Origin of the sequence: Bifidobacterium sp. MSTE12 (assembly GCF_000513015.1) — a bacterium.
In the GTDB taxonomy this organism is placed as follows: domain Bacteria; phylum Actinomycetota; class Actinomycetes; order Actinomycetales; family Bifidobacteriaceae; genus Bifidobacterium; species Bifidobacterium dentium.
This window is the reverse complement of sequence record NZ_AZYA01000003.1, coordinates 1-115343: the sequence shown is the minus strand read 5'-3', so window position 1 is coordinate 115343 and position 115343 is coordinate 1. Positions and strand designations below refer to the sequence as shown.

Annotated in this window: 92 protein-coding genes, 1 tRNA gene and 1 pseudogene (1 of these 94 running past the window's edge); 72 read left to right on the top strand and 22 right to left on the bottom strand. The window is 59.0% G+C overall.

Going from position 1 to position 115343, the window contains the following annotated elements; genetic code table 11:
- On the bottom strand, positions 1-1504 hold the 5' portion of the coding sequence (locus HMPREF1494_RS00590; protein ID WP_034518317.1) for a histidine kinase N-terminal 7TM domain-containing protein. It extends 254 nt beyond the left edge of the window; only the first 1504 of its 1758 coding nucleotides appear in the window; the start codon lies at positions 1502-1504; its stop codon lies off the left edge, out of view.
- Positions 1505-1711: 207 nt separating this feature from the next.
- Positions 1712-3274: a glutamine-hydrolyzing GMP synthase gene (gene guaA / locus HMPREF1494_RS00585; protein ID WP_034518314.1), complete on the bottom strand. Its 1563-nt coding sequence runs from the start codon at positions 3272-3274 to the stop codon at positions 1712-1714.
- 454 nt (positions 3275-3728) lie between these two features.
- On the opposite strand from guaA, the gene HMPREF1494_RS00580 reads away from it, so the two are divergent.
- The 4 genes from HMPREF1494_RS00580 to HMPREF1494_RS00565 all read left to right on the top strand — a co-directional run bounded on the left by HMPREF1494_RS00580 (position 3729) and on the right by HMPREF1494_RS00565 (position 11456).
- The gene (locus HMPREF1494_RS00580; protein WP_003840380.1) at positions 3729-6206 is read left to right on the top strand and encodes a phosphoketolase; all 2478 of its coding nucleotides are present in this window, start codon (positions 3729-3731) and stop codon (positions 6204-6206) included.
- A 169-nt stretch (positions 6207-6375) separates the two neighbouring features.
- Positions 6376-8076 (top strand): phosphate acetyltransferase, encoded by a 1701-nt coding sequence (gene pta / locus HMPREF1494_RS00575; RefSeq protein WP_034518310.1) that lies wholly within the window; start codon positions 6376-6378, stop codon positions 8074-8076.
- 90 nt (positions 8077-8166) lie between these two features.
- The gene (locus HMPREF1494_RS00570) at positions 8167-9396 is read left to right on the top strand and encodes an acetate/propionate family kinase (protein ID WP_003843955.1); all 1230 of its coding nucleotides are present in this window, start codon (positions 8167-8169) and stop codon (positions 9394-9396) included.
- 236 nt (positions 9397-9632) lie between these two features.
- Positions 9633-11456 (top strand): acyltransferase family protein, encoded by a 1824-nt coding sequence (locus HMPREF1494_RS00565; RefSeq protein ID WP_034518307.1) that lies wholly within the window; start codon positions 9633-9635, stop codon positions 11454-11456.
- A 79-nt stretch (positions 11457-11535) separates the two neighbouring features.
- Here HMPREF1494_RS00565 and HMPREF1494_RS00560 read toward each other — a convergent pair whose 3' ends face one another.
- Positions 11536-12894: a nucleobase:cation symporter-2 family protein gene (locus HMPREF1494_RS00560; RefSeq protein WP_003841924.1), complete on the bottom strand. Its 1359-nt coding sequence runs from the start codon at positions 12892-12894 to the stop codon at positions 11536-11538.
- A gap of 62 nt (positions 12895-12956) precedes the next feature.
- Positions 12957-13538 carry a xanthine phosphoribosyltransferase gene (locus HMPREF1494_RS00555; protein WP_034518304.1) on the bottom strand — a complete coding sequence of 194 codons (582 nt, stop codon included), beginning with the start codon at positions 13536-13538 and terminating at the stop codon, positions 12957-12959.
- Positions 13539-13726: 188 nt separating this feature from the next.
- On the opposite strand from HMPREF1494_RS00555, the gene HMPREF1494_RS00550 reads away from it, so the two are divergent.
- The 5 genes from HMPREF1494_RS00550 to rpsD all read left to right on the top strand — a co-directional run bounded on the left by HMPREF1494_RS00550 (position 13727) and on the right by rpsD (position 19862).
- Entirely contained in the window at positions 13727-16348 is a 2622-nt protein-coding gene (locus HMPREF1494_RS00550) for an ATP-dependent helicase (RefSeq protein ID WP_396334917.1), read from the top strand.
- 210 nt (positions 16349-16558) lie between these two features.
- Complete coding sequence (locus tag HMPREF1494_RS00545; protein WP_003843793.1) at positions 16559-16957, top strand: DUF4418 family protein; 399 nt, start codon at positions 16559-16561, stop codon at positions 16955-16957.
- Position 16958: 1 nt separating this feature from the next.
- Positions 16959-18170 (top strand): ABC transporter permease, encoded by a 1212-nt coding sequence (locus HMPREF1494_RS00540; RefSeq protein WP_003840365.1) that lies wholly within the window; start codon positions 16959-16961, stop codon positions 18168-18170.
- A gap of 2 nt (positions 18171-18172) precedes the next feature.
- Complete coding sequence (locus HMPREF1494_RS00535; protein WP_034518298.1) at positions 18173-18982, top strand: ABC transporter ATP-binding protein; 810 nt, start codon at positions 18173-18175, stop codon at positions 18980-18982.
- Positions 18983-19235: 253 nt separating this feature from the next.
- Positions 19236-19862 (top strand): 30S ribosomal protein S4, encoded by a 627-nt coding sequence (gene rpsD / locus HMPREF1494_RS00530; RefSeq protein WP_003841914.1) that lies wholly within the window; start codon positions 19236-19238, stop codon positions 19860-19862.
- 120 nt (positions 19863-19982) lie between these two features.
- On the opposite strand, the gene HMPREF1494_RS00525 is transcribed toward rpsD, so the two are convergent.
- Positions 19983-20360, bottom strand: coding sequence for a phage holin family protein (locus HMPREF1494_RS00525; protein ID WP_012902109.1), 378 nt, complete (start codon positions 20358-20360; stop codon positions 19983-19985).
- A gap of 52 nt (positions 20361-20412) precedes the next feature.
- On the opposite strand from HMPREF1494_RS00525, the gene HMPREF1494_RS00520 reads away from it, so the two are divergent.
- The 6 genes from HMPREF1494_RS00520 to mltG all read left to right on the top strand — a co-directional run bounded on the left by HMPREF1494_RS00520 (position 20413) and on the right by mltG (position 26225).
- On the top strand, positions 20413-21087 hold the full coding sequence (locus HMPREF1494_RS00520) for a histidine phosphatase family protein (RefSeq protein ID WP_003840360.1): 675 nt from the start codon (positions 20413-20415) through the stop codon (positions 21085-21087).
- Positions 21088-21174: 87 nt separating this feature from the next.
- Positions 21175-21561 (top strand): DUF948 domain-containing protein, encoded by a 387-nt coding sequence (locus HMPREF1494_RS00515; RefSeq protein ID WP_003843863.1) that lies wholly within the window; start codon positions 21175-21177, stop codon positions 21559-21561.
- Positions 21561-21797 (top strand): hypothetical protein, encoded by a 237-nt coding sequence (locus HMPREF1494_RS00510; protein ID WP_003840355.1) that lies wholly within the window; start codon positions 21561-21563, stop codon positions 21795-21797. Before HMPREF1494_RS00515 ends, HMPREF1494_RS00510 begins: the two co-directional genes overlap by 1 nt.
- An 88-nt stretch (positions 21798-21885) precedes the next feature.
- Positions 21886-24564, top strand: a complete 2679-nt coding sequence (gene alaS / locus HMPREF1494_RS00505) for an alanine--tRNA ligase (protein WP_003841911.1) — start codon at positions 21886-21888, stop codon at positions 24562-24564.
- A 10-nt stretch (positions 24565-24574) separates the two neighbouring features.
- Positions 24575-25051, top strand: a complete 477-nt coding sequence (gene ruvX / locus HMPREF1494_RS00500; protein ID WP_003841910.1) for a Holliday junction resolvase RuvX — start codon at positions 24575-24577, stop codon at positions 25049-25051.
- Positions 25044-26225 carry an endolytic transglycosylase MltG gene (mltG, locus tag HMPREF1494_RS00495; RefSeq protein ID WP_003840350.1) on the top strand — a complete coding sequence of 394 codons (1182 nt, stop codon included), beginning with the start codon at positions 25044-25046 and terminating at the stop codon, positions 26223-26225. The genes ruvX and mltG overlap by 8 nt, the downstream gene beginning before the upstream one ends.
- Before the next feature lie 14 nt (positions 26226-26239).
- On the opposite strand, the gene HMPREF1494_RS00490 is transcribed toward mltG, so the two are convergent.
- Complete coding sequence (locus tag HMPREF1494_RS00490) at positions 26240-26710, bottom strand: prepilin peptidase (protein ID WP_034518293.1); 471 nt, start codon at positions 26708-26710, stop codon at positions 26240-26242.
- A 47-nt stretch (positions 26711-26757) separates the two neighbouring features.
- Between HMPREF1494_RS00490 and aroC the strand changes: the two genes are divergently transcribed.
- From aroC to HMPREF1494_RS00435, 11 genes are all read left to right on the top strand, one after another.
- Positions 26758-27951, top strand: coding sequence for a chorismate synthase (aroC, locus tag HMPREF1494_RS00485; RefSeq protein ID WP_034518291.1), 1194 nt, complete (start codon positions 26758-26760; stop codon positions 27949-27951).
- Positions 27952-27963: 12 nt separating this feature from the next.
- Entirely contained in the window at positions 27964-29583 is a 1620-nt protein-coding gene (locus HMPREF1494_RS00480) for a bifunctional shikimate kinase/3-dehydroquinate synthase (RefSeq protein ID WP_034518288.1), read from the top strand.
- Positions 29584-29628: 45 nt separating this feature from the next.
- On the top strand, positions 29629-30078 hold the full coding sequence (locus HMPREF1494_RS00475; RefSeq protein WP_034518285.1) for a type II 3-dehydroquinate dehydratase: 450 nt from the start codon (positions 29629-29631) through the stop codon (positions 30076-30078).
- A gap of 470 nt (positions 30079-30548) precedes the next feature.
- Positions 30549-35621 (top strand): type I pullulanase, encoded by a 5073-nt coding sequence (gene pulA, locus HMPREF1494_RS00470; RefSeq protein ID WP_034518281.1) that lies wholly within the window; start codon positions 30549-30551, stop codon positions 35619-35621.
- Positions 35622-35746: 125 nt separating this feature from the next.
- Positions 35747-37408: a CTP synthase gene (locus tag HMPREF1494_RS00465; RefSeq protein WP_034518279.1), complete on the top strand. Its 1662-nt coding sequence runs from the start codon at positions 35747-35749 to the stop codon at positions 37406-37408.
- Positions 37409-37604: 196 nt separating this feature from the next.
- Positions 37605-39059, top strand: a complete 1455-nt coding sequence (sufB, locus tag HMPREF1494_RS00460; protein WP_129879423.1) for a Fe-S cluster assembly protein SufB — start codon at positions 37605-37607, stop codon at positions 39057-39059.
- 5 nt (positions 39060-39064) lie between these two features.
- Positions 39065-40288, top strand: coding sequence for a Fe-S cluster assembly protein SufD (gene sufD, locus HMPREF1494_RS00455; protein WP_034518262.1), 1224 nt, complete (start codon positions 39065-39067; stop codon positions 40286-40288).
- A 19-nt stretch (positions 40289-40307) separates the two neighbouring features.
- The gene (sufC, locus tag HMPREF1494_RS00450; protein ID WP_003840334.1) at positions 40308-41087 is read left to right on the top strand and encodes a Fe-S cluster assembly ATPase SufC; all 780 of its coding nucleotides are present in this window, start codon (positions 40308-40310) and stop codon (positions 41085-41087) included.
- Complete coding sequence (locus HMPREF1494_RS00445) at positions 41084-42358, top strand: cysteine desulfurase (RefSeq protein WP_034518259.1); 1275 nt, start codon at positions 41084-41086, stop codon at positions 42356-42358. Before sufC ends, HMPREF1494_RS00445 begins: the two co-directional genes overlap by 4 nt.
- 6 nt (positions 42359-42364) lie before the next feature.
- Positions 42365-42916: a Fe-S cluster assembly sulfur transfer protein SufU gene (gene sufU, locus HMPREF1494_RS00440; protein WP_034518256.1), complete on the top strand. Its 552-nt coding sequence runs from the start codon at positions 42365-42367 to the stop codon at positions 42914-42916.
- Positions 42917-43040: 124 nt separating this feature from the next.
- Entirely contained in the window at positions 43041-43631 is a 591-nt protein-coding gene (locus HMPREF1494_RS00435) for a metal-sulfur cluster assembly factor (RefSeq protein WP_003840329.1), read from the top strand.
- Positions 43632-43764: 133 nt separating this feature from the next.
- Here HMPREF1494_RS00435 and glgC read toward each other — a convergent pair whose 3' ends face one another.
- The 3 genes from glgC to HMPREF1494_RS00420 form a co-directional block, all read right to left on the bottom strand.
- Entirely contained in the window at positions 43765-45009 is a 1245-nt protein-coding gene (glgC, locus tag HMPREF1494_RS00430; RefSeq protein ID WP_003840326.1) for a glucose-1-phosphate adenylyltransferase, read from the bottom strand.
- A gap of 148 nt (positions 45010-45157) precedes the next feature.
- Entirely contained in the window at positions 45158-46024 is an 867-nt protein-coding gene (locus HMPREF1494_RS00425) for a TrmH family RNA methyltransferase (protein WP_034518378.1), read from the bottom strand.
- 56 nt (positions 46025-46080) lie between these two features.
- Positions 46081-46167, bottom strand: a tRNA-Leu gene (locus HMPREF1494_RS00420).
- Between the two features lie 120 nt (positions 46168-46287).
- Between HMPREF1494_RS00420 and HMPREF1494_RS00415 the strand changes: the two genes are divergently transcribed.
- The 6 genes from HMPREF1494_RS00415 (at position 46288) to era (ending at position 51665) form a co-directional block, all read left to right on the top strand.
- Positions 46288-47085, top strand: coding sequence for a 16S rRNA (uracil(1498)-N(3))-methyltransferase (locus HMPREF1494_RS00415; RefSeq protein WP_012902115.1), 798 nt, complete (start codon positions 46288-46290; stop codon positions 47083-47085).
- A 75-nt stretch (positions 47086-47160) separates the two neighbouring features.
- Positions 47161-47496 (top strand): histidine triad nucleotide-binding protein, encoded by a 336-nt coding sequence (locus tag HMPREF1494_RS00410; protein WP_003840321.1) that lies wholly within the window; start codon positions 47161-47163, stop codon positions 47494-47496.
- Between the two features lie 43 nt (positions 47497-47539).
- Positions 47540-48682 (top strand): PhoH family protein, encoded by a 1143-nt coding sequence (locus tag HMPREF1494_RS00405; RefSeq protein ID WP_003840319.1) that lies wholly within the window; start codon positions 47540-47542, stop codon positions 48680-48682.
- Positions 48672-49217, top strand: a complete 546-nt coding sequence (gene ybeY / locus HMPREF1494_RS00400; RefSeq protein WP_003841893.1) for an rRNA maturation RNase YbeY — start codon at positions 48672-48674, stop codon at positions 49215-49217. Before HMPREF1494_RS00405 ends, ybeY begins: the two co-directional genes overlap by 11 nt.
- Before the next feature lie 32 nt (positions 49218-49249).
- Positions 49250-50671, top strand: a complete 1422-nt coding sequence (locus tag HMPREF1494_RS00395) for a hemolysin family protein (RefSeq protein ID WP_034518250.1) — start codon at positions 49250-49252, stop codon at positions 50669-50671.
- Positions 50664-51665, top strand: coding sequence for a GTPase Era (gene era / locus HMPREF1494_RS00390; RefSeq protein WP_034518245.1), 1002 nt, complete (start codon positions 50664-50666; stop codon positions 51663-51665). Before HMPREF1494_RS00395 ends, era begins: the two co-directional genes overlap by 8 nt.
- A gap of 218 nt (positions 51666-51883) precedes the next feature.
- Here era and HMPREF1494_RS00385 read toward each other — a convergent pair whose 3' ends face one another.
- Positions 51884-53920, bottom strand: a complete 2037-nt coding sequence (locus HMPREF1494_RS00385; RefSeq protein WP_012902117.1) for an AMP-dependent synthetase/ligase — start codon at positions 53918-53920, stop codon at positions 51884-51886.
- Positions 53921-54167: 247 nt separating this feature from the next.
- On the opposite strand from HMPREF1494_RS00385, the gene HMPREF1494_RS00380 reads away from it, so the two are divergent.
- Genes HMPREF1494_RS00380 through HMPREF1494_RS00370 form a run of 3 tightly spaced genes read left to right on the top strand, consistent with a single transcriptional unit; the run spans position 54168 to position 57071 of the window.
- Positions 54168-55313 (top strand): NAD(P) transhydrogenase subunit alpha, encoded by a 1146-nt coding sequence (locus tag HMPREF1494_RS00380; RefSeq protein ID WP_012902118.1) that lies wholly within the window; start codon positions 54168-54170, stop codon positions 55311-55313.
- A 9-nt stretch (positions 55314-55322) separates the two neighbouring features.
- Positions 55323-55628 carry an NAD(P) transhydrogenase subunit alpha gene (locus HMPREF1494_RS00375; RefSeq protein WP_003809446.1) on the top strand — a complete coding sequence of 102 codons (306 nt, stop codon included), beginning with the start codon at positions 55323-55325 and terminating at the stop codon, positions 55626-55628.
- Positions 55629-57071, top strand: a complete 1443-nt coding sequence (locus tag HMPREF1494_RS00370; protein WP_003840307.1) for an NAD(P)(+) transhydrogenase (Re/Si-specific) subunit beta — start codon at positions 55629-55631, stop codon at positions 57069-57071. It begins immediately after the preceding gene.
- 90 nt (positions 57072-57161) lie between these two features.
- Here the strand turns inward: HMPREF1494_RS00370 and HMPREF1494_RS00365 are convergent, their stop codons facing one another.
- Both HMPREF1494_RS00365 and HMPREF1494_RS00360 read right to left on the bottom strand, forming a co-directional pair.
- The gene (locus tag HMPREF1494_RS00365) at positions 57162-58412 is read right to left on the bottom strand and encodes an MFS transporter (protein WP_034518242.1); all 1251 of its coding nucleotides are present in this window, start codon (positions 58410-58412) and stop codon (positions 57162-57164) included.
- A gap of 107 nt (positions 58413-58519) precedes the next feature.
- Positions 58520-59188, bottom strand: a complete 669-nt coding sequence (locus HMPREF1494_RS00360; protein WP_003840304.1) for a TetR/AcrR family transcriptional regulator — start codon at positions 59186-59188, stop codon at positions 58520-58522.
- Between the two features lie 185 nt (positions 59189-59373).
- Between HMPREF1494_RS00360 and HMPREF1494_RS00355 the strand changes: the two genes are divergently transcribed.
- From HMPREF1494_RS00355 to HMPREF1494_RS00345, 3 genes are all read left to right on the top strand, one after another.
- On the top strand, positions 59374-61437 hold the full coding sequence (locus HMPREF1494_RS00355) for a glycoside hydrolase family 31 protein (RefSeq protein WP_034518238.1): 2064 nt from the start codon (positions 59374-59376) through the stop codon (positions 61435-61437).
- A 2-nt stretch (positions 61438-61439) separates the two neighbouring features.
- The gene (locus HMPREF1494_RS00350; RefSeq protein ID WP_034518233.1) at positions 61440-62465 is read left to right on the top strand and encodes a LacI family DNA-binding transcriptional regulator; all 1026 of its coding nucleotides are present in this window, start codon (positions 61440-61442) and stop codon (positions 62463-62465) included.
- A 153-nt stretch (positions 62466-62618) separates the two neighbouring features.
- A complete protein-coding gene (locus HMPREF1494_RS00345) occupies positions 62619-63959 on the top strand; it encodes an MATE family efflux transporter (RefSeq protein ID WP_034518228.1) in 1341 nt (446 codons plus the stop codon).
- Between the two features lie 23 nt (positions 63960-63982).
- Here HMPREF1494_RS00345 and HMPREF1494_RS00340 read toward each other — a convergent pair whose 3' ends face one another.
- On the bottom strand, positions 63983-65008 hold the full coding sequence (locus HMPREF1494_RS00340; RefSeq protein WP_034518224.1) for an aldo/keto reductase: 1026 nt from the start codon (positions 65006-65008) through the stop codon (positions 63983-63985).
- Between the two features lie 165 nt (positions 65009-65173).
- Here HMPREF1494_RS00340 and HMPREF1494_RS00335 point away from each other — a divergent pair, with 165 nt between their 5' ends.
- The 6 genes from HMPREF1494_RS00335 to HMPREF1494_RS00310 all read left to right on the top strand — a co-directional run bounded on the left by HMPREF1494_RS00335 (position 65174) and on the right by HMPREF1494_RS00310 (position 70983).
- Entirely contained in the window at positions 65174-65581 is a 408-nt protein-coding gene (locus HMPREF1494_RS00335; RefSeq protein ID WP_003841865.1) for a cupin domain-containing protein, read from the top strand.
- A gap of 194 nt (positions 65582-65775) precedes the next feature.
- The gene (locus HMPREF1494_RS00330; RefSeq protein ID WP_034518218.1) at positions 65776-66537 is read left to right on the top strand and encodes an ABC transporter ATP-binding protein; all 762 of its coding nucleotides are present in this window, start codon (positions 65776-65778) and stop codon (positions 66535-66537) included.
- Positions 66538-66539: 2 nt separating this feature from the next.
- A complete protein-coding gene (locus HMPREF1494_RS00325) occupies positions 66540-69530 on the top strand; it encodes an ABC transporter permease (protein WP_034518215.1) in 2991 nt (996 codons plus the stop codon).
- A gap of 18 nt (positions 69531-69548) precedes the next feature.
- Positions 69549-70154: a PadR family transcriptional regulator gene (locus HMPREF1494_RS00320; RefSeq protein ID WP_034518213.1), complete on the top strand. Its 606-nt coding sequence runs from the start codon at positions 69549-69551 to the stop codon at positions 70152-70154.
- A 33-nt stretch (positions 70155-70187) separates the two neighbouring features.
- Positions 70188-70610, top strand: a complete 423-nt coding sequence (locus HMPREF1494_RS00315) for a fluoride efflux transporter FluC (RefSeq protein WP_034518210.1) — start codon at positions 70188-70190, stop codon at positions 70608-70610.
- A gap of 1 nt (position 70611) precedes the next feature.
- Entirely contained in the window at positions 70612-70983 is a 372-nt protein-coding gene (locus tag HMPREF1494_RS00310; protein WP_034518208.1) for a fluoride efflux transporter FluC, read from the top strand.
- Between the two features lie 45 nt (positions 70984-71028).
- Here the strand turns inward: HMPREF1494_RS00310 and HMPREF1494_RS11930 are convergent, their stop codons facing one another.
- Both HMPREF1494_RS11930 and HMPREF1494_RS11925 read right to left on the bottom strand, forming a co-directional pair.
- Complete coding sequence (locus HMPREF1494_RS11930) at positions 71029-71313, bottom strand: helix-turn-helix domain-containing protein (RefSeq protein WP_338133658.1); 285 nt, start codon at positions 71311-71313, stop codon at positions 71029-71031.
- 78 nt (positions 71314-71391) lie between these two features.
- Positions 71392-72102 (bottom strand): annotated as a pseudogene (locus HMPREF1494_RS11925) (PucR family transcriptional regulator ligand-binding domain-containing protein); the annotation flags it as partial.
- A 401-nt stretch (positions 72103-72503) separates the two neighbouring features.
- Between HMPREF1494_RS11925 and HMPREF1494_RS00300 the strand changes: the two are divergent.
- The 5 genes from HMPREF1494_RS00300 (at position 72504) to HMPREF1494_RS00280 (ending at position 78524) form a co-directional block, all read left to right on the top strand.
- The gene (locus HMPREF1494_RS00300) at positions 72504-73721 is read left to right on the top strand and encodes an aspartate aminotransferase family protein (RefSeq protein ID WP_003843914.1); all 1218 of its coding nucleotides are present in this window, start codon (positions 72504-72506) and stop codon (positions 73719-73721) included.
- Between the two features lie 51 nt (positions 73722-73772).
- Positions 73773-74363 (top strand): AAA family ATPase, encoded by a 591-nt coding sequence (locus tag HMPREF1494_RS00295; RefSeq protein WP_003840277.1) that lies wholly within the window; start codon positions 73773-73775, stop codon positions 74361-74363.
- A 92-nt stretch (positions 74364-74455) separates the two neighbouring features.
- Positions 74456-77128, top strand: coding sequence for a bifunctional amino acid transporter/iron-containing alcohol dehydrogenase (locus HMPREF1494_RS00290; RefSeq protein ID WP_034518201.1), 2673 nt, complete (start codon positions 74456-74458; stop codon positions 77126-77128).
- A 193-nt stretch (positions 77129-77321) separates the two neighbouring features.
- Positions 77322-78050, top strand: coding sequence for a LysE family translocator (locus HMPREF1494_RS00285; protein ID WP_003840274.1), 729 nt, complete (start codon positions 77322-77324; stop codon positions 78048-78050).
- Positions 78051-78110: 60 nt separating this feature from the next.
- Positions 78111-78524 carry a GNAT family N-acetyltransferase gene (locus HMPREF1494_RS00280; protein ID WP_012902123.1) on the top strand — a complete coding sequence of 138 codons (414 nt, stop codon included), beginning with the start codon at positions 78111-78113 and terminating at the stop codon, positions 78522-78524.
- Positions 78525-78536: 12 nt separating this feature from the next.
- Here the strand turns inward: HMPREF1494_RS00280 and HMPREF1494_RS00275 are convergent, their stop codons facing one another.
- Complete coding sequence (locus HMPREF1494_RS00275) at positions 78537-79535, bottom strand: alpha/beta hydrolase (RefSeq protein WP_012902124.1); 999 nt, start codon at positions 79533-79535, stop codon at positions 78537-78539.
- A gap of 260 nt (positions 79536-79795) precedes the next feature.
- Between HMPREF1494_RS00275 and HMPREF1494_RS00270 the strand changes: the two genes are divergently transcribed.
- From HMPREF1494_RS00270 to HMPREF1494_RS00260, 3 genes are all read left to right on the top strand, one after another.
- Complete coding sequence (locus HMPREF1494_RS00270) at positions 79796-80392, top strand: 50S ribosomal protein L25/general stress protein Ctc (RefSeq protein ID WP_012902125.1); 597 nt, start codon at positions 79796-79798, stop codon at positions 80390-80392.
- 224 nt (positions 80393-80616) lie between these two features.
- Positions 80617-81744, top strand: coding sequence for a branched-chain amino acid aminotransferase (locus HMPREF1494_RS00265; protein ID WP_003843807.1), 1128 nt, complete (start codon positions 80617-80619; stop codon positions 81742-81744).
- 203 nt (positions 81745-81947) lie between these two features.
- Positions 81948-82694 (top strand): trimeric intracellular cation channel family protein, encoded by a 747-nt coding sequence (locus HMPREF1494_RS00260; RefSeq protein ID WP_012902127.1) that lies wholly within the window; start codon positions 81948-81950, stop codon positions 82692-82694.
- A 57-nt stretch (positions 82695-82751) separates the two neighbouring features.
- On the opposite strand, the gene rpsT is transcribed toward HMPREF1494_RS00260, so the two are convergent.
- Positions 82752-83012 (bottom strand): 30S ribosomal protein S20, encoded by a 261-nt coding sequence (gene rpsT / locus HMPREF1494_RS00255; RefSeq protein ID WP_003840264.1) that lies wholly within the window; start codon positions 83010-83012, stop codon positions 82752-82754.
- A 156-nt stretch (positions 83013-83168) separates the two neighbouring features.
- Between rpsT and lepA the strand changes: the two genes are divergently transcribed.
- The 12 genes from lepA (at position 83169) to HMPREF1494_RS00195 (ending at position 104091) form a co-directional block, all read left to right on the top strand.
- Entirely contained in the window at positions 83169-85049 is a 1881-nt protein-coding gene (gene lepA, locus HMPREF1494_RS00250; RefSeq protein ID WP_003843805.1) for a translation elongation factor 4, read from the top strand.
- The gene (hemW, locus tag HMPREF1494_RS00245; RefSeq protein WP_034518193.1) at positions 85049-86257 is read left to right on the top strand and encodes a radical SAM family heme chaperone HemW; all 1209 of its coding nucleotides are present in this window, start codon (positions 85049-85051) and stop codon (positions 86255-86257) included. Before lepA ends, hemW begins: the two co-directional genes overlap by 1 nt.
- A 190-nt stretch (positions 86258-86447) precedes the next feature.
- On the top strand, positions 86448-91019 hold the full coding sequence (gene gltB / locus HMPREF1494_RS00240; protein ID WP_034518189.1) for a glutamate synthase large subunit: 4572 nt from the start codon (positions 86448-86450) through the stop codon (positions 91017-91019).
- 1 nt (position 91020) lies between these two features.
- Positions 91021-92568, top strand: coding sequence for a glutamate synthase subunit beta (locus HMPREF1494_RS00235; RefSeq protein WP_003841841.1), 1548 nt, complete (start codon positions 91021-91023; stop codon positions 92566-92568).
- Positions 92569-92772: 204 nt separating this feature from the next.
- A complete protein-coding gene (locus HMPREF1494_RS00230) occupies positions 92773-93234 on the top strand; it encodes a membrane protein (RefSeq protein WP_034518185.1) in 462 nt (153 codons plus the stop codon).
- A 156-nt stretch (positions 93235-93390) separates the two neighbouring features.
- Complete coding sequence (gene glgA / locus HMPREF1494_RS00225) at positions 93391-94635, top strand: glycogen synthase (protein ID WP_003840254.1); 1245 nt, start codon at positions 93391-93393, stop codon at positions 94633-94635.
- A 151-nt stretch (positions 94636-94786) separates the two neighbouring features.
- The gene (locus tag HMPREF1494_RS00220; RefSeq protein WP_228369760.1) at positions 94787-95638 is read left to right on the top strand and encodes an ABC transporter ATP-binding protein; all 852 of its coding nucleotides are present in this window, start codon (positions 94787-94789) and stop codon (positions 95636-95638) included.
- 75 nt (positions 95639-95713) lie between these two features.
- Positions 95714-96769, top strand: coding sequence for a tRNA (adenine-N1)-methyltransferase (locus tag HMPREF1494_RS00215; protein WP_034518182.1), 1056 nt, complete (start codon positions 95714-95716; stop codon positions 96767-96769).
- 88 nt (positions 96770-96857) lie between these two features.
- Positions 96858-97415, top strand: coding sequence for a SixA phosphatase family protein (locus HMPREF1494_RS00210; protein WP_003841834.1), 558 nt, complete (start codon positions 96858-96860; stop codon positions 97413-97415).
- 327 nt (positions 97416-97742) lie between these two features.
- The gene (gene metE, locus HMPREF1494_RS00205; RefSeq protein WP_034518179.1) at positions 97743-100049 is read left to right on the top strand and encodes a 5-methyltetrahydropteroyltriglutamate--homocysteine S-methyltransferase; all 2307 of its coding nucleotides are present in this window, start codon (positions 97743-97745) and stop codon (positions 100047-100049) included.
- 15 nt (positions 100050-100064) lie between these two features.
- Positions 100065-100904, top strand: coding sequence for a methylenetetrahydrofolate reductase [NAD(P)H] (metF, locus tag HMPREF1494_RS00200; RefSeq protein WP_034518177.1), 840 nt, complete (start codon positions 100065-100067; stop codon positions 100902-100904).
- 94 nt (positions 100905-100998) lie between these two features.
- Positions 100999-104091, top strand: coding sequence for a bifunctional [glutamine synthetase] adenylyltransferase/[glutamine synthetase]-adenylyl-L-tyrosine phosphorylase (locus HMPREF1494_RS00195; RefSeq protein WP_034518174.1), 3093 nt, complete (start codon positions 100999-101001; stop codon positions 104089-104091).
- Between the two features lie 196 nt (positions 104092-104287).
- Here HMPREF1494_RS00195 and HMPREF1494_RS11545 read toward each other — a convergent pair whose 3' ends face one another.
- Positions 104288-104560: a hypothetical protein gene (locus HMPREF1494_RS11545; protein ID WP_012902130.1), complete on the bottom strand. Its 273-nt coding sequence runs from the start codon at positions 104558-104560 to the stop codon at positions 104288-104290.
- Between the two features lie 119 nt (positions 104561-104679).
- Between HMPREF1494_RS11545 and HMPREF1494_RS00185 the strand changes: the two genes are divergently transcribed.
- The 8 genes from HMPREF1494_RS00185 (at position 104680) to pyrE (ending at position 111845) form a co-directional block, all read left to right on the top strand.
- On the top strand, positions 104680-105369 hold the full coding sequence (locus HMPREF1494_RS00185; RefSeq protein ID WP_003841829.1) for a pentapeptide repeat-containing protein: 690 nt from the start codon (positions 104680-104682) through the stop codon (positions 105367-105369).
- Positions 105370-105511: 142 nt separating this feature from the next.
- Positions 105512-106474, top strand: coding sequence for an aspartate carbamoyltransferase (gene pyrB / locus HMPREF1494_RS00180; protein WP_171843632.1), 963 nt, complete (start codon positions 105512-105514; stop codon positions 106472-106474).
- Entirely contained in the window at positions 106474-106893 is a 420-nt protein-coding gene (locus HMPREF1494_RS00175) for an aspartate carbamoyltransferase regulatory subunit (RefSeq protein WP_003840238.1), read from the top strand. Before pyrB ends, HMPREF1494_RS00175 begins: the two co-directional genes overlap by 1 nt.
- A 3-nt stretch (positions 106894-106896) precedes the next feature.
- The gene (locus HMPREF1494_RS00170; protein WP_034518154.1) at positions 106897-108315 is read left to right on the top strand and encodes a dihydroorotase; all 1419 of its coding nucleotides are present in this window, start codon (positions 106897-106899) and stop codon (positions 108313-108315) included.
- The gene (gene pyrF / locus HMPREF1494_RS00165; protein ID WP_003840236.1) at positions 108315-109277 is read left to right on the top strand and encodes an orotidine-5'-phosphate decarboxylase; all 963 of its coding nucleotides are present in this window, start codon (positions 108315-108317) and stop codon (positions 109275-109277) included. The genes HMPREF1494_RS00170 and pyrF overlap by 1 nt, the downstream gene beginning before the upstream one ends.
- A 70-nt stretch (positions 109278-109347) precedes the next feature.
- Positions 109348-110166 carry a dihydroorotate dehydrogenase electron transfer subunit gene (locus HMPREF1494_RS00160; RefSeq protein WP_034518151.1) on the top strand — a complete coding sequence of 273 codons (819 nt, stop codon included), beginning with the start codon at positions 109348-109350 and terminating at the stop codon, positions 110164-110166.
- A gap of 4 nt (positions 110167-110170) precedes the next feature.
- The gene (locus HMPREF1494_RS00155) at positions 110171-111124 is read left to right on the top strand and encodes a dihydroorotate dehydrogenase (protein ID WP_034518148.1); all 954 of its coding nucleotides are present in this window, start codon (positions 110171-110173) and stop codon (positions 111122-111124) included.
- A 28-nt stretch (positions 111125-111152) separates the two neighbouring features.
- Positions 111153-111845 carry an orotate phosphoribosyltransferase gene (gene pyrE, locus HMPREF1494_RS00150; protein WP_034518145.1) on the top strand — a complete coding sequence of 231 codons (693 nt, stop codon included), beginning with the start codon at positions 111153-111155 and terminating at the stop codon, positions 111843-111845.
- A gap of 57 nt (positions 111846-111902) precedes the next feature.
- Here the strand turns inward: pyrE and HMPREF1494_RS00145 are convergent, their stop codons facing one another.
- The 4 genes from HMPREF1494_RS00145 to HMPREF1494_RS00130 all read right to left on the bottom strand — a co-directional run bounded on the left by HMPREF1494_RS00145 (position 111903) and on the right by HMPREF1494_RS00130 (position 115170).
- Positions 111903-112826 (bottom strand): LysR family transcriptional regulator, encoded by a 924-nt coding sequence (locus tag HMPREF1494_RS00145; protein WP_034257241.1) that lies wholly within the window; start codon positions 112824-112826, stop codon positions 111903-111905.
- A gap of 126 nt (positions 112827-112952) precedes the next feature.
- The gene (locus HMPREF1494_RS00140; protein ID WP_034518141.1) at positions 112953-113588 is read right to left on the bottom strand and encodes an HAD family hydrolase; all 636 of its coding nucleotides are present in this window, start codon (positions 113586-113588) and stop codon (positions 112953-112955) included.
- Between the two features lie 86 nt (positions 113589-113674).
- Entirely contained in the window at positions 113675-114454 is a 780-nt protein-coding gene (locus HMPREF1494_RS00135) for a gamma-glutamyl-gamma-aminobutyrate hydrolase family protein (protein ID WP_034518137.1), read from the bottom strand.
- Between the two features lie 122 nt (positions 114455-114576).
- Complete coding sequence (locus tag HMPREF1494_RS00130) at positions 114577-115170, bottom strand: TetR/AcrR family transcriptional regulator (protein ID WP_003840229.1); 594 nt, start codon at positions 115168-115170, stop codon at positions 114577-114579.
- Positions 115171-115343 lie beyond the last annotated feature (173 nt).

The window sequence follows — 115343 nt, the reverse complement described above, 5'->3', positions numbered from 1 at the left end:
AGTCGTAGAGCGTGCTCGCCTGCTGGGCCGCAACGGGATGGTCGAGATTGACGAGAGCGGCGCAATCGATACCGACGGCGCGCAGATCACAGGCCAACTCGTTAGCGATAAGGCGGATACGGTCGCGGTCAAGCTCCGGGTCGGCCGCTTCTGCAAGGACGAGCGAGCCCTTGCGCTTGCAGTAGGCAACGAGCATGCGCGCACGTTCCAGCTGTCGCTGGCGAGCGTGTGGCTCGGTCGGCAGGTTGTTCAACAACGCTGTGACCTCGGCCATGGACGCGGATAGTGCGGCGTCGACATCGTCCACAAGGCGCGACTTCACCTCGAGTTCCGTCAGTAGTTCGACAAGCTCACGGTCGTGTTCGAGGGCCTCAAGGTCGCGTTTGAGTTCGGTGCCTTGTTTGCCTAGGGTTCGGTTGAGTTCGTTGAGTCCGCTCATGTCTTGGGTGAGGAGCGCCGTTCCGCCAGAGAGCGGCCAGACGATGAATAGACTGTCGGGGAGGTCTGGCAGTCTGAATGATCCTGGTGTGCCGTGATTCGCGCGGTTGACGGCGTTTGCATTCAGCGGGCCGGCCACTTTGGTCTGGTGGTACAGGGAGCCGTTGCGTGACAAGATCTTGAGATCGAAAGGAAGATCGTCGAATACCTTTTTGAACGACCTCGTGGAGGGGATGAGTCCTAGGTCGAGGCAGAGTTCGAGTGTCACCATGACGATGATTCCGTACACGAGGGAGAAGTTGAACGAAACCGCCCATTTCGCACGGAGGGCGTAAGCGGCGCAAAAGAGGAGTCCTGTCGTTGCGACCGTGGCTGCTGGCACCACGAGACCGCGCATTGCGCTTCTGCTCGAGCGCCACAAAACGCAGAAAAAGGCGAGGTAGTACAGGGTATTGTAGGCAAAGAAGGCCCAGTAGGCAGGGCCGTAGGAGTACATGCCCACAAGGCCCGGGTTGGGTACGTCAAAGGTAAAGAAGAGCCGGTGGACGTCGTTGGTGAGCGCGAGCACGGCAAGCACGATGCCGAGTGCTATGCAAGCGGTTTTAAGCCGTACAGCCGTTTTGCCAAGCTCAATGCCGGCTGACTTCAGCGCGCAGGAAAGGCAGAGCGGTGGCAGACAGGCCATGGGGATGTAGTAGCCGTACCAGAGGTAGCGCGCAAGCTTGAGGTCGGTCGTGTTCCATTTGATGGTCACGGCCGTGAGCCACAAGGTGAGTATCACGGCTATGGCGGCAAGGCGACGTGAGATTCGCGGGTCGAGGCAACGCAGGTAAGCCATGACGCCCCAGAACGAGAACACGATGCCGAAGATGCAGTTGAGAGCGGTGCGATCGATGAAAGAGAAGGCACTGGCGTTATCGGAGGACGGCACGGGGGCCGAGGGAGGCCAGGCGCAGGCGAGGGCGATCACCAACGCAAGGTAGAGGAGGGTGACACTCGCGCATATGGTGGTCAGGAGGCCGCGGCGTGAGCGTGTGAAGATGGACAAAACGGTGCCGTTGGGCATATGAACATCTCCCCGTTACAGAAAAGTTGATAGCGCGCCGAAAGTGAGTGCTGGCACTTGGCATCTACCTGATATCCTGCCCATGCACATGCGAAATAGGCCCGCATGGCATCTTGACTTACGGCTAAGCGCGACGATGGCATCCATGACAGCATGCGTCATGGATGCCATCTATCGTATCGTGCACGTATATCGCACGTATTCCTGTTACTCCCACTCGATGGTTGCCGGCGGCTTGGAGGTGCAGTCGAGTACCACGCGGTTGATTTGACGGCATTCGTTGGTGATGCGCGTCGAGATGGTGGCCAGTACGTCGTACGGAATACGCGACCAGTCGGCGGTCATGGCGTCTTCGGAAGACACCGGGCGCAGCACGATCGGCGAACCGTAGGTACGCTCGTCGCCCTGCACGCCCACGGAATGCACGTCGGCGAGGAGCACGACCGGGCACTGCCAGATGTCGCGATCCAGACCGGCCTTTGATAGTTCCTTACGGGCGATGGCGTCGGCTTCGCGTAGCAAGTCCAAACGTTCCTTGGTGATTTCGCCGATGATGCGGATGCCCAGGCCCGGTCCCGGGAACGGCTGACGCCAGACGATCTCGTCCGGCAGGCCAAGTTCGGTGCCGATGGCGCGCACCTCATCCTTGAACAGGGTGCGCAGAGGCTCGACGAGCTGGAACTTGATGTCATCCGGCAAACCGCCCACATTGTGATGCGACTTGATGTTGGCCGCACCGTCGCCACCGCCGGATTCCACGACATCCGGGTAGAGGGTACCCTGTACGAGGAACTTGACTTCCTTGCCGGAAGCGCCGGCTTCCTCGATGACCTGACGCTGGGCCTTTTCGAAAGTACGGATGAACTTCTCGCCGATGATCTTGCGCTTCTTCTCCGGCTCGCTCACGCCTTTCAGCGCGGTGAGGAAGTCCTCGGAAGCGTCGACGGCGATGAGTTTGATGCCCGTGGCCTCGACGAAGTCGTGCCTGACCTGCTCGGCTTCGCCCTTGCGCAGCAGGCCGTGATCAACGAACACGCAGGTGAGCTGGTCACCGATGGCCTTGTGCACGAGGGCCGCGGCGACGGCGGAATCGACGCCGCCGGACAGACCGCAGATCACCTGGGCGTCGCCGACCTTGTCGCGAATCTTCTTCACTTGGTCTTCGATGATGCCGGAGGCATCCCAGTTGTTCGGCAAGCCGGCGCACTTGTGCAGGAAGGTTTCGATGAGCTGCTGTCCCATCGGGGTGTGCTTGACTTCCGGATGCCACTGCACGCCGTACAACTTGCGGGATTCGTCCTGCATGGCTGCGACGGGGGCGCCTTCGGTGTGTGCCAGCACTTCGAAGCCTTCCGGAGCGGTCTTGACGGCCACTCCGTGGCTCATCCATGTGTTCTGCTCGGCAGGGGAGCCTTCGAGCAGGCCTTCAGCCTCATCGATGGTGGTCTCGGTCTTGCCATACTCGCCCAAAGCCGCCTTGTCGACATCCGCTCCCAGCGCATAGGCCATGGCCTGGAAGCCGTAGCAGATGCCCAGCACGGGGACGCCAGCCTCGAACAGCTTCTTGTCCACGCGCGGGGCGCCGGGTTCGAACACTGAAGCCGGGCCGCCGGAAAGGATGATGGCCTGCGGATCTTTGGCCAGCATCTCGTCTACCGGCATGGAATGCGGCACGAGTTCCGAATAGACGTTGGCCTCACGCACGCGACGTGCGATCAGCTGGGCGTACTGGGCTCCGAAATCAACAACGAGCACAGGACCTGTCGCCATAACACTCTCCCTTGGTACGAGGTAATTAGAAACCGACAATGATAATGGCTCCATTGTGGCGGTGCAAGGCGACATTGGAAACGCTGTAAACACAAGGTGAACGAATCTCACAATTGCTTACTATGTTCGACTCAACACGCCGCGAGTGAACATCGTAAAACGAACGTGGCTATATGTCTCAATCGATTGAAAATCGTTGATATTGAGCCGTTTATAACCCCTTTTCACGATACTGCGAGTATTCACAAAAGCCCCGATAAAAGCTCTCAGTTTGTATCAAAATAACAACATTTGCGCACACAGTCGCAAAAAAACAGCCAAAAGTCGCACCTCGCTCGTAATATGCTCAAGTGATTGGGAATGAACCAGCCGCGCAACCGCAAGGTTTTGCGAGGTTCAGGACCTAATGAAAATAAACAATCGCACAACACAGTGCAGGAGTACAGGAGTACACATGACGAGTCCTGTTATTGGCACCCCTTGGAAGAAGCTGAACGCTCCGGTTTCCGAGGAAGCTATCGAAGGTGTGGATAAGTACTGGCGTGCAGCCAACTACCTCTCCATCGGCCAGATCTATCTGCGTAGCAACCCGCTGATGAAGGAGCCCTTCACCCGCGAAGACGTCAAGCACCGTCTGGTCGGCCACTGGGGCACCACCCCGGGCCTGAACTTCCTCATCGGCCACATCAACCGTCTCATCGCTGATCACCAGCAGAACACCGTGATCATCATGGGCCCGGGCCACGGCGGCCCGGCTGGTACCGCTCAGTCCTACCTGGACGGCACCTACACCGAGTACTTCCCGAACATCACCAAGGATGAAGCTGGCCTGCAGAAGTTCTTCCGCCAGTTCTCCTACCCGGGCGGCATCCCGTCCCACTACGCTCCGGAGACCCCGGGCTCCATCCACGAAGGTGGCGAGCTGGGTTACGCCCTGTCTCACGCCTATGGCGCTGTGATGAACAACCCGAGCCTGTTCGTTCCGGCCATCGTCGGCGACGGCGAAGCCGAGACCGGCCCGCTGGCCACCGGCTGGCAGTCCAACAAGCTCGTCAACCCGCGCACCGACGGTATCGTGCTGCCGATCCTGCACCTCAATGGCTACAAGATCGCCAACCCGACCATCCTGTCCCGCATCTCCGACGAAGAGCTGCACGAGTTCTTCCACGGCATGGGCTATGAGCCGTATGAGTTCGTCGCCGGCTTCGACAACGAGGATCACCTGTCGATCCACCGTCGTTTCGCCGAGCTGTTCGAGACCGTCTTCGACGAGATCTGCGACATCAAGGCCGCCGCTCAGACCGACGACATGACTCGTCCGTTCTACCCGATGATCATCTTCCGCACCCCGAAGGGCTGGACCTGCCCGAAGTTCATCGACGGCAAGAAGACCGAAGGTTCCTGGCGCTCCCACCAGGTTCCGCTGGCTTCCGCCCGCGATACCGAGGCTCACTTCGAGGTCCTCAAGAACTGGCTCGAGTCCTACAAGCCGGAAGAGCTGTTCGACGCCAACGGCGCCGTGAAGCCGGAAGTCACCGCCTTCATGCCGACCGGCGAACTGCGCATCGGTGAGAACCCGAACGCCAACGGTGGCCGCATCCGCGAAGAGCTGAACCTGCCGGCCCTCGAGGACTACGAGGTCAAGGAAGTCGCCGAGTACGGCCACGGCTGGGGCCAGCTCGAGGCCACCCGTCGTCTGGGCGTCTACACCCGCGACATCATCAAGAACAACCCGGACTCCTTCCGCATCTTCGGACCGGACGAGACCGCTTCCAACCGTCTGCAGGCCGCATACGACGTCACCAACAAGCAGTGGGACGCCGGCTACCTGTCCGCTCAGGTTGATGAGCACATGGCCGTCACCGGTCAGGTCACCGAGCAGCTCTCCGAGCACCAGATGGAAGGCTTCCTCGAGGCCTACCTGCTCACCGGCCGTCACGGCATCTGGAGCTCCTATGAGTCCTTCGTGCACGTGATCGACTCCATGCTGAACCAGCACGCCAAGTGGCTCGAGGCTACCGTCCGCGAGATCCCGTGGCGCAAGCCGATCTCCTCCATGAACCTGCTCGTCTCCTCCCACGTGTGGCGTCAGGATCACAACGGCTTCTCCCACCAGGATCCGGGTGTCACCTCCGTCCTGCTGAACAAGTGCTTCAACAACGATCACGTGATCGGCATCTACTTCCCGGTGGATTCCAACATGCTGCTCGCCGTGGCTGAGAAGTGCTACAAGTCCACCGACATGATCAACGCCATCATCGCCGGCAAGCAGCCGGCCGCCACCTGGCTGACCCTGGACGAAGCTCGCGCCGAGCTCGAGAAGGGTGCCGCCGAGTGGGAGTGGGCCTCCACCGCCAAGTCCAACGACGAAGCACAGATCGTGCTCGCCTCCGCTGGCGATGTCCCGGCTCAGGAGATCATGGCCGCTGCCGACAAGCTCGATGCCATGGGCATCAAGTTCAAGGTCGTCAACGTTGTGGATCTGGTCAAGCTGCAGTCCACCAAGGAGAATGACGAAGCCATCTCCGACGCCGACTTCGCTGACCTGTTCACCGAGGACAAGCCGGTCCTGTTCGCCTACCACTCCTATGCCCGCGACGTGCGTGGTCTGATCTACGATCGCCCGAACCACGACAACTTCAACGTCCACGGCTACGAGGAGCAGGGCTCCACCACCACCCCGTACGACATGGTGCGCGTGAACAACATCGATCGCTACGAGCTCGTTGCCGAAGCTCTGCGCATGATCGACGCTGACAAGTACGCCGACAAGATCGACGAGCTCGAGGCCTTCCGCAAGGAAGCCTTCCAGTTCGCAGTCGACAACGGCTACGATCACCCGGATTACACCGACTGGGTGTACTCCGGCGTCAACACCAACAAGCAGGGTGCTGTCTCCGCTACCGCCGCAACCGCCGGCGATAACGAGTGAGCCTAGGCGTTACAGCCTGATCGCTTGAATAAGACCCCCGAGGGACTTTGTTCCCCCGGGGTCTTTACATTGCGCACGTAAGATGGACCCCGACACCCCGATCCACATAGGTGCACTCATAATCGTTCACGCATTACAATTGCTGATGGTGTGAACAACGCAGTCACCCATGCATATGAATGAAGGAATAGGAGACACCGTGAGTCTTACCAGCGTCACCATTATCAGCCCTGAAGCCGCGAACGGTCGCAATGTCGTGGCCCTAGGAGTCGTCACAGCACTGGCGTCCATCAAGAAGACCGCAGTGTTCCGCCCGGCCGTATGCCGTAAGGATACGTTCACCGACATCCTGCTTGAAGCCAGCAACACCGGTCTGACCCGTGAACAGTCCGTCGGCGTCTGCCCACGCCGCGCCCGTGAAGACAAGGCGGGTTCTCGCGCCGACATCGTCGCCGCATATACCGAGGCCATTGAGGCCGCACAGCCCGAAGCCGTCGTCATCGTGGGCACCGACAAATCCCCCGTCAATGATCCCGCTCTTTTTGCATTCAACGCCGATGTCGCCGCCGACCTTAAGGCCCCCGTTCTTTTGGCCGTCTGTACCATCAACCGTACTCCGGAACAGGTGAGGTTCACCGTCGAAGCTTCCACCGCCACCATCGAGGCGGCCGGCACCAAGGTCGTCGGCGTGTTCATCACCGGATGCAAGGACGATCAGCCGGAAGCCCTGCATGCTGAATTCGCGGATTATCCGGTTCCCGTATGGACGCTTCCCGCAGTCGATTTCAGCGAGGAAGGTGCCGTCGCAAAGGCCTCCGAAGCGTTCTCCTTCAACGTCGACACCGCCGACCTTCTGGCGGCAATCGACGCACCGTTCGAGGTGCCGACTACGCCATATGCCTTCCAGTACAGCCTACTAGGCAAGGCCAAGGCCGACAGGAAAACCATCGTACTGCCGGAAGGCGAAGAGGACCGTATCATCAAGGCTGCCGATTACCTACTGGAGCGTGACGTCGTCGACCTGATCATCGTGGGCGACGAGAACGCGATTTTGGCCCGAGGCGAGGAACTGGGTCTGAAATCCCTGAGCAAGGCGAAGTTCCAAGCCATGGATGATGAGGAAGTGCTCACGCCGATGGTCGCCAAGCTGTGCGAACTGCGCGCCAAGAAGGGCATGACCGAGGATCAGGCGCGTAAGCAACTGACCGATGCCAGCTATTTCGGCACCATGCTCGTGGTGCTCGGCCTGGCCGACGGTCTGGTGTCCGGATCCGTCAACTCCACCGCCAACACGGTTCGCCCGGCATTGCAGGTCATCAAGACCAAACCGGGCACCTCGTTGGTTTCCGGTGCGTTCCTCATGTGCTTCAAGGATCATGTGGCCGTATTCTCCGACTGTGCCATCAACCTGAATCCGAACGCCGAACAGCTGGCGGAAATCGCCATCCAGTCCGCCGAAACCGCCAAAGCATTCGGTTTGGAACCGAAAGTCGGCATGCTCTCATACTCTACGCTCGGCTCCGGCAAGGGCCCGGATGTCGATTTGGTCGAGGCAGCCACCGCAATCGTCAAGGACAAGGCTCCTGAACTGGCCGTGGTCGGTTCCATCCAGTTCGATGCCGCCTGGTCGCCGACCGTAGCCGCAACCAAGGCTAAGGGCGATCCGGTTGCTGGACACGTTAACGTGTTCGTGTTCCCGGACCTGTGCGCCGGCAACATCGGCTACAAGGCCGTGCAGCGCTCTTCCGGCGCGGTGGCGGTCGGCCCGGTGCTGCAGGGGCTGAATCGTCCGGTCAACGACCTGAGCCGTGGCGCCACCGTGCAGGACATCATCAACACCGTTGCCCTGACGGCCATCGAAGCCCAGTAATACGGCATTTTGTAGCAAGCAACGAGTAATCTAAGGTTTTGGAAAGTCGCGTAAGCGGCACATCGATATAACACATGGAGGATGCCCACAATGGCGAAAACCGTCCTTGTCATCAATTCCGGTTCCAGCTCTATCAAGTATCAGCTGGTTGATCTTGAAACCGGTGAAGGTATTGCTTCCGGCCTGGTCGAGAAGATCGGCGAGCCGGTTGACGGCCACTACAAGCACGAGTTCAACGGTGAAAAGCATGAGCTGGAAGAGCCGATTCACGACCACGAGCAGGGTCTGAAGCGCGTTCTCGGCTTCTTCGATGAGTTCGGTCCGAAGCTGGACGAAGCCGGCATCGTCGCCGTCGGCCATCGTGTCGTTCAGGGTGGCTCCCTCTTCCCGGATCCGGCCCTGGTCACCGACAAGACCATCAATCAGGTCAAGGATCTTGCCGTGCTCGCTCCGCTGCACAACGGCCCGGAGGCCAAGGGCGCCGAAGTCATGCGCTCCTTGCTGCCGGATGTTCCGCAGATCTTCGTGTTCGATTCCTCCTTCTTCTTCCAGCTGCCGAAGGCGGCCAGCACCTACGCGCTGAACAAGGAGATCGCCGACCAGTACCACATCCGTCGTTACGGTGCCCACGGCACCTCCCACGAGTTCATCTCCTCCGTGGTGCCGGCCGTCATCGGCAAGCCTGCCGAGGGCCTGAAGCAGATCGTGCTGCACATCGGCAACGGTGCTTCCGCCTCCGCCGAAATCTCCGGCAAGCCGGTCGAGACCTCCATGGGTCTGACCCCGCTGGAAGGCCTCATGATGGGTGGCCGTACCGGTGACATCGATCCGGCCGTCGTCTTCCATCTGATCCGTAACGCCCACATGAACGTGGACGAGCTGGATGCCCTGTTCAATAAGCGTTCCGGCATGATGGGCATGACCGGCTACGGCGACCTGCGTGAAGTGCATCGTCTGGTCGGCGAAGGCAATGAGGACGCCAAGCTGGCGCTGGACGTCTACGTGCACCGCATCGTCGGCTACATCGGCAACTACACCGCCCAGATGGGTGGCGTGGATGTGATCACCTTCACCGCAGGCGTTGGCGAGAACGATGACATCGTGCGCAAGATGGTGTGCGACAAGCTCGCTCCGTTCGGTGTCAAGCTGGATGAGGAGAAGAATGCGACCCGCTCCAAGGAGCCGCGCATCATCTCCACTCCGGATTCCGCAATCACCATCTGCGTCATCCCGACCAACGAGGAGCTGGCCATCGCCCGCAAGTCCGCCGCTATCGCCGATGCCGGCCAGGACACCTACGGCAACACCTTCTCCAAGTGATGAGAGGCGTTTCCTCACAAATATAGGGGAGACCCCGTTCGTAAAACCGTGTTTCGAATGCAGTCGCATTGTCGATCGCATTCGAAACACGGTTTCGTTTTTTCGGATGATTGCCGGTCCGATGTGAGACCGCTCGTTGCGTTCATCGCATCGTATGAATGAGGGACGCATGGTAGTACGATACGAAGGTCACGCTTGATGGCGTGCATGTGTTCTTTCGAAGGAAGCGGTTTTTCGTGGTTGGACGACGATTTGTCGGTTTGGATGGGCTGAAGGGCATCGCCCTGATCGCGATAGTGCTCTACCACTGCGATCAGGGCGTCCTGCCCGGAGGATTCCTTGGCGTCGATGTGTTCTTCACCATTTCGGGTTTCCTGATCGTCTCTTCGCTGCTACGACGTATCGATGCCGGCAGGGGCATCGGCTGGGGCGAGTATTATCTCAAACGGTTTCGGCGAATATACCCGGCGTTGCTGGCGCTGATTCCCATCACGGTGGCCATGGCGTGGTTCATCAATCGCGACATGCTCGTCGGTATACGCAATCAGATACTCACCGTGTTGCTCGGCTGCTACAACTGGTACGCCATCAGCAACGGAAGCAGTTATTTCGCGCAAATGAATCCCGACATGTTCCGGCATATGTGGTTCATGTCCGTACTCATGCAGTTTTACCTGCTGGTGCCGATTGCGGTGTACGTGTTGTTGAAAAGCCTACATCGGTGGATTCCCGTATTCGTATTGACCGGATTGGCCATATGCAGCGCCCTGTCCATGGGACTGCGGTACCACATCGACGACGATCCCACACGCGTGTATTTCGGCTCCGATACGCATGCCATGGGATTATGGCTCGGCGCCGCATTCGCTTGGGCGCTGATGCTACTCAGGCACGGCAACGGCCGTGTCTCCGAAACACAGCTGATGGACCGTATTCACGCACGTTGGGGACGGATCGGTCCGATTGCCGCATTCGTAGCGTTATTGGCGTTGCTGTGGATGATGCGTCATATCGGTCAAGGAGCCATGTCTTTCCGCTTCGCCATTGCGTCGGCTTCGACACTGTCCGTAGTATTGATAGCCGGCTCCATTCCCTTCGGATCATGGATGCAGGACTTGCTGGTGTTCAGACCGCTTGCCATGATCGGCCGTTATTCCTACGGCATCTACTTATGGCATTGGCCGTTATGGCTGCTCGTGCGGGCCGTGTTCCCGCAGTGGGGTGCGCGATATGCCGATCGTACACTGGCGGTGACCGTCATGCTGACCGCCGTATTCGCGGTCCTTTCATGGATGCTGTTTGAGCGCCCGGTGGCCCGTGCCGGTTTCATCGCGCTGATTCGCCCGACAGACACATTTGATTTGGATAACGGCCTACGATTGTGGGCCACCGTGCTCGTATTGACCTGTACGTGGAGTTTTGCCGGATATGCCGTTGCCAATGCGCCTGCGCAGACCGGCGTTCAGACTTCGTTGGAAGCCAATGCCAGAATGTTGCAACGTCAGCGGCGACATGATGTTTTGGACAGACGTAAGGTTCCAAGGCCGAAAAGGCCCGTGCATACGATGCCGTCCGGGCACCAAATGACGGCAATCGGCGATTCCGTGATGTTGGCTTCCAGCAAGGGTCTGCAGTCCGTATTTCCTGGAATCGCAGTGGATGCCGAAACCTCGCGTTCAATGCTTAAGGCACAGGGTCTTATCGATCAGGCAAAAGGGCAGTCCGATGGGCTGCGCCAGTGGGTGTTGATCGGGCTGGCCACCAATTCCGTGGTGACGGATGACCAATTGAATGACATTCTTGACGATATCGGACCGGAACATGTACTGGTGCTTATCAATGCGCATGCGCCGGTGTCATGGGTTCCTGGCACCAATGACACGCTGCGGCGATTCGCTGAGGCGCACAGCGACGATGTGGTGTTGGTGGACTGGGATGCGGCGATTTCAGCCCATGCCGACGAGCTTGCCGGAGACGGCATCCATCCGGGAGTGACCAACACCATCTACGCTCAAACCGTCAAGGATGCGATTCAGCGCTGGATTAAGCAAGGCCATTGATCGGTGAAAAACAGCGAAGCCCCCGGTCCGAGGTCGGATCGGGGGCTTCATATACTGATCGTTGTCGATGGGCTGAGCCTTAATCCTCCTGATGCTGCGGAGCGGACAGGAAGTGCTCCTCACTCGGTAGCACCGCGTTGAGAATCACGGCGACCACGAACGCCACCGCGATGCAGTTGGATGCGAAGATCGACTGGAACAGCGGAGGGAAGTTGGTGAAGATGTCGCCGACCTGCGTGAAGCCGATGCCGATGGTCAGGCTCAGCGCGGCGATGGTGATGTTGCGCTGCGTGTACCCCGCTTCGGAGATCATCTGGAAGCCCGACAGGATGATGTTGCCGAACATCATGATGGTGCAGCCGCCAAGCACGGCCTGCGGCAGGGAATTGAACACTTCCGCCACTGCCGGCACGAAGCTGGCCAGCACCAGGATCAGGCCACCCGAAAGAATCACCTTGCGGTTGATGACCTTCGTCATGGCCACCAGACCGATGTTTTGCGCGAAGGAGGTCAGCGGCAGGCAGCCGAACAGTCCGGAGACGGAGGAGATCAGACCATCACCGGCGATGGCGCCGGCGGTTTCCCTGTCGGTGGGCTGACGGTCGAGACCCACCTTGGTGAGGGCTGCGGTATCACCAAGCACTTCCACGGAGGAGACCACATACAGCAATGCGAAGGAAATGATCGCACCCGGATCAAACTCAAGCTGGAACGGCATGAAGTGAGGGACCGACACCACCTGCAGGCTCGAGAAACCGGAGAAATCGACCTTGCCCATGACAATCGCAACCACGTAGCCGACAACCAAGCCGAACAGCACGGACAGCTGCTTGGCGGTGCCCTTCATCAGCAACTGGAACGCGAGGCATGCCACCAGCGAGATCAGACCGAGCGTAAGATTTTGCCAGCTACCGAAATCCTTCGCGCCGGAACCGCCGCCAAAGCTGGTGGCACCGACGGACAACAGGGAGAAGCCGATGGACGTGACCACAATCGCGGATACGATCGGAGGCACGAAACGACGCCAATATTTGGCCGTCAAACCGAGCACGACCTCCAACAGGCCTCCGAGCACGACCGCACCGGCGACGGCGCCATAGCCCTGATTCTGGGCGATCGACATGGCGGCGGCGACATAGGTGAATGAGATGCCGGTGACCATCGGCAGACGGGAACCGATCAGCCACAGGCCATACAGCTGCAGGCAGGTGCCCAGGCCGGCCACCAGCAGACCGGCCTGAATGATCGTGGCCGACTGCGCGGCATCCATCTTGGCGGCCGAGGCCACCAGAAAAATCGGTGCCAGATTGGCCACGAACATGGCCATGACGTGCTGCAGGCCGAACGGAATGCCCTTCCAGAACGATACGGGTGCGTCCAGGCTGCTCAACGCCTCGAACGAGACACTCGTCTTCGTGATGTTCTTCTCTTCGCTCACAGTAAATCCTCTCTTAATTCATGAATGAGCGTTGTGCAGTGCAATCGTATGAGTCGAAACGACTATGCGCGGAATGTAATGGAACCGGTCTGGGAATCCATCGATTCCACGATCGCCAGCGAATCGACGTCATAGCCTTCCTCGCGGAGCTTGTCGCCGCCACCTTGGAAACCTTTCTCCACGGCGATGCCGATGCCCTCCACCACGGCACCTGCCTTATGACACAGCTCAATCAGACCTCTCAATGCTTTGCCATTGGCCAGGAAATCATCGATAAGCAGCACATGATCGCCCTCATTGAGGTAACGCTTGGAGACGATGACGGGGAATTCCTTCTGCTTGGTGAAGGAATAGACGGTGGTGGTGTACTGATCGCCGTCAAGGTTAATGGACTGCGCCTTCTTGGCGAACACCACCGGTGCATTGTCGAAATGACGGGCCGCCACACAGGCGATGCCGATGCCGGAAGCCTCGATGGTCAGAATCTTGGTGATGGTCTTGCCTTGGAAATGCTCGGCCCAGGCGGCGCCCATATGATCGAACAATTCCACATCGCACTGATGGTTGAGGAAGGCGTCGACCTTCAACACGTCGCCCGGCTTGACGGTACCCTGTTCGCGAATGCGCTCTTCAAGCTCCTTCATGAATCCCCTTAGGTGTTGTCGGCTGCGAACGCAGCATGGTAGGTGGCATGCGGCGAGCCGCATATGGCAGTCAATATACGCGCGTCAATTGACTATCCGAACGTCTTCCTCTGACCTGCGCGTGTGGTAGATATGTATTCCGCGAATATACGATGTCGAGAAGGAAAGTGGAACCGGTGCAGCAGAACATGGGACCCGTCTTGTGCGATCCGCAAACGTTGATCAAGGATCTCAATCCGCAGCAGAGCGAAGCGGTGAAGTACTACGGTCAGGCATTGCTTATCGGCGCAGGTGCGGGATCAGGCAAGACCCGTGTGCTGACACGCCGTATCGCATGGCTTCTGGCTCATGGCATCTGGGCAAGCCAGATTCTCGCCATCACTTTCACCAACAAAGCCGCGGCCGAGATGAGGGAACGTCTCGCCGCACTCGTCGGACCGGAAGCCGAACGCATGTGGATTTCGACGTTCCATTCCGCCTGCGTGCGCATCCTGCGACGCGACGGCGACCAGATCGGCCTGAAATCCGGATTCTCCATCTATGACACCGCTGACAGTGAACGACTGATCAAGCTGATCGGCGCCGATCTGAACATTGACCTGAAGCGCTATACGCCGCGCATGATTCTCGGCAAGATCTCCGACTACAAGAACTCACTGATCTCGTGGAAGGACCAGCTCAAGACCTATGCCGCCGATTACCGGCCGGGGCAACGCGGCTACCAGCTGGGACGGTTCGACAACGTCGAGGAACTGTTCGCCGTGGTGTACTCCGAATACCAGTACCGTCTGGCCCAGGCCAACGCCGTGGACTTCGACGATCTGATTATGCGCACCGTCGAACTGTTCAGAACGTGCCCGCAAGCGAGCGATTATTACCGGCACAAATTCCGTTACATTTTCGTGGACGAGTATCAGGACACCAATCACGCCCAATACGTATTGGTGCGTGAACTCTCCGGCATCGATTCGGGCGAGCAGGCCGATCCGCATGCCACGGGCGCGGGCCGGGTCGGACCCTCCTGGGTTACCGTCGTCGGTGACTCCGATCAGTCCATATACGCCTTCCGCGGCGCCGACATCCGCAACATCCAGGATTTCGAAGAGGACTTCCCAAACGCGAAGACCATCATGCTCGAACAGAACTACCGTTCGACGCAGACCATTCTGGATGCGGCGAATGCGGTGATCGCGAAGAACGAGAACCGCAAGCCGAAGAAACTGTGGACCGCACTCGGCAAAGGTGATCCGATCATCGGCTATGCAGCCGACAACGCGCAGCAGGAGGCCGGCTATATCGCATCCGAAATCACAAGGCTGCATACGGAGGAAGGCATCGCCTACAGCGACATGGCCATCATGTACCGGGCCAACGCGCAATCGCGTTCGCTGGAAGAGGCGATGATCAACGCCAACCTGCCATACCAGTTGGTAGGAGGCACCAAATTCTACGAACGCAGAGAAGTCAAGGACGCCATCGCATATTTGCAGGCCATCGTGAACCCCGCCGACGACGTGAACATGCGTCGCATCCTGAACGTGCCGAAACGAGGGCTGGGCGCCCGTGCGGAAGGGCTGGTCGCCATGTATGCGGATCGGCATGGCACGACGTTCTTCGACGGCATCGAACATCTTGACCAGATCGAAGGCATGACCGGACGAACGGCGAAGCCATTGGGAGCGTTCCGCGACCTGATGCACGAATTGGTCGACTTTGCGAAGGCGCATGACGCCAAACCATCCGAAGTGGTGGCGGAGGTGCTGTCCAGAAGCGGACTTCTGGAGGAACTGCAACGCTCCGAAGATCCGCAGGACGCCTCACGCGTGGATAATCTTTCGCAGCTGCAATCCGTAGCGGCGGAATTCGAACAGAACACGCCGGACGCCACATTGGCGGGATTCCTGGAAACCACCGCATTGGTGGCGGATTCCGATCAGTTGCCCGGTGAGAACGAGGATTCCGGCAAGGTCACGATGATGACCCTGCATACCGCCAAGGGCCTTGAATATCCGGTCGTGTTCCTCACCGGCATGGAGCAGGGTACCTTCCCTCATTCACGAGCCATGGAAGATACAAGTGAGCTTTCCGAGGAACGTCGTCTTGCCTATGTGGGCATCACCCGTGCGAAAAGGCGTCTGTATGTGACCCGAGCGGCGGTGCGTGCGCAATGGGGACAGGCCAACGAAATGATGCCAAGCCAGTTCCTCGATGAGATTCCGGAGGATCTCATCGATTGGAAGCGTAAGGAAGCCGGCATGGAACGCATGCGCGGCGGTTGGCAGAGCGGCTTCGACGATGACGACGAATTCGGCGGTTGGGGCGATGACGACTTCGGCACCTCGTCGTTCGGCGGCTCCGGATATGGCTCACGTGGCGGATCCTATGGTGGAACGACCTCATACGGTTCTCGCTCTTCGTATGGAGGATCGTCATATGGCTCGTCATCCTCCCGTGGTGGCTCGTCCTACGGTTCGGGCCGTGCCGCGTACGGTTCGAGTTCGCGATCCTCGTACGGATCGTCTTCCTACGGTTCCGGCAAGTCCGCCAAGGCCGGCAAGGTGACCACCCGTCACACCAAACCGAAGGCGCTTGACAAACCGAGAACCACACCCGCCTCCGCACTGAGCAAGGACAATAACCTCAATATCGAGGATTTCCATATCGGAGACAAGATCACGCACGACCAGTATGGCTTGGGCACCATCGTCGATACGCAGGACAAGGGCCGCAATTCCGTTATCACCGTGGATTTCGGCACGGATGGCATCAAGCGGCTGATGCTGCGCGTGGCGCCTATCGAAAAGCTCTGAGAGCTTTCGACAGGCGCCCTTCGCGGCGGTGCCGCTCACTTCACCTACGTGGAACCCACTGGGTTCCCCGTTTGACGGTTCAGCTATCGAAAAGCTCTGAGAGCTTTCGACAGGCGCTTTATCACTACGAACGTGAAAAGTCAAGACTTTTCTTTCATGGTCAACACTGCGATAATCGGGCGTTGCCTGATTATTTGTCGAGAGGAAATCATGAACAAGAAACTTTTCGCAGCCATTGCGCAGTTCGTCCTTGGCGTGCTGATCGCCGTCGCCCCGCGAACCTTCGCCCATGTGTGCGAGGTCACGGACATGCCGATGGCCTGCCATTACACCGCGCAGGCAGCGCTCGGCATCGGCATCGTCATCGCATTGCTCGCCATCATCGGTCTGTTTGTCGCCGAAGCGACCCGCGCCGGTCTGGACATCGCCAACGCCGTACTGGGCGTGCTGGTGATTCTGGTACCGACCGTGCTGATCGGCGTGTGCAAGGGCGCGATGATGCATTGCCACATGGTGACGCTGCCTACGCTGATCGTGCTGGGCGTACTCACCACGGTATTCTCCGTCATCGCCGCATACCTTGACCTGAAGCCGGCAAAGCATCGCTGATATGAATCATGTCACCCTTGCCGGCCTGCCTGTGACGAATCTCAGGCGCAAGCCGTTTCGGACCACGGCCCTCGTCATCGTGGTCACCATGCTCACCGTCGCCTTTTACGGAGGCTCCCTGCTGTCGATGAACCTTGAAGCGGGATTGAATAGCATGCAGGAACGTATGGGCGCCGATCTGATGGTTACCCCGCAGAATACGAAAAACGAAGCCGAGGCGTTGCTGACGAATGGCGGATCGAGTACCTTCTACTTCACCAACGACATCGAAAACGAGGTATCGAAGGCCGACGGCATCGACGAAATCACCGCACAGACCTACATTTCGTCGCTGGCCGCCGCATGTTGCGACGACAAGGTGCAGATCATCGGCTTCAACCCGCAAACCGATTTCGTCATCACCCCATGGATCGGCTCGCAATTCGACGGTGTGCTCGAAGACGGCCAGATCATCGCCGGAGCCAGCATCAACGTATCCGGAAACAACACCGTCAAGCTGTATGGGCACGAATTCCCGGTCGCCGCGCAGCTGGCGAACACGGGTACGTCACTTGACAATTCCGTATTCGTCAATATGAACACCGTCCCCGACGTCGTTTCCTATTCCGCGAAGGTCGGGCATCCCGCCATTCCGCAGGAATATGCCGACAAAGCGGTCTCCGCCATCCTGATCAAGGTCAAGGATGGCTATTCCGCACAGCAGGTCGCCTCCAACATCACCAAAGCCACGGGACTCAAAGGCCTTGGCTATGTCTATCCGGGCGGCATCACCGCAACCACCAAGAACAATCTGACGGTCATCGTGGGATATGTGACGATTTTCGTGGCCGTGTTCTGGATCATGGGGCTGATCGTACTGCTTGCGGTATTCGCCTCCGCCATGAATGAGCGCAAACGTGAATTCGCCGCGTACCGCATCATGGGGGCCACACGCTCCACATTGGTGGGCATCATCATCAGGGAATCCGTCATAATCGGCGCATTGGGCGGTGCAATCGGCGTGGCGCTCGCTTCGCTGGCGATCTTCCCCTTCAGCACGCTGATCGGCAGACAGCTGCAACTGCCTTATCTGCAATCCGGCGTGTGGAACGTAATGCTGCTGATCGCCGTGAGTTTCGTATTCGCGGTGATTACCGGTGTGATCGCATCCATCGCCACCGCGGTGAAACTGTCCGCACCGGAAACCTATCTGACGTTGAGGGAGGGGGAGTGAGCATGAACGTATTGGAGCTGCACGATCTGACCCGTGAATTCACGCGCCGTGGCAAGCCGTTCGCGGCGGTCGATCATGTGAACCTCATTCTGAGGGAAGGTGAATTCATCGCCATCGTGGGGCGTTCCGGCAACGGCAAGAGTACGCTGCTCAACCTCATTACCGGATTGCTGCGTCCTACTGACGGCACGATCACGCTTGATGGGCGGAATATCGTCGCCTTACGTGACAGACAGATGTCGGCGATACGCAACCGGGTGATCGGATTCGTGACGCAGAGTCAGACGTTGCTGCCGAATCTCACCGTAATCGATAACGTGATTCTTCCGGCGGTACTCGAGTCCGGCAATCAAGAGATCGATGGCAACGATGATGCTCAGGAGAACGATGATGCCGAGAAGATGCCTTCCGGCCAGACGCAGGTGGACGACGGTCTGCCAGATGTAATCGCGGCGGCACCGATCGCCACGGATACGGCCGTCCGTTCTTCCGACCGTCTTGTCGGGCGTGCCCGTGAGTTGCTGGAAATGCTGGGAATCGCCGATCTGGCCGACTGTTATCCGAAGGAGCTCTCCGGCGGTGAGATGCGTCGCGTCTCCATCGCACGCGCGCTGATGAATCGGCCGAAGTTGCTCATTGCCGATGAACCCACCGGTGATCTGGATGCGGCAAGCACCGCAATCGTCATGCGGCTGCTACGGGATGTCGCGAATGGCGGTACCGCTGTGTTGATGGTCACGCATGACCCGGACGCTCTGGCATATGTGGACTACGTATTCCGCATGGATAGGGGAGTGCTGAGCGAGGCATAGGGCAAGACATGCCGAATGCCAGGCTGTTCGATGCTAGTCCCGCCCCTGTGTGTATCATTGACGATTGGTGTGCGTCTTGTAGACGTATGCCGTCTGGAGTCTTAGCCCATCAGTGGGTCGGCGGCCGACCTTGTCGAAGGTTGCCGTTCGCGCTTGCCGCGAAGGAAGCACTGGAGAGGCTGGCTCAGCGCGGGTCGAGTGATCGACGCGCGTTCCGTTCAGACAACGACAGAACAAACAAAGGATTAAACCAATGACGAACGTTCAGCGTTCTCGCCGTCAGGTGCGTCTTTCCCGCGCCCTCGGCATCGCTCTGACCCCTAAGGCTCAGCGCATCTTCGAAAAGCGTCCGTATGCTCCGGGTGAGCACGGCCGCACCCGCCGCCGCACTGAATCCGATTACGCAGTGCGTCTGCGCGAGAAGCAGCGTCTTCGCGCTCAGTACGGCATTTCCGAGAAGCAGCTTCGCGCCGCTTACGAGAAGGGCACCCACACCGCCGGCCAGACCGGTAACGCCATGCTGACCGATCTCGAGACCCGTCTTGACGCCCTGGTTCTGCGTGCAGGTTTCGCTCGCACCACCGCCCAGGCCCGTCAGTTCGTGGTCCACCGTCACATTCTCGTCGACGGCAACATCGTCGACCGCCCGTCCTACCGCGTCAAGCCTGGCCAGACCATTCAGGTCAAGGCCAAGAGCCAGACCATGGTTCCGTTCCAGATTGCTGCCGAAGGCGTGCACCGCGATGTGCTGCCGGCGGTCCCGGGCTACCTGGACGTCAACCTGCCTTCCCTGAAGGCCACCCTGACTCGCAAGCCTGAAGCCGAGGAAATCCCGGTGCAGGTCAACATCCAGTACGTGGTCGAATTCTACGCCCGCTGATCTGGATTCACATACTGTAAGAACATACAGTATAAGGACATACAGCAAGAGCCTCGCCGCCGTTATGGCCGCGAGGCTCTTTGCTATCTGCGTTATCTGCGGGGATTCCGCAGGTGCTGATCAGTCCGCGAACATGCCGCCGATAATGCCGCCGACGATGGTGGATACGATCGACATGATCAGCGAACCGATGACGGACCACCAGAAGCCGTCGATGACGACGCCCACGTCGAACAGGCTCATGGCCAGCCAGGAGGCGAGCTGCATGAACAGCCAGTTGATGATCAGGGCGATCAGACCGAACGACAGAATGGAAAACGGCAATGCTATGGCATGCACGATCGGTTTGATCGAAGCATTGATCAGTGCCATGAACAGTGCGAACGCCCCGATGCCAAGAATCGGAGGGTCTCCGATGGCATGCATGCCGGGCAGCAGGGCAACCATGACCCCGGCCGCTATGGTCAAAACCAGCCAACGTGAAATGAAATGACTCATAATCCCATCGTAGTGCATGCGTTTCTCCCACTTCAGCGGGTAGCATGAAAGCATGTTGCTTCATCTCCATCTCGTCCGTCACGGACAGACGTTCTTCAATCGATACAACCGTCTGCAAGGGTGGTCGAATTCGCCACTGACGCAGTCCGGCATCGCCGATGCCGACAAGGCCGCAACCAAGTTGCGCGATTACGATTTCGCCGCCGCCTATTGTTCCGACACCACGCGCGCCCAGATAACCGCGCAGCGCATTCTCGACATGAATGAGTTGGCAGGGCATGTCCGTCCGGCGTTGATCAGCGACATGCATTTGCGCGAACAGTTCTATGGATATTTCGAGGGACAGGACATGAGCGTCGCATGGACTGCTGCCGGCGGGCCTCACGGGGCCAAGAACTACAATGACATCGTGGCGAAATTCGGCCTTGCGGCCACCCGTGACTTTCTGAAAGAGGCCGATCCGTTCCATGACGCCGAGTCCGATGCCGAATACTGGGAACGCGTCGAGGGGGGATTTTCGCTGATCGCCGCAAATCCGTTGCTGAAGGACGGCGATCATGTGCTGCAGATTTCTCATGGCAATACCTTGCTGAGTCTGATGCATCGTTATGCGCCCGAAGGCTATGACCTCAGCGAACGACCGGCAAACGGGTCGGTCACCAGCCTTGATTTCGACACGGAACAACCAATCGATCAGGCAGTGACCGTCATTTCATATAACCAGTGAACGAATTTGCCTTCCGTCGTGGCTTTTGACTACTGTTAGGCGGGTATTGTGTTCGCGGGTCACCGTGGGACAGAAAAGAGGTACATGATGGGTGTTGGAGAAATCGCCGGTCTGATTGCGGCAATCGCGTTCGCGATTCTCGCCGGTTTCATGATCTACCCGTTGATCCGTCTGGGCAAGCTGTTCGATCAGATCGCGCAGACCGTCAAGGACACCGGAGACCATGCGATTCCGGCGCTTGACGAAAGTGTGACCACCGTACAGCAGGTCAATAAGTCACTGGAGGATGTCAACAAGATCTCCGCGGCAGCCTCGACCACGGCCAACAATGTGGGCGCCCTGACCGACCTTTATGGATCCTTCCTTGGCAAGCCGGTCATTAAGATCGCTTCGGCCGTCTATGCTCTGAAGTCCACGGCACAGTCCTTCATGAACAATCGGACCGCCGACCGTGCCCAGAACAAGGGGGAGTGATGTTCAAACGTCTCTTTTGGATTTCCCTGGGTGTAGGCATCGGGGTCATGGCCGTCACCAAGGCGCAGGCCTATATCAAGGCCAATACGCCTGACGTGGCGCGCCAGTTCCTGCTCGGCCCTGATCAGGACCACGTGACCGTACGCACGCTTGAAGGATTGGTCAACGAGTTCAATGCCACGCGTCGAGCCCGCGAGGCTGAACTTAACGCCAGATATGCCGATAAGATCGACTGATCTTCGCGCTTCAATCCGTATAGGCAACATTTGTACAAGACGTTCGGAGGGCATCAGACCCTCCGGCAATAAAGGAGCTCAATCTCACATGCGCACTTCTGAAATCGCGAAGCGCTACCTTGATTATTTCCAGAAGCATGATCACCTTATCGTGCCTTCCGCGTCGCTGATCTCGCCGAATCCGACCACCCTGTTCACCATCGCAGGCATGGTCCCGTTCATCCCGTACCTCATGGGCGAGCAGACTCCGCCGAAGAACCGTATGGCCTCCAACCAGAAGTGCGTGCGTACCCTGGACATCGACGAGGTCGGCAAGACCACCCGTCACGGCACCTTCTTCCAGATGCTCGGCAACTTCTCCTTCGGTGATTACTTCAAGGAGGAGGCCATCCATTACGCATATGAGTTGCTGACCACCCCGCAGGACCAGGGCGGCTACGGCTTCGATCCGGAAAAGCTGTGGATGACCACCTTCACCGATGACGAGGAAGCCCGCTCGATGTGGAAGAACGAAGGCGTCGATCCAGAGCATATCCAGATCATGGGCATGGAAGACAACTTCTGGACCACCGGCGGCCCCGGCCCAGGTGGCCCTTGCTCCGAGATCTACGTTGACCGTGGACCTCAATACGGCGTCGAGGGCGGCCCGATCGCCGATGAAAACCGTTATATCGAGATCTGGGATCTCGTGTTCGAAAACTATGAGGTCGACAACGTCAAGTCCAAGACCGACTTGCATATCGTCGGCGAGCTCGAGAACAAGAACATCGATACCGGCGCCGGTCTGGAGCGTCTCGCCTACCTGTTGCAGGGCAAGCAGAACATCTACGAGACCGATGAGGTCTTCCCGGTCATCGAGGCCGCCCAGAAGCTGTCCGGCCGTACCTACGGCGACGATGAGGCCATGGACGTCAAGTTCCGCGTGGTCGCCGACCATGTGCGGTCCGCCCTTATGATCATGTCAGACGGTGTGCGTCCGTCCAACAACGGCCGTGGTTATGTGCTGCGCCGATTGCTGCGCCGCACCGTCAAGGCCATGCGCGCCCTCGGCGTGACCGATCCGGTGCTGCCGACCCTGTTCCCCGTCTCCAAGGAGGCCATGGTCCCGAGCTATCCGGAGCTGGAGAGCACATTCCATGAGGTATCCGAATCCGCCTACGGCGAGGAGGACGCATTCCGTCGTACCCTCGAGTCCGGCACCGAGATCTTCGACCTGGCCGTGGCCAAGGCCAAGGAGTCCGGCAAGACCGTCGTTTCCGGTGATGACGCTTTCAAGCTGCACGACACCTATGGCTTCCCGATCGAGCTGACCCTTGAAATGGCCGAGGAACAGGGCGTGAAGGTCGATGAGGCCAAATTCCGCGAGCTCATGGCCGAACAGAAGAGCCGTGCCCGTGCCGATGCGTTGAAGAAGCGTCACAATGTGGATCTGTCCGTCTATGACGATTTCAAGAAAACGCTTGTCCAGCCGATTGACTTCTTGGGCTACACCGATATGTCGGCGCGCGCCCGCGTGATCGGCATCATGCAGGAAGGCAAGGGTTCCGTACCTGCCGTCACCGGTCCGGCCAACATCGAGGTCATCCTCGACCGTACTCCGTTCTATGCGGAGGCCGGTGGTCAGCTCGCCGACCAAGGTGAGATCCTTTCCGACGACGGTGCCGTGCTTGAAGTCGATGATGTGCAGAAACCAATCAAGGACCTCATCGTGCATCAGTGCCGCCTGACCGAAGGCACGCTGGTGGTGGGCGCCGAGGTCAACGCCAACATCGACCTCGACCGTCGTGGTGCCATCGCACGTTCCCACACCGCCACCCACATGGTTCATAAGGCTCTGCGCGAGGAACTCGGCCCGCAGGCCACCCAGCGTGGATCCGAGGACGCTCCGAACCGTCTGCGCTTCGATTTCCAGTGGTCCAAGGCTCCGGCAAGATCCGTGATGGACGCCGTCGAAGCCCGAGTGAACGATCGCATCCGTGATAACCTGTCCGTTACCACACAGGAAATGAAGTTCGATGACGCCATCGCCTTGGGTGCCATGCACCTGTTCGGCGAAAAGTACGGCGACGTCGTGCGTGTGGTCTCCATCGGCGAGGATGGCTGGAGCCGTGAGCTGTGCGGTGGTACGCACATCGACCACGTCGGTAAGATCGGCGCCGTCAACATCATGTCCGAAGCCTCCATCGGTTCCGGCGTACGCCGTGTGGATGCGCTGGTCGGACAGAGCGCCTACGAATTCAACGCCCGTGAGCATGCCTTGGTTTCCCAGCTTTCCGATCAGCTCAACGCCCGTCCGGATGAGCTGGCCGAACGTGTGAATACGCTGTTGGCCAAGCTTAAGGAATCCGATCGTCGCCTAGCCGCCATGTACGAAGGCCAGCTGGCCGCTTCCGTGCCGGCTCTCGTCGCCGATGCCAAGGCCTCTCAGGCTCCCGTCAAGGTGGCTTCCAAGAATGTGGGACATTTTGGTTCCTTTGATGCCCTGCGCAAGACCGTGCTCGACGTTCGAGGGCAGCTTGGCGAGGATATGCCGGTCGTCGTGGCTCTCGCCGGCGTGAACGAAGACGGTAAACCGATGGTCGCCGTGGCCACCAACGATGCCGCACGCAAGCAGGGCATCAAGGCCGGCGACCTGGTCCGTGGCGCCTCCAAGATCCTTGGCGGTGGCGGTGGCGGCAAGCCCGACTTCGCTCAGGGTGGCGGCTCCGATGCCACCAAGATCGACGCCGCGCTCGAGGCTCTGGTCGATCAGGCCATGAAGGGCTGAACCTCCGGGCATGGTATGGCTTGGAGTTGACTTGGGTGATGCCAGGGTCGGGCTTGCACTGTCCGACCCCGAGCTCACCCTTGCCCACCCCGCGGGCAATATTCAGGTTTATGGGGATTCATTCCGGGCATTGGATGAGGTCATCGACGTCATTGAGGACGAATCGGTGGATCATGTGGTGGTGGGTCTGCCGTTGCTGTTGAACGGCGAAGCAGGCAAAAGTGCCAAGAAGGCACGACGTTGGGCTGCTAATCTGGAAAAAAGAATGCGGGCGGCGGCACAGGATGAGTCGGAACCGCTCAATGTCATTCCGACAATTGAATTGGTCGATGAACGTTTGACCACGGTGACCGCGCACCAGCAACTGTTCGATGCGCAAATCGGTGGTCGCAGGCATCGTCCGATGGTTGATCAGCAGTCTGCCGTAGTGATTCTGCAGACAGCATTGGACCGCGCAGAGAGGTACAGAGGAGCGATCGATGGCTGAGCATCTGGATGATTTTTTCTCCGACAACGCACAATGGGTTGAACCTGCGCAGGAGACCTTCACCTCGGCGTTGCCTCCGGAACCGCCGAAATCTCGTCGTGACATGCGCAGACACCGTGCGAAACGCAAACACCGTCGTATCATCACATGGATTGCGGTCATCGTAGTGGTCGCCCTGATTGCGGTCGGATCGATTTTCGGCATTCGCATGCTGAAGCATTGGAAGGCGATCAACACCGCCGATGAGCAGATTCAGGTTGAGGATTATTCAGGTCCTGGAGATCAGGACGTGAGCTTTACCGTGGAATCCGGGCAGGGTGCTTCCGAAATCGCGCAGAATCTCGTCAAGGCCGACATCGTCAAATCCGTCGACGCGTTCACCAATGCCGTGTCCGCAGGCGATTTCACACTGTATCCGGGAACGTATTCGCTGAAGACGCATATGAAGGCTTCCGATGTGGCGAAGATCCTTTCCGATCAGAGTCAGGCCGGTGGTTTCGTGGAGGTGAGGGCCGGCGAACGCGTGTCCGATGTGATCACCGCCGCCGCGCAGGCTTCCGGCAAGGATGTTTCGGAATTCCAGAGCGTCATCGACGGTGGTGGCGATGGCATTCTGCCGAGTGAGGCGGGCGGCAAATTCGAAGGCTGGTTCGAACCGGGAACCTATGATGCCCAGAACAAATCGGCCGAAGACATCATCAAGGCCATGGTGGAGGCGCGCATAGCCAAACTCGACAAGCTTGGCGTGCCCACGGGAAGCGACCGTGAGCGCATCCTGATCATCGCGTCCATCGCCGAATCCGAGGTCGGCAGCGAGCAATACTACGGGAAGGTCGCGCGGGTGATTCTCAACCGCATCGATGCGGGCATGCCCTTGGGCATGGATACCACCGTCGCCTATGGTCTGGGTATTTCCGCCAGCCAGCTGACGGACGACCAGCTGAACGATTCCAGTAATCCGTACAACACACGAATCAACAAGGGACTGCCGCCGACTCCGATCAGCAATCCGGGAGACGGTGCCATCACCGCGGCCATGGACCCGCCGGAAGGTAAATGGCTGTATTTCGTGACCACCAATCTGAAGACCGGTGAAACGAAGTTCGTCGAAACCGAAGACGAGTTCTGGAAGATTCGCGACGAATACAAGAACAACAACGAAAACGCCAATTAGTCGCGGTTCAGGTGCTACAGCAGGGCGCAGATCGCGATACTGATCGCCCCGGCTACCACGATTGCCGGGGCGAACGGCGTTCTGCCGGCATATTGCGTATGCCTCTGCGGGTCGAAACGGGTCCAGAAGGCGATCCACAGCAGGCCGATGACGGCGATGAACAGCCACCACAGCACCATGGCGTACAGGCCGAACATGCCTACGCCCAATCCCATGACCGACGTGACGGTCACATCACCGAAGCCGAGTGCCCCCGGTCTGATCAGGGCGAGTGCGCACTGCAGGACGGCGGCGAGCATGGCGAAGAGGAGGGATTGCAGTGCGAGGAACAGCGCATTGACGGATAGCGCGTAGATGATGTTCACGATGATCTGCGCCATGCAGCCCACGGCAATCCATGCGCGGGGAACACGGCGCGCGCGAACGTCCTCGACGCTGACGGCCAGTCCACAAAGCAGACTCGGCAGGCAAATCATGTACCACATACCGTTAAGATAGTCCACTAGTTGCATTCGGTAGAAAAGGAGAGGGCATGTTGCGCTGGCAGACAGCAGGCGAATCGCACGGCGAGGCACTTGTCGCCATGATCGAAGGGCTGCCTGCGGGCATCCACATTACCACGGAGGATATCGTCGGCGCATTGGCGCGCCGTCGTCTCGGCTATGGCCGTGGTGCACGCATGAAGTTCGAACAGGACAAGGTGCGCATGCTTACCGGCGTACGTTTTGGCGAGACCATCGGCTCCCCGGTGGCCATCGAAATTGCCAATACGGAATGGCCGAAGTGGACGGAAGTGATGAGTGCGGATCCGCTTGACCACGACATTCCTCGCGAGGGACGCAATGCGCCGCTGTCCCGTCCACGCCCGGGCCATGCCGATCTGACCGGCATGCGCAAGTACGGTTTTGATGACGCGAGACCGGTGCTGGAACGTTCCAGCGCACGTGAAACCGCTTCTCGTGTGGCTTTGGGAGAAGTGGCCAAACAGTTCCTCGAGCAGACGTTCGGTATCCGTACGGTCTCCCACGTGCTATCCATCGGCGGTGCGGGCATTACCGACCCTGCCGAGGCGGTGTTGCCCAAGCCGGAAGATCTCGAGGCTTTGGACGCCTCGCCGGTGCGTACGCTTGACAAGACGGCCGAGGAACGAATGATCGCCCGCATCGACGAGGCCAAGGACAATGCCGATACCTTGGGCGGGGTGATTGAAGTCGTGGTGTACGGTGTTCCCGCAGGCGTCGGCACCTATGTGGAGTCCGATCGCCGCTTGGATGCGGCTCTTGCCAGCGCGGTCATGGGAATCCAGGCCATCAAGGGCGTGGAAATCGGCGATGGTTTCCTTGAGGCCATGCGGCCGGGTTCCGAAGCCCATGATGAGATGGTGGTCGGTGAAGACGGGCGCATTGCACGCCTGAGTAACCGGGCAGGCGGTATTGAAGGCGGCATGTCGAACGGTCAGCCGATCGTGGTGCGTGCCGCGATGAAGCCGATTCCGTCCATTCCGAAGGCGTTGAGGACCGTTGACGTGACCACCGGCGAAGCCGCGCAGGCCATCAACCAGCGTTCTGACAACACCGCGGTGCCGGCGGCAGCGGTCGTGGCCGAAGCGATGGTGAGGCTCACCGTCGCCGCATATGTGCTGGAGAAGTTCGGCGGCGACAACGTAGCCGAAACCAGGCGTAACGCCGAGAACTATCTGGCCTCTTGGCCGGAACACATGAGGTGATGCGTCGTGACGATGCATAGGCCCGTTGCCGTGATCATCGGCATGATGGGGGCGGGAAAGACCCGCGTCGGCAGAGAAGTCGCGCAGATGATGAATCTGCCGTTCCTGGATGCCGACAGCGAGATCGAACATGACGCCGGCATGAGGATTCCGGAATATTTCGAACGCTATGGCGAACCGGCGTTCCGTGATCTTGAAAGCGATGTCGTACTTGACATCCTTGAGGATTTCGACGGTATCTTCTCGCTGGGTGGGGGCGCGCCGATGACCATATCCATCCAGAAGGGGCTTACCGACTACATCGCGGACGGAGGCAAGGTCGTCTATCTGATGGCCGACCCCAAGGAAGCCATGGAGCGAGCCAATCGTGGCGGTGGCCGACCGATGCTGAACGGCGATGCCAACGAGCGTTGGAAGAAGCTGTACCGTGATCGTGATCCGGTATTTAGGCAGGTCGCGAACGTGCATGTGCGCACGCATGGTCAAACGCCGCAGGCCGCGGCGAGAAAGCTGATGGATATGATCGCTCAACGAACCGTACATGTCACCGGTGCCACGATCGAGCCTTACGACGTGAGCATCGGCGAAGGTGCGATGAACCAGCTTGCGCAGGTATTGGGGGACAAGCCCTCCAAAGTGGCGCTTATCCACACCCAGCCGGTGCAGCGTCATTCCGACCGGGCACGCACCTTGTTGCGCCAGGGCGGATACGAAGTGTATGACATCGTGATTCCCGACGCCGAAGCCGGCAAGACCATCGACGTGGCCAACGGCATCTGGCAGCGTCTGGGAGACGAGGGATTCACCCGTTCCGATGCAATCGTCGGTCTGGGAGGTGGTGCGGCCACCGATCTGGCCGGTTTCGTAGCCGCCACATGGATGCGTGGCATCCGCTACGTGAACTGTCCGACATCCTTGCTGGCCATGGTGGATGCCTCCACTGGCGGCAAGACGGGTATCAACACGCCACAGGGCAAGAATCTGGTCGGTTCGTTCTACACGCCGGCCGGCGTGCTCGCCGATATGAAAACGCTTGTCTCCCTGCCCAATGATATCTTCATCGAAGGTCTGGGCGAGGTTGCGAAGTCCGGTTTCATCAAGGACCCTGAGATTCTGAGGATTCTCGAAGATCATGCCGATGAGCTGCGTTCCTTTGATGGCGCTACCTTCCTTGATTCCAATTTGAAGGAAGTCGTCGCCGAGCTGATCGAACGCACCGTGACCGTGAAGGCCTATCATGTATCCGCCGACCTCAAGGAGGCGGGATTGCGTGAATTCCTGAATTACGGACACACGCTCGGACATGCCATCGAGAAGCTCGAACATTTCCGCTGGAGGCACGGCAATGCCGTCGCAGTCGGTTGCATCTATGCCGCCGAACTGTCACATCTGCTGGGCTATATCGATCGGGATCTGGTGGACTATCATCGTTCACTGCTTGGCTCGCTGGGCCTGCCGACTTCGTGGAACAACGGAACGTGGGATGATGTGCTCGCCCTCATGCACCGTGATAAGAAGGCCCGCGGCAACAAGCTGCGTTTCGTGGTTCTCGACGGCATCGGCCATCCGATTCATCTTGAGGATCCGCCGGCGGATGCCGTCGAAGAGGCATTCCGCCGCATTCAGCACTGACATGGCCGGCGGAAAGCGGCTGACAAGAATCGTAAGGAAGTGATCATGACCAAAGTAGTGGTTGTCAACGGACCGAACCTCGGTCGCCTCGGTGTACGCCAGCCAGACGTGTATGGCAGGCAGGATCTTGAGACTCTGCGCACGCTGTGCGCCGAATGGGGCAAGGAGCTCGGTCTTGACGTGGAGGTGCGCCAGAGCGATGACGAGGCCGAGATGATCGGTTGGATGCATCAGGCGGTTGACGAGAAAACGCCGATCGTCATGAACCCGGCCGCCTTCACGCACTACTCCTACGGCTTGGCCGACGCCGCCCATATGGTGATTGATGAAGGCCTGCCACTGATGGAAGTGCACATCTCCAACCCGTCCGCACGAGACGAGTTCCGTAAGCGCTCCGTGATTTCGCCGGTCGCCACCGGTACCATCACCGGTATGGGATTCTACGGTTACAAGCTTGCCCTCGACGCCGTGGCCCATCTGCTTGAAGACAGGTAGAATCGCCTGGTTGCACATGATGTCGCAGTCGGATGCCGGAGGAAACGGCATCCGACTTTCATTATGCCGTCACGGCTTTCCGAAGTTCCGATACGTCTCGGACAATGAGTACGAAACCGGATGGCAGAATGTCGAGAATTGCGTCAGTTCATGAAAAATAATCGTGTTTGCAGCAATACGGCAAGAATATATTGCCATGATTGCATACACGAGGGGAAGTGCTTGTGACGGATTGCATACGGGCGATTCGAAGTTTGGCTTACGGCACAAGGGGTCACGCTGTTTCATTGCCTTACGCAGCTTTTCCGGTACTATAAAGCGCAACTTAAGGTGCAAACGTATGCACATTCATCGCAGAGTGTGTCTTGGGTTGCTCGCTACCGGCGAGTGCAAATGACGCATACGTTGTCAGACGATGGGGTTCTGTTGAGGAACTCGTTCGCTGATCTCGATGATGAGAACGGAGAGTTATGGCCGTCCAGAATCGACCGATTGGCCGGGTGGTGGCGATTGGCGTCGCCGTGGCCATGTCGTGTGCCACGCTTGTGGTGCCGACAATGGCCCAGGCCCAGTCTGAAGCGCGGACGAGCGCGAAGAAGGATGTGCAGGTCATCGCCTTCCAGCAAAGCTGGAACACGATTGCCAAGGAATGCACCGACACCTATGGACCTGAAGGCGTGGCATATGTGGAAGTGTCGCCGCCGCAGGAATCCATTCAAGGCACACAGTGGTGGACGAGTTACCAGCCGGTGAGCTACAGACTTGATTCCAAACTCGGCACCGAGGCCGAATTCAAGAACATGATCAAGCAGTGCAACGCCGCCGGCGTAGACATCATCGCCGATGTCGTAATCAATCAGACCACCGGTTCCGACGTCGCAGCCGGAGAACAGAAGGGCGTGGCCGGCAGTGATTACAACGGCTCCACCGGATCCTATCCGGGCTTCGCCACCAAGCGGTATCCGGACGGCATCACCGCCTCCGACTTCCATAGCTGCACCAAGAACATTTCCGACTACGGCAACCAGTGGGAAGTTCAGGAATGCCGCCTGAGCTCCATGTGGGATTTCGACTCCGAAAGCGAGAAGGTGCAGGACATCCAGTCCGATTACCTGGTATCGCTGTGGAATGCCGGCGTGCGCGCGTTCCGGATGGATGCCGTCAAGCACATCAATACCAGCAGCATGAAGGCGATCAAGGAGAAGTTCGCGCAGAAGATCGGCAAGAATGCGGATGACATCTATTGGATTCAGGAAGTCATCGGCAACTCCTCAGAAGCCGCGGGCATTCAGCCAAGCAATTATGTGCAGAACGGCACCGTAACCGAATTCGGCTTCAAGTCCGAGATGAATCAGGCTTTCAAAGACAAGATCGCCAATCTCAAAGGACTGGATGAACGGCTGAGCAAGGATCTTTCCTCCGAAGACGCCAACGTGTTCGTCACCAACTGGGACACCGCACGCAACGAAGGCGCACTGACCTATAAGGACGGTGCCAAGTACCAGCTGGCCAACGCCTTCATGCTGGCCTACGATTACGGCACCCCACGTCTGATCTCCGATTACAAGTGGAGTAACGGCGACGACGGTGCGCCCGGAGCGACCGCAACCTCCGTACCGGACGTGGACATGGACAAGGTCTGCTCCACCAATGATTCCGACTGGAACTGCGAGCAACGCTGGACCTCCACCCGCGGCATGATCGCCCTGCGCAACTACGTCAACGGCACCGAAGTGACCGACTGGCAGGACGACGGTGGGGACAACATCGCCTTCTCCCGTGGCAACAAGGGCTTCATCGCCATCAACAACGGCAAGAACGACAAAGACGCGTCATACGCGACATCCCTCGCGGACGGCGAATACTGCAACGTGTACGCCACCATGGATTGCTCCAAGACCGTGACCGTCAAGGGCGGCAAGGTGGAGGCTACCGTACCGGCGCATTCCGCCATTGCGTTGTATGCCGGATCCACCAAGGACTCGCACCCGGCCTTCTCCGCGACCACCGATCCGTCCGATCCCGACGTGAGCCAGGAGGAAGATGACGCACTGCCCGATGACAGGAGCGTCACCATCTACTACAAGCCCGCCGACTCCAGCTGGAAGACCCCGAAGGTCCACTACGGTCTCGGCGACGAATGGAACCAACCGGACGCCGATATGATCCTTGATGCGCAAGGCTATTACACCGCCACCATCAGCACCAAAGGCAAGAAGATCGACTTCGTGTTCCACGACGCGGATACCGACCAGTGGGAGAACCCGAAGGGCGGAGGCAATTACTCCGCCAACGCGGGCATCACCTATGTGGGCGTGGCCGACCAGACCTCGACCGTGGGCAACCCCGAATCCATCGGCGGGCAGACACGTCTCGTCGTGCACTACAAGCCCTCCGGAGACTCGGACAATCGCGGCGTGTACGTGTGGGGCACCGATGCGAACGGTGCCGGCATGAGCGCCGAACACCACGCATTCACCGGCACCGATTGCTGGGGCAAGGTCGCCGTGCTCACCTTCGACGGCAAGTATGACAAGTTCGGCTTCATCATCACCACCAGCGAGTGGAACAAGTATGGTGCCGACCGCAGTGCCACGGTAAACGCCGATGGCACCGCCGAGGTGTGGATCGATGGCACCAAGTACCAGGATCAGGGCGAATCAACCACCATCGAGACCCTGGATTCGGCACCATCGGACTATGCGTGCAAGGCCAACGCCGTCACGGTAAAGGTCCACTACAACCGCGACGACGGCCTGTACTACAACGCCGAAGACACCAGCGTCACCGTTCCGCAGTGGGACATCTGGACCTGGGCCTCCAATTGGAACGGCGGGGCCGCCACCTTCGCCTCTCATGACGATTGGGGAGAGGTGGCGGAATATTCCTTCACCAACTACACCTACTACAACAACGACGGCGTTTCCGATATCGGCATGCTACGCCGTTACGGCAAGGACGCGTGGAAGGCCAAGGATCCGGATGATTCCGATCATAAGATCCCCTCCGACGCACTCGTGTTCGATGCCGACGGCAATGCCTCCGCCGAGGTGTGGCTGATGAGTGGCGACGCTACGGTGTACTCCTCACGCCCATCCCTTGGGGCTTCCGTGAAGTCCGCCGAGATTTCCGACACTAACCAGTTGTCCGCCAAACTTTCCAAGAAGGTCTCCGCGGACGACCTGGACGGCAAGATCTCCGTCACGGACGCCGGCGGCAAGAGCGTCAAGATCAAGAACGTCAAAACCGACGGCAACAAGGTGATCGTCACCACCGACAAGGATCTTGACGTTCGTGGCAGGTACACGGTCGAAGTCAAGGACTTCGGTTCTCAGGACGCCATCGCCGGCGCGGTGGTCCGTACGGACGCCTTCGACAAGAAGTACGCCTACAGCGGCGATGACCTGGGCGCGACGTTCCAGAAGAACCAGACCGGTTTCAAGGTGTGGGCTCCGACCGCCACCAACGTCAAGCTCGTTACCTACAGGTCCGCCGATCCGAACGCCGAAGTCGACAAGACCATCGACATGACGGGCGAAGACAAGGGCGTGTGGAGTGCCACCGTGAAGAAGCTGGCCTCCGGCACGGCCTACGCCTACCAGCTCACCTTTGCGGACGGCACGGTGAACGTCTCCGCCGATCCGTACGCCACCGCCGCGGTGGCCAACGGCGAGCGTTCCGTCGTGCTTTCCCAGAAGGACATGGGTTCCGCAGGCGATCGCATGCCGGCCTTCGGCAAGACCACCGACGCCACCATCGCTGAGATGAACATCCGTGACTTCTCAATCAGTCCGGACTCCGGCATCGCCGCCGACAGGCAGGGCAAGTACCTCGGTGTCGTGCAATCCGGCACGAAGACCGCCAAGGGTGCGACTTCCGGCCTGGACTATCTGAAGTCCCTGGGCGTCAGTCACGTGCAGATCATGCCGATGTACGACTACGGTTCCGTCAACGAGACCGGTGACCTGAGCTACAACGCCGCCGGCGCGCAGAACTGGGGCTACGATCCGGAGAACTACAATGTGCCGGAAGGTTCGTATTCCTCCGATCCAAGCAATCCGAGCACACGTGTCGCCGAAATGAAGCAGATGGTCAAGGAACTGCACAAGAACGACATTCGCGTGATTATGGATGTGGTCTACAACCATGTCTATAACGCGGCCAACCACTCGTTCAACAAGACGGTTCCGGGCTACTACTTCCGGTACGATGCCAACGGTGCGCTCGTCAACAATTCCGGTTGCGGCAACGATACCGCCTCCGAACGCAAGATGATGCGCAAGTACATCGTCGATTCGGTGACCTACTGGGCCAAGAACTACAACGTAGACGGCTTCCGATTCGATCTCATGGGTCTGATCGACCTTGAGACGATGAAGGAGGTCCGTGCCGCGCTCGACAAGATCGATCCATCCATCATCATCCTCGGTGAAGGCTGGGATATGAACACCACGATGGATAAGAGCAGGATGACCATCCAACCGAACGCCTATGAAGTGGCCTCCAATGGCAAGAACAACGGTATCGCCTTCTTCAACGATTCCATTCGCGATGGGATCAAGGGTTCCGTATTCTCCGACACCGACACGGGCTTCGTCTCCGGCAAGGCCGGACAGGAGGGGCTCATCGCGCACAATGCGCTCGGATGCCGGTATGATGCGGATGCGGATACGACCTGTTGGAACGGCAATGCGCAGGATCATTACGCGGATGCCGGTCAGGTGGTCAACTACGCCGAAATCCATGACAACATGACCCTGTACGACAAGCTGCGCGCCTCGGTCCCGACGGATGACGATGCCACCACCGTGGCCCGTGCCAAGCTCGCCGATTCCATCGTGTACCTGTCGGAAGGCATCCCGGCCATCCAGCTCGGTCAGGAATTTCTGCGCACCAAAGGCGGCAACGGCAACAGCTACAACACCGGTGACGCCATGAATGCCATCGATTGGGACCGTACCACGCAGTATGCCGACTCCGTCGACTACGTCAAGGGTCTGATCAAACTGCGCAAGCAGATCAAGGCGCTACGGCTGACCGACTACGATGATATCGGCAAGGATGTCAAACTGATCAAGTCCGCCGACGGCGTGGTGGCCTATCGGGTCAAGGACGAGAGCGGCACGTACGTGGTGATCTTCAACGCCAATGCCGATGCCGCCAAGATCGAAGGCCTTGATTCCGGCTCCTACAAAACGCTGATCGCCGATGGCAAGGTGAATGCCGATGTCGCCACCGTGACCGTGGACAAGGACGGTTCGTATGCCGCCGGCGCGTTGTCTGCCACCGTGTTGCAGCTTGACACGGCGAAGAAGGACGGCGGCAAGGCCGACAATGGCAAGACTGACAATGGCAAGACCGTCCCGGTCAAGCCATCCGCCAACAAGCCGTCTTCCAACGGCGCGAAGGGCGCATCGGCCGCATCGGCCGGAGTCGCCGCGACCGGCACCGACATATCCGGCATCATGCTGGTGGCGGTGTTGCTGGCCATCGTTTCCGGAACCGTGCTGATCGTGAGAAGCGGAAAGGAGAACAGCCTATAGCCAATATGATCGTTTGAACGTTGTTCCACTCCTGCAGGGTGGGGTCGTCGTAATGGAAGGCGACCCCACCTTTCCCATATGGTCGAAACACGCCGCGTCATGCGTCGATGATAGGCTGGAGTTCCATGGTTAGAAGACAACATGGCAATTCTCAAGAGCACGTTACCAAGCATATTTTCGTCACCGGTGGCGTGGTTTCCTCTCTCGGCAAAGGCCTGACCGCCTCCTCCCTCGGCCGCCTGCTCCGTAGCCGTGGCATCAAGGTTTTGCAGCAGAAGCTCGATCCGTACATCAACGTGGATCCGGGCACGATGAATCCGTTCCAGCATGGTGAGGTCTACGTCACCGAAGATGGTGCCGAAACCGATCTCGACATCGGTCACTACGAGCGCTTCCTCGACGTATACCTAAGCCAGAAGGCCAATGTCACCACCGGTCAGATCTATCAGGAGGTGCTGCGCAAGGAACGTGCCGGCGAGTATCTCGGCCAGTGCGTGCAGGTCATTCCGCACATCACCAATGAAATCAAGTCCCGCATGCGTGCCCAGGCCTCCGATGACGTCGACGTGATCATCACCGAGATCGGCGGCACCGTCGGCGATATCGAATCGCAGCCGTTCCTCGAGGCCGCACGCGAAGTGCGTCGCGACCTGGGTGCCGACAACTGCATGTTCGTGCACGTCTCCCTCGTGCCGTACATTGCGGCCGCCCACGAACTCAAGACCAAACCGACCCAGCATTCCGTGATGATGCTGCGCCAGCTCGGCATCTCCCCGGATGCCCTGGTGCTGCGCTCCGACCGCCCGCTCAACCAGTCCATCAAGGACAAGATCTCCCTGATGTGCGACGTGGATTCCGAAGGCGTGGTCAACTGCGTGGATACCCCGAGCATCTACGACGTGCCGAAGACCCTGTTCGACGAGGGGCTCGACGCCTATGTCGTGCGTGAGCTCGGTCTGCCGTTCCACGATGTCGACTGGGATGAGTGGGAGGATCTGCTCGAGCGCGTGCACCATCCGAAGCATGAGGTCAACGTGGCCATCGTCGGCAAGTACATCGACCTGCCGGACGCCTACCTGTCCGTCACCGAGGCCATCAAGGCCGGCGGTTTCGCCAACTGGGCCAAGGTCAATGTCAAGTGGGTGGCCGCCGACAAATGTGCCACCGAGGAAGGTGCGGCAGCCGCACTCGACCAGGTCGACGGCATCGTGATTCCCGGCGGTTTCGGCATCCGTGGCATCGACGGCAAGATCGGTGCACTGCGTTATGCCCGTGAAAACGGGCTGCCTGCCCTTGGTCTGTGCCTCGGCCTGCAGTCCATGGTCATCGAATACGCCCGTGACGTACTCGGCATCGAGGATGCGAATTCTTCCGAATTCGAGCCGGACTGCGCAAATCCGGTCATCGCCACCATGGAGGAGCAGAAGGATATCGTCGCCGGTAACGGCGACATGGGTCACACCATGCGTCTGGGCTCCTATCCGGCCGAGCTGGAGGAAGGCTCCATCGTTGCCGAACTGTACGGCACCACGCATGTCACCGAGCGTCATCGTCATCGTTACGAAGTGAACGTGGCCTACAAGGACCGTCTGCGCGAAGCCGGACTGCGTATTTCAGGCCAAAGCCCCGACGGTGAGCTCACCGAATTCGTGGAACTGCCTCGTGAGGTGCATCCGTTCTTCGTGGCCACTCAGGCCCATCCGGAGTTCAAGTCCCGCCCGACCAAGCCGCATCCGCTGTTCGCGGGTTTGGTCAAGGCCGCACTTGACCACCAGCAGGCACGCTAAGTGAAGGCATTCGGGGGAGTCGATAAATCGGCTCCCCGTTTTGTTATATACATCACGTTGGTCGGAAGCCGAATTTCGAATGGGTCACTGGTATTTAGCCATGCATTCTGTTAGGTTGTCATAGGTACTAATCAGTGAATGGAGGCAGCGTACGGTGGCAGAAAACCAAGCGCCTAACGCCGCGGCTGACGTGGAGATGAGTCAGTATGTGGCTGATCGTTCGCGTGTGAACGAAGACAAGATCAAACAGGATGATGAAATCATCCAGCAGTTCGGTGACTACACCTATGGCTGGCATGATACGGACTTCGCGGGCGAAGCGGCGAAGAAAGGCATCGACGAGAACGTGGTACGTGCCATTTCCGCCGATAAAAACGAGCCGGAATGGATGTTGGAGAAGCGACTTGAGGGGTATCGTGACTTCATCAATCGTCCGATGCCGCAATGGGGCGTCGATCTGAAGGATTTCGACGCGGACGATTTCAAGTACTACGTCAAGCCGATCGACAAACAGGCCACGACCTGGGACGAGCTGCCTGAGGAAATCCGCAGCACCTATGACAAGCTGGGCATTCCGGAAGCCGAAAAGAGCCGCCTTGTTTCCGGCGTCGCCGCACAGTACGAATCCGAAGTCATCTACAACTCGATCCAGAAGGAGCTTTCGGATCAGGGCGTGATCTTCGTCGACACAGACACCGCCGTGCAGCGGTATCCGGAAATCGTCAGGAAATACTTCGGCAAATGCATTCCGAGCAACGACAACAAGTTCTCGGCGCTGAACACCGCCGCATGGTCGGGCGGATCGTTCGTATACGTGCCCAAGGGTGTGCATGTCGACATCCCGCTGCAGGCTTATTTCCGCATTAACACGCCGAATATGGGCCAGTTCGAGCGTACGCTCATCATCGCCGACGAAGGCTCCTATGTGCATTACGTGGAAGGCTGCACCGCTCCGATCTACTCCACCGACTCGTTGCATTCCGGTGTGGTGGAGATCTTCGTGGAGCCGCATGCCCGCGTGCGCTACACCACCGTGCAGAATTGGTCGAACAACGTGTACAATCTGGTGACCCAGCGTGCCTACGTACGTGAGGGAGGCACTATGGAGTGGGTCGACGGCAACATCGGCTCCAAGGCCACCATGAAATATCCGGCCTGCATCCTCGCCGAACCGTACGCCAAGGCCAGCACCATGTCCCTGGGATTCGCCGGCAAGGGGCAATATCAGGATACCGGTGCGAAGATGATCCATCTCGCCCCGCATACCAGCTCCACCATCGTAGCCAAGTCGATTTCCCGCGGCGGCGGCCGTTCCGCCTACCGTGGGCTGGTCAAGATCGTCAAGGGCGCGGAGGGCTCCTCGAACTCGACCGTGTGCGATGCATTGCTGGTCGACGAATTCAGCCGTTCCGACACCTACCCACATGTGGACGTACGTGAGGATGACGTGTCCATGGCGCATGAGGCAACCGTCTCCAAGGTCTCCGAAGACCAGTTGTTCTATCTGATGAGCCGTGGCCTTTCCGAAGACGAGGCCATGGGCATGATCGTGCGTGGCTTCGTGGAGCCGATCAGCCGCGAGCTGCCGATGGAATACGCACTCGAGCTGAATCGACTGGTGGAACTGCAGATGGAAGGATCGGTGGGCTGATCACCATGGCACAAACTCAGGAAATCAACATTCCCGTCGCGGATCCGAACGATTCGTATGCGAATCCGGCGGCCATGCCGTCCTCGGCCGACCGCGCGCCGCGCTCCTTCGACGTGGAGGCCTTCGCCAAGCCCGATCGCACCCAGGAGGATTGGCGTTATACGCCGGTTGAACGTGTTGAGGAATTCTTCGACACGTTCCAGCCTTCCGGCGATACCGAAATCTCCGTCAGCATGATTGACGGAGCGCCATTGGCCGATGGCGCGACCTTCGAGCGGGTCGCATTGGGCGATGCCGGTACCGGCATCGTCTCCAAGCCGAATGACCGCGTCTCCGCCGTGGAGTGGAATTCCGGCAAGCAGGCGACGGTGCTGAAACTCGAAGGTGAGATCGAACAGCCGGTACTGGTCAAAGTGCACGGCAATGGCTTTGATATGGACGCCTTCCATCTGGTCATCATCGCCGCGGACCATGCGCATGCCGATGTGGTCGTGGAACATGACGGCGACGCCCGCATCGCCGAAGGCGTGGAAATCTCCACCGGCAGGGATTCGCACATCTCCACCACGTTCATTCAGGAGTGGAACAAGGGTTCCAAGCAGGTCGGCAATCAGCGCATTCACATGGGGGAGGGCGCCTCGTTGCGTCATTCCGTGGTGACGCTCGGCGGCGACGTGGTTCGCATCCGCATGGATCAGGACTTCGGCGGCGAGCAGGGTGATCTCAACATGCTCGGCATCTACTTCGTGGATCCGGGCGAACACATCGAACATCGCACCATGATCGTGCACAACCATCCCGAATGCAGAAGCCGTGTGGTCTATAAAGGTGCGCTTGACGGCAAGGATGCGCACTCCACATGGGTGGGCAATGCCCTGATCGCGCCGACCGCGCCGGGCACCGATTCCTATGAGCTCAATCGCAATCTGGTGCTTACGCCGGGCGCGATCGCCGATTCGGAACCGAACCTCGAAATCGAGAATGGCAATATCATCGGCGCGGGCCATGCATCGTCCGTCGGACGGTTCGACGATGAGGAGCTGTTCTACCTGCAATCCCGCGGCATTCCGGAGGTCGAGGCACGCAAGCTCGTGGTTCGCGGCTTCTTTGGCGAACTCGTCGAGGAGATCGGCATTCCCGCCATCTCCGAGCATCTGATGACCGTCATCGACAGGCGTCTGACACGCGGCGAAAGCGACGCGATGGCGCAGGTATTGGAAGAGAAGTAAGGAATCGTAGGAGCATAACATGTCAACTCTTGAAATCAAGGATCTCTATGCGCACGTCGAAACCAAGGATGGCATCAAGCCGATCCTCAAAGGCGTGAACCTGACCGTCAACTCCGGTGAGACCCACGCCATCATGGGCCCCAACGGTTCCGGCAAATCCACGCTGGCCTATACGTTGGCCGGCCATCCGAAGTACATCGTCGATTCCGGCCAGGTATTGCTCGACGGAGAGGACATCCTCAAGATGACTCCGGACGAGCGCGCCAAGGCCGGCATCTTCCTCGCCATGCAGTATCCGGTCGAGGTTCCGGGTGTGTCCATGACCAACTTCCTGCGCACCGCCAAGACCGAAGTCGACGGCAAGGCACCAGCCATTCGCACGTGGACCAAGGAACTGACCGAAGCCATGAAGCGTCTGAGAATGGATCCGAAATTCGCCACCCGCTCCGTGAACGAAGGCTTCTCCGGTGGCGAGAAGAAGCGTGCCGAAGTACTGCAGCTCGAACTGCTCAAGCCTAAGTTCGCCATCCTTGATGAAACCGACTCGGGCCTTGACGTCGATGCGTTGCGCATTGTCTCAGAAGGGGTGAACCGCGCCAAAGAGGCCAATCAGTTCGGCATTCTCATGGTGACGCACTACACCCGAATCCTTAAGTACATCAAGCCTGACATCGTACATGTGTTCGCCGCAGGACATTTCGTCAAGACGGGTGGTCCGGAACTTGCCGACGAACTCGAAGAGAAGGGCTACGACGCATATCTGCCGGAAGGCGCCGATTCCGAAAGCGCGCTGGCATGACGGATTTTGCAGCGATTCGTGAGGAATTCCCGATTCTGGACCAGCAGATTCACGGGCATCCGTTGGTGTATCTGGACTCCGCCGCGACCTCGCAGAAACCGCAGTGCGTGATTGACGCGGAGGCGGAATTCTATAGGACGATCAACGCCGGCGTGCACCGCGGTGCCCACGAACTTGCCGCGCGCAGCACCATGGCGTTCGAGGAGGCCCGCGCCAAGATGGCCCGGCTGGTCGGCGCCAATGCGGCGGAAGGCGAGGAGGAGGTCGTCGTCACCTCCGGCGCGACCGCAGGGCTGAATCTGCTGGCCACGGCCTTCGGCAATGCCTCGCTCGGTCGTGGAGGAGCGGCGGCCAAACGCTTCGCCCTCAAGCCGGGTGACGAGATCGTGGTGTCCAAAGCCGAGCATCATTCGGTGTTGCTGCCATTCCAGGAACTGGCGGCCCGCACCAGAGCCAGCCTGAAGTGGTTCGATTTGGACGATGAGGGTCGTATCCGTTCCGATAGCGCCGACGAGGTGATTACCGAACGCACGAAAATCGTCGCCGTCACGCATGTGGGGAACACCACCGGTGCCATCACCGATATCGCACCCATCATCAGGCGTGCGCATGAGGTAGGCGCGGCGTTCATACTTGACGCATGCCAGTCCGTACCGCATCTGAAAGTCGATTTCCATGCTCTGGATGTCGATTTCGCCGCGTGGAGCGCACACAAGATGTACGGTCCGACCGGTGTCGGCTTTCTCTATGGCAAGCGGGACATGCTCGAAGCCCTACCGCCGGCGAATTTCGGCGGATCCATGGTAGAACTCGCATGGATGGACCAGGAAGCGCGGTACATGGAACCTCCGGCACGTTTTGAGGCCGGTACCCAGCCGGTCGCCCAAGTCGTGGCCGCGGGCGTGGCCGCTGATTGGTTGATGTCCATCGGCATGGAGAATCTCGAAGCGCATGAAAGGACCATCACCGACGAACTGCTCGCGCTTGGCGACATCGAAGGTGTCCGCATTCTTGGACCGCGCAGCAATGAGCGTCGCATCGGCACGATCGCGTTCGAGGTGGAGGGCGTGCATCCCCATGATGTCGGCCAGTTCATCGATGCGCAGGGCATCGCCATCCGCGTCGGCCACCACTGCGCGCAGCCGGTGCACCGGCATTTCGGCGTGTATGCTTCCAACCGTGCGTCCAGCGGCATCTACAATGCCGTTGAGGATGCGCAGGCGCTTATCGAAACGGTGAAACAGGTCCGTCCGTTCTTTGGAGTTAAGTAAACCAGTATGAATGAATTTGCAATGTCCGGCGACGATCTCGAGCAGATGTATCAGGAAGTCATTCTTGAGGCGGCCCGTGATCCGCACGGCAAGGAGCATTTTGCGCCTGATTTGGCGTCGGAAAACGCCTCGCAGGCAGGGGATACCATCGTACAGGCGAGTCACGAGTACTGCACGCCCGGCGAATCCCACCAGTTTAATCCGACCTGCGGCGACGAAGCGACCGTGCATGTCGAGGTTTCCGACAACGAACCTCACACTATCGAGCGTCTGGTATGGGACGGCCACGGCTGCTCCATTTCGCAGGCCAGCCTGTCGGTAATGGTCGACCTCGTCGAAGGCAAAAGCGTCGACGAAGCCATGCATCTGGCCGATACCTTTCATCGGTTGATGGAATCACGAGGCAAAGGTCTTGACGATGAGCATGCCGAGGAGGAATTGGAAGACGGCATCGTGTTCCAAGGTGTTTCCAAGTATCCGATGCGCATCAAATGCGCATTGCTCGGCTGGGAAGGCATGAAGGATTCCGTGGCCAAGGCTTTGGCGGCCACGAGCTGATACGGCGGCACGTCGGCGTCCCCGGTGGGGCTGTGTTCGGCGATGAACGAAACGCCGATGACAAACCCGCCCCCGAAGCGATAATCTACTCAACAGCATTATCCGTGAGTGTAATGGAGCGACAATGAGCGAAAACCTGGTGCCCGAGCCGCAGGCCTCCGTGTTTGATTCCGTGGCCAAGGCTTTGGACAATGACGAAGACGCTGCGCGTCGCGTCATGCTTAACCCTAATCTGGCCAAAGGATTCAAGGATGGCAAGCCGGTGGAAGTCGAACATAAGGAGACTCCGCAGCAGGATGCCTGCGGATGCGGTGACCATGCCGGAGCTTGCGGCTGTGAAGACGGGCAGGATGACGGAATCTCGCTGAAGGCCTTCGACGAGATCGGCCGCGCGACCGCAGCCGATGTGAAGGAGGCCCTGCACCAGGTCATCGACCCGGAACTCGGTATCGATGTGATCGATCTGGGATTGGTCTATGGCATCGAAATCGATGAACTTGGTCGTGCCATCATCACCATGACGCTGACTACGCCGGCATGTCCATTGACCGATCTGATTGAAGACGAATGCGCCAGCACCTTGGCAGGTCTGGTCGAGGAATTCCGCATCGATTGGACATGGCAGCCTCGCTGGACCATGGAGAAGATTACGCCGGAGGGCCGCGAGCAGCTGGCGGCCATCGGTTTCAGCTTCGATAATCTGCCGAAATACTGATTGTTCGCCGGTGATTTCCGGAACAATGTGATTGCGTTGCGGCCTGTGCCATGATGCAATGGTTTGTGCAGATGAAGAAAGGCGTGCTCCCGATTGGTTCGGGAACACGCCTTTTTGTTCGTGTTGCGGAGCGTCAGTCGTCGACGACGGTGCCCTTCGGAACCACGGTGATGCCGTCCGGCGTGACCGTGAAGCCACGGGCCAGATCATGCTCGGTATCGATGCCGACGGTCGAATTTTCGGTCAGCACGACATTCTTGTCGAGAATGGCCTTGTATACACGTGCACGACGGTTGATGGTCACATTGTCGAACAGAATCGAATCGACGACCTGCGACCACGAGTGGATGCGCACATTCGGCGACAGTACGGAATGATGCACCTCGCCACCGGAGACGATGACGCCCGGGGAGACGATCGAGTCGGTGGCATGACCCAGACGATCGCGACCGGCATGGACGAACTTCGCCGGCGGCAGGTTGCCGGACAGCGTATAAATCGGCCATTCGGTGTTGTACAGGTTGAATTCGGGCACATAGGAAATCAGGTCCATATGTGCATCGTAGAACTGCCTCAACGTACCCACATCGCGCCAGTAGGCGTGATCGGTCGGCGTGGCCCCCGGAATCTCATTGGAATTGAAATCATAGACGCCGGCCTCATGGCGGGCCGCGAAGTACGGGGCGATGTCACCGCCCATGTCATGCTTGGTGTCCTCGGCCTTCTCGTCAAGCGACAGGGCCTCGAACAGAGCATCGGTGTTGGCTACGTAGTTGCCCATGGAAGCGAGGATGGAATTCGGGTCATCCGGCAGACCGGTGGTGGTCTGCGGCTTCTCCTGGAAGCTCTTGATCATGTTCGGATGCTCTGGGTCGACCTCAATCACGCCGAACTGGTTGGATTGGCTGATTGGCTGACGGATGCCGGCCACGGTGAACTCCGCGCCGGAATCGATATGCTGCTGCACCATCTGCTGGAAGTCCATGCGGTACACGTGATCGGCGCCGACGATGACCACGATGTCCGGCTGTACGTCCTCGATGATGTTGATGGTCTGGTAGATGGCGTCAGCGGAACCCAGATACCAGTGCTTGCCAAGTCGCTGCTGAGCCGGCACAGGGGAGACGTAGTTGCCCAGAAGCGGCGAGAAGCGCCACACCGTCGAAATATGGCGGTCAAGCGAATGTGACTTGTACTGGGTGAGCACGACGGTCTGCATGTAACCGGAATTGACCAGATTGCTCAACGGGAAATCGATCAGACGGAACACGCCGCCAAACGGAACGGCCGGCTTGGCCCTATCCCGGGTCAGGGGCATTAGACGCGTGCCTTCGCCACCTGCAAGTACGATGGAAAGAATTTTCGGATTCTTCGCCATGAGAACTCCTCTCTTAGAGCGTCATATCGACACCGCACAACTTCGTTCGGAATGCTTCTTCGCAAACCGCCTACGCACACAATAATTGCATATTTTCTGCAACTTGCAAGGCATTCGCCCCGCGAGTCTCGAACTTTTTCAAGACTTTTCAGCGAATTGCGGTTGAATAGAAAGCCACGGCGCTCGAAGCCGCTACGTTGAGGCTGTCCACACCGTGGCTCATGGGAATCTTCACGGTGAGGTCCGCATGGGATATCGTATGATGCGACAGGCCATCCCCTTCGGTGCCGAAGATCAACGCCAGCCTGTCGATATGGTCGGTCTCGGCCGGCCCGTTGTTGAGTCTGCGTACCAGTTCGTCCAGGGAGACGGAATCATCCTCCAATGCCATGGCCACGGTGGTGAAACCAAGATCATGCAGTTCCCGCATGCCGGTGAATGGCCAGTAATGTTTGTCATCGCCGCCGATGCGGGTCCACGGAATCTGGAACACCGTACCCATCGACACACGTGCGGCCCTTCGATACAGCGGATCGCCGCAGGAGGGGGTGACCAGCACGGCATCGACATCAAGGGCCGCGGCCGAACGCATCAGCGCACCGACGTTCGTGTGGTCGACGATGTTCTCCATCACCGCGATGCGCCGCGCCCCACGGCATACCTCTTCGACGCTCGGCAGGGTCCAACGCCTCATGGCGGCCAACGCGCCACGGTGCAGACGATATCCGGTCAGCCGCTTGAGCTGTTCCGGAGACGCCACATACACGGGAATGTCTCCGCCCCAATGTTCGTCGATGCAGGCGAAGGTCCGAGACATGCCATCGATCCACGGTTCCTCGACCAGCAGTGAGATCGGCTCGCGTCCGGATGCCAAGGCGCGGTCGATCACCTTGGGTGATTCGGCGATGAACAGTCCCTTGCTCGGCTCCAACCTGTTGCGCAACTGGATTTCAGTGAGATTGGTGTAGGCGGCGACACGCTCGTCGTCGATGGAATCAAGATGGATGAACTGCATTTCGCCGGCTTTCGCTAGATACAAGAAAACCCCTTGTTTCCAAGGGGTTTATCCGGTGTCCGGAGCGGGACTTGAACCCGCACGCCTGTATAAATAGGCACTAGCACCTCAAGCTAGCGCGTCTACCATTCCGCCACCCGGACAGGTGCTTGTTGCTCGCGGCAACGAATGAAAACTATAGCAGCTGATTTCAGCCGTGCAAGTCTCGGCGTGTCGCTCGATTGTCGCCGGCATTGCATGGGGTGATGATAGGCTCGGGAGCTATGACTGAAGCCCTTTTCCTGCTTGATACGGAACATGATGACGTGCCGGTGAACAGCGACGAGCTCAATGCCGGTTGGAAGTTGACGTTGCCCGCTTCGGTACGACGTCATGCGATTCAGGCCATGCGTTTGGAGGACGGCGACGAACTGCAGCTGTCCGATGGCAAAGGGCTTCGCATTCATGCCGTGTTGCGTGATGCGCAGCAAGGCATAGCGGAAGTGCTGCGATTCGGCAGGGAATCCCAGCCGACCATCAGGCTTGCATTGGTGCAGGCATTGGCCAAGACCGGCCATGACGAACAGGCCATCGACACCGCCACGCAGATCGGCGTGGATGAGGTGATTCCATGGCAGGCCGACCGTTCCATCGCCAAGTGGAAAGCGGGGCGCACGGATAGGAAGTGGCGTCAGGTACTGGTCGCGGCGACGGAACAGTCGCGTCGTTCCTGGTCTCCCGAATTGGGGGAGTGCGTGACCAGCAAGCAGGTGGTCGCCATCTGCAGGCGCGCCTGCGTGCACGGGGACTTGGTGATCATTCTGCATCAGGATGCCACGAAAACCTGGATTCAAATCGAGCAGGCCATTGCCGGTCTGTCGGATAAGTGCCTGGAAGACGGCCGTCGGCGTACCATCTATGTGGTGGTCGGTCCGGAGGGCGGCATCAGCGATGCCGAAGTCGCTTCCTTCACCGAGGCCGGCGCCGAAGTGTGCGTGTTGGGGAACAACATTCTGAGGGCTTCGACGGCGGGGCCCGTCGCGTTGTCGTTGCTTGCCCGCGCGCTGGGTCGCTTCGCGTGACGCCGCTGTATGGGGTTTATCCCGGTTGGGCAATAGCATGGAGGCAAAGGTTCGCAAACGAAACGAAGGAGCGTCATGAGCGATTCGGATTGCCTGTTCTGCAAAATCATTGCCGGTGAGATTCCAAGCGAAAAGGTGTATGAGGATGACACCACCTATGCGTTCAGGGATATCAATCCGAAAGCCAAGGTACATGTACTCATCGTGCCGCGTGAGCATTATGCGAACGTCGCCGAACTGGCTGCCGATGATGCCGATCAGCTGGCGCATATGGTCAAGGTCGCGCAGCGGATTGCCGACGACGAATTCCATGGTGACTACCGTCTGATCTTCAACACCGGTCTCGATGCCGGCCAGACCGTATTCCATGTGCACGCCCACGTGCTGACCGGTGAGAAGCTCGACGAATAGTTCCCGTTCCGCTTTCCGACGTCAAAACATAAGAAGAGGTTTTGTGGCTACCACTACACGTACCATCACGATTCCCCGGCAGCTCGATCCGGTGACGGTTCTCGGCCCGATCGACGAGGTGCTCCGCGAAGTCGAGAGGGCATTTCCCGATCTGACCATCATCGTACGGGGCGATCGCATCGCGATCATGTCACGTTCCAAGCAGTCTGAGGCGCAGGCGGCGCAGGCCGAAGATGTGCTCGCCGACATCATTCAGGCCGCGTATACGGCTCCGATGGATGCCGATACCGTGCGGCGCATGCTTGACCAGAACGTACTGAAGAATTCCGTGCGGCAATCCCATCCCGGACACGGGCGTGTGGTGGAGGAGTTGCGTCTGCAGAAGCATGCGCAGGGCGCGGCCATTGCCCGTGACGAAACCGCCGATCGACGTAAGCCGCATGTTCCGGGAGTCATCACCTTCGCCTTGGGCAAGCCGGTACGCGCGAAGACAGCCGGGCAGATCGCCTATGTCAACGCCATCGAATCGCATACCATCACCTTCGCCATCGGTCCGGCAGGCACCGGCAAGACCTATCTGGCCGTGGCCAAGGCCGTACGAGCCTTCCAAGATCGGCAGGTGCGTCGCATCATTCTGACGCGACCGGCCGTGGAGGCGGGAGAGAACCTCGGCTTCCTGCCCGGCACATTGAACGAGAAGGTCGACCCATACCTGCGCCCATTGTACGATGCGTTATCCGACATGCTTGGGGCCGACCAGCTGAAGCGGTATATGGATGACGGCGCCATCGAAGTCGCTCCGCTCGCCTACATGCGTGGACGCACGCTCAACGATGCGTTCGTGATTCTCGACGAGGCGCAGAACACCACGGAACAACAGATGAAGATGTTCCTCACCCGACTTGGTTTCAACACCAAGATGATCATCACCGGAGACGTGACGCAGGTCGATCTGACCGTGCCCAAGTCGGGACTCGCCACCATCGAACGCATCCTGGACGGCATCGACGACATCGCTTTCGCCCACCTTCAGCCGGAAGATGTGGTAAGGCATGCCTTGGTAGGCAAAATCGTCGCGGCCTACGACCGGCATGCGGCCATCGCCGGAGATCACAGCAGACAGGGACGCAGGCACGGCAACGAGATCGAAACAACCGAAAGGAACGAACACGCCGATGAGCGTTGAAGTCACGAACGAAACCATCTGGCAGGTCGACGGCAAGGTCTTTTCGGACCTCGGCGTCTGGGTGATGGACCAGATGCGTGTCAGCACGCAGTCCGACCTGACCATCATGTTCGTGGATCCCGATCCGATCGCCCAGCTGCACATGCGCTGGATGAATCTTGAAGGTCCCACCGACGTGATGAGCTTCCCCATGGACGAACTGCGACCCGGAGACGGGCGGACCGTCATGGAAGGCGTGCTCGGCGACATCGTAATCTGTCCATGGGTCGCAGCGCAGCAGGCGCTCGCAGCCGGCCACAGTACCATGGAGGAAATGATGCTGCTGACCATCCACGGTATTCTGCACCTGCTCGGATACGATCATGTGACCCCGGAGCAGGAACGTCAGATGTTCGGTCTGCAACGGCAACTGCTACTGACGTTTTTCGCACTCCGGCAGGGTGTCGGCGCACAGGCGACATTACCCGCCGGCGCATCGGATGCGCTTGCCGAATGGGACCGTGAGCATGGTTCCGGCCGGCAGATCGCCAAATAGCCCATGCAGGCATAGTGGGAGGAACGACAACCATGGAAGGCATGACCATCGTCATCATCGCCGTGCTGATTATCGTGGCGTTGCTGCTGGTATGGCTGTCGCTGTCGATGGCGGCAACCGAAGGTGCGGTGGCGCGTGTAACCAGGGCCAGCCTGAACAATCTCATTCTTGAGATTCAGACGGACTCCGAAATCTCGCCATTCATCAGGGGCAAGAAGATCAAGCGCATCCATAAGGTGCAGCGACTGGTTTCCGATCGATACGCGACGGCAGGATCCTGCGCGTTCTTTCGTATCACCTGCAATGTGCTCGACGGCGTGCTAGTGGCATGCATCGCGGTGATGTTCGATGCACCGTTGTGGTCCGAGCTGCTATGCGGATTCGTCTTCGCGTTGATCGTGGCCGTGATTTCGTTGCTGGTGCGTCCGCGTAGCGCGGGAGCGTCCAAGCCTGTGGACATCATGCTGCAACATGCCAATGCGGTGTCGGTCGCGACCATGCTGACGCCATTCGCCAAAATCGGAGGGCAGCAGGATTCCAAGCGCCGTAATGGCGACCTTTCCGACGATGAGGAGTTGGAGAAGATCCAGCTCGAACAGGGACGTGCAACCATCGACCGCTTGGTCGAAGCGAACGATTTCGATCCAGAGGTTTCCGAAATGCTACGCAATGTGCTCATGCTCTCGGAAACCCTGACCCGCGAAATCATGGTGCCTCGCACCGATATGATCTGCGTCGAACGAGACGAGACATTGGAGAACATGCTGAAACTCTGTTCCCGTTCCGGTTTCTCCCGGGTGCCGGTCATCGGCGACGACGTCGATGACCTGGTAGGCATCGCCTATCTCAAGGATGCGGTACGGGCGACCGCCTTCAATCCGGCTGCGCTGTCCCGCGATGTGGAATCGATCGTACGCGATCCGATGCTGGTGCCGGAATCCAAGCCGGTCGACGATTTATTCCATCAGATGCAACGCACGCGTCAGCATGTGGCGGTCGTGGTGGACGAGTATGGCGGCATCGCCGGTTTGGTCACCATCGAAGACACCATCGAACAGATCGTGGGCGAGCTTGAAGACGAACATGACCGCACCCAACATGCCGAACCCGAAAGACTGGGGGAGAAGAAGTGGAGCATGCCGGCCCGTACCACCATCGCCGATCTTGAGGAGATCTTCGAAATCGACATCGATGAGGATGATGTCGACACGGTGTACGGCCTGTTGACCAAGCTGTTGGGACGCGTGCCGATCGTCGGCGCATCCGCGGTGACCCGTGGCCTGAGACTGACTGCGGTGAACTCCGCCGGACGGCGTAAGAAGGTGTCCACCATTGTGGTGGAACCGGCGCACGTCGAGGGCGTGGACGAAACTGAACACCAGAACGAAGAACCGAACGACGCTGCCGATCAGGCGTCGAGTAACGACAAGGATTCCAAGGACAAGCATGACTGACCCACACGATATGACCGACTCCACCTCCACCTCCGCGGATTCCGCAGCGCCTGTCCCATATCGTTCCGGATTCGTCGCCGTGGTCGGACGTCCGAATGTGGGCAAGTCCACGCTTATCAATGCATTGATCGGCACGCAGATCGCCATCGCGTCATCCCGTCCGGAAACCACGCGTAAGGCCATCCGAGGCATTCTCACCACCGATAACGCGCAGATCGTGCTGGTGGATACCCCTGGCATTCATCGACCCCGTACGCTGCTCGGCCAGCGTCTCAATGACGTGGTCGACGAGTCCCTGGCAGACGTGGATGCCATCGCGTTCCTGCTGCCGGGAGATCAGGAGATCGGCCCCGGCGATAAGCGTATCCTCAGCCGACTGCGTTCCGAATTCGCGGCGAAGCGCGATGACGGCACGTTCAAGTGGAAGGTGCCTTTGATCGCCATCGTCACCAAAATCGACGAGCTTTCTCGTGAAGGGCTGATCAACAAACTCATCGAAATCAACGAATTCGCTGATTTCACCGATATCGTGCCGGTCAGTGCGCTGAAACACGACAATCTGTCCGAAGTCAGGAACGTGCTTGTGGAGAACATGCCGGAAGGCCCACAGATGTACCCCGCCGAGCAGATTACCGAGGAACGTCCGGAAGACACCATCGCCGAACTGGTGCGTGGCGCGTTCCTTGAGGAGTTGGACGACGAGTTGCCGCATTCGCTGGCCGTGGTCGTGGATTCCATCGAGTATCCGGAAGACAACGAGAGTGGCATGGCCTATGACGGCAAGGCGCAAGTGATCGTATCCATCTATGTGGAGCGTGATTCGCAGAAGCCGATCATTATCGGCAAGGGTGCGGAGCATCTGGTACGTGTCAAGAAGAAGCTGCGCACTCCGGTCAACCGCATCGTCGGCCGGAAGGCCCGGCTTGACCTGCATGTCAAGGTCGCCAAGGGCTGGCAGTCGGATCCTAAGCAGCTCGAGAAGTTGGGCTTCTGATCTGCTTCGTGGCGCTCGGATAACGTGTCGCCTACTACCGAAGAATGTCGTTTCGCGCGGGAAACATGGTGGTGGTCCGCACGAAACGACATTTTGCGATACGACAATGTCGTTCCGCCGCGATTCTTTTCATGTTTTTCGCGGCGGAACGACATTGCAGGGTGATCGTCATGTCGCGAAGGCCTCCATCATGACGATCACAACATGATACGAAGTGATCACTTCTTCTTGGTGTACATCTGCGTATTGAGCAGGGTGGAATAGCGCTTGATCACCTTCGGACGGATCACCTTCATGGAAGCGGTCATCAGACCGTTTTCCTGAGTGAACTCCTCCGGTAGGATGATGAATTTACGCACGGATTCGGCGCGGGATACGCCCTCGTTGGCCTGGTCGACCCACTTCTGCACTTCAGCACGTACCGCCGCATTGTTCGCGGCTTCCTCAAGCGGCATGTCGCGGTTGAGCCCCTTGCTTTCCAGCCACGGACGAAGCGACTCCTCATCCAGCGTGATCAGTGCGGAGATGAAGGGGCGCTTGTCGCCAAGCACCAACGCCTGCGACACGAACTCACAACGCTGAATGACCTCTTCGATCGGGCCGGGGGAGACGTTCTTACCGCCTGCAGTGATGATCAGGTCCTTCTTACGACCGATGATATACAGGAAACCATCATCATCGATGCGGCCAAGGTCGCCCGTGGCGTACCAGCCGTCTTCGACGAAGGAATCCTCGGAAGCCTCCTCGTTCTTGTGGTAGCGCGGGAACACGGCGGTGCCTCTGACCTGAATCTCGTCGTCTTCGGCGATACGCAACTCAAAGCCGGGGAACGCGATGCCGACGGAGCCTTGATGGTACGGTACACCCACCGGATTGAAAGCGCATGGCGCGGTGGTCTCGGTCAGACCATAACCCTCATATACCGGCACGTTTGCGCCGCGGAAGAACGCCATCAGTTCCGGATCAAGCGGAGCGCCGCCGGCTACGATCCACTTGGCGCGGCCGCCGAGCACTTCGCGCAGCGAGGCATAGACCATCGGGTCGAACGCCGCTCGACGTGCCTTGGCCAACGCTCCGGCCTTGCCCTTGGCGCTGACTTCCTTCATATAGTTCTGCGCGGCGACCACGGCCGCGGCGAACGCCACGCCCTTGGCACCGTGACCGGCTTTCTGGGATGCGGCGTTATACACCTTCTCCAATACACGCGGAACCACGATCATCACGGTCGGCTTGGCCACCTGCAGGTCGGTGATCAGCGTCTTGATGCCCTGCGCGATGTAGATGTGCAGCTGGCTGGCCACGCAAATGTAGTTGATGGCACGTGCGAAGGAGTGCGCCTGCGGCAGGAACAGCAACACGGTGTGCCTGCTGTTGCGCAAGAGGTCGGGCATGTATTCCGGCAGGTTCAATGCGGTGGTGCAGTAGTGCTCGTGCGTCATCTCCACGCCCTTGGGGGCCGCCGTGGAACCGGAAGTATATACGATGGAACACAGATCGGTCTTGTGAACGGAATCAATGCGTTCGTCAAGTTCCTCGTCGCTTACGACGGAACCGTATGCCTTGATCTCATCCAGGCCACCGTTTTCGAAACATACGATATGCTCCAGCGTCGGGCACTCATCTTCCGCACCGTCGGCCTTGTCGCGCATGTCCTTGGTCTCGACAACCAGCAGACGGGCATCGGAATTGTTTACGATGTTACGAATTTGCTCGGCGGAATCGGTATCGTAGATGGTCGCCAGCACGCCGCCGCAGGCCATGACCGCCGCGTCGAAGATATCCCACTGATATGAGGTGCGGCACATGAACGCCACACCGTCGCCTTTCCGCAGGCCGTAGTGCAGCAGACCCTTTGCGGTTTCGCGGATTTCGGCAAGGACCTCGTTGCCGGTCTTGGTGATCCACTCGCCGTTCTCCTTATAGGTATAGAGAGGCTCGTCACCCATGCGTTCGGCGCGATCCGCGTAGATGTCGTAGATGGACATGCCATCATCCAACGGCGGGTTGCCTTCCGTTTTCGTGGTCAGCAGGCCCGTTTCGGGGTCAAGGAAGGTCGTTGACAGGAAATTCTGCCCCCATTGTGCGGTATGGGGCAGATCGATATGGTCGTCGGTCGAGACGAGGGTGTCGGGATCGTTGTAATCGGGGGTGTTGCCGGAGTCGTCGCTGACCGGATGGACGAAATCACCTCCCAGACGCAACGCCTTCTGCGTGAGATTGGCGGCTTGCTTGCTTAACGAGGTGATGACAGACACGTAACGCTCCTTGGCCCTACTTACAATATATGACTTGGTATCTGTGTAGGAATGATAATCCCTCAACCGCGACACGTCACCTTACGGTAGCGTAAGGAAGTGTTATGATTGCGCCGTTTTGGGCCATATTCGACAGATGCCTCATATTCGACAGATGAAATTTCGCTCCGGGATAGGTGTGACCTACGTTACACTGTTGCGCTGTATCTGTTCAATAGATTTCTTTAACGAGGAAGAAAGGGCACCTATGGCTGAAACACCAGAAGCCACCGTGGCCTTCGGAGTGCTCAACGAGACCTCCGAACACGAGTCCCGTGTTGCTCTGACACCGGATATCGTAACAAGATTGCGTAAGGCAGGCGTTACGTGCCTGATCGAATCCGGTGCGGGAGCCGCATCGCATTACGTTGATGCGGATTATGTCAAGGCCGGGGCACAGGTCGTCTCCGCCGCCGACGTGATTGCACGCGCCGATGTGCTCGGTTTTGTCGATCGCCCAAGCAATGAGCTGCTGAGCCGCGTGAAGAGGGGCACGTGGGTCATCGGCATGCTCGGATCGTTCACCGACGCCGATTACGTGGCCGCACTTGACAACGCCGGCCTGGTCGGCGTCGCCATGGAAAAGCTGCCGCGTCAGCTGAGTTCGGCTCAGTCCATGGACGAGATGACCTCGCAGAACTCCGTGATGGGCTACAAGGCCGCCATCGTCGCCGCCGACGCGTACGGCTCCTTCCTGCCGATGATGACCACCGCCGCCGGCACCATACGACCGGCCAAGGTACTCGTCCTGGGTGCCGGCATCGCCGGACTGCAGGCCATTGGCACCGCCAAGCGTCTTGGCGCGGTCGTGACCGCGTATGACGTCCGTCCGGCTTCCAAGGGTGAAGTCGAATCGCTGGGCGCTAAATTCCTGGATCTTGGTCTTGATTTCTCCAAGGGGCAGGGCGAAGGCGGTTACGCCCGTGCGCTGAGCGCCGAGGAGCAGGCTCAGCAGCAGGCCGCCGTCGACCAGAAGGCCGCCGGATTCGATATCGTCATCACCACGGCCAAGGTTCCGGGACGTAAGCCTCCGGTCCTGCTGACCCGCGCCGGTGTGGCGGGTCTGCACCGCGGTGCCGTGATCGTCGATTGTGCCGCCAGCGATCTGGGCGGCAATGTCGAGGGTTCGGCCGTCGGCACCCAGGTGACCGAAGGCGGCGTGACCATCATCGGTGCGCCATACCTGGCAAGTGGCGTGGCCACCACCGCGTCCAACCTGCTGAGCCGCAATGTGGCCGACGTGCTCGCGCACTTCGTACGTGATGGCAGGCTCGTCATCGATCTCAATGAGGAACTTGACAATGCCATGGTCGTCGCCGGCCGCGGCGAAGAAGCCAAGAAGGAAGAAGAGTAAGGAAGAACGATGGATATCGTCGTTGCAATCACGCTGTTCGTCCTCGCGCTGCTCATCGGCGTAGAGGTCATCGGCAAGGTACCTGCCACCTTGCACACCCCGCTCATGTCGGGCGCCAACTCCATCCATGGCATTGTCATTGCCGGCGTCGTCATCGTCGCCGCGCATGCCACCAGTCCGCTCGCCTGGGTATTCATCTTCCTGGCCGCCGTGCTGGGCACCATGAACGTCGTAGGCGGTTACGTGGTCACCGACCGCATGCTGGAGATGTTCAAGTCCGATAAGGGCAAGAAGAAGGAAGAGGAGGCCAAATAAATGGGTACTCTGGCCGAAATGCTGAGCACTCCGCTCGGTGTCGTCGAATGGTTCGTCTACCTGCTGGCCGCCGTGATGTTTGTCATCGGTCTGCATCTGATGAATTCCCCGAAGACCGCTCGCAAGGGCAACATGGTCTCCGCGATCGGCATGGCCATGGCTGTCGTCATGGCGTTCATCGTGCTGTTCGCGGGTGAGGTCTCCAACGGATTCAAGCACTCCGTGGCCGTAGTCGTGCTGATCGTAGGCATTGTCATCGGTGCCGTCGCCGGCGTGGTCTCCGCAAAGAAAGTGCAGATGACCGACATGCCGCAGCTGGTCTCCGTGTTCAATACCGTAGGCGGTGGCGCCGCGGCGCTCGTGGCGTTGAACGACATCCTGACCTCCGATGGCGCTCCGTCCCTCGTGGTGCTGATCACCGCAGGTCTGGGCATCGTCATCGGTTCCGTCACGTTCTCCGGCTCTCTTATCGCAGCCGGCAAGCTGCAGGGCATCAAGTTCATCAAGAAGCTCACCCTGCCGGGCAAGAGCGTCTGGAACGTCGTGTTCATCATCCTGACCGTCGCCTCCTTCGTAATGCTGTGCGTGCAGCCGGAACAGCGTCTGCTGTGGTCGATTCTCGCCACCGTGTTCGCTCTGTGCTACGGCCTCGTCTTCGTCATCCCGATCGGTGGCGCCGATATGCCGGTCGTCATCTCCGTGCTCAATGCATGCACCGGTACCGCAGTGGCCATGTCCGGCCTTGCCATCAACAACATCGCCCTGATCGTGGCCGGCGCCCTCGTCGGCGCGGCCGGCGTGACCTTGTCCATCGCCATGTCCAAGGCCATGAACCGTCCGTTGCTGTCCGTGCTGGCCGGCGGTTTCGGCGGATCCAGCTCCGTCGCCGCAGGCGAAGGTCCGGAGGGTACCATGAAGGAGACCTCCGCCGATGATCTTGCCGTGCAGCTGGTCTATGCCGAGAAGGTCATCTTCGTGCCGGGCTTCGGTCTGGCCCAGGCTCAGGCGCAGCGCGAGCTCGCCGATCTTGGCGTCCTCCTCAAGGACCATGGCGTCGAGGTCTCCTATGCCATCCACCCGGTGGCTGGCCGTATGCCCGGTCATATGAACGTGCTGCTCGCCGAAGCCAACGTGCCGTACGAGGAGCTCGTCGATCTGGATGACATCAATCCGCAGTTCCCGCAGGCCAATGTCGCCCTTGTCGTCGGCGCCAACGATGTGACCAATCCGGCTGCCCGCAAGCCGGGCACCCCGGTCTCCGGCATGCCGATCCTCGACGTGGACAAGGCGCAGAACGTGGTGGTCATGAAGCGTGGCCGTGGCACCGGTTACGCCGGCATTCAGAACGAGTTGTATTTCGAAGACAACACGCAGATGCTGTTCGGCGACGCCAAGGCGAGCCTGCAGGCCGTCATCGCTGCCGTCAAGGAACTGATCAACTAGCATCATAACGAAGCGTTATCCGCTTGGGGATGCATATGCCGATCATGCAAGGTCCTCCCCCTAGGGGGAGGACCTTGTTGTATCTGTGGGCTATGACTCGAGCTCGTCGAACATCGGACGCGCCATTGCGGCGAACGGCAGAATCGCCAGTGACGAACCCAAGAGGATCAGCCAGACTGGCAGGCATCCGTGCAGCCAGCCGTATGCCATCTGTCCAAGTGGTTGGGAGCATGTGGCCACGGAGGTGACCAAGGCCATCACTTTGCCGGTCATGGATTCCGGGGTCTTGAATTGGATGGTCGGAAACGTGATGAGGTTCAGGAAATCAACGGCGACCATACCAATCGCCAAACAGCCGGTGAGTACCAGCAGTCGCGTCCATGCATCGACCGGCATCATGAACGAGATGGCCGGTGGCAGGATCAGAAGACCTTCAATGCATAGCGAAAGAGAGGCATGCCGGGGCCGTAGGCGCGTTGCGCATACCCCGGCGACGAACGTGCCGATGAGGCCCGCAATGCCGACGATGCCGTCGCAGGTGCCGTAGACGGCAGCGTCGAAACCGAGCGTGTTCCGTACGATGAACGGGAAACTCACCGAACTGAAACCGACCAGAATGAAATTCAGCCACGCACACAGCGCAATCAGTCTCAGTAGTGCCGGTTGCTCGCGAATCAGGAACAGGAAGGCGATTCTCAGGTCGCCGATAGGCGAAAACGGCTTTTCCCCGTCAGACTCGGCACGTGGGGATTCGAGATGGATGCGGCATTCGACGAGGGCCGCCACTGCGAAGCAGAGCGCGGTAATGGTCATCATGAGACGGATGCCGAAGCATGCATACAAGATACCGCCTATGAAGCTGGGAATCAGATTGCTGAGCTGCTGCACCTGATTGATGACGGCCATGCCTTGCCGCAAGGTCCCTGCGCCATAACGTTTGAACATCTGAGGGAGCGCCGCCTGTACGGTCGGCGTCTCCAAAGCGTCCAGAACGGCCAAGGTGATCTGCACGCCCGCAATGACGGTGATGCTGAAGCCTACCCGGGTGATCCAGATCAGCGAGAGAACGGTGACGATACCGGATAATACATCCAGCCCCACCATCATGGTGCGTCGGTTGATGCGATCGGACAGTACGCCGCCAAAAGGGCCGATGATGATCGTCGGGATGACGGAAACCGCAAGTACCGTCGCGAAGGCCGTCGGGGAACCGGTCGCATCCAGCACCCACATCGACATGGCGAATCGTAGCATGGTGTTGCCGAATAGCGAGATGCCTTGACCTGCGACCAATGCAATGAACGTAGAGGTAAGTAGAGGGGATCGGGTTTCTCTGAACATGGAGGACCTTTCTGGTGAGGATGTGATACATACCGACCGACGGTATGTATCAATGAGAAGGCGAAACGCATTGCGTCGAAGGATAGGCTGAGTGGCGTTTGCGGCGACTATGGTTCGGCGATGTGCTCCGGTTTTGCGTTGAGCATGGCGATCCCTTTCGCCAGGGCGTCGATTTCGGGGGAATCGGGATCGAACAGCGGCAGTCCGATCGCGGTGAGCATGGTCAGGAGGCATCGGATGCGGTGTTTCAATTCGTCCGTAGTGGCTGGATAGAACATCGGTGCGAGCCAATAGTTGGACAGCAACGCCAGTAATTCGGCCGCCTCTCTTGGATACTGCGTGGTGATGGAACCGTCCGTGATGCCATCTTCGATGCATTGACGGAACATGTCGGCATTCGTGGTTCGCCAGTACTTGAGGTTTTCGGACAGCATCTTCGGGTCGTTAAGCAGGGGAAACGCATCGCGCATGAGCAGCATGTGCTCCTGGTCGGTGGCGTTGGCAAGCAGCCAGTGCTGAATCTTCTGCAGTCCGTTCAGGGAATCGTCGTCAAGCGGTAGGGTGGCGTTGACCCGTGCGGTATCGACTTCGGTAAGTGCGTAGAGAATGGCGGCCTTACTGGGGAAGTGGTGGTAGATGGCGCCCTTGCTCAGGTCGCCGAGTTCGTTGATGATGTCTTGGATGGAGGTGCGCTCGTAGCCCTGCCTGGCGAACAGCGTTCGTGCGGCGTCAAGGATGCGCTGACGTGTTACTTCGGGGTGTGCGTTGCGTGCCATCTGCCACCTGCCACATGATTGATCGGTGATGTTGGCACAATTATACATACCAGCGGTCGGTATTGATGACGAAGGCATTGTCCGAGGTGCGGAAGAATGGGACACGCAAAATTGTAACGCTACAATTGTAGCGCTACAATTTTATGGTGACAATGAAGTGCGTGCGACTGGTAAGGAGCAACATCATGACACGCGAAAACACCGGAGTTACTTTCACCATCGACGATGACGCATTGAACTGGACCGGCGACGGCGAATATCTTCGTATCGAACCGTGGGGAACGAACAGCGTGCGCGTGCGTTCCAGGCTCATGCAGCCTGTCATCGATGCCGATTGGGCGTTGCTGGAAGCGAAGGCCGACCCGCAAGAAGTGAAGATCGCCATCGATGGCAATCGAGCGGAATTGACGAACGGACTCATAACGGTACGGGCCGAACAATATGAACAGTCTGCGGATGTCAGCATCTGCCGATTAGCGTTCCTCAACACCGAAACCGGTGAGAGTCTGCTACGCGAATGCACTGATGGCGGTGCATTGCGTCTGCGTGCACGCGCGCACAATCCGCGTATGGACGGGGCGGAATCGCCCACCGTCATGTTCGAAGCGAACGCGGGTGAACATATCTACGGCATGGGCGAATACCAGCAGCCGGTCATGGACCTCAAAGGCTCCACTTTGGAACTGGCGCATCGCAACTCCCAAGTGTCCATCCCGTTTATGATTTCCAGCAAAGGGTACGGATTCCTGTGGCACAATCCGGCGGTCGGTTCCGTGACCTTCGGCAACAACCGCACCGAATGGAAGGCGGGAGTCGCGGACCAGATCGACTATTGGATCACTGTCGGCACCAATGCGCAGATTGAAAACCAGTATGCCGACGCCACCGGGCATGCTCCTGTCATGCCCGAATGGGGTCTCGGTTTCTGGCAATGCAAATTGCGTTACTGGAATCAGGAGGAACTGCTGAACGTGGCGCGTACCTTCAGGAAGAAGCGCATTCCGATCGATCTGATCGTCATCGACTTCTTCCATTGGCCGCTTATGGGCGACTTCCGCTTCGACGAGGAATTCTGGCCCGATCCGAAGGCCATGGCCGACGAGCTGCACGAAATGGGCATCAGACTCATGGTCTCCATCTGGCCGCAGATCGACCTGCAATCCGAGAACTACGACGAGATGCGACACCACAACTACCTCGCCAAAACCCGCCAAGGCAAAGACGTGGGCATGTGGTGGCCGCGTGATAACCAGTTCTTCGACGCCACCAATCCGGCGGCACGTGACTTCGTATGGGAATTGTGCCGTAAGAACTATACCGATCTCGGCGTCGACGCCTTCTGGCTTGACGAGGCCGAACCGGAGTGGGGCGGTGACTATGATTACGCGCACTACCTATATCACATCGGACCGGTGGGCAAGGTCGGCAACGTGTATCCGCAACTGTACAACAAGACCTTCTACGACGGACAGCGTTCCATCGGCCGCGAGGGCGACATCGTGAACCTCACGCGTGCCGGATGGGCGGGCTCGCAGCGTTACGGATCACTCATCTGGTCGGGTGACGTGCACTCCACCTTCGAGGACCTGAAGGCGCAGATCACCTGTGCGATCCACATGGGCGCGGCCGGCATTCCATGGTTCACCACCGACATGGGCGGCTTCAACTACGGCGGTCTGGACGACGAGGAATTCAAGGAGCTGTACGCACGCTGGTGCGAATTCTCCTGTTTCTCGCCAGTCATGCGAAACCACGGCAATCGCGTGCCCTACACCAAAATCGAAGGCAGGCCGACCGTCGACCGTATCGGCAATCCCATCGACCACATCACCACCGGTGCCGATAACGAACCGTGGAGCTATGGCGAAGACATCGAAAGGCTGATGGTCAAGTACATCAACCTGCGCGAGGCCATGCGTCCCTACACGCGCCAGTTGTTTGCGGCGGCGCATGAGAGCGGCCAGCCGCTTGTGCGTGGTCTGTTCTTCGATTTTCCAGGTGACGACGAGGCCGCAAACATCGCCGACGAATACCTGTTCGGGCCGGATCTCCTGATAGCGCCCGTCACCGAATCCGGTGTGCGCTCGCGTAAAGTGTATTTGCCGGGTGGACCGGAAACGACTTGGATGAACCTGCACGACGGCAACAGCCACGAAGGTGGGCGGACCGTCACCGTCGAAGCGCCGCTCGATGTGATTCCGGTATTCGCGCGCAACGGCGCCGATCATGGGCTGAACGGTATGATCTGACCATGACTACTTTGGATGATGTGGCCCGCCTTGCCGGGGTCTCCCGCATGACGGCCTCCAACGCGATGCGCGGCAAGGCGATTGTCAAACCTGAAACCGCGGCACGCGTGCGGGCGGCCGCGGCGCAACTCGGCTACCGACCGAATCTGGCGGCACGACAACTGAGTTCCGGCAAAAGCCACATCATCGGCGTCACCATCTCCGATTTCGATCTGATCTTTCCGGCCGAGCTGGCCGCATGCGTCTCCGACATCGCGCAGCGTCATGACTATCAGACCGTACTGCAGCAAACCCGCTTCTCCAGCGACTTCGAAAAACGTATGCTATCCAGTGCGGCCATGCAGGTGTGTGACGGTACCATCATCTGCTGGCCGAGTGGCACGGATGCGCCGATCGTCGAATTCGGCAAGACCCATCCGCTGGTGGTCATCGACGGATTCGGACTTCGGGGAAGCGTTGACTGTGTGTTCACGCCATGCTTCGAAGGATCCGCGGCAGCCATCCGGCATCTGCATGCGCATGGGCGCTCGCGGATCCTTCTTCTCGGCTTGTGGCCCAACGGGCTCGAGCGGCTTGAGACGGCGCCGAACTCCGCGGCGTTGCGATTGCAGGGCTCAATCGAGGCGCTGGACGAACTCTCGCTGGACTGTAATCTTGCGAAGAATGTGATTCCATGTGCATGGAACCGGCAAGCCGGATACGAAACCATGCTTCGCGTACTCGGTGAGCGCAATGACTTCGACGCGGTGTTCTGCGCCACGGATCCAATCGCCATCGGTGCCATGCGCGCACTTGTCGAATGCGGCCTCAGCGTGCCGGACGATGTCGCCGTCATCGGCTTCGATGGTCTGGAGGATGGCGCCTACACTAACCCCGGATTGACCAGTGTGTCCGTCAGCCCGCAGGATATGGCGGCGGCAAGTCTGGATATGTTGTTCGGCAGGATCGAGTCCGATTCGGAAGTGATTATCGAGCCGCGATCGGTGACGGTCGATTTTCACATCATCGAACGAGGCAGTGCGGAGTAGATGCGGAAATCAGCCGCGTCGTAGCGATTTCCGCATGCTGTGCCGCTGAGAATATGTGTCACATAGTGGGCATGCAGGGGCGCCCGAATTGACTGCATGACTGTTGAAGGGGTTAGTCTGACTGCTGGAAACCATGACGGTCAAGAGGGGTATATGGAGAAGAATCTGACCAGCGGCAGCGTGTTCAAAACCATCGTCACGTTCGCCTTGCCGTACCTGCTGTCGTATTTTCTGCAGACGTTGTACGGCATGGCCGACCTGTTCATTGCGGGACAGTTCATCGGCGTGGATGGCATCACCGCCGTTGCGAATGGCAGTCAGGTGCTCTACATGCTCACCGTCGTCATCGTCGGGCTCGCCATGGGCGCCACCGTGACCATCGGTCGGACGGTAGGTGCGAACCGACTTGACGATGCCGCCGAGGCCATCGGCAACACCATCACGTTATTTGCTGGCGTCGCGCTTGTGCTCACCGCCATGCTGCTGCTCAACGTGCAGGGCATAGTCACGCTTATCGGCACTCCCGCCGAAGCGGTCTGCGGCACCACGCAATACCTGGCAATCTGCTTCATCGGCATTCCGTTCATCGTCGCCTACAACATTATCAGTTCGATTTTCCGTGGTCTGGGCGACTCGAAAAGCCCCATGTACTTCATCGCGGTGGCCTGCGTCTGCAACATCGCGCTTGACTATCTGTTCATGGGCCATTTCCGGCTTGGACCGTCCGGTGCGGCGCTCGGCACCACACTCGCGCAGACCATCAGCGTGATCGTGGCGTTCGCCGCCATCCGGCACAAGCGAACGGGCATACGCCTGCATGCGGCGAATCTGCGTCCGCGGCGCGATGTGCTTGGCGGCATTCTCAAAATCGGCGTGCCGACCGCGGTGCAGGACGGCTGCATCCAGGTCGCGTTCATCATCATCACCGTCATCGCCAATTATCGCGGTCTCAATGATGCCGCGGCCGTCGGCGTGGTCGAAAAGGTGATCAGCATGCTGTTCCTCGTACCATCCTCCATGCTTGCCACCGTTTCGGCGATATCCGCGCAGAACATCGGCGCAGGCAAACCGGAACGTGCAATACGAACGCTCAAATACGCCACGGCGATCACCGTGGCGTATGGCATCGCCATCTCCGTCGTCGTGGAATTGACCGCAAGCTTCATCATTGGTCTGTTCACCGCCGATGCCACCGTGATCGTGCTGGGCGTCCAGTACATTCGCAGCTACATCGTCGACGCGATCTTCGCCGGCGTGCATTTCTGTTTCTCCGGTTTTTTCGCCGCCTGCGGACGTTCGTATATCGGATTCATCCACAACATCATCGCCATCACGTTGGTGCGCGTGCCCGGTTCATACCTGGCGTCGAAGATGTTCCCGCACACCTTGTTCCCGATGGGTATCGCAGCGCCGGCCGGCTCGCTCCTGTCCGTGTTCATCTGCCTCGGCTTCTACGCATGGCTCAGGCGCCGAGGCGTACTTGAGGCGAAATAAAGGCCCGGAAAACGAAGACGGGTCTACCTGCGCTTCGGTGCGAGGGTGCCGGCCAAGGCGCGCTCGCCGGGGCGGGCCAGAGGGCCCACCAATTCGTGTGCGGTATATGGTTCCTCGATGTAGTCGATGTCCTCGGCGGTGAGTTGCAGGTCAAGTGCGGCGATGGCGTCATCCACGCGTTCCGGTTTCGAGCAGCCGACAATCGGTGCGGTCACGCCTTTGACCCAATGCCAGGCCAGGGCGACGCGGGCCATCGGCACGCCGATGCGCTCGGCGACTTCGTGGACCCGCCTGATAATCGGCAGATCCTGCTCCATGCCCCGATCATATTTGCTGCGCATCGTATTGTCCGTGATGCTTCTTTTGGAATCCGAATTCCATTTCGGTCTTGCCAAGTGGCCGGAAGCCATGGGGGAGTATGGGGTCAGGGCTACGCCGTACTGGCGGCAGACCGGAATCATCTCGCGTTCGTCCTCGCGGTAGAGCAGATTGTAGTGGCACTGCATGCTGGTGAACTTCGTCCAGCCATTCGCTTCCGCCGTAACCTGCATGTTGTGGAATTGGTAGGCGTACATCTCGCTGGCGCCGAGCGCACGTACCTTGCCGGCTTTGACGAGTGCGTCCAGCGCCTCCATGGTCTCCTCGATGGGTGTGCCATAGTCGAATCGATGAATGATGTACAGGTCCAGATAGTCGGTGCCAAGTCGCTTGAGGGTGCCGTCGATTTCATGATTGATGGCCTCTTGCGATAGATGCCCTTCGTTGAAATACACTTTGCTGGCCAAAACCACTCTGTCGCGACTGATGCCCAGACGTTTGAGCGCACGGCCGATGTACGTTTCGGAGGTGCCGAACGCATAGCAGTTGGCGGTGTCGATGAAATTGACGCCGCTGTCGATGGCATGGCCGATGACGCGTTCGGTGGTATCCTGGTCGATGGTCCACTGGTGGAAATCCGGGGATGCCTCGCCGAAGCTCATACCGCCGAGGCAGACCTTGGAGACCTGAATGCCGGACCATCCCAGAGGCGCGTATCGCATGTCTACCATATCGTGCTCCTTTGCTTATGATCGAAACGGTATGATTCGAAGCTATCATGTTCGACCGGAGGAAACCAATACCCTGCTTATCATCGGTTTCCATGCAAAAAACTATGGAAGAACATGTCGGACACTCATTGGATATTCTTTTTGCATGGGCGTTGAATACGGGGTATGAACAATCCAAGTGCATTTCCGATGGGCGATCCGAATGATGGTTTCGCACAGTATTTCGTTGGACAAAGTTATCTGGCGCCGGTGCTTGATGCCCCGGAAATCGCCATCCACAACGTAACCTTCGAGCCTGGATGCCGCAATCATTGGCATATCCATCATGGTGGCGCGCAGGTGCTCATCGCAGTAGGCGGACGTGGCTATTACCAGATCGACGGGCAGGAGCCGAAGGGGCTCAAGGCGGGTCAGGCCGTGTGCATTCCGGCCGATACTAAGCACTGGCACGGCGCCGCTCCGGGTGAGGCGTTCTCGCACCTCGCATTCATGGTGCCTGCCGGTGACCCTTCCGCCATGAGCAACGAGTGGCTCGAACCGGTCGACGCCGTGGCATACGAGCGTCTCGACTGACCGTTTGGCCGCATGTTCGACCGTAATCCCTGACATCGTGGAGGCCGTTCGGGAAGGCATGTTTCGCACAAGGCGAAATCATCCTGAACGGTCTCCACGGATATGGCGGCGCATCGTCTTCGGCGTTTCTCAGGATGGTTACTGAGTAACATTATGGATAAGGTTACTCAGTAACTACATGGGAAGGGGATGACATGGCTGGCTTTGGAACGAATGCCGAAGATGCACCGGTATTGCGATTTGCCGATGTGTCACGAGTCCATGAAGCGGGTGCCAGCAAGGTGGTGTCGCTGGAGCATGCGGATCTCACCTCGCATGCCGGAGAATTCGTTGCCATCATGGGGCCATCGGGCTCGGGAAAATCGACGTTGCTCAATCTCGCCGGCGGGCTCGACCTGCCTACGGAAGGGCGCGTGTTCGTCGACGGCGTCGATCTGACGAAACTCGATGCGGCGCAGCGGGCCATGTTGCGGCGGCGACTGATCGGCTATGTCTTTCAGGATTACAATCTTCTGCCGTCGCTTAGTGCAGTGGAGAACGTGTCGTTTCCGCTTGAGCTGGATGGATGGGCGCCGAGGAAGGCTCATGATGCTGCAATGGAGGCATTGCGCGAAGCGGGCGTTGAAGATCTCGCCGACCGCAGGCCGGAGGATATGTCGGGCGGTCAGGCTCAGCGCGTGGCCATCGCCCGTGCCTTGGTCGGTCCACGGCGGCTTCTGCTGGCCGACGAGCCGACCGGGGCTTTGGACTCCCATACCGGATTGAAGATTCTCGAAGTGCTGCGTGCACGTGCCGACGCCGGTGCCGCCGTGCTCATGGTCACCCATGAGCCACGCTATGCCGCTTGGTCCGATCGCACGGTGTTCATCCGAGACGGAAGAATCGTGGATGAGACCGGACCCACGGATTTCGATGCCATGCTTGAGTCCGATGATGCCGTGGAATCGGGGCGATAGACATGGCCCGTATCTTCGCCCTTCGATCCGTGCTGCGACTTGCCTGGCGTGATATGTGCCGTCATCGTGCTCGGACGACGTTCTCCACGCTGCTTATCGCCTTGCCTATGATGGCGTTGATCGTCGGCGCCACATTGATGACGGGTGCTCCGCCCATGCGGGAGCGGGCAGTGCGAAGCATACCGGAAGGCGCTCAAGCCGTGATCACCGCAACCGCGGTAAAGCGCGACGGGAATCCGTTCGAACAACCCCCTGAGGGAGCGTCCATCTGGATGGATGAGATTACTCAGCAACCGGCGAGCGAAGACGAGCTCAAACGTATTGTGCCGTCCTCGGACAAGCTGCTGCCGTATTGGGATTCCGAACAGCTCATAGCCGCCACGGCAACCGGCCTGCAGCCGGGGCAGGTCGAGTCGGCGAAGAATTCGTCGATCGGCGGCACCCTGGCACAATCCGGCACGGGCACCGCACGGCTATGCGAGGCCGGCGCGGAAGCGCTCGGTATGCTGCTGCCGAAGCTGAGCGAAGGAACGGTTCCGAGCAATGCCGATGAAATCGTCGTCACCAGTGGACTGGCTTCGCGGATCGGAGCCGACATCGGCGATACGATTACACTGATAGCCCCGCCTTTTCAAGGATCGTATAGCACCAATGGCCGCATAGCCGCAGTCATACAGAATTCACAGCGTGCCTGGCGCATCAGTGGCATCGTTGCCGATGACGCCATCTCCAAAGCCTGGGCCCGGGACGGATGGATGTCCGGCATGGTCGCCCACGACGGTGGTGCCGGAGTGGACAGACATTACCTCGTGGTCGGCGATAAGCCAATCACCTGGCGGCAGGTCAAGAAGATGAATCTGCTTCAGACGGTGGCGGTATCACGGCATGTGCTTACCGATGGGTACCCGAATGCTTCCGAGCGATATCCCTCGCGTATCGATAGCCAGGCGCTACTGCAGTACGCCGTGGGATTCATAGTCGCCGTGGCCATGGGCGTCGCGCTCGTGCTATGCCTGGTTACGCCGGCATTCTCGATATCGGTCGATCAATCACGTCGCACGATGGGTCTCGCCTCAGCCTGCGGTGCCGGGCCACGCGATGTACGGAACATGTTCGGACTGCAAGGCGTCTGTTCGGGATTCGCCGGTGGTGTCATTGGCATGCTGGCCGGTATCGGAGGAATATATGTGATGGCTCCCTCCGTCATACATGTCGACGTTCATGAGATCCCGCAGGTGATTCCATGGGGGCTGTTCCCGCTGGTCGTCATGACGTCCACGTTGATCGGAGCCTTCGCCACATGGATGCCGGCACGCCGTGCAGGACGTATGAATGTGGTCGATGCGCTGCGGGACCGGCCCGATGGGCTGGAACGTGAGCGTTATGCAGGAAAAGGTGCCGGAAAGATTGCGCTGATATCGGGACCCATGCTTATGCTGGCGGCCTGCGGATGCGCCGTGACGAGCATGCGGGTGAAGGTTTCGGATGTTTCTTCGCCGGGAGTGTTGCCGGAAGGCTCAGGAACATCCCTGGTGCTGTTGGTCGCCGCCATCGTGCTGGCCATGATTGGCCTGGTGCGGCTGGTGAAAGGCCTTATCGTCATATATGGTGCGGTCGGTCGAAGTCTGCCCTTGTCCATGCGAACGGGTTTGCGTGATTCGGCGGAACACCATCGCAGGTTCGTACCTGCCACCATCGCGGTCGTGCTGACCATGGCATTGGCCTCCTATGCCATGGTGCTGATCGGCTCGACTCTGGCCAACGATAGGAGCATGGAACTTGTGCACGGTCAATCCCATGTGATTCTGTCCGCGGAGGTGCCGGTGAACGACGATACCGATCGCATGGTGGTTGCCGACGGCATACGTAAGCTGGGTGATACCGCATCGTTCAAAGACCACCAGCCGATCTATGCCTTGGCTCAGCCGGATGCGGAATCCACGATGAACCTGACGGGCAAGGCATACGACGACATCTACGCACAATACCCTACCGTCAAGGCGCTTCTCGCCACCGAACTGCATTGCGAGGTGAACGAACGGCAGCAGTATGGGCAGGATATGGCATCCGCCTTCGACCCGAACGGTACGCCATACTGCGTGAACTGGTCCAAATCGTACGAGGCGGTCGGATACACAGGCCTTTCCATGATCAACATGGATCCCAGCGTGATCATCATGTCTGCCGATGCGATGCGCATGACGGGTTTCCCGAATGCCGAGCAGGCCGCACGCACCTTGGAGGAAGGCGGTGTGGTCGTCGGCAATGCGGCGGCATTACGAGAGGACGGTACGGTCACCCTGCAGGTGAGCCACCGCACCCTTGATGATGACGGGAACAGCGGTTCGGAACATGTCGTAAGGCAATCCGTCCGCAAGGCGACATGGATGAAGGGCTTTTACCCGCTGGCCATGAGCGAGCGTACGGCACGTGAGCTCGGCATCGTCAATTTGCGCTATGTGGGCGACATCGCCGCATTGGACCATGTGCATGGATGGAGTGCCATCGAGCGGTTGCGCAAGGCGACGAGCGACATGCCATTGGTGAACATGACCAGTCAACGGTACCAATACGAGTGGGCGACGGATGCCGATGGTGCGAAAATCACGCTTGCTCCCATCGTGGCGCTTGGCCTGCTTGCCCTGACGGCCACGGTGGTGTCGCTGCTATTGTCCCGAACCCAGACCATCCGTGACATGACCACCATGCATGCGGTGGGAGCCTCACCGGGATTTTTACGTCGCCTCGGTCTTGTGCAGGCGATGACGATACTGCTGCCGGGGGTGCCGCTAGGCATGATTGCCGGCCTCGCCCTTGGCTGCTACCACATTGCGTGGTACCGGCGTATCGGCATCGACGGTGCATGGCTGGAAACCGTACCTTGCTGGCAACTGCAGATTGCGCTTGCCATAACGGTCATTGCGGCGGGATCACTATCGGCCTGGCTGGTAACCAGTCCTCCCCGCAATCTGACGCGACGTACCATCGATTAAAGGGAACAGGAGGACGATATGGCCATACGAGAGGCATTGCTGGCGTTGCTTGAACAGAGCCCATCCACCGCATATCAACTCAAGCAGGGATTCGAACGCGCCACATCAAGGATCTGGCCATTGAACATGGGGCAGATCTCGACCACCCTGCAACGGTTGCATCGGGATGGGTTGATCGAGGAGGAGCCGAAACGACACAATGAGGCCGTGGTGTGGAAACTGACAGACGATGGACGTCGGGAAGCTGAGCAATGGTGGTTGACACCGGTCACGCTGGAACAGCGTGGCAGGGATGAGCTGGTCATGAAACTCGCCTTTGCCGCAGTCACGCCGGGGGTCGATCTTGATCAGTTGATCGAACGGCAACGTATCTGCCTGCAGCGGCTGTTGCATGACGTCACCCGCGCCAAACGACTCACCGACGCCGATAACATTGCGGCGCGCCTAGTGCTGGATCATCATATCTTCGCCACCGAAGCTGAATTGCACTGGCTGGATACGTTCGACGAAACCATGCTGCGCAATGCCGCGCGCCGCAACCAGACCAGTGTCGAAAATGTCGATGACAAGCAGGAGGCACCGTCCCGTTTCCCTGTGCCTGACCTGCATGTTCACAAGGGCTGAATCCCGGTCGTGGAAGTGACTATACTGGCGGGCATGTCACGACAACACATCATTCGATGGGATCTGATGGGCGTGGTGTTCGTCGGCGGATGCATCGGCACCGGCCTGCGGTATGCATGCTCGTTCATCGCCGATTACGGGGCGTTTCACTTCGGCACGTTCACGGCGAACATGATCGCCTGCTTCGCCTATGCGACGTTATCCGCATGGTTGGGCGGTTCCGCGCGTCTTACGGGCAATGCCAAGGAATACGTGAACCGTGGTTTCGGCATGGGCCTGTGCGGCGGGCTCTCCACCATGTCGACGCTCGCCTTGGAACAGTTTACGTTGCTGCATGGGGGAGATACTCCTGGCGCCGCCATCTACTGCGTCGTGACGTTCCTTGCCGGATTTGCGTTCGCCTATGCGGGCTCCCGTACCGGTTCGCATATCGCGAATACGAGGAAGGGGGCATGAAGTGAATGCATTCCTGCCGATTCTGGTGTGCCTGTGTGGTGGACTCGGCGCTTCCGCGCGTTATGTCTGTGATTCGTATATCAAGGCGTGCTGGCATAGGGCATTCCCGATGTCCACATTCGTCATCAATGTGATAGCCGGTTTTCTGGCGGGAATCGTCGCCGGCCTGTATACGCGTTCCGTCGTGCCTCAGGCTGCCCGTCTGCTGCTCGCCACCGGTTTCCTCGGTGGATTCTCGACCTTCTCAACCATGATGAACGAAACCGTCACCTTGCTGCGCGGCGGTAGGATAGCGGCGTTCGTCGGATACTTCGTGGCGTCCGTCATCGTTCCGGTCATTGCCGTCGCCTGCGGCTATATGATCGTCGAATGATGCGGCGGGAGGGGCGGATGCATATCGTAGAGTGAATGGCTGACCCTACATCATGTCCATCAGCATGAAGGCGAGCAACAGCTGCAGCCTGCTGTCAAGCTTGGACAGGTCCATGCACAGGATTTCCGCGGCCTTGGAGATTTTGTAATTCACCGTGTTGCGATGTACGAACAGCTCGTCGGCGGTCTCTTTCACGCTGCCGTTGTGATTGAGATAGCACCGCAGTACGTCCAGCAGGTCGGAGTCGGATTCCTTGTCGTATTCGATCAGCGGCCCCAGAATCTGCGTGTGGTATTCCCGTGAGATTTCCGGATCCTCGATGCCGAGCAATACCCGGTATGCGCCGAGGTCGTCGAAGAAATTGATGCGGTCCTCCAGCTTTTTCCGCGATTGCAGCTTCAGGATGGAGGCCGCCTGACGGTGGCTTTTGCTGACGCAGCGTATGCTTTTGGTAAGTTTTCCCACGCCGATGGAGGCGGTCTCCTGCCGGCGCAGCGCGTGCTCGACGATCGTCAGTATGCCGCGCCCCCAGTTACGCAGCTGTTGCGGTTCGTCGCAGTGCATGACGACGATAATCTGTTTCCAGGCGCTGAATACGGTGCTGAAACGTACGTCCCTGTGCAGGTATCTCCTGATTTCCGCGGCGATGAGGTTCAGTCGCACATACGGGTCGCCCGCATAGTTCTCGACCTGCACGATTGCCACGGCATAACGCCATTCGATTTCGAAATGGAATTCCGAAAGCGTCGCCGTATACAGTTCCTGCTGGTCGGGGAAGGAGATGGCGTTCTGGAACGCGGCGCTCACCATGCGTTCCTTCGTCTCCTCCTCGATGAGGCGGCGGCACAGCGGGCGGGCGATGTTTTCGAACGGCGCGCTTTTCGGAATGGTGAACAGTGGGAAGCCGTGCTCTTCGCAAAAGAGCACCACATCCTCGGGCGGCTCCATAAAGAAATGCCCGATGTCGAGGGCGATGCCCGCCGCGCGATGCTCGTACAGGGACTTGACGTGTTTAAGCAGAGCCCCATCCTCCTGCAAGGCGATGCCGGTGACGAGGATCAGTTCGTCGCCGGCCAGGTAATCGATCATCTGAGTGGACTCCAGCACATGTACCCAAGTGACGTGGTGACCGAGTCAGTCTTCGCCGGCGGCCGGATGAAGAGGGACGTCCGGACACCCTTCAATCAGCTCCCATAATTCCAAAGTCATGTGTAATCTCCGCGAAATATAGCTTTTACAGTGTGTTTCGAGATGTCGTGGACATCGCGTTCGCATGGCTGCGGCCAAGCACCATCATATCGGCCCCATATTACCGTTCTTTACCGATCGTTCATCCGTTCTTCAGCGTCGTACGTATGTTACGACAAATCGATTGTGCTCAAGCACAACCAAATTTGGGCTTGGATGACTGGAGAAACGGTTTCGAGAGGAAACATAATGAGTCCCAGTTCCGGCCGGAAGAGACGACCGGGCAGGCCGTTTCAAGACCTTTCGTCACAAGAAACAAGGAGAGTCGCATCATGAGGCTGCAGGACACCGGATTGACATTCGAAGACATCAAGAGCAAGGTCGACACCTATATGATCGAAACCTACGAGCGTTTCGATTTCCTTGCAGACCACGCCAAGGGCGTCTATATGTATGACGAGAACGACACCCCGTATCTCGACTTCTACGCGGGCATCGCCGTCAACTCCGTCGGCAACTGCAATGAAAAGGTCGTCAAGGCGGTGCAGGACCAAGCCGCCACCCTGATGCAGACCTTCAACTATCCGTACACCGTGCCGCAGGTGCTGCTCGCCGAAAAGATCTGCAAGGCCATCGGCATGGACAAGATCTTCTACCAGAACTCCGGCACCGAATCCAATGAGGCCATGATCAAGATGGCACGTAAGTACGGCGTCGAGAAGTACGGCCCGAACAAGTATCATATCGTCACCGCCCGTGAATCCTTCCACGGCCGCACCTTCGGCGCCATGTCCGCGACCGGTCAGCCGGACAACGCCTGTCAGGTCGGTTTCGGCCCGATGACCGACGGCTTCTCCTATGCTCCGTTCAACGACCTTGAAGCCTTCAAGGCGGCCTGTAACGAGAACACTATCGGCATCATGGTCGAGCCGGTCCAAGGCGAAGGCGGCGTGCATCCGGCGACCAAGGAATTCCTGCAGGGACTGCGCGAGTTCTGCGATGAGAAGGGCATTCTGCTGCTGCTTGATGAGGTGCAGTCCGGTTGGGGCCGTACCGGTGCGCTCATGTCGTACATGAACTATGGCATCAAGCCGGACATCGTCTCCATGGCCAAGGCCATGGGCGGCGGCATGCCGATCGGTGCGATCTGCGCCACGCAAGAGGTGGCCAAGGCCTTCACCATGGGCTCTCACGGCACCACTTTCGGCGGTCACCCGGTCTGCTGCGCAGCCTCGCTTGCCGCAGTCACCGAAATCATCGATCGTGACCTGCCGGGCAACGCCAAGAAGGTCGGTGCCTACTTCATCGATAAGCTGTCCAAGCTGCCGCACGTCAAGGAGGCCCGTGGCCAGGGTCTGTTCGTCGGCGTCGAATTCGACGGCACCATCAATGCCGTGGACGTCAAGCATGGCTGTCTCGACCGCAAACTGCTCATCACGGCCATCGGCAAGGACGTCATCCGCATGGTCCCGCCGCTGATCATCACCGAGGAGGATGCCGACAAGGCGACCTCCATCATCGCGGAAACCATCGAGGCCCTGTCTGAGTGATCGGCCCGTTGGTTCCCGAATCGTGAACATACCTATGAAAGGAGGAGCAGTATGAAGCACATGGTCATCACCATCGGCTGCGAATACGGCGCCGGTGGTCCGGAAATCGGAAAGATGCTCGCCAAGGCGCTCGGCATCGAATATTACGATCGTGACCTCGTCGATAAGATCATCAACGATCTGGACGTGGACAAGGAGCTCGTGGAAAAGGCCGATAAGGGAACGAACGTCCCCTATACCTTCGAGACGACACTCGGTCCGCGTTACGCGAACCTGACGAACAAGGTCATCTCCCTGCAATACCAAGCCATGCACAAGATGGCCGATCAATCATCCTGCGTCATCATCGGCCGCAGCGCCAACTATCTGCTGCAGGATAGGGACGATCTGATCAACATCTTCATCTATGCGCCGGAGGAGGACCGCATCCGCGCGATCATGGAAAACCAATCCGTGAGCGAGAAGAAGGCGCGCGAGATCGTCAGCTACAACGACGAGAAGAACCGCAGCAGGCATCAGTACATCACCGGCACCAATCGTGGTGACCGGAGCCAGCGCGACCTGCTGATCAACAGCAGCCTGCTCGGCTGGGAGAAGACCTGCCAGTATCTGCTCATGCTCGTCGAAATGCTGAACGAATAACCGGACACAGGGGCCGTAACTCGAGGGGAGCGCGGCCTCTTTCCGCTTTTGTGAATCGCCATCGCAGAGCTTACGTGAGGAAGGAACTTTCGATGGAAACGCCAACTAAAAAAACTTCGGAATTCAAAAAGTCATTCAGTTCCCTTGACATCCTGATGATCGCCTTCGGCGCGATGATCGGCTGGGGATGGGTGGTCTCCACCGGCGACTGGATCGGTACGGCAGGCGTGATCGGCGCCATGCTCGGCTTCATCCTCGGCGGCGTGATGATCTTTTTCATCGGCATGACCTATGCCGAGCTGACGCCGGCAATGCCTGAATGCGGCGGTGAGCATGTGTTCAGCATGCGTGCCATGGGGCCGATCGGCTCATTCGTCTGTACCTGGGCCATCGTACTCGGTTACGTGAGCGTCGTCTGCTTCGAGGCGTGCGCCTTGCCGACCATCATCACGTATGTGTGGCCGGACTTCCTGCAGGGGTACCTATACTCCGTCGCAGGATTCGACATCTACGCCACATGGCTGGGCACCGCCGTGCTGTTCGCCGTCTTCATCACCGTCATCAATATCATGGGTGCGCAGATCGCGGCCAAGCTGCAGAACATTCTGACCCTGTGCATCGGCGCCGCCGGCATCCTGCTGATCGCGGCATCCGTGATCACCGGAGATGCCTCCAACCTGCAGGACCAGATGTTCGAAGGCTCGGGCATGGGCGGCATGATGGCCACCATCGTCAAGGTCGCCGCCGTCAGCCCGTTCTTCTTCATCGGCTTTGACGTGATTCCACAGGCCGCCGAAGAGATCAACGTGCCGCTTAAGAAGATCGGCAAGATCCTCATCCTCTCCATCGTTTTGGGCATCAGCTTCTATGCGTTGGTGATTTTCTCCGTGGGCTACGTGATGACCGGCGATCAGATCGCCGCCTCCGCCAATGGCACCGGCTTGGTCACCGCCGACGCCATGGCCGCGGCCTTCCACAGCAACATCATGGCGAAGGTGCTGATTCTCGCCGGCATGTGCGGCATCCTCACCAGCTGGAACTCGTTCATGATCGGCGGCAGCCGCGCCATGTACTCCATGGCCGAGTCCTATATGATCCCGCGTTTCTTCACCAAGCTGCATTCCAAGGCCAAGACCCCGTACGTCGCCATCATCGTCGTCGGCATCCTGAGCGTGCTCGCACCGTTCGCCGGACGTAAGATGCTCGTGTGGGTCGTGGACGCAGGCAACTTCGGATGCATCCTCGCATACTGCATGGTATCGCTGTCCTTCATCATCCTGCATGTGAAGGAACCGGACATGGTTCGCCCGTATCGGGTGAAGCATTGGAAGCTCATCGGCACCATGGCCGTGCTGATGTCCGGCATCATGATCATGCTGTACATCCTTCCGGGCACCGGTGTGACCCTGGCTCCGCAGGAATGGCTCATGGTCGCCGGCTGGTCCGCGCTCGGCGTCGTGTTCTTCATCTTCAGCAAGATGGTCTACAAGGACAAGTTCGGCTATTATGCGCAGCTGTACGTCAGCGAACTCGATAACGGCGACGAACAGGAAAAGACGGTTTCCGAATCCTCCGCGGTCATCAACCTCGCAGCGTCCGAAGCCAGCGCCCCCGACGAGTGGGCGAACGGTTTCGGCTACTTCCTGCCGGTCAATCTGGTGTTCGGCAAGGGCAAGGTACGTGAGGTCGGTACGATCGCCTCCGCGCACGGTACCACCGCAATGATCGTCACCGGCGGCCATTCCGTGAAGAACAGCGGCACCTACGACAAGATCAGCGGCCTGCTCGAAGAAGCGGGCCTGACCACGGTGCTCTTCGACAAGGTCACTCCGAACCCGCTGACCACCACGGTCGAGGAGGGTGCCCGACTCGCCAAGGACCGGCAGGTCGATGTCGTGATCGGTCTGGGCGGCGGCAGCACCATGGATGCGGCCAAGGGCATTGCGTTCATGGCCGAAAACGAGGGTGGCGTCAGCGAGTACATCTATGGCGAGCGTACCTCCGACAAGGCCCTGCCGCTCATCCTCGTGCCGACCACCTTCGGCACCGGATCCGAGGCCAACGGCTTCGCGGTCATGACCAACCCGGACAACGGCGACAAGAAGTCGTTGCGCAGCCCGGCGCTTGTGGCCACCGCGTCCATCGTTGATCCCGACCTGATGCGCACGATGCCGAGCAGCGTGATCGCCGCCAACGGTTGCGACATGCTATGTCACTGCATCGAGGCGTTCACCGCCAATAATGCACAGCCGTTCACCGATGCGCTCGCCCTGTATGCAATTCCGCTCATCGCCAACAACATCGTGAGCCTGTATCGAGGTGAGGGCACCGACGAACAGTGGGCCAAGGTCTGTCTCGCCGGCACCATCGGCGGCATGGTCATCAACACCGCCGGCATCACTCTGGCGCACGCCATGGAACATCCGGTCAGTGGTCTGAGGAACGTCACCCATGGCAAGGGCCTGGCTGCCATCGAGCCGACCGCCATCGAAGCGACCTATCAGTACAACCGCTTCAAGTACGGTCGTATCGCGAGGATTCTGGGCGGCTTCACCGCCGAGGATTGCGCGCCACGAGTGAAGAGACTGCTCGCGGATCTTGATCTCAACGTGACGCTACGCGATCTCGGCATCGAGAAGAAGGACATTCCATGGTTGGCGCAGAACGCCCAGAAGGTCTCTCCGGGCAATCTTGTGAACACGCCGGGCTCCCAGCTCGTCACCACCGAGGAATCGTTGGAGAAGCTGTACGAGTCGATGCTCTGAGTGCTCAGTCACATCGATTCGCCGATGGATGGCCGTTGGGAATCCCAAAGGCGAATGCGATATGAGGGCGTGATGTCCCACCGTGGATAGCGGCGGGACATCACGCTTTTTCATGTTTGGAGGCTTTTCTGCATAGGGGAAATGACCTTCCATGATGGCATAGTGGAATGCGTCACGCAATGGGAGGAACGACATGACGTACATGCAGGCGTTGCTGGGGTTCGCGGTGCTGGCCGGAGCCATGGCCATGGTGCCAGGTCTCGACATGGTGATGACCATGAACGAGGCAATCCACTATGGGCGACGCAACGGCATCATGGCGGGATTCGGCATCCAATGCGGCGTGCTGGTATGGGCCGTCGCCGCGTCATTGGGCCTGGCCGCACTGATTTCCGCATTCCCGCTGGCCTATGACATCATCCGCGTGATCGGAGGCATGTATCTGTTCTATCTGGCATGGAGCATGTCCGGCATGTCCGATTGGGCGAAGCGCAAGCTTGGCATCGCAACGAAGCAAACCGAAATGCAACCTCGGGAAGCCGCCGATGACTCCACCGCATCCACGGAATCCGTCGCACGGTCCATGATCGCCCCGACCTCCAGGCCAAGCCTGTTCTCTTCATGGTGGCGCGGTTTCCTCACCGATTTCTTCAACCCGAAAATAGGCGTTTTCTACATCGCAGTCATCCCGCAGTTCCTCGTGTCCGGCGTCGGCAATCTCCAAATGGGTCTGTCGCTTGGACTGATCCACGCCATCGAAGGCGGTGTGATTCTCACCGTCGTGGCCTGTGCGGCCGCCACCTTCTCCGCCAAACTCACCAGTTCACGCGGCAAAAGCATCCTTTCCATCGTTACCGGTGGCGTCATGGCCCTGCTTGGAGGCGCAACCATCCTCGACGTGGTGCGAAGCCACACCGCCTGACGGAAGATCACGGCCTCGCCTTTGATTGTCAAGGGGGTAGCGTGTGATACCGTGCAGGTTATGGAGATTACATATACCGATGAGAAGAAGTTCACCAAAGAGCAGACGCAGCGGCTATTCCGTTCCGTCGGCTGGGTGTCAGGGGAGTATCCGGAACGCCTGTACAAGGCGTTGATGGGCTCGTCCACCGTGTTTTCGGCTTGGGATGGTGACCGTCTTGCCGGTTTGGTGCGCGTGCTTGACGATACCGAGATGGTGGCCTACATGCACTACGTACTTGTAGATCCGGAATATCAGGGTCACGGCATCGCCGGACATCTGGTCGGCATGGTCAAAGACCGATACCGTGATTACCTGTATATCGAGGTCATGCCGGAGGAGAGCAAGAACGCGTCGTTCTACCAGAAGCACGGCTTCCAGATCATGGAGGACGGCGTGGCCATGCAGATCTGCAATCCCGGCGAGAAGCGGTGAAACGGACGAATCCTACAATCTGAACGTTCGCCTGACGAATCGTTCGATCTTGCGCCAGTACACGTCCGGCGCCACCACCGAGCCCATCACATGATCGGCGCCTGGCACCAGCAACTTTTCACGGTCGAGACTTGAGCAGGCGTTGAAATTCATATCGAGGAAACGTGGGGATACGAAGGTGTCGGCGTCTCCGTGGACGAACAGCACCGGAATCGTCGCATGGCGGAGTTGCTCCATACTCGAGGCATCGTTGAAGTCGTAGCCGGCCTTGTACTTGCAGACAAGTCCCGCCGCGTCCACGCACATCGCCGCGAGCAGCTTTGGCAGATGGAACATCGCACGGGACGTATCGATGAATTGCAGTCTCACCGACGCGTAGCCGCTGTCTTCGATGGCGGAAACCACATTACGGGGCAACCTTGGGTCTCCGACGGTCATCATCACCGTTGCCGCGCCCATCGAATTGCCATGCAGCAGGATACGGGCTTCGGGATCGCTTTCGATGATCAGATGAATCCAATTGAGCAGGTCATTGCGTTCCAGCCATCCCATGCCGGTATAGCGCCCCTCGCTCATCTCGTGCGCGCGCTGCGCCGGCACCAGCACCGTGAAACCGAGGCGTGCAAAGCGATGCGCCCATGTTGCCATCTCCGCGGGCTCACCCGTATACCCATGGCAGCAAATCGCGTAAAGATGCGGTTTCGGGCTTATGCAATCCGGGTCGAACAGCCAACCATGCAACGTAAGACCGTCGAAGCTTGTGATGGTGACCGGTTGCTTGGTCTCTTGAAACCATACGCCGGCTTCGCGTGCCTCGCCGGTATTCATCAGACGTTCGCGTTCCGGATCGTCCGGCGGGGACTGACGGAACATGGACTTCTTGCATTGCGAGTCCAAAGCGAACCTGAACAGCGAATTTGCGCAAATGGCCAGCGCTCCCGCAGATGCCACGGCCGCGGCTCCCGTTGCAATGCAGATGGTGCGGGCGATATCAGAATGGGTGCGCCTCATTGCTGCCTCGATTCGTTGATTTCGTGTATTCGTTCCCTGTTCATACATGATGACCGATGTGTTCGATTGTACGTGTGTTCCACACCTTTGCGGCGTTGAACACGCATTGTCAGACCGATGTGTATACTTAAGGACTGTTGTCTTGGCGAGGGAAGCATGAGCTTCCGTAATCGACTCGGCGTGTGAGTGCACTCCTTGAGTGTCTTCGCGGCTCGTTGATGCGCCGAAACAGAAGAACGAATATCAAGGAGATATCGATTATGGCTACCACCATTACCCTCGAAGGCGCCGCTCGTACCGAGTTCGGCAAGGGCGCTGCCCGCCGTCTGCGCGTCGCCAAGCTGATTCCGGCCACCGTGTACGCCGGCGGTGAGGCTCCGGTCTTCGTGCAGCTGCCGATGAAGGAGACCACCCTGTCCCTGCGTCACACCAACGCTCTGTTCACCATCAAGTACGGCGAGCAGACCAAGATGGCCATCGTCAAGGACGTGCAGCGCAATCCGGTGAAGCGCATCGTCGAGCATGTTGATTTCTATGAGGTCAAGGCCGGCGAGAAGATCGACGTCGAGGTGCCGGTGTTCGTCGAAGGCACTCCGAAGGGTGCCGCCGTCGCGTTCGTCGACATTCAGGAGCTCAAGGTCCGCGCCGACGTCGCCAACCTGCCCGAGAAGATCGTGGTCAACGTCGATGGCCTGACCGATGGCGCCAAGGTCTTCGCCAAGGACGTCGTGCTGCCGGAAGGCGTCGTGCTTGACGTTGAGGATCCGGAAGAGTCCGTCGTCACCGTCGAGGTGCCGGAAGATGCCGCTGAGGCAGCCCCGGCCGCCGACGCCGCCGAGACCGCCGACGCCGAGTGAGATAGCTCGTTTCCGCAAGCGTTCGATTACGGAGTCCGCGCATGTAGATTGCATGCGCGGACTCCTTTGTTTCCGCTACGTTTCATGCCATCTCATATCGCGAACGATGGTTATCGATTGAGATTATGGTGTGAGAAAGTACTAACCAGAGCCGGCGCCACAAGCGCTGGCATGTCAACATCCGCATGCCGCGAAAGCGGCTGATGCATAAGAAGAAGTTAAGAATGACTGAACAGAATCATCACGATCCGGCGGAGCTTGACAAGCTCACCGAGAAGTTCACCGTGCTCCCTAACGACAACCCGGCATCCGACGCCAAGCGCGCCGAGCTCATCGACAAGCCGGCCTTCGGTCAGGTGTTCTCCGATAATATGGCCCACATGACCTGGACCAAGGGCGAAGGCTGGGGCGATCGCCGCATCGAACCGTATGCGCCGCTGAAGATGGATCCGGGCGCATCCGTGTTGCATTACGCTCAGGAATGCTTCGAAGGTCTCAAGGCCTACCGTCACGCCGACGGCTCCACTTGGCTGTTCCGCCCGGATGCGAATGCCGAACGATTCCAGAATTCCGCCAAGCGTCTGTACCTTCCGGAACTGCCGATTGACGATTTCATCGGTTCCGTGGCTGCTCTCGTCAAGCGTGATGTGAACTGGGTGCCGTCCCGTCGTGAGTACACCCTGTACATGCGTCCGTTCATGTTCGCCTCCGAGCCGTTCCTTGGCGTGCGGGCACCGCATGAAGTGGACTATTGCGTGATTGCTTCCCCGTCTGGTCCGTACTTCCCGGGCGGTGTGAAGCCGGTCAGCATCTGGGTTGAAGACAAGTGGTTCCGTACCGGCCCTGGTGGCACCGGCTTCGCCAAGTGCGGTGGCAACTATGCGGCTTCCCTGCTCGGTGAATACACCGGCATTGACCACGGTTGCGAACAGGTCTGCTTCGTGGACGCCGCCACCAAGACCTACCTCGAGGAGCTTGGCGGCATGAACATGATGGTCGTGCACAAGGATGGCCACGTGGAGACTCCGTCCCTGACCGGCAACATCCTGCCGGGCGTGACCCGCCGTTCCCTGATTCAGCTCATCCAGGACAATGGCCACGACGTGGTCGAAACCATGATCGCCTTGGATCAGCTGCTCGAAGACATCAAGTCCGGCGAGGTCACCGAGGTGTTCGCCTGCGGTACCGCAGCCATCATCACCCCGATTGGCCGTTTCAAGTCCGAGAAGTTCGACGTGACCGTCGCGGATGGCGGCTCCGGCGAATTCACCGTCGCCCTGCGCAACCAGCTGCTCGGCATTCAGCTCGGCGAGATCGAGGATCCGCACAACTGGATGTGGAAGGTCTGCTGATCTTCGCTAAGACCGTTTCCTAACAGCGCGTAGACCGCCGGAGGGCGGTATATACGTCGTACGATCGTAAACTTGGCCTGAAGGCCGGACGTGTCGTACGATGCATATACCGCCCTCCGGCTCTTTTATGGTGATATGGCACCTGCGGGCTATGGTATTTTTGCAGTTGCATGAAGGAACCTTGTGAGGGAGGGGGAGAAGATATGGAAGTGGCCCTGGAAAGCAACGGGTTTTTCATGGGCATCGAATACCTGGCGACGTTCTGCTGCGGTATGGTCGGCGGACTTGCCGCCGTGCGCAAGGGATATGATGTCTTTGCGATTCTCGTGACTACATGGCTCACCGCATTGGGAGGCGGCATCATTCGTGATGTGTTGCTCGGTGCGCTCCCTCCCGCAGGCGTCTCCGACAAGGGGCTGGTGATCACCGCGCTGCTGGCGGCCGTCACCGTGGCCGTCGCACATCCGGAAATCAACAAACTCAGATGGTCCATGCTGTCGTTGGATGCGCTGGCGCTGGGATTGTACGCCGTTAACGGTACCAGTAAGGCCATGATGTACCACATGTCCGGCACCACGGCGATTTTTCTGGGCATGTTTACCGCATTGGGCGGCGGACTGATCAGGGACATGCTCATCAATGAAGTTCCCATGGTGATTCGTGACAAACATTGGTATGCGGTGCCATCCGCCGTCGGATGCATACTCACCGTGTTGGTGTGCAAGGGTGTGAATGCCGGCATCATCGCTTTCCCGGCGGAGGTCGTGCTTGATGTGCTCATCGTCGTACTCATGGTCGGTATGCGATTGGCGTCGGTGATCTTCGATATTCAGTTGCCTGGCGCTCTTGCACGGCACAATACGTATCTACCGGGTGAATCAAAGTATCTGAAACGCCCTGTCATCCATCCCGACAAAGATGATGACGGCAAAGACGACAGGCATGAATAGCAGAAGCCCCGCAGGAGAATCTGCGGGGCTTCCATATAAACGGTGAGTTACGAAAACTCAGAGAGCGTTGATGGCCACGGCGAGACCGGACTTGCGGTTAGCAGCCTGGTTCTTGTGGATCACGCCGGCGCCAGCAGCCTTGTCGAGCTTCTGGGCCGCGACCTTGTAGGCGGCCTCGGCGGCGGCCTTATCGCCGGCGGCGATGGCTTCGCGGGTGGCGCGAACGGCGGTCTTCAGGCCGGACTTCACTGCCACGTTACGCTTGTGGGCCTTCTCGTTGGTGAGAACGCGCTTCTTCTGCGACTTAATGTTTGCCACTATTACTCCAAACGACGTTTTCTATAAGGACATACAAACGAAAATGATAACATGGCGCGCGGATAAATCGCCAGCGGGCCTAGGAGTGTCGCGGCGCACCCTGCCGATACCAGCGGTTAGAATCGTTTGCGTTACGTATTTCAGGAGGAGGATGGCGTGGGCCAGCAGCATAATCAGCCCGGTTTCACCGATCAGTCGTTGATCCGCAATTTCTGCATCATCGCGCATATCGATCACGGCAAATCGACGGTGGCGGACCGCATTCTGCAGCTCAGCGGCATCGTACCGGAACGAGAGATGCGTGACCGCTTCCTCGATCGCATGGATATCGAGCAGGAGCGTGGCATCACCATCAAATCGCAGGCCGTGCGCGTGCCGTGGACCTTTGATGGCACCGAATACACACTTGGCATGATCGATACTCCGGGCCACGTCGATTTCACCTACGAAGTCTCCCGTGCACTGGCCGCATGCGAAGGTGCCGTGCTGCTCGTCGACGCCACGCAGGGCATCGAAGCGCAGACGCTGTCCAATCTGTACATGGCCATCGACCATGATCTGGCCATCATCCCGGTGCTGAACAAAATCGACCTGCCGAGCGCCGAACCCGACAAACACGCCGAGGAGATCGCCGGCCTGATCGGCTGCGATTCGTCTGACGTGCTACGCGTCTCCGGCAAGACCGGCGAAGGCGTGGCCGAACTGCTTGATCGCATCGTCACCGATATACCGGCTCCGAAAGGTGAGCCGGATGCTCCCGCCCGCGCGTTGATCTTCGATTCGGTCTATGACTCCTACCGAGGCATCGTCACCTATATCCGTATGGTCGACGGCGAACTGCGTTCCCGTGAGAAGCTGCACATGATGGGTATCGGCATGACCCATGATCCGATCGAAATCGGCGTGATCAGCCCCGACATGATGCCGACCAAGGCACTTGGAGCCGGTGAGGTCGGTTACGTGATCACCGGAGCCAAGGACGTCAGCCAATCCAAGGTCGGTGACACCATCACCTCCGCCGCGAATCCGGCCACTGAGCCGCTGGAAGGCTATCGCGACCCGCAGCCGATGGTCTATGCCGGCCTGTTCCCGATCGATAACGCCCAATTCCCGGAATTACGTGAGGCGCTCGACAAGCTCAAACTCAACGACGCGGCCCTCATCTACGAGCCGGAGACTTCCGTGGCCTTGGGCTTCGGCTTCCGGTGCGGCTTCCTCGGCCTGCTCCACATGGAGATTGTGACCGAACGGTTGAGCCGCGAATTCAATCTCGATCTGATTTCCACCGCCCCAAACGTGCCGTATGAGGTCACCGCCGAGGACGGTAGCGTGCATCGCGTGACCAATCCGAGTGAATTCCCCGACGGCAAGATCAAGAGGATCGTCGAGCCGATGGTCGCCGCCGATATCATCACACCGAAGGACTTCATCGGTGCCGTGATGGATCTGTGTCAGGATCACCGTGGACAGATGGGCACCATGGAATACATTTCCTCCGACCGTGTGGAGATGCACTACCGCATCCCGCTCGCCGAAATCGTGTTCGACTTCTTCGACCAGTTGAAGAGCCGCACCAAGGGCTATGCTTCGCTCGACTACCACGAGGACGGCGAGCAGGCCGCCGATCTGGTGAAGGTCGACATTCTCATCCAAGGCGAGAAGGTCGATGCCTTCAGCGCCATCGTGCACCGTGATAAGGCATATTCCTACGGTGTGATGATGACGAAGAAGCTACGTGAGCTCATTCCGCGCCAACAGTTCGAGATTCCGATCCAAGCGGCCATCGGCTCACGCATCATCGCCCGCGAGAACATTCGCGCCTTGCGCAAGGACGTGCTTGCGAAGTGCTATGGCGGCGACATCTCACGCAAGCGCAAACTGTTGGAGAAGCAAAAGGCCGGCAAGAAGCGCATGAAGATGCTCGGACATGTCGAGGTGCCGCAGGAGGCGTTCATCGCCGCCCTGTCCACCGGCGATGCCGGCAACGACCGTGACACGAAGGACAAGATCCGCGCCGCCCAGAAGACCGAAGGCTGATGTTCGAAGTCTACATTCATGTGCCGTTCTGCATGAGACGTTGCGGATATTGTGATTTCAACACGTATACCGCCATTGACATGGGTGCGGGCGCGTCCCGGGGCAACTATGCCAACATGGTGATTCGCGAGATGGCGATCGTGCGTGATTGGCAGGAACGTCACGGCATCGTCGAACCGCCGGCCGGCACTGTTTTCTTCGGCGGTGGCACGCCGACGATTCTCAAGGCCGCGGATCTGGTGGCCATGCTGGATGCCGTACGCGAGACATGGGGAATCGCGGACAACGCCGAGATCACCACCGAGGCGAACCCCGATACGGTGAACGCCGATTACGTGCGCGAGCTTGCCGACGGCGGCTTCAATCGTATTTCCTTCGGCATGCAGTCCGCGGTTCCGCACGTCCTGAAGACGCTTGACCGCACTCACACGCCGGAGAACGTCGCGGCTGGCATCTCGGCCGCGAATGCGGCCGGCATGCGTTCCAGCGTCGACCTGATCTATGGCGCGCCGGGGGAGAGCCTTGATGATTGGCGTACCTCCGTGAATACGGCCCTCGATCTGGGAGTCAACCATATTTCCGCATACGCATTGACCGTGGCTCCGAACACCACCATGGGTCGGCGAATCGCGGCCGGCATGTTGCCGACCCCGGACGATGATGACGAGGCCGCCAAATACGAAATCGCCGATGCGCTACTGTCCGCGGCGGGACTTGAATGGTATGAAATCAGCAACTGGGCACGTCCAGGTTACGAATCACGGCATAACCTCGGCTACTGGCGCAACGTCGACTGGGCCGGACTCGGACCCGGGGCGCATTCCCATTACGATGCACCCGCCCTTTCCGAGCGAGGAACCGTCAGGAGAGACCAGGCCGATGGAGAGGACAGCGCGACGGCCCTGCGTTCCTGGGACATCGCACATCCGCGCCTGTGGGGTAGCGCCATCAGCGAAGGCAGGATCCCGTGGGCTGGCAGCGAGAACATCACCGTCGAGGAGAATCTCGAAGAGACCATCATGCTTGGCCTGCGTATTCGAGGGGGCCTTGACATCGCACGGCTCGGCAATGCCATCGCCGAAACCACATGGCGTGAGCTGGAGCATGACGGCCTGATCACCGTTGAGCATCATCATGCCATCCCCACGCTTCGCGGGCGCCTGCTCAACGACACCATCATCGCCAAACTGCTGGAATCATTGGACTGACGATATTGCATAACGGCGATGCGAGGTCGTTTTCGCATGCTTGGCGAGAATCATTACGTGGGTATTGACAATGCCGTCGATTCGTTATATGGACACCTGAAACGCTATCGACATGGGGGCGCGGTATTCTAAACCACGCATTAAAGAACCGCAAGACTTTTCTTGCCCAAAAACATTGAAGGTGGTTTCGGTGACTTTCCACGCCCCGTTAGATCTGACGATCCATGATTCCCAAGGTATGTATGATCCCGGCGCCGAGCACGACGCCTGCGGCGTGGGTATGGTCACCACCCTCAACAAACGACCGGAGCGCAAGATCGTTGACGACGCCATCGAAGTGCTTGTCAACCTGAACCATCGTGGTGCGGTCGGCGCCGAAGAGAATACCGGTGATGGCGCGGGCATCCTCATGAGCATGCCCGACGAGTTCATGCGTGCCACCGTAGGTGTGGAACTGCCTGAGGAAGGCCACTATGCAGCCGGCATCGCATTCCTCGACCGTGACATCGCCACCTCCGGTCAGCAGGAGCAGGCCATCGCCCGAATCGTGCGTGAAGAGGGTCTCGAAGTACTCGCATGGCGCATCGTGCCAACCAACCCGGACGGACTCGGCCTGCAGGCTCTTGCCAGCATGCCGGCGTTCAAGACCCTCGTTGTGGCCGATCCGGACAATCAGCTCGCCGGCATCGAATTGGATCGCAGGACCTTCCGCATCCGCAAACGCGTGGAGCACGAGGTTGGCATCTACTTCGCGTCCCTGTCCGCGCGCACCATCACCTACAAGGGCATGCTGACCACCATGCAGCTCAAGCCCTTCTTCCTGGATCTGTCCGATGAGCGCATGAAGGCCAAAATCGCCATCGTGCACTCCCGCTTCTCCACGAACACGTTCCCGAGTTGGCCGCTGGCCCAGCCATTTCGTCAGCTGGCCCACAATGGCGAGATCAACACCATCCAGGGCAATCGCAACTGGTTGTCCGCCCGTGAAGGCCGACTGAGCTCCGAACTGCTCGGTGAGTTCAAGCCGCTGCTGCCGATCGCCACCCCGGGCTATTCCGATTCCGGTACCTTCGACGAGTGCCTTGAGCTGCTGCATCTCGCCGGCCGCTCCATGCCCCATGCCATCTCCATGATGCTGCCGCCGGCATGGGAGAAGAACGATCAGCTCGACCCGGATGTCAAGGCGTTCTACGAGTACAACAACACGTTGATCGAGCCGTGGGACGGTCCGGCGCATATCATCTTCACCGATGGCACCCAGGTCGGTGCGTTGCTCGACCGTAACGGCTTCCGACCGGGCCGTTGGCAGCTCACCGATGACGGCTACATCGTGCTCGCCTCCGAAACCGGCGTGCTGCCGGAGGTGGCTGAGGAGCATATCGTGTCCAAAGGCCGCCTCGAGCCGGGCAAGATGTTCCTCGTCGACACCAATGAAGGCCGTATCATTCCGGACGAGGAGATCAAGAAGGCTCTCGCTTCCCAGCACCCGTACCGTCAATGGGTGGAAGGCAACTCCGTCGAAATGAGCGAACTTCCCAAGCGCGAGCACGTCAACCACTCCGGTCAGTCCGTGCAACGTCGACAGCGCGCCTTCGGCTACACCGAGGAGGACCTGAAGCTCCTGCTTGCCCCGATGGCCAACACCGGCAAGGAACCTCTGGGTTCCATGGGCAACGACGCGCCTATGGCCGCGCTGTCCAACCGCAGTCGCATGCTGTTCGACTACTTCACCCAGAAGTTCGCACAGGTCACCAATCCGCCGCTCGATTGGGAACGCGAAAAGATCGTGACTTGCCTTGAATCCGCCATCGGTCCGGAACCGAACCTGCTGGCCGATTCCGAATTGCACGCCAAGAAGATTCTCATTCCGCTCCCGGTGCTTAACTCCGACGAGATGGCGCAGCTCAAGCGCCTCGACCGAGCCAAATTGCTCGGCGGCTATTACAAGCCGTTCATCGTCAAGGGCCTCTATCAGGTCGCCGGTGGCGGCAAGGCGCTGAAGGAACGTCTGAACGAGATTTTCGAGGAAATCGACAAAGCCATCGAAAACGGCTCCAACTTCCTAGTGCTTTCCGACCGCGATTCCAACTACGCATGGGGTCCGATTCCGTCGTTACTGCTCACCTCAGCGGTGCAGCACCACCTGCTGCGCCGTCATACCCGCACGCAGATCTCCATGGTGGTCGAAGCCGGCGATGTGCGCGAAATCCATCATGTCGCGTTGCTGATCGCCTATGGCGCGGCGGCAGTGAACCCGTATCTGGCCTTCGAATCCGTTGAGGATCTGGCTCGCAAGGGCTACCTCAAGGTGGACGCCGAAACCGCCGTGAAGAACCTGACCGGCGCGCTATCCACCGGCGTACTCAAGATCATGGCCAAGATGGGCGTCTCCACCATCATGAGCTATCGTGGCGCCCAGCTGTTCGAAGCCATTGGTCTGAACAAGGATGTCATCGACGAGTATTTCGCCGGGACCACCTCCCGCGTGGGTGGCGTCGGCCTCGACGAACTCGCCGAAGAAGTGGCCATTCGCCACCGCGTGGCCTACCCGACCCAGTGGACCGCGCGCCCGCATCGTAATCTGCGTACCGGCGGCGAATACAAGTGGCGCCGCACCGGTGAGGATCACCTCAATGATCCGGAGGCCATCTTCCTGCTGCAGCAGTCGACCCAGCGTGGCGATTACGAAATGTTCAGGAAGTACTCGAACCACATCAACGACACCTCCAACCGTCTGATGACGCTACGAGGCCTGATGAAGTTCAAGTCCGACCGCAAGCCGATTGACATCTCCGAAGTCGAGCCGGCCAGCGAGATCGTCAAGCGTTTCTCCACGGGTGCCATGAGCTATGGCTCCATCTCCCAGGAGGCGCACGAAACCCTCGCCATCGCCATGAACACCATCGGTGCGCGTTCCAACTCCGGTGAGGGCGGCGAATCCGAGGACCGTATCAACGACCCGTTGCGCTACAGCAAGATCAAGCAGATCGCCTCGGCTCGCTTCGGCGTGACCAGCGACTATCTCGTGCATGCCACCGACCTGCAGATCAAGCTCGCCCAAGGCGCCAAGCCGGGCGAAGGCGGCCACCTGCCAGGTGCCAAGGTTCCGCCGTGGATCGCCAAGGTGCGTCATGCCACCCCAGGCGTGGAACTCATCTCCCCGCCGCCGCATCACGACATCTATTCCATCGAGGATCTGAAGCAGCTGATCAACGATGCGAAGATGGCCAATCCGAAGGCCCGCATTCACGTCAAGCTTGTCTCCGAGTTCGGTGTCGGCACCATTGCCGCAGGTGTGGCCAAGTGCCATGCCGACGTGGTACTGATCTCCGGCTATGACGGCGGTACCGGTGCGGCTCCGCTCAACGCCATCAAGCATGCCGGCACTCCGTGGGAGATCGGCCTGTCCGAAACCCAGCAGACGCTGGTACTGAACGGTTTGCGTTCCCGCATCACCGTGCAGTGCGACGGCGAGCTCAAGACCGGCCGCGACGTCATGATCGCAGCTTTGCTCGGCGCCGAGGAATTCGGTTTCGCCACGGCTGCGCTGATCGTCGAAGGCTGCGTCATGATGCGCGCCTGCCAGAAGAACACCTGCCCGCAGGGCATCGCAACGCAGGATCCGGAACTGCGCGCCCGCTTCAGAGGCAAGCCGGAGCATGTCGTCAACTTCTTCATGTTCATTGCCGAAGAGGTGCGCGAGCTGCTCGCCCAACTTGGCTTCCGTACGCTGGAGGAGGCGGTCGGCCACGTCGAATGCCTTGATCAGAACGAAGCCATCAGGCGATGGAAGTCCGACGGCATCGATCTGAGCAATGTGCTCATGCAGCCGGGCCCGATTCCGGGAACCATCCTGCACAAGACCATCGATCAGAACCACGAGCTCGATAAGGCACTCGACAACAAGCTCATCGAACTTGCCCAACCGGCCCTCGACAAGAAGGAGCCGGTGCGCATTGAAATGCCGATTCGCAACGTGTACCGTACGCTTGGCACCATGGTCGGTTACGAGATCACCAAGCGCTATGGTGAGGAGGGCCTGCCGGATGACACCATCGACATGACGTTCCACGGCGCCGGCGGACAGTCCATCGGCGCGTTCATCCCGCGTGGCGAGACCATTCGTGTGTACGGCGAAGTCAATGATTACGCCGGCAAGGGGCTGTCCGGCGGCCGCATGGTGGTTCGCTCGGAATCGAATGTCTCATTCGACCCGCATGAGAACGTGATCGCAGGCAACGTCACCGGCTTCGGTGCGACCTCCGGACAGATGTTCGTGGCCGGACGCGCCGGCGAACGCTTCGGCGTACGTAACGGCGGCGCCACCTTCGTGGTGGAGGGCGTGGGCGACCACGGCTGCGAATACATGACCGGCGGCACGGTCGTCATCCTTGGCTCCACCGGCCGTAACCTCGGCGCAGGTTTCTCCGGTGGCAACGTGTACGTGCTCGATCTCGACATGAAGCAGGTCAATCCGGCGGCCGCCACCAATGGCGCGCTGCTGTTTGAGCCGCTCGACGCCGAAGCGAATGAACTGGTGCACGGTCTTGTCAAGCAGCATGCCGAGGAGACCGGCTCCGCCTTCGCGGAAGGCCTCCTCGCCGACTGGGAGAACAGCGCCAAGCGGTTCACCCACATCGTTCCGAAGCACTTCCTTGCCATGCAGAAGGCGATGAAGAACGCCGAGGAGAACAACATCGATTTCAATACGCCCGGCGTCTGGGAACAGGTGTACGAGCAGGTTATGGAAGGAGCGCGCTGACATGGGAGATCCTCGTGGATTCCTGAAGGTCCGTACCCGTCGCGAACTAGCCGAACGCCCCATTGAGGAGCGCATCAAGGACTGGTTCGACGTCCACGCCGAATCCGGCCTGCAGCCGTGGACCACCGAACAGGCGGCCCGCTGCATGGACTGTGGCACCCCGTTCTGCATGAGCGGCTGCCCGCTCGGCAACATCATCCCCGAATTCAATGATCTGGTACGTCAGGAGAAGTGGGAGGACGCATACAATCGTCTGTCCGAAACCAACAACTTCCCGGAAGTCACCGGCCGCATCTGCCCGGCTCTGTGCGAAGCCGCCTGCGTGCTCGGTATCCACCAACCGGCCACGATGATCAGGAACGACGAATGCACGATCATCGACCAAGCGTGGGATCTGGACTATGTCAGGCCCCTGCCCCCGCAGCGACTGACCGACCAGACCGTTGCCGTGGTTGGCTCCGGCCCATCCGGCCTTGCATGCGCGCAACAGTTGACCCGCGCCGGCCATACCGTGGTCGTGTATGAACGTGATGACGCCATCGGTGGTCTGATGCGTTACGGCATTCCGAACTTCAAGCTCGACAAGCGACTCATTGACCGTCGTGTGGAGCAGATGGAGGCCGAAGGCACCGTGTTCCGCACCGGCGTGGAGATCGGCAAGGACATCTCCTGGGATGATCTGCGTTCCCGTTACGACGCCGTGGTGGTGGCCATCGGCTCCACCGTGCCACGCGATATGAAAATTCCCGGCCGCGAACTCAAGGGCATCCATTTCGCCATGGAGTTCCTGCCCGACGCCACCCGTCGCGTGTATGGCGTCAAACCGGTCAACGACATCACCGCCGAAGGCAAGCACGTGGTGATCATCGGCGGCGGCGACACCGGTTCCGACTGCCTGGGCACTTCCATCCGCCAGGGCGCAAAGGACGTCACCGTGCTGCAGATTATGCCGCAGGAGCCGACCGAACGTCCGGATAACCAGCCGTGGCCCACCTTCGCGCGTCTGTACCAGAAGACCACTTCCATGGACGAAGGTTTCGAGACCCAGCGTGCCGAATACGTTTACAGCACCGATTCGGTGAATTTCGTCGGTACTGAGGAGGAACAGGCCAAGGTCAAGGTGGAGGACGCCACCGCCACCGAAGGTTTCGTGGCGGACGAGAACGGCCACGTGACCGGTTTGAAGGTCGTGAACGTCGCACCGGGCGAAAATGGTCCGTTTACCCGTCAGCCGGGTACCGAACGCGTGATTCCGGCTGACTTGGTGCTTATCTCCGTGGGCTTCCTGCATCCGGATACCACCACGTTGGTGGACCAGTTGCCGGTCGACCTCGATGGCCGCGGCAACGTGGCGCGTAACGACAAGTTCGCCACCTCCCAGGACGGCGTCTTTGCCTGCGGTGACGCCGGTCGTGGCCAGAGCCTCGTGGTGTGGGCCATTTCCGAGGGCCGTTCCTGCGCGGCCGCCGTGGATGAGTACCTCACCGGATCCACCGAGCTGCCGGCTCCGATCGTCGCATCCAAGCGACCGATGATGCTTCCGCGCTGAGCGACAGCACGGTAGAAGACGAACGTAATCGCACGTGAGACGGCCTTTTCCGAATCAACGGGAAGGGCCGTCTTGCCGTATCCGACTCCGAGCCGTTCAACATCGACCATTTCAATATCGACCATATGACGTGCTGCGTTCATGAAAAAGCGGCGGGCGTGCGGTAGAGTGGCATGCAGCAACACGTAACAAAGGAGTGCTTCAATGCCAAACCGTGCAGAACGCCGAGCCCAAGCCAAGCAGAATCGCAGGGGAGTGCCGCAACAGTACGACCAGACCCATGGCCGCGCACGTTCCGGAATGCTTGACGAATACCAACTGCAGGAGAAGTCCCGTAGGTTGCAGGAGGGCACAGACGGGCCGTGGAAGCCGACCGGTGGCACGGTCGAAGTGACCGAAAACCTGCTGACGACCAACCCGGACTATACGAATCCGAAGATGTTCAAGGCTCCGCATTCCACCCGCCAGTGGTTCCGTGTGGCCAGCTGGGTGCTGATCGCGCTGTCGGCCATCGCCTTTTTCGTGATCATGTGGCTGCCGCAGCATCCGATGTGGCTCATCGCCACGGTTTCCGCGGTCTTCGCGGTAGGTGTGATCAGTCTGTTCTTCACTGCGGGCAATCCGCGGCACAATCCGAACCTTGATCAGAACGGGACCGCCGTCTGATGCGGAGTCGTTGCAGACGTCTCTGAACATTTGCAGATGATATTGAATACAACGCACGATTGTCATGACACGAATGCAACAATCGTGCGTTTCGCATTGTCTTGGCCTAAAGTGGAACACGGAACGACTATCTGACTCGAAGAGGAGAGTGCAGTTATGAAGGTTGACATCCTTTCCCGGGAATACCCACCGAAGGTGTACGGCGGCGCAGGCGTACATGCGGAAGAGCTTTCCAAGGTGCTGGCGGAACGTGTCGACGTGACAGTCCGTGCGTTCGACGGCCCGCGCGCCGAAGCCGATGTTCCCGCCATTCCCGGCGATGCCCCGAAAGGCTCGCTCACAGTCGTCGGCTATGACGTTCCGAAGGAATTGGAAGGCGCCAATGGCGCGCTGAAGACCTTCGGCGTTGACTTGCAGATCGCCAACGACGTCGATGCCGACATCATCCACGCCCACACCTGGTATGCATGCCTGGCCGGCTATCTCGCCAAGATGCTGCATGGCACGCCGCTGGTCATCACCGCGCATTCGCTCGAACCGTTCCGCCCGTGGAAGCGTGAACAGCTCGGCGGCGGCTACAACCTGAGCTCCTGGGCCGAAAAGGACGCCTACGAGCATGCCGACCGTGTGATCGCCGTGTCCGCGGGCATGCGTGAGGACATCCTCACCGCCTATCCGAACCTCGACCCGGACAAGGTGGTCGTGGTACACAATGGCATCACCATGAGTCAGTTCGAAACCCCCGCCGACGACGATCCGGGTTGGAAGGTGTTCGAGCGCTATGACATTGACCGGAACAAGCCGACCCTGCTGTTCGTCGGCCGTATCACTAGGCAGAAGGGTTTGCCATACCTGCTTCAGGCGTTGCACTTCGTCGATCCGGGCATTCAGATCGTGCTGTGCGCAGGTGCGCCGGACACTCCGGAGATCATGGAGGAGGTCAAGACGGCCTTCGCCAAGCTTGACGAGGAACGCGGCAATATCATCTGGATCGAGGAGATGCTGCCGAAGCCGGAACTGAACGCCCTTGAGCATGGCTGTGACGCGTTCATCTGCCCATCCATCTACGAGCCGCTCGGCATCGTGAACCTGGAGGCCATGGCATGCGGGCTGCCGGTCGTCGCCTCCGCCACCGGCGGCATTCCGGAAGTCGTCGTCGACGGCGAGACAGGCTATCTCGTGCCGGTCGACCAGTTGCATGACGGCACCGGTACCCCGACCAATCCGGACAAGTTCGTACATGATATGGCCGACGCCATCAACAGGATCATGGCCGATCCGGAGAAGGCGAAGAAGATGGGACAGGCCGGCTATGAGCGTGCACGGGACCACTTCAGCTGGGAATCGATTGCCGACAAGACCGTCAAGGTCTACGAGGATGTGATTGCCGAACAGGAGTAGCCGCAAATCGCCTGTCGGTCCATGACCGACAGGCAGACGCAGGCCATTCGACGCCTCCCGTCATGCATTATGCTGGCAGGAGGCGTTTCGCATATGCGATCATAGGATGATTATCATGGCGCAATCCTATGCAGAAGGAGAGGGAGAAAGCATGGTCGAGCAGGACACGGCACTGAAACTTACTGACGTGGAATTTCGCCGCAACAGGCGCGTGATCCTCACCAAAGTCAATCTGGAAATCAAAAAAGGTGAGAAATGGGTGCTGTTCGGACCCAATGGCATCGGCAAATCCAGTCTGGTACAGATGATGAGCACTCGCGGATTCCCGTCCTGCGGCACCGTCGACATCCTCGGCAACCGATTGGGCAAGGTCAACGTATTCTCCTACCGCAACCGCATCGGACTGAGCTCGGCCGAACTGGGGCGCGCGTTCCCTCCCCAGGAGGATCCGCTCGACGCTATCGTGACCGCGTTGACCGCCATCACCGGCCGTTGGCGTGACACCTACACTGATGAAGATTATGCCAAGGCGCGTTCCCTCATGCGCGAATTCGGTATCGAATACCTCGAAGGCAAGATGATGTTCAAGCTTTCGGAGGGCGAACGTACCCGTGTGCTCATCTGCCGTGCGCTGATGGCTGATCCGGATCTATTGATTCTGGACGAGCCGACCACCGGTCTCGATCTGGGCGGCCGTGAAATCGCGTTGCGCGCGTTGAGCCGTGTCGGCGCGGAGGAATCGGACCGTGCCGTGCTGCTGGTCACGCACCGGCTTGAAGAGATTCCGCAGGGTTTTGACCATGTGGCGATTATGGGTCGCATCACCGGCAACGAGGCGGACGCCTATGCGGACAATGTGGCCGGTAACGATCCGGCTCCGGGCACCATCGTGTATACGGGCGACCTAGAACATGGCTTCACTTCCGAGCGGCTGAGCCAGGTGTTCGGCCTTGATTTGAATGTGACCCATGCGAACGGACGATGGAACGCCTACGCCGTATGATGCCTTCGCCGTTGCGCGTGCGATAGCATGAGTAGTCGAAATCAGCTATGCATGAAGAACATGAAGGAGTGATTGATGCGTCGAGGACCGCTTGAGGCCGGAGAGAAAGTGCAGTTTACGGACCGCAGGTCCAACAAAATCACCGACCAGCTCGTGCCGGGCGGCGTGACGCAGACCTCGCACGGCATCATCCTGCATGATGAGGTGATCGGACGGACGGAGGGCTCCGTAATCGTGACGGTCAGCGCCAAACGTGAGGCGCAGATCAACCAGGACCATCCCGAACGCGACGCCAACAAGCCATGGAAGGGTACGCGTGCCATCGGCGGCTGGGAATTCGCCGTGATGCGTCCGCGGCTGGCCGATTATGTGCTATCCATGCCGCGCGGCGCGCAGATCATGTATCCGAAGGACATTGCGCAGGTAATTCAGCTCGGCGACATCCGTTCCGGCATGAACGTGCTCGAATCCGGTGCGGGCTCGGGCGCCATGAGCATCAATCTGTTGGATGCGGTGGGGGAGGGCGGCAGGCTCACCACCATCGAGATGCGTTCGGAATTCGCGCGTGTGGCCGAAGCCAATGCCACGATCTATTTCGGCGGCCGCCCTGCTTGGTGGGATCTGAAAACCGGCGATTTCGATTCGGTTGCGGCCGGACTGCCGGAGCATTCCTTCGACCGCATCATGCTCGATATGCTCGACCCGTGGAACCGGCTCGAACAGACATACCGCGTGATGGCACCAGGGGGTGTGCTCGTGGCATACGTGACCACCACTACGCAACTGAGCCGCATGGCCGAGGCGTTACGTGACGCGGGCTGTTGGACCGAACCGGACATTCAGGAGACGCTGGAACGCAACTGGAAGGCGCAGGGACTGGCGATTCGTCCCGACCATCAGATGATCGGACATACCGGTTTCCTGATGGTCTCGCGGGCCATGGCCCCTGGATTCCAGGCGTTGCGCAAACGTGACCGTGCCACGAAGGACACGACTACCGACATTGACTCACTGAGTGCCGAGGAACGCGCCGAACAGCTCGAGGATCTCGAGCTACGTGACATCTCCGACCGCAAGCTGCGTAAGGTGTTGCGTGACCTCGACGCGCAGGTGAACGCAATCGACGAATAATGCGCGGGTCTTGCCATGTGTTCTGCGACAATGGAAGATGCGACGGGTACCGTTGTAAGCCTGAACCGAAGATGGGGAGCATGCGACCATGGGAACAAGCCTGAAGAAGGTTGCCAAAAAGGCCAAGGATTACAAGTATGTGTTGATGGTGATGCGTCACGCCAAGACCGAGCCATTTGGCAACGGTGGAGATGCCGGCCGTGAGCTCACCGACAAGGGGCGCAAACAGGCGAAGTCGGTGGCCAAGGGATTGGCGTCCTTCAAGCTGGTTCCGGATCGCATAGCATGTTCCAGTGCGACCCGTGCGCGCCAGACCTGCGACCGTATGCTCAAGGTGTTCGGCGATGACCCGAAGGTCGATTATCGGCAGAGTCTGTACGAAGGCGGCGTGCAATCCGTGTTCGACGAACTTGCGCAAACCAAGGAGAAACGCCGCACATTGCTGATTCTCGGTCATGAGCCGACCGTATCGATCGCATGCCAGTGGATTGCCAGCTCCGAATCCGATCCGACATTGCTCGATCTGTTGAATCTGGGCATGTCCCCAGCCTCGATCGCCGTGTTCGGTGCGGACGAGCCGTTCAACCAATGGCAGCTGCACAGCGGCGAACTCATCGCCCTGCTTACGGCCAAGGATTTCGACTAGGCCCGGGTTCATGGCGGGAGGACGACCATAACGGCTGGCGGGAACGGCTCCCTTACCGCTCTGCTTGGGCAGTGTTTCACGGCGGACACTGTTTTGCACGTGGCTTGTCTTTTCGGACAAGAGACTGGTAAACCGAGTTGGAAGAATCCGGGGTCTCCTGAACGCCATGGCTTCCGTGACATAGCAGTAGGAAGTCGAGCATGTTTGGCGGCGAAGCTGACATATAAGGCTGGCTTATAACGACATTCAAATTTTCCTAATGCCTTATAGCAGGGCATTCTGTGATAGCTTGGGCGGGTTGCATTGTTCATGTCAGATGGAGGATTCATGTCCGCTCTCACTTCCGTCTCCGGTTTTCCGCGCATCGGCCAAAACCGTGAGCTGAAGAAGATCATTGAAGCATATTGGAAGGGCAACGCCGCCCTTGATGAGGTGCGTGCCACCGCCAAGGAGCTGCGCGCCAAGCACTGGAAGTTGCAGCAGGCCGCAGGCGTCGATCTGATTCCCAGCAACGACTTCAGCTACTACGATCAGATGCTTGACACCGCCATTCTGCTGAACGTCATTCCGCAGCGCTACCAGCGTCTCGCCTTCGATAATCCGGAAGAGACCCTGTTCGCGATGGGTCGTGGCTACCAGGGCGACAAGGGCGACGTGACCGCCTTGCCGATGAAGAAGTGGTTTACCACCAACTATCACTATCTTGTGCCGGAAGTCGATGCGGCCACCGATATCAAGCTCAACGGCACCAAGCCGTTCGACGAATTCAATGAAGCCAAGGAGCTTGGCGTCATCACCAAGCCGGTACTTATCGGTCCGTACACCTTCCTTAAGCTCGCCCGCAACCCGCAGGCCGAAGAACTCGAATACGACAAGGGCCTCGTGAACGCGGTTGCCGCGGTCTACGCCGAAATCATCTCCAAGTTCGCGGAGCTTGGCGCGGAATGGGTTCAAATCGACGAACCGTACCTCGTACTCGACAAGGAACCGGGCGACGTGGAACTGTTCAAATCCCTGTATGCCAAGATCCTGCCCGCCCGCGAAGGCAAGATCAAGGTCCTGCTCAACACGTACTTCGGTCACATTGCCGATGTCTATGAAACCGTCAACCTGCTCGGCTTCGACGGCATCGGTCTTGACCTCAACGAAGGCAAGGACGAAAACCTCGCTGCCGTCGAACAGTACGGCGTAGCGGAAGACACCACTCTCTTCGCCGGCGTGGTCAATGGGCGCAACATCTGGCGCAACAACTATGCCGTGAGCCTCGGCCTGGTCGATGCCCTGAAGAAGGTCACCGACAACGTGGCCGTCTCCACCGCCAGTTCCTTGCTGCATGTGCCGTTCAGCACCGAAGGCGAGGACGGTCTCGCCGACGAGGTGCACAGGCATTTCGCCTTCGCCGTCGAAAAACTTGATGAGCTGCACGAAGTTGCCGTGCTCGCCGACGCCAGTGAAGACGAGAAAAAGGCCTCCGCCGAACTCAAGGCCAATCAGGCGCTTTTTGATGGCACCCGCGTCGCCGTCGATCAGGCCGTAGCCGATCGACTCGCCGCACTGAACGCCGACGATTTCGTTCGTCAGCCGGCCCGCGCCGAGCGTCAGAAGGAACAGCGTGAGGCCCTCGGCCTGCCGCTATTGCCGACCACCACCATCGGCTCCTTCCCGCAGACCAAAGAAGTGCGTGCCGAACGTGCCAAGCTGCGTAAGGGCGAAATCACCAAGGCCGAATATGACGACTTCATGAAGTCACAGATCGACGCCTGCATCAGGCATCAGGAGGATCTCGGACTCGACGTGCTCGTCCACGGCGAATTCGAGCGTAACGACATGGTCGAATACTTCGGCCAGAACCTCAACGGATTCCTGTTCACCAAGAATGCCTGGGTGCAGTCCTATGGCACCCGTTGCGTCAAGCCTCCGATCGTGTGGGGCGATGTGTCCCGCGCCAACCCGATCACCGTGGAGTGGAGCTCCTACGCGCAATCCCGCACCGACCACGTGATGAAGGGTATGCTCACCGGCCCGGTGACCATCCTCAACTGGTCCTGGCCGCGCGAGGACATCACCCACGAACAGCAGACCCAGCAGCTCGCGCTCGCCATCCGTGACGAAGTGCTCGATCTTGAGGCTGCCGGTATCAAGGTCATCCAGATCGATGAGGCCGCGTTGCGCGAAAAGTTGCCGTTGCGTAAGACCGACTGGCATAAGAAATACCTCGACTGGGCCATTCCGGCATTCCGTCTGGTGCACTCCGCCGTCAAGCCGACCACACAGATCCACACCCACATGTGCTATTCGGAGTTCAACGACATCATCAAGGACATCGATGCCATGGACGCCGACGTAATCTCCTTCGAAGCCTCTCGAGGCGATCTTGTGGTGCTCGATGCCATTCACGACGCCAACTTCGAAACCGAAGCCGGTCCAGGCGTTTACGATATCCACTCGCCGCGCATCCCGTCCGAACAGGAGATCGAGGAACGAATCCATGAGATCCTCAAGAAGATGGATGTCGAAAAGGTGTGGATCAATCCGGACTGCGGCCTGAAGACCCGCGGCAACGCCGAAACCTGGCCGAGCCTCGAACATCTTGTGACCGCGGCCAAGGCCGTACGCGCCAAGCTCGCCAGGTAAGGTGCAAAGCATCCCATGCATTCACCACTGTTTTCGCTTGAGGTATTCCCGCCGAAGCGAACCTCCCCTGTAGGCACCATCTACGACACATTGGATGGTCTGCAGGGGCTGGATCCCGATTTCATTTCCGTGACCTACGGTACCGGCAGATCATCCGACCGGACGCTCACCGCGCGCATTGCGCATACCGTGAGCGAATACGGCATACCCTGTGTGGCCCACCTGACCGCACAGTACCTCAATAAGGATGATGTCGATCAGGCACTCGACATGTTTGACGAAGCCAAGGTTTCCGGCGTGCTCGCCCTGCGTGGCGATCGCGTGGAAGGTGCCGAACCGGCCGGCGTCTTTGAGCACGCCAGCGATCTGGCTGCCTACATTCGCGAGGAACGTCCGAATCTCAAGATCTACGGAGCCTGCTATCCGGAGAAGCACCCGCAGTCGGCCACGCTGGAAGATGACATCGACAATCTCAAGAAAAAGGTCGATGCCGGCGTCACGCACCTTATCTCGCAGCTGTTCTACGACAATGAGGATTTTCTACGCTTTCTCGACAAGGTGCGTGCGGTCGGAATCGAGATACCGATCGAGGCCGGCATCATGCCGGTGATGAACGCCAAATCCGTGCGTCGCATGGCCGGAATCTGCCAGTCTCGCGTACCGGCGAAGCTGGAAGTCATGCTAGACAGGTGGGGCGGCGACAATGCCGTACTCAAGGAGGCCGGCATCGCCTACGCCTCCGAACAGATCAGCGATCTGGTGGCGCGTGGCGTTGACGGTGTGCACCTGTATACGATGAACCACCCTTGCGTCAGCAGACGTATCTGGTCCAACGTCAAACCATTTTTCGTCTGACGCCAGACGATGCAACAAACACGAGGGGCGGTCGCGAGCATTTCGCGACCGCCCCTACGTCATTGCCGACGCTATATTAAATACCATGGGTTCTATGCAACATACGTTTGGAGTGCGCGAGCTGATTCGTGCCGGACTGCAGGATCTCGACAGAGCACGCGAGCTCCTGCAGGAACTGCAGGACAATGGCGTAAGCGACGATCGGCTGCAATCGTTGATGGCTACGTTGGAACATTCCTGCGACCCCGACGTGGCGCTACGTAATCTTATCGATATCATCAAAGCACTGCAGAGCCAAGGCAGAAGGTTCGACGACATCGTAACGAACGGAGAGGGTCTTACCCGGCTTGTCACCGTGCTCGGCGTTTCCGACGAAATGGGCAAGCTCATGCGCTTCAGGCCCGAACTGGTCGCAGCCGCCGCCAATGACGCTTGCGAAAGCCACCTGTACAATCACGCACAACGGCGCGCGCATGTACTCGAAGCGGTAGGAGCCGACCCGCAGGAATCCGCCATGCCCAAGGCCAGTCTGCCCCTGTCGGAGGCGGCGACGGCATTGCGGCAAACCTATCGCAAGCAACTGGCGGCCATCATGGCACAGGATGCCATGGAAACCGATCCCACCACCATTCAGCCGCGTATCAGCCAGGAACTGTCCGACCTGGCCGACGCGGCGCTCGAAGGCGCGCTCGCCATCGCCCGTAACGAGATTGAGGGCAGCGAGCATGTACGTTTCACCATCATCGGCATGGGTAAGCTCGGCGCGCAGGAGTTGAACTACGTTTCCGATGTGGATCTCATTTACGTGGTCGAACCAGCCGATCCCGATACCAACGGCATGACGCTTAATCGTATCGGCACCAAACTGGCCACTACCCTACAGCGCGTATGCCAGTCGGTGATCATGGGCGTAGCCGAACCGACTCTGTGGCAGATCGACGGTGGATTGCGACCCGAAGGCAAGGACGGTCCGCTCGTTCGCAGACTCGAATCGCACGAGGCATACTACGAGCAGTGGGCGGAGAACTGGGAATTCCAGGCGTTGCTCAAGGCGCGACCCGTCGCGGGCGATCCCGAGCTCGGCAAGGCTTATATGGACATGACCCGGCCGTTCGTATGGACCGCATCCAAACGTGACAACTTCGTCTATGACTGTCAGCAAATGCGCAAACGAGTCGAAGACCTTATCCCGGCACCGCTCAAAGATCGTGAGATCAAGCTTGGTCGCGGAGGTCTGCGTGATGTGGAATTCACCGTGCAGATGCTCCAGCTCGTGCATGGTCGTTCCGACGAATCGCTGCGTACCCGCTCCACCTTGGAATCGTTGCAGGCGCTGGCCGATGGCGGGTACGTGTCGCGCAAGCAGGCAAAAAAACTTTCCTGGGACTATCGCTTCGAACGAGTGATGGAACACCGGCAGCAAATGTGGGCCCTGAAACGCACGCATCTGTTCCCGGATCTTGGCAACGCCGGTCTCGGCGGCATCGAGCGCAAGCGTGACGTCGATGTGGATGCGTTGAACCGGAATCTCGAATTGCGCAGGCTCGCGCGTGCCTTCCACCTGCATCCGGAAGAACTTGTCGACAAATACGACGAGACCCGCCGCGAAGTACGCCACCTGCACATGGACATCTACTATCGCCCGATGTTGCCGATCAATGCCGGCTTGGATGACGAGCAGGTCGAACTGTCGGAGAAGGCCGCACATGAGCGTTTCGAATCCATAGGATTCGCCGACGCCGACGCCGCCATGCGCCACGTCGTAGCGCTTACCGCCGGTATATCCCGTGCCGCAAAGATCAACCGGATCCTGCTCCCGGCTGTGCTGCAGTGGCTTGGAGAAGGACAGAATCCCGACATGGGCCTGCTCAACTGGCGCAAGCTCGAAGAGAACTTCGGCACGGAAAGCGAATACCTCGGATTCCTGCGCGATTCGCCATCCGCGGCGCAACGCCTGTGCCATGTGCTTTCAAATTCCCGGTTTCTCGGCGACGCGCTCAACAAATCGGTCGAATCGGTTACCTGGCTCGGCAACGATGAGGAACTCAAACCCCGTACGCGTGAAAGCCTTGACATTCAGACCAAGGCCGCACTGGAACGTAATGCAGGCAGCATCAACGATTTCGCGAATTCGGTACGTGTCATGCGCAGGCATGAGATCGAACGCATCGGCCTGGCTTGGATGAGCGGCGTGACCGACGACGCGACTTCGTTGGCCGGCATGACCGACGTGTATGACGCCATCATCGAGGCGTCGTTGCGGTGGGCTATCCGCCATCAGCTTGACGAAATGCGGTTTGATGAAGCGCCGGCCGCAATCGCCGTCATCGGCATGGGCCGTTACGGCGGCAGGGAGGTGAATTTCAGCTCCGACGCCGACGTGATCATCATCTACCGTCCGACCGAAGAGGCTGACGATGGTCAAGCCAACCTATTCGCGCGCAAGGTGCAAGAGGATTTGCGTGCCATCCTGCAAGGTCCTACCACCTTCGAGCCGAAGATCGAGCTCGACATGGACCTGCGCCCGGAAGGCAAGAACGGCCCATTGGTACGCTCCTACGCATCGTGCGAGGAGTACTACCGTTCATGGGCCAGCACGTGGGAGCATCAGGCGCTGTTGCGTGCCCGCCATGCCGCCGGTGACGTCGCACTGGCCGAGGATTTTCTTGGCAACATTGCCAATCCGCTGCGCTATCCGAAGACGGATCCGACCGAAACGCAAATCGCCGAAATCCGTAAGCTCAAGGCTCGCATGGAGGCTGAACGCCTACCGCGCGGCGTGCGTAGGGAGCGCCATCTGAAACTTGGCAAAGGCGGTCTGTCCGACGTGGAGTGGACCATTCAGCTATTGCAGCTGCAACATGCGGGGGAGAATGCGAACCTGTGCGTCAACGGCACGTTGGAAGCGCTTGACGAGCTGGAACGTCGCAGGTTGATTGACGCCGGAGATGCCGTCATATTACGCAAGGCGTGGCGCATGTGCACCGCGGCCCGCAACGGCAGTTATCTGTGGAGCGGGCGTGTCAATCAGGCCGACATTTTGCCTGATGACACATACTCACTCGGAGGCATTGCGGTCTATCTGGGCTACGACGCGAACCGCGGTCAGCATTTCGAAAACGATTTGCTTGCCGTAATGCGCAAGAGTCGCGACGTAATGGAGCGACTCTTTTATGGTCGCGCATGACATGCCAGCCACCCAATACCCCTTAAATCGTTATCTGCCCGCCGTGTGAGCGGAAAAACGAGTGACCATATTAATCTGATTCGAGAAACGGCTGTTTTACGACCCTTTTCAAAATCGGACACTCGGATTATTCGTCGCAATGCTCACACGGCGGGCAGATAACGATTTAAGGGGTATGTCGTAGTGTGTCGGAGGGTCAGTGCACGTACATCGACAGCACAATGGCCACCAATGCCACGAAAACCGCGGAGCAGACGGCGAGTATCGCATTGCCGTGTTTGCGTGTACCGAATACCGTTACCAGCGAGATGACGGCGAATACGATGGACACGTCTACGAAAATCGAACAGAAGAATTTGGCCAGTACCGGTTTGCCAAATGCCAGCGGAATGGAAATCACGGCGAATACGATTGCCGTGATTGCGCTTTTGGAAATGGGTTTCTTCGTTGAATTGCTTACGTTGCTCATAAGGACAATACTCCTGCTGCAGTTTGACATTCTATGTATAGGTTCATAGATAAAACATAGGCGCATGGTCATGCGAATACACTGGTGAGTGTCGCCATATTCGGACAGGGAAGATTGTGATGCTACCAGATTCTCGTGTGAAGAAGACCGTTGCTCCTCGCGTGCCCACGCTGAAGAAGCCGTCCGTATTGGCTGAGATGCGTATGGGCGCGGTCGAGCCGGAAGGCTCCTATGACACCATCCGCATTGAAGGGCAACATGCCGCCGATGCAATCTCGGATTGGACGTTGACCACCTTTCTGGACTGCTCTCTGGAAAACCTGACGTTCGAAACGGTGTTGTTCGACCATGCAGCCATCACCAGTACGAGGTTCGCCGGCTGCGGCATGGTGCACTCGTCGTTCGTGAACGCGTCCATATGCTCAAGCACCTTTGAACACTGTCGGTTCGGTGCCTGCGACGCTTGGGATTGTGAGACTCGATCCGTCATATTCACAGGCTGCCGGTTTGGCTATCTTAACTTGCGTGGCGCCAAGTGGCACGACGTGGTCTTTCAGGATTGCGTGATCGACGATTTCGATGCGGCTCATGCGGTGCTGGGACGCATCGCGTTCCCCGGTACCACGATTCATGCCATCAATCTGCAGCATGCCGTGGCCGATGACGTTGATCTACGTGGCGCAGAACTGCAGGAGATTCACGACGTCGCCGGCTTGCGCGGCACCACCATGCTCGTAGACCAGATCTCCCAACTTGCCCAGTCCTTCGCCGCCAGTCTTGGCATCCGACTGGAGGAGCCTGAGGGCTAGGAATCATGAACACGCGGTGAATGGGAGGGTCAGTGGTTCAGGCTATAGTTGGCTAGGTCACTTCGGGTGGCCACCTTCAACTACAAGTTGCATGAAAGGTGAGCCGTTGTCCTCAGTACTCGAACCGGCGACAGAGACGCCGATGGTCGGAAAAAGCGTCATCACTCTTGACGATCTTTCCATTCGTCAGATTCAGGAACTGCTGCACAAGGCGCAGTACATCGATTCCCATCGCAAGGAAGTGGCGCACACCTGTGAAGGCAGGGTGCTTGCCACTTTGTTTTATGAGCCGAGCACGCGTACCCGACTGAGCTTCGAAACCGCCATGTTGCGACTCGGTGGCAAGGTGATCGGTTTTGCCGGCGCCCAGCTCGCCTCCGTGACCAAGGGCGAGACCATTGCCGATACCCTGAAGACCGTTTCCAATTACGTTGATGTGGTCGCCATCCGCCATCCGAAGGAGGGCGCCGCGCTCGTGGCTTCTCGCGCAGCATCCGTGCCGGTCATCAATGCCGGCGATGGCGGGCACATGCACCCGACGCAGACCCTTGCCGACCTAGCCACCCTGCAGTCCCGTTTCGGACGCATCACCAACCTGACCGTCGGATTGTGCGGCGATTTGACGTTCGGTCGCACCGTGCACTCCCTGATCGAAACGCTGTGCCGCTTCGGTAACGTGAACTTCGTACTTATCAGCCCTGACGAGCTCAAGACTCCGCGTTATGTGCTCGACCGTATCGATGCCACCGAATCCTGCTCCTACACGGAGGTCAAGGACCTGGCTTCCGTAATCGGCGACCTTGACGTGCTGTATATGACCCGTGTGCAGAAGGAACGCTTCTTCAACGAGGATGACTACCTGCGTCTGCGTGATACCTATATTCTCGACGAAGCCAAGATGAGCCTCGCCAAGAAGGACATGGCCGTGCTGCATCCGCTGCCGCGAGTCAATGAAATCGCAGTTGAAGTCGATGACGATCCCCGCGCCGCCTACTTCGAGCAGGTCAAGAACGGCATGCTTATGCGTATGGCATTGGAAAGCTCGGTGGTCGGCGACAGACTGCCGGGATACGAACCGCTTGAATCGGAGGAGGTTGCGGCCTGATGGAAGTCACTAGCATTCAGAATGGTATCATCATCGATCACGTGCCTGCCGGCACTGCGCTCAAGGTGCTCGAATACTTGAAAATCGACCCGTCCAAGACCAAACTCGCGTTGATCATGAACACCGACAGCCATATGTATGGTACGAAGGACATCATCAAGATCGAAGATGAGACCGAAGCCGTCAACCTGGATGTGCTTGGCCTCGTGGCCCGCACCGCAACCGTTGGCGTGGTGCGTGGCGGCAAGATCGTCGAAAAGAAGCAGCCGACGCTGCCGGAGCATGTCGTCAACATCATCAAATGCGTGAATCCACGTTGCGTGACCACCACCGAACCGGCCGTGCAGATGTTCCATCTGGTACACTCCGACCGTGCCGAATACCGTTGCGATTACTGCGATGAGGAAGCGAAGTTCTGACCCATGGCCCTCACCCTTCACGACATCAAGGTCTGGAATACCGGCGAAGTCATCGACCTGATCGTTCCTGCCGACACCGACGAGACCGTCGACGCCTCAGCCATGACCATCGCGCCGGGCTTCGAAGACCCGCATGTGCACTTCCGCGATCCCGGGCAGACCTACAAGGAATCGATGGTGTCCGGCTGCACCGCAGCCGCTTCAGGTGGTTACACGAACGTACTCATCATGCCGAACACCGTTCCCGCCATGGATGGCGTGAAGGTCAAGGCCGGTCAGCAGGGCGCTTCCGAGGTGCTTGATGCCGGTTACGACACCGTCATCGATTATCTGCAGCATTACGAAGCGGTCCATGATGTGAAACTGCCGGTCCGCTACGATTTGTGCGTATGTGCGTCCAAGGGTCGTGCCGGCAAGGAGGCTACCGATGTGGCCGACTGGATCGGCTACCTGCCGGGGCATGGCGATGATGGGAAGGACCCCTACCAGCTGGCCCATCCGGTGACCGCCATCAGCGACGACGGTTCCGCCGTCACCCCGGAGATTCTTGACCAGGTATTCACCAATGTCAAGGAGTCCGGTCTGTACCTGATCGAGCATTGCGAACATCACGACACCGGTGCGGTCAACGACGGCCCGGTCTCGCGCAGACTCGGTGTGCCCGGCATCCCGGAGGACACCGAATTGAGAATCGTCGAACGTGACATCGAGATGGCACGCAGAACCGGCGTGCACGTGCATTTCCAGCATGTGAGCACCGCAATCTCATTCGATGCGATTCGCAAAGCCAAGGCCGAGGGGCTGCCGATCACCTGCGAAACCGCGCCGCACTACATTGCACTGTGTGATGAAGCGTTGCTGGAATACGGCACGCTCGCCAAGATGAATCCGCCGCTTCGCTCCGAAGCCGATCGACAGGCCACCATTGCGGCCGTGGCCGACGGCACGGTCGATCTTTTGGCCACCGATCACGCGCCGCACACCATGGAAGAGAAGGAACTCGGCTTCCTCGACGCCCCCAACGGCATCATCGGCCTCGAGTGCGCCTATGGCGTGTGCCATAAGGTGCTCGTCGACGGCGGTCACATTTCCGATGAGCGACTCATCGAACTCATGGCGACCGGTCCGGCAACGCTCATGGGCCACGAGAACACCGACATGACCGTGTTGCTCGACGAGAACGCCGATGCGGTTCCCGGTGATTCCAACACCAAGCGAGTGCTTGACCTCGGTAAGGTCACGCACCCCGAAAATGTAGACTTGGTGGTGCTCGACACCACCGAGGAATGGATCGTCGACCCGGAGAAGTTCCATTCCTCGGCACGCAATACCCCATTTGGCGGATGGCATGTCACCGGCCGTCCGCTGGCTACCGTCATCGGCTCGAAGCTGGCCTTCAGCCGCATCAACAAGGAGGATTGATGGACCGTCTGATCGAAGCAATCGAATCCAAGCAGAATCCGAGCGTCGTCGGACTGGACCCGACCGAAGCCCTCGTGCCGGCACAGATTGTGTCGGACTTCGCCGACGAAATCGCCGAACAGGTCGAAGATCCCGCAGAGGCGCCCGCTGCTCAGCTGTCCGTCGCCTTCTTCGAATTCAACCGTGCCGTCATCGACGCCGTGGCCGACATCGTGCCGGCCGTCAAGCCGCAGATCGCCATGTATGAGGCTCTCGGTCCGGCAGGCATCGACGCCTACACCATGACTTGCGAGTATGCCAAGCAGCAGGGCCTGTACGTGCTCGGCGACGTCAAACGTGGCGACATCGGCTCCACTGCGGCTGCATACGCGCACCATCTGAGCGGCGTGGCGGAGCAGGGAACCGTCTTCGATCCATGGCATGAGGACGCCGTGACCGTGAACCCATATCTTGGCACCGACGGCATCACCCCATTCGTCGATGCGGCCGCCGCCACCGACAAGGACATCTTCGTACTGGTACGCACCTCCAACCCGTCCAGCAGCGAATTGCAGGAATTGGAGCTTGCCTCCGGCGAACGCGTGTACGAACACGTCGCCGACCTGATCGAAGGCTGGGGTGCCGAAACCATCGGCAGGAACGGCTATTCCCGAGTCGGAGCCGTGGTCGGCGCCACGCATCCGGAGGAGGGCAAGGCACTGCGCGCCCGCATGCCGCACACCTTCTTCCTGGTGCCGGGATATGGAGCCCAGGGCGGCACCGCACAGGGCGTGGCCGGCATGTTCGACAAGGACGGTTCCGGGGCACTGGTCAACTCGTCCCGTGGCATTATCGGCGCATGGATGAAGTCCGGCAAGTATTCCGACGGCATGAGCGCCGAATCCGCGCTTGAACTGGTCGCCGAATCGGCCCGCGAAGCCGCCAAGGACATGCGCGACAATCTGCGCGCGGTCCTACCATGAGTCCGGGCGAGCCGGGCCAAATATCGTAATTTTTCAAGCCAAATCACCGAACGCAACAGAGAGGGAGTCCATGACCACCGCAACAACGTTCGCTCCGACCGTCGCCGAGGCGACTGAGGCCGGCTTCTTTCCAAGCCGCCACGAGGTCGAGATCGTTGATAACCGGGAACTGACCGACGGCGTCTATCGCCTGACCTTCCGAGACGAATACATCGCCAGCCATGCCAAGCCGGCGCAGTTCGTCGATGTGTATTCCAATGATCCGACCAGGCTCATGCCGCGTCCGTTCGGCGTGGCCGAGGTCAACGGCGACGAAGTAAGCCTGATGTTTGCCGTGGTAGGCAAGGGCACCGCTGAATTCGCGGAGTTGCAAGCCGGAGACGCCGTGCGCGTGATGGGGCCCTTGGGCAACTCGTTCAAGACCAAGGAGCCGGCCAATTACGTATTGGTCGCCGGCGGTCTCGGCGTACCGCCGCTAGTACGGGCCGCACAGGCCATCGCCGGCATGCAGGGCGCGACAAGCACTGCCGTATTCGGCTACCGCAACGTGCATTTCGGCGACGAATACGTGGGCAGATATGCCGATTCGGTGTACAGCGTCGATGAGTCCGAAGGCAACGTCATCACCTTGCTTGACCGAATTTCGGATGAACTCATGAACGGGGAACTGAAGCCGGTCATCCTTTCCTGCGGACCACTGCCGATGATGAAGGCCGTGGCGGCGTGGGCGGCCAAGCGCGGCATCGAATGCCAGCTGAGTCTCGAGCAGCGCATGGGCTGTGGATACGGTACGTGCGTGCTGTGCACGGTCGACACGTTGGACGGACGACTGAAAGTATGCTCCGATGGACCGGTGTTCACACGCGAACGTTTGGGATGGGGTGAGTGAAGGCATGACGACTGACAACATGCAGCACGGCAATCTGTACGAACGATACGAGTGGAAGCACCCCACCCAGGTGGCGGGCGTTCCATGGAAGAATCCGGTCGCCACCGCTTCCGGCACGTTCCAATACGCGGCTGTGCGTTGGTTCTATGATGTGAGCCAGCTTGGGGCGGTCACCACCAAGGGCGTCTCTCCGGTGCCATGGGAGGGCAATCCGGGCATCCGCACCGCCGAAGGCCCGTCCAGCAACATCAATGCGGTCGGTCTGCAGAATCCGGGCGTCGACCACTATCTGGAGGATGACCTGCCTAAACTGAAGGCCATCAACGCGAATGTCATTGCCAATGTGGCAGGCCACTGCGATGACGATTATGCTGAAGTCGTGGCCAAGCTCAACGATTCACCAGCCGACATGCTGGAAATCAACGTGAGTTGCCCGAACGTATCCGCCGGCGGCATGAGCGTGGGCACCGATCCGGTGGCGTTGAGCCGTCTGATTACTCGCCTGCGCAAGATCACCGATAAGAAGATGATCGTCAAGCTCACTCCGAACGTCACCGACATCACCGTTCCGGCACGTGCGGCCGTGGAAAGCGGTGCCGACGCGCTGAGCCTGATCAACACATTGCTCGGCATGCGTATCAACATTCGTACTGGCGAGCCGATCATCACGCATGTGACCGGCGGAGTGTCCGGTCCGGCCGTATTGCCGGTGGGTCTTGCCGCCGTGTGGCGCGTGCGCACTGCGTTGCCTGAGGTTCCGATTATCGGCATCGGTGGCATTGATTCCGGCGAAAAGGCGCTTGAATATCTGTATGCAGGCGCCAACGCCGTGGAAGTCGGTGCGGCCGCATTGTTCGAGCCGACCGCGCCTCTGCGTGTGGCCCGCGAACTTGACGCCCTGCTTGACACACGTCCGGAACTGGCTGACAAGCTCGCCAAGGGCGAAACCTGGCGCTAACGACCATTCATCGCATGAAGGAGTGACTATGGAATCCCTTGACCACCGTTTTACCGAATTCCTGCTGGAGTCGCAGGCGTTGAAGTTCGGTGAATTCACATTGAAGTCCGGCCGCAAGTCCCCGTACTTCATCAACGCCGGCGCCTTCAACGACGGCAGGAAAATCGCGACACTCGGCGCATTCTATGCTGAAAAGATCGCAGCCGAAATCGAAGCCGGCAACCTGCCGGAAGACATCGACACCGTATTCGGTCCGGCATATAAGGGCATTCCGCTGGGCGTCTCCACCGCCATCGCCCTGACGGCCGGGCACGGCATGGAAGTCGGCTACACGTTCGACCGCAAAGAGAAGAAGGATCACGGCGACGGCGGCATGATGGTCGGCACCCAACTGACCGACGGCATGAAGGTGCTGCTCGTCGATGACGTGATGACCGCAGGCACCGCGGTACGCGAGGTCATTCCGAAGCTTAAGGCCGAAGCGAACGTCGAAGTCGTGGGCTTGGTGCTGTCCGTGGACCGTATGGAGAAGACCAAGGACTCCGACACTTCCGCAGTGAAAGCCGTCGAAGCGGAATTCGGTTTCCCGGTGTTCGCCATCGCCAACGTGAAAGAGATCTTCGAAGCCGGCCAGCACATCGAGACCGCAGACGGCGCCCCGTATGTCACGCCGGAGATCAAGGCCACCGCCGACTCCTATCTCGAACGGTATGGCGCCTGACCGCTCGATACTTGCCGAATATGGAAGATCCTCCTTCACGATGAAGGAGGATCTTTGTTAATCAATGAGATTGTATCCGTGGTCGGCGACGACCGACTTGAGCTTTTCAAGATAGTTTTCAGCCGCTTTCGACAGCTTCGCACGCTCGTTGGTGATCCAGCCGACCAGCATCGTCTCGTCGGTGTCGAGCGGCACGGTCACGATCTTCTCGTTGTTGAGGTCACCGTTGTCGATGCCGGTGCACACCGTGTAACCATTCAGACCGATGATGAAGTTCAGGATCGTGGCACGATCGGTCACGTTGATCTGCTTGGGGGAGTATTCCGGCCAGACCGCTTCCTCGGCGAAGAAGAAGCTGCCTTCCTCGCCCTGCTCGTATTGAATGAACGGGAACGGCTTCAGGTCTTCCATCGTGACCTTCTTCTTGCCGGCCAGCGGATTGCTGCGTGAGATGAATACATGCAGCGGCGCGCGGAACAACGGATGGAACTCAAGATGCTTCTCGCGCAACATCTTGCCGATGACGTCCTTGTTGAAGTCGGACAGGTAGATGATGCCGATCTCCGACAGCATGTTGGCGACCTGGTTGATGATGTCCTTCGTGCGGGTCTCGCGGATCGTGAACTCGTATTCATCGGACTTAATGGAACTGATCATCTCCACGAACGCCTCGACGGCGAACATGTAATGCTGCGTGGATACGGAGCACAACTGCTTGCGTGGCTTCGCGTTCTTATAGCGCTCCTCCAGCAGGGAAGCCTGATCGAGCACCTGACGAGCGTAGGTGAGGAATTCCGCGCCATCCACGGTCAACGCGATTCCTTGGGACGAGCGGGTGAAGATCTCGATGCCCAGCTCGTTCTCGAGTTCCTTCACCGAGGAACTCAACGCCGGCTGCGACACGTACAGCTCGTGCGAGGCTTCGTTCATGGAGCCGCATTCGACGATTTTGACGATGTACTTCAACTGTAGGAGAGTCATAACACCCATTTATAGCAGCGGCCATTTACGAAAGAGCAGTTTATAACGTTCGGTTTCTGCATTGTGGACGGATGCATTCCGCCATCGGCATATCGCGACCATGGCGGAATGACTATGCCCGGACGATCAGATCCGCACTCCCAAAGATGCAAGGTCCTTGCGAGCCTGTTCGGCATCGACGAAGCGGAAGGCGTGGATGCCCACCTTGCCGGCTCCGTCCACGTTCTTCGCGGTGTCATCGAAGAATACCGACCTTTCGGCTTCGATGCCAAAACGTTGCAGTGCCAGCTCGTAGAAATCGGCGTTGGGCTTGAACATCTTCTCCTCGCCCGACACGACCGTGCCGTCGAGAATTTCCGTAAGCTGCGGAAACTTCTCGAAGGCGAAATGAATGGTCTCGTACGACCAGTTCGTAAGCCCCCATACGCCATAACCGGCGGCTTTCAGGTCGCATAGCAGCCGTTCCGAGCCGGGCAGCAGGCGAACCAGGGAATCGTCGTAACGCGTGATGTAATCCTCGAAAATATCGGCAATCTCCTTGCCGTGGTCCTGCTCGACGCTTGGTAGCACCTCAGCTAGGGAAGCGCCATGGTCCATGCGGTCCTCATAGTCAAAGAAGCCGAACTCGTCGTCATCCGAGCAGATGCGATCCACCAGCTCCTGCGGGTAATGTCCTTCCAGCCCCGCGCGAGACTGCCAATCGACCACGACTCCGCAGAAATCGAAAATGACGTCGGTGATGGCGGGGACTGCATTGACCATGGGGAACCTTCCTCGTAAAGCGTGTATCTGCTGTTCGTCAGTGTAGCGTAACGGGGTGGCGTAAACGGAATGCTGGAAGCAGGGGGTTATCGCCGTGCCGCATTGACGAACTCGGAGAAGATGGCACGGCTGCGCGCATCGACGTTGTGCAAAAATTCCGGATGCCACTGCACCGCCCACAGGAATCGGGATTCCGGCCGGTATACGGCTTCCGTGATGCCGTCCGTGGCCGTCGCCATGACCTTCAGCGTCGGTGCGACGGTCCGTACGGCCTGATGATGGTAACTGTTGACGGCGATCGACCAGTTGCCGTCGTCGTTGCGTTTCATGGTTGACTCGTCGACCCGCGATTGCGGCATGCCATTGAGCATATCGTCCAGCGGCGTGCCCGGTTCCACGGTCACGTCATGGCCGAATGCATCGTATGGGGGCTTCATCATATGATGCTTCACATCGCTCGGATGTTCGCTCGGCAGATCACGCCACAGCGTGCCTCCAAGGCAGGCGTTGATCAGCTGAATGCCGCGGCAGATCCCTAACACCGGTTTGTCGAGCCGGATCATCGTGTCAAGCAGCGGTGGCTCCATCGCATCACGTTCGGCGCTCAGTTCCGGCTTCGTCGCCTGATATTCGGGTGTGACCTTCTCGCCGTAGAGCGTTGGATTCACGTCCTGCCCGCCGGTGAACAGGATGCCGTCGCACATATCGGCCAACTGGCGGATTTCATGGTCATCGGAGGTTAGCGGCAGCATGATCGGCAGCCCGCCTGCCTCCTCGATGCCGTCCATGTATCCGGGTAACAGCCACAGGCTGTCCCGTTCGTAATCGAACAGGGGAGTGATGCCGATGATCGGACGGCTTTTCATGAATGCCACCTTTCCCGTAGTTGAACCCTACGACCCTACTGATGGAACGACAGCATAGTTTCCCGATATTTCACGATTGTGCGGTGTGCATTGCGGGGATGTCAAGTATTCAACCGACGGTTTCAACGCAGTATGTCCACGGGGGCGATGGATTTGCTGCGTTCGATGATGCCTGAGATGGTTTCCGGCGATTCCTGGCAGCCGCGGCGTAGCCACAACCACAATATGGACGAAGTGGATGAGACGAGGATCTCCATGGCGTATTCCCCGGGGATGCCCGGTGTGTCATCCGGTGCCTTTCGCAGTCGTGACACCTGCCCGAGCAGCAGTTGCTTGATGACGTCCTTGACGCGCTCGTACAGCTGCATGTCGTTGCCGCTGCTGGAGATGGCGTCGAAGAACGCATAGTCTCGTTTGAGATAGCGCATGGCGGATACGAGGTTGCGGGATTTAATGATGTCTTCGACATCGAGCGGCTCGTTGTCATCGTCTGATTCCGGGATGAGTATTGCGGCCAGATCTGCGATGACGTCGTCGAGCAGCTGGTCGCGCAGGTCGAATTTGTCGACATAGTGCATGTAGAAGGTGCCGCGATTGATGTCCGCCTCGCGAGCCAGGTCGCTGACGGTCATCGCGTCGAAGCCTTTGTTCTTGACGAGCGTGGTGAACGCCGCTTTGATTTTCGCTTCCGTTTTGGTTTGTCGTTGTCGTACCATGCCTGCCAGTTTAAATCAACATGTTGTGCATTCCAGTAGTAGTCAACAGTTTTCCATAAAGCGTCTAAACTGAACGGTTTCAGGGGAAATGATCATTGTTCTGTTCATGTCGGGAAAGATACAATCATGCGGAAATTAAATCAACATGTTGTCTATTGATGGAGGCGATACGT

Excerpts from the sequence above, each read along its gene's own strand:
- guaA (WP_034518314.1), bottom strand. The coding sequence starts at position 3,274 with ATGGCGACAGGTCCTGTGCTCGTTGTTGATTTCGGAGCCCAGTACGCC.
- HMPREF1494_RS00580 (WP_003840380.1), top strand. The coding sequence starts at position 3,729 with ATGACGAGTCCTGTTATTGGCACCCCTTGGAAGAAGCTGAACGCTCCG.
- pta (WP_034518310.1), top strand. The coding sequence starts at position 6,376 with ATGCATATGAATGAAGGAATAGGAGACACCGTGAGTCTTACCAGCGTC.
- HMPREF1494_RS00570 (WP_003843955.1), top strand. The coding sequence starts at position 8,167 with ATGGCGAAAACCGTCCTTGTCATCAATTCCGGTTCCAGCTCTATCAAG.
- HMPREF1494_RS00555 (WP_034518304.1), bottom strand. The coding sequence starts at position 13,538 with ATGAAGGAGCTTGAAGAGCGCATTCGCGAACAGGGTACCGTCAAGCCG.
- HMPREF1494_RS00550 (WP_396334917.1), top strand. The coding sequence starts at position 13,727 with ATGGGACCCGTCTTGTGCGATCCGCAAACGTTGATCAAGGATCTCAAT.
- HMPREF1494_RS00545 (WP_003843793.1), top strand. The coding sequence starts at position 16,559 with ATGAACAAGAAACTTTTCGCAGCCATTGCGCAGTTCGTCCTTGGCGTG.
- HMPREF1494_RS00540 (WP_003840365.1), top strand. The coding sequence starts at position 16,959 with ATGAATCATGTCACCCTTGCCGGCCTGCCTGTGACGAATCTCAGGCGC.
- HMPREF1494_RS00535 (WP_034518298.1), top strand. The coding sequence starts at position 18,173 with ATGAACGTATTGGAGCTGCACGATCTGACCCGTGAATTCACGCGCCGT.
- rpsD (WP_003841914.1), top strand. The coding sequence starts at position 19,236 with ATGACGAACGTTCAGCGTTCTCGCCGTCAGGTGCGTCTTTCCCGCGCC.
- HMPREF1494_RS00525 (WP_012902109.1), bottom strand. The coding sequence starts at position 20,360 with ATGAGTCATTTCATTTCACGTTGGCTGGTTTTGACCATAGCGGCCGGG.
- HMPREF1494_RS00520 (WP_003840360.1), top strand. The coding sequence starts at position 20,413 with ATGTTGCTTCATCTCCATCTCGTCCGTCACGGACAGACGTTCTTCAAT.
- HMPREF1494_RS00515 (WP_003843863.1), top strand. The coding sequence starts at position 21,175 with ATGGGTGTTGGAGAAATCGCCGGTCTGATTGCGGCAATCGCGTTCGCG.
- HMPREF1494_RS00510 (WP_003840355.1), top strand. The coding sequence starts at position 21,561 with ATGTTCAAACGTCTCTTTTGGATTTCCCTGGGTGTAGGCATCGGGGTC.
- alaS (WP_003841911.1), top strand. The coding sequence starts at position 21,886 with ATGCGCACTTCTGAAATCGCGAAGCGCTACCTTGATTATTTCCAGAAG.
- ruvX (WP_003841910.1), top strand. The coding sequence starts at position 24,575 with ATGGTATGGCTTGGAGTTGACTTGGGTGATGCCAGGGTCGGGCTTGCA.
- mltG (WP_003840350.1), top strand. The coding sequence starts at position 25,044 with ATGGCTGAGCATCTGGATGATTTTTTCTCCGACAACGCACAATGGGTT.
- HMPREF1494_RS00490 (WP_034518293.1), bottom strand. The coding sequence starts at position 26,710 with ATGTGGTACATGATTTGCCTGCCGAGTCTGCTTTGTGGACTGGCCGTC.
- aroC (WP_034518291.1), top strand. The coding sequence starts at position 26,758 with ATGTTGCGCTGGCAGACAGCAGGCGAATCGCACGGCGAGGCACTTGTC.
- HMPREF1494_RS00480 (WP_034518288.1), top strand. The coding sequence starts at position 27,964 with ATGCATAGGCCCGTTGCCGTGATCATCGGCATGATGGGGGCGGGAAAG.
- HMPREF1494_RS00475 (WP_034518285.1), top strand. The coding sequence starts at position 29,629 with ATGACCAAAGTAGTGGTTGTCAACGGACCGAACCTCGGTCGCCTCGGT.
- pulA (WP_034518281.1), top strand. The coding sequence starts at position 30,549 with ATGGCCGTCCAGAATCGACCGATTGGCCGGGTGGTGGCGATTGGCGTC.
- HMPREF1494_RS00465 (WP_034518279.1), top strand. The coding sequence starts at position 35,747 with ATGGTTAGAAGACAACATGGCAATTCTCAAGAGCACGTTACCAAGCAT.
- sufB (WP_129879423.1), top strand. The coding sequence starts at position 37,605 with ATGAGTCAGTATGTGGCTGATCGTTCGCGTGTGAACGAAGACAAGATC.
- sufD (WP_034518262.1), top strand. The coding sequence starts at position 39,065 with ATGGCACAAACTCAGGAAATCAACATTCCCGTCGCGGATCCGAACGAT.
- sufC (WP_003840334.1), top strand. The coding sequence starts at position 40,308 with ATGTCAACTCTTGAAATCAAGGATCTCTATGCGCACGTCGAAACCAAG.
- HMPREF1494_RS00445 (WP_034518259.1), top strand. The coding sequence starts at position 41,084 with ATGACGGATTTTGCAGCGATTCGTGAGGAATTCCCGATTCTGGACCAG.
- sufU (WP_034518256.1), top strand. The coding sequence starts at position 42,365 with ATGAATGAATTTGCAATGTCCGGCGACGATCTCGAGCAGATGTATCAG.
- HMPREF1494_RS00435 (WP_003840329.1), top strand. The coding sequence starts at position 43,041 with ATGAGCGAAAACCTGGTGCCCGAGCCGCAGGCCTCCGTGTTTGATTCC.
- glgC (WP_003840326.1), bottom strand. The coding sequence starts at position 45,009 with ATGGCGAAGAATCCGAAAATTCTTTCCATCGTACTTGCAGGTGGCGAA.
- HMPREF1494_RS00425 (WP_034518378.1), bottom strand. The coding sequence starts at position 46,024 with ATGCAGTTCATCCATCTTGATTCCATCGACGACGAGCGTGTCGCCGCC.
- HMPREF1494_RS00415 (WP_012902115.1), top strand. The coding sequence starts at position 46,288 with ATGACTGAAGCCCTTTTCCTGCTTGATACGGAACATGATGACGTGCCG.
- HMPREF1494_RS00410 (WP_003840321.1), top strand. The coding sequence starts at position 47,161 with ATGAGCGATTCGGATTGCCTGTTCTGCAAAATCATTGCCGGTGAGATT.
- ybeY (WP_003841893.1), top strand. The coding sequence starts at position 48,672 with ATGAGCGTTGAAGTCACGAACGAAACCATCTGGCAGGTCGACGGCAAG.
- HMPREF1494_RS00395 (WP_034518250.1), top strand. The coding sequence starts at position 49,250 with ATGGAAGGCATGACCATCGTCATCATCGCCGTGCTGATTATCGTGGCG.
- era (WP_034518245.1), top strand. The coding sequence starts at position 50,664 with ATGACTGACCCACACGATATGACCGACTCCACCTCCACCTCCGCGGAT.
- HMPREF1494_RS00380 (WP_012902118.1), top strand. The coding sequence starts at position 54,168 with ATGGCTGAAACACCAGAAGCCACCGTGGCCTTCGGAGTGCTCAACGAG.
- HMPREF1494_RS00375 (WP_003809446.1), top strand. The coding sequence starts at position 55,323 with ATGGATATCGTCGTTGCAATCACGCTGTTCGTCCTCGCGCTGCTCATC.
- HMPREF1494_RS00370 (WP_003840307.1), top strand. The coding sequence starts at position 55,629 with ATGGGTACTCTGGCCGAAATGCTGAGCACTCCGCTCGGTGTCGTCGAA.
- HMPREF1494_RS00365 (WP_034518242.1), bottom strand. The coding sequence starts at position 58,412 with ATGTTCAGAGAAACCCGATCCCCTCTACTTACCTCTACGTTCATTGCA.
- HMPREF1494_RS00360 (WP_003840304.1), bottom strand. The coding sequence starts at position 59,188 with ATGGCACGCAACGCACACCCCGAAGTAACACGTCAGCGCATCCTTGAC.
- HMPREF1494_RS00355 (WP_034518238.1), top strand. The coding sequence starts at position 59,374 with ATGACACGCGAAAACACCGGAGTTACTTTCACCATCGACGATGACGCA.
- HMPREF1494_RS00350 (WP_034518233.1), top strand. The coding sequence starts at position 61,440 with ATGACTACTTTGGATGATGTGGCCCGCCTTGCCGGGGTCTCCCGCATG.
- HMPREF1494_RS00345 (WP_034518228.1), top strand. The coding sequence starts at position 62,619 with ATGGAGAAGAATCTGACCAGCGGCAGCGTGTTCAAAACCATCGTCACG.
- HMPREF1494_RS00340 (WP_034518224.1), bottom strand. The coding sequence starts at position 65,008 with ATGGTAGACATGCGATACGCGCCTCTGGGATGGTCCGGCATTCAGGTC.
- HMPREF1494_RS00335 (WP_003841865.1), top strand. The coding sequence starts at position 65,174 with ATGAACAATCCAAGTGCATTTCCGATGGGCGATCCGAATGATGGTTTC.
- HMPREF1494_RS00330 (WP_034518218.1), top strand. The coding sequence starts at position 65,776 with ATGGCTGGCTTTGGAACGAATGCCGAAGATGCACCGGTATTGCGATTT.
- HMPREF1494_RS00325 (WP_034518215.1), top strand. The coding sequence starts at position 66,540 with ATGGCCCGTATCTTCGCCCTTCGATCCGTGCTGCGACTTGCCTGGCGT.
- HMPREF1494_RS00320 (WP_034518213.1), top strand. The coding sequence starts at position 69,549 with ATGGCCATACGAGAGGCATTGCTGGCGTTGCTTGAACAGAGCCCATCC.
- HMPREF1494_RS00315 (WP_034518210.1), top strand. The coding sequence starts at position 70,188 with ATGTCACGACAACACATCATTCGATGGGATCTGATGGGCGTGGTGTTC.
- HMPREF1494_RS00300 (WP_003843914.1), top strand. The coding sequence starts at position 72,504 with ATGAGGCTGCAGGACACCGGATTGACATTCGAAGACATCAAGAGCAAG.
- HMPREF1494_RS00295 (WP_003840277.1), top strand. The coding sequence starts at position 73,773 with ATGAAGCACATGGTCATCACCATCGGCTGCGAATACGGCGCCGGTGGT.
- HMPREF1494_RS00290 (WP_034518201.1), top strand. The coding sequence starts at position 74,456 with ATGGAAACGCCAACTAAAAAAACTTCGGAATTCAAAAAGTCATTCAGT.
- HMPREF1494_RS00285 (WP_003840274.1), top strand. The coding sequence starts at position 77,322 with ATGACGTACATGCAGGCGTTGCTGGGGTTCGCGGTGCTGGCCGGAGCC.
- HMPREF1494_RS00280 (WP_012902123.1), top strand. The coding sequence starts at position 78,111 with ATGGAGATTACATATACCGATGAGAAGAAGTTCACCAAAGAGCAGACG.
- HMPREF1494_RS00275 (WP_012902124.1), bottom strand. The coding sequence starts at position 79,535 with ATGAGGCGCACCCATTCTGATATCGCCCGCACCATCTGCATTGCAACG.
- HMPREF1494_RS00270 (WP_012902125.1), top strand. The coding sequence starts at position 79,796 with ATGGCTACCACCATTACCCTCGAAGGCGCCGCTCGTACCGAGTTCGGC.
- HMPREF1494_RS00265 (WP_003843807.1), top strand. The coding sequence starts at position 80,617 with ATGACTGAACAGAATCATCACGATCCGGCGGAGCTTGACAAGCTCACC.
- HMPREF1494_RS00260 (WP_012902127.1), top strand. The coding sequence starts at position 81,948 with ATGGAAGTGGCCCTGGAAAGCAACGGGTTTTTCATGGGCATCGAATAC.
- hemW (WP_034518193.1), top strand. The coding sequence starts at position 85,049 with ATGTTCGAAGTCTACATTCATGTGCCGTTCTGCATGAGACGTTGCGGA.
- HMPREF1494_RS00235 (WP_003841841.1), top strand. The coding sequence starts at position 91,021 with ATGGGAGATCCTCGTGGATTCCTGAAGGTCCGTACCCGTCGCGAACTA.
- HMPREF1494_RS00230 (WP_034518185.1), top strand. The coding sequence starts at position 92,773 with ATGCCAAACCGTGCAGAACGCCGAGCCCAAGCCAAGCAGAATCGCAGG.
- glgA (WP_003840254.1), top strand. The coding sequence starts at position 93,391 with ATGAAGGTTGACATCCTTTCCCGGGAATACCCACCGAAGGTGTACGGC.
- HMPREF1494_RS00220 (WP_228369760.1), top strand. The coding sequence starts at position 94,787 with ATGGTCGAGCAGGACACGGCACTGAAACTTACTGACGTGGAATTTCGC.
- HMPREF1494_RS00215 (WP_034518182.1), top strand. The coding sequence starts at position 95,714 with ATGCGTCGAGGACCGCTTGAGGCCGGAGAGAAAGTGCAGTTTACGGAC.
- HMPREF1494_RS00210 (WP_003841834.1), top strand. The coding sequence starts at position 96,858 with ATGGGAACAAGCCTGAAGAAGGTTGCCAAAAAGGCCAAGGATTACAAG.
- metE (WP_034518179.1), top strand. The coding sequence starts at position 97,743 with ATGTCCGCTCTCACTTCCGTCTCCGGTTTTCCGCGCATCGGCCAAAAC.
- metF (WP_034518177.1), top strand. The coding sequence starts at position 100,065 with ATGCATTCACCACTGTTTTCGCTTGAGGTATTCCCGCCGAAGCGAACC.
- HMPREF1494_RS00195 (WP_034518174.1), top strand. The coding sequence starts at position 100,999 with ATGCAACATACGTTTGGAGTGCGCGAGCTGATTCGTGCCGGACTGCAG.
- HMPREF1494_RS11545 (WP_012902130.1), bottom strand. The coding sequence starts at position 104,560 with ATGAGCAACGTAAGCAATTCAACGAAGAAACCCATTTCCAAAAGCGCA.
- HMPREF1494_RS00185 (WP_003841829.1), top strand. The coding sequence starts at position 104,680 with ATGCTACCAGATTCTCGTGTGAAGAAGACCGTTGCTCCTCGCGTGCCC.
- pyrB (WP_171843632.1), top strand. The coding sequence starts at position 105,512 with ATGGTCGGAAAAAGCGTCATCACTCTTGACGATCTTTCCATTCGTCAG.
- HMPREF1494_RS00175 (WP_003840238.1), top strand. The coding sequence starts at position 106,474 with ATGGAAGTCACTAGCATTCAGAATGGTATCATCATCGATCACGTGCCT.
- HMPREF1494_RS00170 (WP_034518154.1), top strand. The coding sequence starts at position 106,897 with ATGGCCCTCACCCTTCACGACATCAAGGTCTGGAATACCGGCGAAGTC.
- pyrF (WP_003840236.1), top strand. The coding sequence starts at position 108,315 with ATGGACCGTCTGATCGAAGCAATCGAATCCAAGCAGAATCCGAGCGTC.
- HMPREF1494_RS00160 (WP_034518151.1), top strand. The coding sequence starts at position 109,348 with ATGACCACCGCAACAACGTTCGCTCCGACCGTCGCCGAGGCGACTGAG.
- HMPREF1494_RS00155 (WP_034518148.1), top strand. The coding sequence starts at position 110,171 with ATGACGACTGACAACATGCAGCACGGCAATCTGTACGAACGATACGAG.
- pyrE (WP_034518145.1), top strand. The coding sequence starts at position 111,153 with ATGGAATCCCTTGACCACCGTTTTACCGAATTCCTGCTGGAGTCGCAG.
- HMPREF1494_RS00145 (WP_034257241.1), bottom strand. The coding sequence starts at position 112,826 with ATGACTCTCCTACAGTTGAAGTACATCGTCAAAATCGTCGAATGCGGC.
- HMPREF1494_RS00140 (WP_034518141.1), bottom strand. The coding sequence starts at position 113,588 with ATGGTCAATGCAGTCCCCGCCATCACCGACGTCATTTTCGATTTCTGC.
- HMPREF1494_RS00135 (WP_034518137.1), bottom strand. The coding sequence starts at position 114,454 with ATGAAAAGCCGTCCGATCATCGGCATCACTCCCCTGTTCGATTACGAA.
- HMPREF1494_RS00130 (WP_003840229.1), bottom strand. The coding sequence starts at position 115,170 with ATGGTACGACAACGACAAACCAAAACGGAAGCGAAAATCAAAGCGGCG.